This window comes from Pseudomonas sp. Irchel s3a18, assembly GCF_900187535.1.
GTDB lineage: Bacteria > Pseudomonadota > Gammaproteobacteria > Pseudomonadales > Pseudomonadaceae > Aquipseudomonas.
The window spans coordinates 288,358-403,700 of sequence record NZ_FYDV01000001.1; the positions used below are offsets into that span (position 1 = coordinate 288,358).

A 115,343-nucleotide genomic window follows, 5' to 3' on the forward strand; every position below is an offset into this window, starting at 1 on the left:
TGTGGCCTGTGCTCAAGCGCCAGCTGAATAGCGTCAACCCCGTTGTCGGCTTGTGCAACCACACGGTGATTGCTCTGCTCTAGCAGCACCTTCAACGCTGAGCGAATGAAAGGATGGTCATCCACGATCATGGCACTACGCATATGCTCCTCCGAACTTTTCTACCGGGCATTGGCCGCGAGCAAACTCGTGGACCCAGTCAAGATTGAACAATACATATCGACTTCCCTGTGCCCATATTTTATACAATTGCTCTGCGGGCTGTGTACAGGCGTTATTAACGACTGCCAGCGAATCTATCGAACTAGAGTCGAGCCTGCTCAGCAATGTAAGCTCTAGAGCGCATTCCGAACGAACCACCATTCTCAACTGCCGCTGGATGCGTGAGAAGCATGAGTTGGTGGCCGCCATCTTGTTTGTGATCAACGACTACCCGGGCGCCTGGAATGCCCCCCCAACTAAGAGAGTCCGAATGAGTCATTATTCGCTGTATCAATATTTCCAGCAAGTATTTTATCCTTAAAAATAATGTTTGAGGAAACTCCGATCAACTACCTGTGAGCACGCGACAAGTCGAAATACCCATCAACTGCTTTCGAGCCAGCAAAAGGTTCGAAAAGCGAACAGCATGGTCAACTAAGCGGTGGACGTTCACTTGCATTTCCCCGGACGCTGAACGGCCGCAGAAGAGTAGCCAATACCACAAAATAGTTACTTCTAGAACCTCACACCTAAGTCCGTAACTGCGCTTCGAGATTTGTCGTGCATGTTTCGCTGTCATCGATATCAAGAACCAGACGCCACCCTTTCACCCGCCGCCAAGACCGGTATCAACAGGCCTTGGCGTCCAGCACCAGGCTATTTGCAATGGTGGCTGAAGTCGCAAGGCCTTGTTGAGCCGGCGAACCCTGGACTTTCAGACTGACACTCATGGCTACGGCCTGGGTTTCCATGGTACTCAACTGCTCAGCGATGCTTTTCAATCGCTCATCAATGATATTGACCTGTTTGTGCAATTGGTCGGCCTGCTCATACTTCTCCAGTAACTCCTGCCCGCCCTCCTGGCGGTAGGTCAGCTGAATACCGATCAGGTTCTCGCTGCCCATCACATTGCGCTGACTGGGGAAGTCATCGGCAGTAAAGGTGTGTTGGCCACTATTGAATAGCCGCAGGAAATCCACGAACGCGCGGTCCCCGGTCCAGTGCCGCGTCAGCTTGAAGTTGGCGAAGCCGATTTCCAAGGTTGACAGATCAAGTACTCACGTCTCCCTCCAAGCCCAAACCTCGCAGCGCCTCGACGCAGACCCGAAAAGCCGGCTCGCCCAAGGCGCCCGGCCGGTGCAACGCTAGGCGAAACTCATTCTCGCCCTGCTCCATCGGGTGGCGAACGAAGCCTTCGTGCATGGTCAGAAACGGGATCCCCAATGCCCTCAGGCGCTGCGTTTCCACCGTCAGATCGGAGACTTTGAGAATGTCCTCACAGTTATAGGCCGGTGGAAACCGCGTCACGCCCGGCACCCGGCAGGTCATCAGGAGCTGCCGAAACTCCCCGTCCAACGTGCGGCGAATTTCAGTGAGCACCGCGTCCATCAGACGGTATTTCTGCACGAAGGTCAGCAGCACCGGAGCCCAGGTGGGTTTGGCGAAGGCCGCGTACGCAGCAAAATCGTCTTCCGTGGCGATCTGCGGCGGTAATAGCCCTGCCTGGGTGATTTCGTCCGGATACGGGCAGCGGTGTAAATGAGCGTTGAAGATCAGTGTCATGCCGCGATCTCCATCGGTTCCGGCACCTGCGGGCCGAACTGGAAAATGCCGTCTGCGGCCAATTGTATTTCGGCAAAGCACCAGTAGCCGTTAAGCGCCACCGAGGCCGCAAGAAAGCGCTCGTCAGCACCGATCTGCCCAGCGCCGTGACGCTGGAGAAGCGCCAGCCACGGATCAGAACCGAAACAGTGGCCATGCTCGTCGGTGAGATTAGGCAGTCGCCGATCCTCGGCGATCAATTTCGTGTACATCGCCGCGATGTTATGTGGGAAGAACGGCGGAATCAGGATCAGCCCGGCATCCTCCTGGCTGCAACGACGCATATCCAAGCAGAACTCGCCAAAGCCGTTGATCGATTTTGCAGTATGGCACTCGACCCGATCTTCACCTGAGAGACGAAACAACAGCGTCGCAAGTCCGAAACCCGAGTGGCCCCAATTCGGATTAGCGTGCCAGTAGCTCAGGTCGAAGACGTTCAGATCCAACACTGAGATTGCCACGTACTGATCGGGCTTGAGAAAGCGCTTCGCATAGCGCAAACAATAGCCCCACGAGGCGCACTCATAAGCGCAAACAAAGCTGTCGAACACCGGTGTATGGGGGCGCTGGGTGTGCGGACGGATCATTTCCCAATCAATCCAGCCTGATGTGAACGGCAGATCGAGCATCGTCGAGACCACGAAGTTCATACCGACCTGTTCTGGGTCGATCCCGGCGCAGGCGGCCTGCATCTGCGAGGATAACAACTCACCCAAGGCGCCAGCCACCGCCTGTGGGCCGCGAGAGGCAAAACCGGGCCACGCGTCGGTCTTGCGATAGAGCGCCGCACTGAGCTCAAGCATTGTCGTTCTCCTTGACCTTGGCGCACTCGCCCAACAGGAATGCAGAAGCCGCCCCCAGCCCCTGAAGCGCCTCAGGCGCATAGGTTCGACACCAAGCGCCGGCATCCGGAATAATTAGCAAATCGCCCGCAGCCAGCGTTCGCGGCATTACGCCAAAGACGTCACCCGACTGCCCCGATGCCCCGACGATGGTAGTTTCACGCACCTCGCCAGCATCCGCGGTCAGTACCCTCACCGGGCTACCCCTGCGCTGCTCGCCAGCCGCCTCACTCAGTAACAGCGCCGAGGCGAGGCTCGCGTCACAGATCGCGCGTTCGCCCTCGCCTATCCTGACGCTGTCCACCACACGCGTGACGAACACACCGGCGCGAGAAAAAGTCGTATCACCCGCCTCGTGCAGGGCGAGCCGGTTTGGCGGCAACTTGGCTAACGCCGCGCGATAGGCTTCAAGTCCGACACTGTCGTCAAGCGCCCCAGTCCACTCGCCTAGCAGCATCGTGGACAGCTGTGCGCCAATCTTCGCCTCGATTTCGCCAATCAACTCGTTCAAGGCCGCCAGGTTGTGCAATGCCTCCTCGGCGTCGAACTGCGCCCTCTGCAGTACGGCCACACCGCCTATGACGATGCCCGCCGCCAGCGCTGCATCGATCGCGGCGAATGCACCCGACCGATCCAACCCGCGATGACCGCCACCGCGACCGCCGAAGGCCATCGGATGCAGCCCCAGCAGCAGCGGCTTGACTTCACGTCGACCACGCAGCTCGGCCAGCAGCGATACCTGCCGCGGCGTCTCGACGATGATCCGATGCCCTGCCCCCAATGCGGCGCGCGCTAACTGCGGGTCGAGGTTCAGCGCATGCACATAGGCGTGCTCTGTAGCCCAGGCAATGACCATGTTCATCTCCGACCGTGACGCCGACACCACGCCGACGCGGACATCCTCGGGCAGCCGTGAGAGTAAGTCAGGCATCGGGCACGCGGCCAGTTGCATGACCAGCGGCGTACCCAGCAACGCCTCTACCGCCCGCATGTCCTGCGCGATCTGCTCGACCGAGTAGTAATAGGCAGGTGTCTTGAGCACTTGGTTTTCCAGAAGCTCGCGGGCCCAACCGGTGTAATTGACAGCACTCATTGGTCGTTTCCTTCCAGACCGCGCTCCAGGGCGCGGCGGTCGATCTTGCCGTTGGTCGTCGCAGGCCATCGGGTCACGAACACAATCTCGCGCGGCATCAGCGTCCGCGGTATGACGCTGCGCAACTCATCGCGCACCACGTTGCGGCGGGCAAGATCGCTCTCACCTCGAATCTGCACGTACAGCACGGCGCGCTCATCGCCACTGTCCTCAGTGCGGCCAATCACCACCGCCGTCTCGACCGACGCCAGCTCCTCGGCCAACTCCTCAATATCGCGTGGGATCAGACAGTAGCCACCTTGCTTGATCAGGGACTTTGAGCGCCCCTTGAAGTAATGCAGGCCACGTGCATCGATACGGAACAGATCACCCGTGGCCAGCCAGTTGTCGGAACGGTAACGTCCAGGCAGCAAGCGCGCGCCGGCACCAGAGTCAGCGCCGCGGTACTCCTGCATCACCGAGCTCCCGCGCACCCACAGTTCACCTACCTCGTCCGCCTTTGTCTCGCGGTAACCGCCGCCCTCGGTTTCAACCACCACCCGCGCTTCCAGCCCCGCCATGGCTACGCCGACACTGCCCGGTGCGTCGGGGAAACGCGAGCGGTCACAATAGAGTGCTCGCTTACACTCAGTCAGGCCGTACATCGGGATGACGCTGGTGTTAGGGAAAACACTTTGTAATAACTCGATGCTGACTTCCGGCAAGTGGCCGCCCGTGTTGGTGATCAGTCGTACCGACGGCACCATCTTCTTGCGTATCTGCAGCATCCGGCCAATGCCAGACGTTAGCGCTGGTACCATCGGCAGCACCGTCGGCTGTATCGACTCAATCACCAGAGCGAGCTTGTTGACCGAGCGGTTGTCGTTGGCTACTACCAGCGTGCAACCAGTGAACAGGCTCAACAGCAACTGGTACAAGCCATAGTCGAAGAACAGCGGCGGAATCGCCAGAATACGATCCTGCTCAGTGATACCAAGATAGGTTGCGATCGCACGCAGCGCCGACATCACGCTGTGGTGCGTCAACACCACTCCCTTGGGGTTGCCGGAGGTGCCCGAGGTGAAAACCATCAGCGCCAGGTCTACACCGGTGATGCGCTTGGGACGCAGTAGCCGGATTACCGGCCGGGTACGCGGCTCGCCAAGCAGGCTCACCTTGCCGTCGGTGTCGACCATCGCGCGAGCGTCAGCCTCGTGAGCGATCAGGGCACGCACGCCTGGCGCGCAGTCGGGGTCAATCGGGCAGACCACGCAACCTTTTTGCCAGAGCGCCAAAATCGCCGCGATGCTCGTCAGCGTGCTGGCTGCCTCCACCAACACTACATGGCCAGCCTCGACACCGGCTGCGGCGAGCTCGGTATAAGCTGCGTCCAAACGGGCGGAGTCCAGCGCCCCCCCCTCATGGTCCTGCACGCAGCCCTCACGGCCGTCACGGCGCATACCGCAGACCAGATCAGTCAGGCTTTGCGCCCACAGCGCAGTTGCGCTACCCGGCAGTTGGCCGGCGACGTCCAGGGAGGAGTGTTCGAACATACTCACGGGCACAACTTTAGTCGTCATCGTTGTTTACCTCAATAATTCAAGGGGTTTCGGATAGCGGCCGGCGCGAAGATTACCGCCGGCAAATCTGCCGTGCGATAGTGTGAGAACTCCATTACCGTGTAATTCGCACTGTTGCCCGGATCGAGCAGGATCAACTGGCGTAAGCGCTCACGGCCTCCGTCAACGTCGAACTTCACGTACTGCGCCACTTTCAATACCTTGCCGGAGCTGGCGAAGTGGTAGCTACGAAACGGCCGGTTACTCTGCTGCTCGAGCAAGAAGTCCACACGCGGATACAGCACGCCCGGCTGCTTGGCTACCGCCGAGACCCGCTTGTAGTCGACCCCATCGACCACTTCGATCTTCAGTTCCTCGATGGTGTAAAGATCAAGGTCGATGTTGAGGATATCGCCGTTGCTAGCCTCCCCCATGAGTCGGTCGGCTGCCGAAATCCGCACCATACGCGAGGTGTTCGGCAGCGAAAGCCACATCTGCTGGCCAGAGAACAGGATGCGCCGACCCGCGTAAGCAGCTGGAGCGGTGAAGTCCACCAGCACTGCAGAAAAATTTCGAAACAGTACGCTCGATTGCTGCGTCGGCCCGGACTGTTTACCACCACGGAAGGTGGCAACGTGCATATCGAAAATGAACGGTTCATCGGCATATCCGCGGTACAGGCTCATCTCGCGAAGATCCGCCTCGGGATCCGCATGCACGAGCGCCGGCAGCAGGGCGAAGAACAGAAGCAAGACTCTAAACATGACGCAATGCTCCGACGATGGACGTATTGGCTGCCTTGATCGCCGGCAGCAGACTCGCTACGAACGCCACCAGTACCGCCAGCACACCAGCGAGGGTGAGATTGGGCCCAGTGACAATGAATCGCAGCGGATAGTCGACCGTGGAACCCGGCGGTGTCGGCATATTCAGTCCCGAGTTAGACAGCAGCTCCGCCAGCCCCAGCGCCATCCCCATCCCCAACATCGAACCGACGATCCCCAGCAGCACGCCTTCTAGCGCATATTGCCTGGCTATCTCCAAGCGCTGATCACCGATGGCGCGGGCGATACCGATCTCACGAGTGCGCTCGACAACGCAGATGGCGATGGTGTTGGCCACGGCAAGCACCACGAACAACCCGATCGCCGCCTTGATCACCAGGAAGATGGTGCTGAACAGATCCACCACTTCGCTGTAGGTGGGCGCCAATGTCCGCCAGCCTTGAATTTCCAAGCCGTCCGGCAGCACCGCCGCAGTGTCATCCACGAAGGTCTCGGTTGCATCGGTGTCCTCCAGCAACACCGCGATGCGAGTGATGCCATCGGTCATCAGGAAAGTCTGCGCGGTCTCTAGAGTGACGTACATCAGCCGGGCATCGCTTTCGCGCACGCCGGTGGACACCAGCCCGATCACCTCCAGATCGATGCCGTTGAGTGTGTTGTCTACGGTGCTACCGAGCAGCGTCACCGTGTCGCCCGGCTTAAAACCCAGCGCGTTGGCCAGCCCCACGCCCAGTAGGATGCCGTTGCTGTCGTCCTCGAACAAATCGCGGCCGGCGGTGATGCGCAGGCCCGAACTGACCAACGCCGAGGTGTCCGGGTCGACGCCGATCATCTGCCCGACCTGCGAGAACTCACCGTTACTGGCCATTACCGAAGTTTCCACCCGTGGCGTCGCTACCCGCACGCCGGGCTGGGCTTTCAGCGCCGCCAGCACCCCAGCGGCGGTTTCGGCCGGTATCAGCACACTGACTGACTGCAGGTTGCCGCGCGTCTGCAGCCCTTGAGCAAATATCTGCGCATGGCCGAGCCCGGACTGGATCATGCCGTCACGCATCCCGCGAAACATCGAGGTTGCGTAACCGTCGATCAGCACCACTAGCACCACGCCGCACAGGATATTTGCGATCACGAAAGCGGCCCGCCGTGGCGAAGCCAGGCTGTTACGCAACACCAGTTTGAGGGTGCGCATCACTCTACCGCTCCCACCGGCGCTGCCAACCAGCGTGCGATCTGCGGCCCGGCCTCGTACAGGCAGGTTAGATGATCGCCCGAAGACATACCGTGCCCCTGCAGGTCGGGCACCAGCACGGTGGTGCCACTGGCCTCGTGTATAGCCTTGGCAAGATCGAGGTAACCCACGTTCATATTGGCGCCGGCTCCATGAAAGAAAATCATGACCTGCGTCGTCTCAGCATCGTCGCCAAACAGACCGGCGAGCAGTGTCTCGTGATCACTCGTCGTGATCCGGACCCGAGTTTGCGGCAGGCAACGACCGCGCCGTATCGCTTCGGACACAAAATTCTCGTACATGAGCTCGTTCATGGAATTACTCCGATAAGACGTTACGCCGGAATCAGGCCAACAACAGGGATTGCATCTGTTCATCGAGTTCACGAATGGTCGTGTTCTCGTCGATATTGATGTCTTCGTAATTGGTGACTTGGGTGTAAATCTGCTGGCAGATAATCACCATCTCCACGATATTCATTGAGTCCACGCCAAGCTGCGACATCGGTGCATCTACGTCGATGTTCTTCAGCTCCAACATCTTTTCCATTTCTGCGGCGAACTGTTCGAGCGTTGTCATATCTTGTTTCCTCAATTATCTCGGCGATCCGTTCGCCAGGCTCCAGTTGAATTTGGCTGTAGCGAACCAGATAAGCGCAGCTCCGATCACCACCATCACTCCAATTGCCGGCGCCGTATCGAGCAGGGTCTGAGTTCCCGCGTACAGATCGCGCGCGTCGCTGACGAAGCGATAGATCGGTGAGAGTTCGACCACGGCCCGCATCCCAGGGGGCAGAATGGCCACCGGCAGGAACAGGTCCGACAGGAAGATGACCGGGATGTTGACGATATTGGCAACAGCATGGGCAGTCGCAGTACGATCGATCAGCGCGGCCAGCACCAGGCTCAAACCCAGCAGTACCAGGCTGCCAGCGGCCACATAGACCATGAACCCGCCGAGCCGACCGAGGCCAATACCGGTACCACCAGGCGCAGATGCAAGGTGTGAGAATCCCAGAGTGAAGACCGCGCAGAAGATCAACAGGATCAGCAGTCGCGCGGTGATGAAACCGAGGAAAAACGAACTCTTGCCGAACGGCATCAGGTTGAATACCCGCAGGTTGCCGTTAGCGCGCTGCTCGACCAGTACCACCATGAAGCTGAACAGCGAAGTGGAGATCAGCGTCATCACCACTAACCCGCTAATCAAGTAATCGGCATAGCTCAGATGTGCCCCGGTCGGCGAGTCGCCACCGCCGAAGATTAGATTGAGGATAAAGAACAACATAATCGGGTAGATGAATGTCCAGAAGATCGCGACCGGCACATGCAAGTACGCGTCCGCCTCCATCCAGAAGAACGAGCGAACGATGCCAGCGTTAAGATCCGAAGGGGGGGCAGCAGTGGTATCGGTATTAGTCATTTCTCAGGCTTCCCAGAATGTCGGCGGCTCCGGTTTTCCAAACGGAGAACAGGGTCGTATCGGTGGTAGCGGCAAGCTCGACCAGCCTCGGGCGCAACTCGTCCTCGCCGTACACGGTCAGCCGACCGTTGCGGCGCTGCAGTCGGCGCAGGTAAAAAGTACCGTGCAGCGCCGCCTCGACGGCGTCGAGCACTTCCTGCGGCCCCTCGAAACGTGCCCCCAAGGTTCCGAAGCCATCTGCGACCAGAGTGTTCTTGTCGGCATGTGCCTCAACCCGGCCATTGGCGAGCATCAGCACTTCGTCGCATATCTCGACCACCGCCGCAGAGTGAGTCACGAATAACGCCGAGAACGCCTCATCGCGTGCCCGTGCATCCAACAGCGCCTCGGTGAAACGCGCTTCGTAGTACGGATCGAGGTTCGAGGTGGGTTCATCGAACAGCCCTGAGCGCGGTCGATGCGCCAGCGCCAGTGCCAACTGCAGCCGCTGCCGCTGCCCAGAGGACAGCTGCGAGAAACGCTGCTTGGCGAGCTCCGGCACACCGAAAAGTTCGAACACAGAGTCATCAGAAACGACATAGGCAGCGCGGTGCAGTTGGCAGATTCGACGTACGCTGTACTGCGGATTGAAGCTGGCATCCTGTAGTTGCACACCGATGTCATTGCGCTCCTGCAACGACCACTTGCCCGGCATCCCCCTACCCAGGCTGACCTCCCCGGACTGCGGCTTGAGCATGTTGGCGAGCAGGCTCAGCAGGGTCGATTTACCGGAACCATTTGCGCCAATCAGCGCTGTAAGCCGGCCCTCCGGCACCGTCAGCGAAGGGATCACCAGATCGAACTCCTGACTCGCCGTATAGTGGACATCGCGCACCTTGATCCACGGAGGTCGCGTCACCGGCACCAACGTGTTCAGTTGTTCTAAACTCAAATAGCCCATGTCATGCCCTCAACGTTGAGAAATAAAACAGAGAGTCGCGCACGGCTTCACTGAGCGAAGGGTGCTTATCGCCACCGGTGCAGGTCGCCCCGCGTAATGTTCGTTCGGAAAACGGCAGGTTGCCCGTCCGGCCAAAGCGGATTGCTCCTGCCGCATCGCGCACCGGGTAGATATCTCCCTGCGCCACCGGATTGGCAGGAAACGGGATATCCAGCCGACCGCTGGCGAACGCTTCCACCAGCGCGCCGACGATATCCGGCGCCGACAGCACCGGCTCGACGATCTCAGAGGTCTCGGCCAGGATCTGCTCACGCTCGGCGACGATATGCGCTTGCGGTAGTGGCAGCGTGGCCAAACGACCGCTGAGCGCCGCGCGTGTGAGGCGCAGACCGGCAATATTGGACGACGCGGTCGGCACTCCGATGGCTTCGTGATAGGTCTTACAGATAATCTTGTGGGCGCCGCCGTAGAAGCCGGCCAACCCACCGGAGAAGATCAACCCGTCGGCGCTCGCCCGGTTTTGCGGGAACACCCCCATGAACTGATGCAACACCGGATGTACTGCTACGTCGACCGGCAGCCAGCGCGCGGCTAGTAGTGGGATCGCCTGTAACGCAGCAATGTCCTGAACCATATTGCCTCCTTGCGGAATGGCAATGGAGATGGACTTCACCCCCGCCCGCGCGGCCATCACCGCCTCGATAAAGGTGCAGGCGAGCGCGATCGAGGGTGGCACCGCCACGCCGGTGAGCGAGCCAAACATTTCCCGTTCGATAACCATGCCTGCGGCGGTGAAACGCGCAGCAGCATCATCAATTTCGGCCCAAGCGGCGAGAGACTGCTCGATAGGCACATCGCGGCAATACGGGATGTTGTATCCAATCGGGCCGCCCTCGAAACTCGAAAGTCCGGCGGCGAGGGTCTCGGCGAACAGACGCCGACCATCGTAGGAGCCATGTCGGACCTGCAGCGGCGCATCGATCGAGTCAGCCAGCGCCCGCACCGCGCGGTAGCCGTGCGCTACCAGCGGAAAGCCGTTGAGCCGGCTAGGATCGTCGGCTAGAATCTCTGCCGCGCGCTCGAAGCGCTCCAGCCGGGTATGGCTGTCGATAGTCAGGCTCAGGACCTCCGGCGCGGCACCCGCCTCCAGCTCCTGCAGTAGTGTTTTCATCTCCATCAGCCCACCTACTCCGCAGCGCGGCTGTACGATGGTGCGACCGGCGACGGCAGCCTCGGCCATGCGTTCGGCTACCGTTGGGCGCTTGCGGGCGAAGACATCGGCGAGGATTTCGTCGAGCGGCGGCAGATCGCTCGCCAGCCGCAGGCAGGGGAAGCTCATACCACTATCTCCAGCGGGTAGTCGCAAACCACTGTCTCAAACAGGTAGTCGATCAGGCTGTCGATAGTCGAGCAGACATGCGTCACGCCCACACTCCGCAGGCGCTCCTCGTGGATGGTCGAATCGCCAACACCGACGAAATAATGGCCGCCCAGGATCACCGGAATCTCGCTATCCGCGCCAAGCGCGTCGGACAGACCGATCAGATCGTCGTAGGCCGATCCGTTCTGGTTGCTGATCACGATTGCTTTGGCATTGGTGCTACGGGCCCGTTCGACGAAATCCGCCACGCTATTGAAACCGCGCATGTTTTCCACCCGAAAGCCGTTCTGTTCCAGACTCAATGCGATCAGGTAGATCGATACAACGTGCGCATCGCTTTCCGTGCCGCCGATGACGATAGTGCCGCGATGATTAAGTAACGCGTTCATATATCCCCCTAGAGTTGGAGTCGCAATTGCAAGCTGAGCTGCGTTGGTTTTCGTCCAAACTCGGACTCGCCGTTGCCAAATGTTTCACTTGCATTCAGCCGCACGGAGACATGCTCCCCGATGGCGCGGCCAAACTCGATAAAGGCGAGGCTGCTGCGGTCGTCGGCACCGTAGTAACCGCCGGTTGTCAGCGTGAAGGGATAAAGCTCGTCGCCGGCCGTATAGCTAGCGAACAGGTAGTTGCGGCGTAGGGTTTCGTTGCGCCCGAGCTCAGCGCTGTCACTGATAAGACTTGCACCGGAGAAGTCGCCCCAGGCAATGCCAGCGACAGCGGCATCATTGGCGGCGATAAAGCTCGCCCATTCGGCATCGTCGTAGCCGTGGCCGTTGCGGTAGTAACCGGCGTCGATCTGGCTGCCACCGCCCAGCGCATAGCGCATGCCAAGTATTGCGCGTGTGTACGTGCCGTCTTCGTGCGACTCCGCGTCCCATCCCGTCGTCGTCAGCGGACGCAGATCCCGCCGGCGCGCCACATCAGCTTCGGCCGCAAGGATGGTGCGGTCGAGTTCGACGTCCAACGACCCGCCAATTCGGTTACCCATGTCAGGGTCATTCACCAGTTGCGTCGCCAGCCGAGCCGCTCCGGCTTGCCAGGCATAGCGAGCCGCGCTGAATAGCGTGTCAGACTTGATGTCACCCAGATCATCTTTCTGGCTGCCGACCATCGTCGTCAACTGCCCCTGACCTAGCGCCATCGAGGCACGCAGGTAGGGATCGGCGTCGTTGCGTTCAAGGTCTTGCGGGTCGATTCGAAAGGCATAACCCAAGTGGGGATCAAGTGGATGAACCATGTCGAAGAAGCTCCACCCGGTGTAGTCGTACCCAGCTTCGAGGGTCATCTCACTAGAGTGAACCAGCCGCGCCCGGCGCAGTCGCAGATCGTCCTGCTCGTCGTCCCGCAGTTGCACGGTAGCATCGAAGACGAGTGCCATGCCGGCACCTCCGGAGACACCCGCCAGCAGATTGAGTGCCTGCGAGTCTTCGCGAGCCCCGGCAAGGGACTGCAAGGGTTGCGGTATCCAGGTGCGGGTAGCTTCACCCACCAAACTGGCATGGGTCTCGATGCGGGGAGAGTTCGCTGACCGGACGTCCACATCCGGCGTCTGCTGGATAGGTACCGTCACCGCGGGCAGATCGTCCAGCACCACCTGGTCGAACCCCGACGGCAGATCGCTAGCACATCCCGCTCCGACGACGGATAGAGACAGTAGCGTCATGAGCAGCCTAGACCTCACCGACTCATGCCGACTGCGTCGAGCCGGCCACAAACGGCTCCGGCGCGTGCTGCAGTTCGGCGGCGATGGCGCGAGCAGTGGCGATGCCGCGCGGCAGTAGGCGATGCACGAAGAAACTCGCCGTCTCCACTTTGAAGGCGTAAAACTCTGCATCCTCGGCAGCAATATTGCCAGTATCGAGCGCCTTGCGCGCGATCACGCCAGCCTCCAGCAAGTGCCAAGCGATGACGAGATCGCCAAGCGCGGACTGGAACTCCACCGCAAACTCCGACACATCGTTCATCTGAATACACACGCGCTGGCCGATAGCTTGGGCTGCCGCCATGACCGCCTCACAGGCGTCGCGTACAACAGCAACTTGGCGAGCGAAGCGCCCATCGGCCTCGGCACAAGCCACTACCGACTTGATCTGCGCCAGCAGCACTTCGAGCCGCTGCAAACGCACGCACATGCCAAGCTTGTCACGCAGCAGGAATAGCGCCTGTATGTGGTTAGTCCCCTCCCAGATCGACAACACCTTGCAATCGCGGGCGTTCTGCTGTGCCGGGTAGTCACGGGTAAAGCCGACACCGCCCATGGTCTGGATAGCGGTCTCGCAAACCCGCCAGGCGCTGTCAGAGTTATAGGCCTTGACCAGCGGCAGCAGCACTTCGCTGATGTCGATAGCCGCGCGACGCTCCTCGACAGTGGACTGCAGGTCGTTTTCGATCGACTGGCAGTGGCCTAGGCGCGCCAGCAACGCACGGCAGCCAGTGGTATAGGCGGCCATTTCCAGGCGCATGCGGCGTACGTCCGGATGCTCGGCGATCGGAAGACTGGGCGCACGAGCGCTCATCGACTGGTCGAACCTCTTGCCCTGAATGCGCTGCAGCGAATAAGCGTAGGCAGTCTCATAGGCCGAACTGGCCAGACCCAACGCGAAAATCCCCGTGGAGATGCGCGCAGGCTTCATCATCATCATCAATTGCTGCAGTCCACGGCCTTCGACCTCGCCGAGCAGGTAGCCCTCGGTAGGCACTTCCTCAGAAAAGGTAATCAGGGCATTGGCACAGCCCTTAAAGCCCATCTTCTGCACCACATCACGCACGCGAATGCCATTATCGACGCTCGGGCAACCGTCAGCGCCGAATCGATAACGCGGCACCAGGAAGCAGGACAGGCCGACCATGCCGCTCTGGGCCGGATCGGTACGGCACAACACAAAGTAGTAGATGTTATCGGTCAACTCATGGCTGCCCGCTGAGATCAGCCACTTGTGGCCGCTCACTCGATAGCTGCCATCTTCCTGACGGGTAGCGAGTGCGCGCAACCGGGTCAGATCGGAACCAGCCTCCAACTCGGTGATGCACAGGCAAGCGGTGGCGCTCAAGTCTTCAAGCGCCGGACGGTAGAGTGCGTTGAGCTCGACCGTGCCGTGTGCGCCAAGCAGGCTGAGACCGGGCTGCGAGAAGCCGACGTAGGTCATGAAGGAGGCATTACCCGACATGAACATCTCTACCATCATGTTCTGCAGGATAGGCGGCGGCATAAGGTCGTCGACGGCAGCGCTCATCCAGCGCGCCCAGATCTCACGATAGGCGACCATCAGCGCTGGATAACTGTCCGGCAGTTGCACGGTGCCGGCCTCAGTCAGGAACGCTTCCTGCTCGTCGGTCTCACGGTAACTGCACGCCAGCGGACCTTCGGAAAACTCCTGCGCCTGCTTCAGGTTCAAGGCGATGAACTCTCGGCTCTGCGGCGAAGAAAAACCGAGCGTATCCTGAATGCGGAACTGCTCCCAGAGCAGGAAATTCATATCACGTAGCGGCGCTTGATAGGTCAGCTTGTGCATATAAATAGCCTCAGTTTCGAAGGGTCCACTGGAAGTAAAAATTGTTGCGTCCATAGAATTCGCGGTCGGCGTAAAGCACATGGGTCGGGCGCACCGGCACGGTGTCGTGTTCGCCCAACAGAGCGATTTCTCCCAGATCATGGCGATCAGCTTTGCCGAACGTCGGTTCGTAGGTGAGCCGCACCGGCTCGGTTGTTCCGTCGTCGACACGGAGCCACTCCAGCGCCATCAGGCCTATCCGGCCACCAGCGCCCAGGCAGGCAACGATCAGCGCCTGGGGGGGGGGGTGGTTAATATGGGAAAGCATGTCAAGCAGTGGACGCACGCTCATGAAATGGCGCTCGTCGCTTTCGATAGAGGGCAACCAACGCTCTGGTGGCGGCACGGCCCCCTCCCTCAGCATCACCGTCAGCAGTTGCAGCAGCCGCTGTGACCATAGCGAGACGTTCTCGAAGGTAACTATTTCCGCGCCCGGCAGGCGTAGGCATAAGTTCTCCAGGCAACGCGCGAGTTCTTGTGACAGCTTCGCCGTGCCACCGAAGCTGCCTCGGCGGGCGAGGATTTCGCAATGTCCGATCTTGGCTATCGCGCCTTTGCGCTCCTTGCTCAGATCCATCACACAGGCGACATCCTGGGCAATGAAGCCATCGCCGCCGTCGCCGAGCTTGGCCACGTCCAAGGTGTGCTGCACGAAACTGGCCGGCGTCTCGAGCGCTAGGATGCGGCAGTACCGAACCGACCGCTGAACGAACTCCAGCACGGTGGCGAACAGACCAGTACAACCGATGGAAACGAAGACGATCTCCCCCGTGTATCCACGCGGCATGCTGGCTCGGAGGATTTCGCGCGCACGCGGCTCGTGAACGATGTCGATCTCGGCCGACGAGGTGACAATGAACAGTTCGATTCCTTCGGCCCCATCCAGCCCAGTAGGAATCTCGCCACCTTCAAACAGGTAGATCGCTGTGATGTAGCAATCGGTGCCGAGGATCATGCCCGAGCCTCCGTCAGATCGATCTGCTCGATCCCGCAGTCGTTCAGCGCATCGGCGATACGTACCATCGTCTCAGCCGCCCCGACGGGTGCGTTGTACCAGCGCAACAGTAAGCGGTTGTCGCCGTCCTCAAGCATGTGGCGCAGGAACCCCTCGCGCAGACCGAAGAGACTCACACCCTTGGCAGCCAGCCGCTCGCACTCATCCTCCAGGCCCAACAGGAAGAACAGGTCCTTTCCAAACAGCGACTTTGGCATCCGCATGATGCTGGGCATGCGCGAGTAGACGAGGATTTCCTGGAACAGCCCCTCGGCCTCGTGACGTAGGATGCCGACGATATCGCTCAGTAACTCGTACTTGCGCTCGTAGGTCACCCGCGAGGCCGGCCAGGAGCCACGGCCCAGTTGTCGGTAACTGTCGAAATCCAGGTCGTCGTGAAAAGGCGGCGTATGAAAGCCGGACGGAGCGGGCTTGCCTGGTCGGTAGGTGTGCACCAGCAGCCCCTGATACTCAATCACATGCGTCATGAGGCAACCTGTAAGGTCGAGGCCCCAGTCCCATCGACGAAACCGTAACGCACCGTCGGCGACAGCCGTAGCTTGGTCATTGCCCAGTAGCCGCGTAGCGAGGCGGAAGTAGCGGTGTGCACCTGCCCCGGCTGCAGCAGGCCGCCTTCCAGATGGGTGATATAGCTGATCCAGGTGTCGGAACCGAAGCAGTGCCCCCACTGTGCGTGGAGATCGGGCATCACTCGATCCATCGGCAAGAAGTGTGAGTAGATCCCTGCCATCTCGACGGGCAGGTAAGGCACGTTGGCGAGCCCTTCGGGTGTCTTGGCGAGCCATTTGCGCAAATCAACGCAGAACTCACCCATGCCTTGGCTCGACTGGGCGACGCTGACCACCCCATTACGTTCCTCTACCGGCGGCAGGCGCAGCAACACCGCCGAGATGCCGAAGCCCGACGCCCCCCAATTGGGGTCACCGCGCCAGAAGCTGATGTCGAGGATGTTCAGATCCGCCACCAGGATCAGCGCATAGGTGGCCTGCGGTGTACGCCGCGCCGCGTAGTCGAGCGCGTAGCCCCAGCCGGCACACTCGTAGGAAGCGGTGAAGTTCTGCGGCACATGCACACAGTGACGGGTGATCTCGGCGCGGATGCTCTCCCAACGCAGCCAGCCCGAGGTGAACGGCATGTCCATGATCGTGCTCACGACCATGCTGAAGCCGATCTGCGCAGGATCGATGCCTGCCGTCGCACGACTCACTTCGTCGGCCAGTAGCCGCCCGATGACACGGGCGGCCTGCTCGCCGCCGCTACGGATCTGGGTCGGTAACACCGGCAACGACCGATAGAACACCGCCTCAAGCTCCAACATCACGGAACCTCTTGTTGCGCTGGTAGATCTCGAAGAAGCAGCGATACGAACTGCCCTCCATCTTCGAAAAACCGAGCAGATCGCGCGCATCGCCTTGGGCAGGCACAAGACCGCTGATGACCAAATGCACCCATGTTTCGTTGGCGATCCACTTGAGCGCCATTGCCTGGTCTTCGGAGAAGCGGTCGAAGTAGCCGAGTTCTGCCTGGTTGATCGCCGCCCCGGACAGAAAATCAATCGAGGCAGATGCCACCTCATCCAGGCGCACCCGCCCCTGTTCCTCAAGCCATAAGATGTGTGCAATCAACGCACGAATCAGCCAAGGTCGCGCCATCGTCAGGAAAATCTTGGAGGCAATCGGTCCACCGCGGTTCATCATCCAGGATGGGGAAGCGGCCTCAATGGTGAGTTTGACGTTGCCCAACGGTAGATGGCCGTCGAGGAAGGTCGGACCGGACTGCGAGGTCTCGGCTTGGGCGTACACCTCGGGCGGCAGTAGCAACGAGGCGAGGACCATCGAAGCGCCCTGGCGCACTATGATGATTGCGAAGTCGGCTCGGTTGGCGTTCATCGAACAGATTTTGTCGATCGTCACACGCGGCGGCTCACCCGGCAGCAGCACCGAGTTCCAGTCAGCCGCCAGCGCGCCGCCACGGTCAGTCATCGCAAAGCAGGCCTGCTTGCCCTGCCCAACCCAGTTTCGCACCAGCGCTGCCTGCTCCTCAGTACCGGACAGGTCAATCATGATCGCTCCGAGCAGGCCGAAGAACTGCGCTGCGTGCGGTCCGAAACCAGTGCGGCGTACCTCTTCGACCAGCGACCGGATGGCGTGCACCACATCGTGCGAAGGCAGCGGGGTTCTAACCCGGCTCTCCTCGACGCGGGCGAACGGCTGCAAGCTGTCGGCGATCGTCATGTCGCTGTCAGTCAGTCGGGTAGCCGAGGCCTCCATTAGGCGCCGTACAGCGGCGGGAACCTCAGTGTGCCGAGCGAGAGCATCGAGCGCTGGCATAGCCAGAATCCTACCAATGGGATCAGACGACATAGCTGGACGCCTCCCCTAACTGCAGGAAATTATTCATGGAGTAGGTACGCGTATAGGCGCCACAATTTTCAAATACCAGCATGTCGCCGGCTTCGATGGCGTAAGGCGCCAGGCCGATGACGTCGTCGCGGCTGCAAGTAGAGCCGGTGATGATGGTTTCCTCGCCCTCGGGCAGCGCCTCGGGGGTACGCCCATAGACCCAGGGCGTGCGGTACTTGCGCATCATGTTTTCCGTCTGCGCCAGAAGGAAAGCTTGCGCCATGCCACCGTCGCACACCACATAGCGCTTGCCGCAGACCGATTTCGACTGCAACACCTTCACCGCGAACACGCCACAATCAGCAAAGATCGCCCGTCCGAATTCATGTACCAGTTCGTAGCGTGACGGGAACGTAGCCAAGACTGCGCGGTAGCTGGTGAAGTCGTGGCCGCGCTCGGTCCAGTTCTCTTCTAGCCCGCCGCCAAGGTTGAGTACCTTGATCGGGTAGCCCAGCCAGGCTTCGACCTGCTCGACAATCTGTCGCATTGCCTCTACCACGTGCAGCGATGCCTTTGCGAACGTGTGCGGGCCGGCATAGAGATGCAACCCGTCGATCTCGATACCCAGCTCAGCTGCGCGGCGGATTGCCTGCACGACTTGCGGCATATCCATGCCGAACTGGTCGTCGCGAAGACGCGGCACGTCAGGACTGAACTGGGCGATCAGCTTGTTGGACAGCCGCAGGGTGATAGGCTCGACCTTCCGCACGCCGCGCAGCCGAGCGATCATTTCCAAGTGTGAGGGGGTGTCAAGGATGAAGCGCGCCCTGGCACCAAGCGTGGCCCGCACCAATGACTCGTTCAGCGCCGGGGTGTTGACGTAGAAATGGGGCGATTGTAGACCGGCACTCATGTGTAACTCACCGCGAGAGGCTACCTCGATGCCGTCGAAGTACTCCGGCGGCAACCGCGACAGCAAATCTTGCTGGTTCGACGCCTTGAACGAGATGATGACTTTTGTGCCGAGCGCTTCTTTCAGCAGGCGGATACGACGCCGCACCGCATCCGCCGAGAATACGAAGGCTGGCGTCTGCACGTTCGACAGGTCGAGCGACTCTGTCCAGGACTCTCCAGCATCAGGGAGTCGTGCTTGGGTATTAGCGGACATAGGTCAGAGCTCCTCCGCCATGATGCGCAGCTTGTTGAGATCAATTTTGCCGACCGGCGAGGCCGGCCATTGCTTCAGGAACTTCACCAGCCGGGGCTGGATGGTCGGATGCAGTTGAGCGAGAATGCCGTCGCGCAGCGCCGCTTCGGCGGCATCATCGCCGGCTACGTTAGTGACCGCGAACAGCACCGCGCTCTCGTCGCCATCCGGCTCCGTACGACCGACCACCACCGAGGACTCGACGCCGACGGTAGCCTCGGCGGCCGCCTCCAGATCACGCGGATACAGGCAGTAGCCACGCTGCTTGATGAGCGCCTTTGAGCGGCCGCGGAAGAACAGGCAGCCATCCTCGTCGCGCACAAACAGATCGCCAGTAGCGAGCCAGTTGTCGTCGCGATAATGACCGGGAATCAGGCGAGCCCCGCCAGCGGCCGCCGGCGAGTGGTAGCCCTGCATCACCGAAGCGCCACGCACATAGAGCTCGCCGTCGACGTTGTCGGGTGCCTCAACCAGTTGCCCATCCTTGTCGGCGATGACCACGCGCGCGTCCAGGCCGGGCATCGGTCCACCGACAGAGCCGGGCTTGGACTCGACCAGCTCCGCGGGCAGGAACAGAGCGCGCTTGCTTTCGGTCAGCCCATACATCGGCACCACCTGCACGCCCGGGAAGGCGCGTTGCAGAGCGGTGGTGGAGGACGGCGCCAGATGACCGCCCGTGTTGGTGACAATCCGCACCCCCTCAATCACGCTGCCAAAGGTGTTGAGAACGCGCGCCAGGCCGGATGCCAACGCCGGCACCACTGGAATGATGGTCGGCTTGCAAGACTTGATCATTTCCAAGATGCGCAGTGGGTTGGTGACTCCGCTGCCGAGATACAGCGTGGTGCGAGCGAACATCGCAAACAGCACCTGGTAGACGCCATAGTCCAGGAACATCGGCGGGATGCAGAGGATCCGGTCACACGGCCCGATGCCCAGGTAGGCGGTGATCGCACGCAGCGCGCAGAGCACGTTGGAATGGGTCAGCAGTACGCCCTTGGGTGAGCCTGAGCTGCCCGATGTGAAGATGATCAGGCCCAGATCCTCACCGGTGGCTACCCGTGGATTTCGCAATTCGATCAGCGGCACCGCACAAACGCGTTCCACCGCCGTGACGCTACCGTCGCCGCCGACAATGGCCTTGGCACCGGACTGCTCGACGATGGCGGCATGGACCTCTTGCGCACCGCTCGGGTCGACCGGACAAAGCGCACATCCCAGCGCCCAGACGCCGAGAATGCTCGCCACGCCGCCCAAGTCATTGCGAGCTTTGACCACCACCACGTCACCCGGTACGACCCCGGACATGGTGAGCTGCGCAACCACCTCGTCTACCTGCTCGACAGCCAGCTCCACACCATCGACATCACGAATCAGACCAGTGGCTCGGTCGCGCAGCATGGCGAGTACAAGATGTTGCAGGGTGTGTGCCCCGAGGCGCGGATCACCTTGGGGAAGCATGCCTTCTGCGACACAGTTCAATGCGCTCAGCGGTCGGTTTAACATGTCTGTAACCCCATTCTAATGAAGCGAGAGAAAGGAGAATTGGCAGGCGGCAAGTGCCGCCGCCGCATCGCCAGGCTGCAGTTGCGGTTCGCGCGCCAAGGGCCGCCCAAAACCATGCGGACTGACGATGAAGTACTTGCCTAAGGCCTTCGGGCGTGGCCCGAAAAAGCCTCGCCGGATAGCCAGCGCGATGAGGTTGACGCTAAGCGGGTCGCCAGCGCTAAGCAGCGGCAGCGCCAGCTCACGCGGCTGGGCGTCAAACGTTTGGTTGGGATCAACCAACACCAGTCGGCCAGACTCCAGACCGAGGTATTGCGCGAGCTGCGTAGCAATCGCCGGCCCCAGGCCGTCGGTCAAAATACGTTGATGCAGGATGCCAGCCGATAAGGTGGCGGAAAGACCGAGCGCACGGCGACGCTTTTCGGTGAGTACGACCATCCGACTCTTGACTGCCTGGTAGGTCTGCGGTGCCAGATGGGAAAGGAACCTCACTGGCGACTCCACCGGCGCCAGCGGCAGCAACACGACGGCGTTATCGACTGACTCCAGCGTCAGGGTCGCGAGCAACTCGGGATGAGTTAGCAGAGTACCGTTGCTGGCGGCGAAGTTGCGTAGCGGCACCGCATACTCGGCAAACCCTTGGCGCAGTCCCGCAACGAATTCCAAGCGCAACTGCGGGCCATCCGGCAACGCGGTGGGAGCCGTAAACTCCAGCTCATCGTGCAGCGCCACACCGTAGAGTGCGAGATCGGCGATCAACGCCACCGGGTCGCGGCGGGTGGATAGACTAAGGAGGCTCATATGCTCTCCTGCCTTTGCGCCGACTCCAGCACCAGGGTGTCTAGCCACTTCAGTAGGGCCTGCGCCGACAGCAGCAGCGTGGTGAAGTGATCGCCACCCGCCTCATGCAGGGCCTGCAGGCTCGCTTGCGGGGCGATCAGCCACGGCAGCAGCGTGCGTACGGCATCGGAGTTGACGAAGCCATCCTGGCCACCTGTCGCCAGGAATACCGGACAGCGCAGGCGGGCTAGCAGCAGGTCGACTCGGCCGACCATCGAGCCGCGTACTCCACGGGCAGTGTAGGTATAGGGAGCCTCGTTCTTGCCCGACGACTGGTAAGTGAGCACCGGCGCGGTGCCACACAGGCCAGTCATGCGATGGAACAGAAAAGCGCCGAGACGGAAGACCATCCTGCTACCCGGTGCCCTCCCCTTCACCTCGGCTTCGGGAGCCGGCCTCAGCATGTAGCGGAAGTAGGTGCCGTAATCTCGGCCACCGGAGTTGCGACGCACCAACGTGCCGTCGTCGGCAAAAGTGGGCGTGAGCATAGCGAAGCCGGCCACCTGCGGCGCAGCCACCTCCGCCAGTACCCGCGCCGACATGGCCGCGGCGCCGGAATGAGCAGCGAGCACAACCGGCAGCCCGAGCGTCTTTACTCGCAGCAGCATCCAAGCGATGTCCTCGCAGTAAACGCCGTGGTGAGCAATGTCACCCCGCGCTCCCTCAGACTTTCCGTGGCCGCGCTGATCCGGCATGAGCACCAAATGTCCGCGTGAAGCTAGCAGGCACCCGACCGTTTGGTAGTAACCTGAATGCATTCCTGCGCCGTGCAGCAGCAGCAACACCGTGCGCGCCACACCCGGCGGACAGGCCACACGCAGGTGCAGCGCGGTGCCGTCACCCATCTTGAGCGTAGCCTCTCCCTGCGCGCCCTCGACCTGCCAGCGGTCGAAGGCTTGAGCCACCTGGGCGGTCATCGCCCCAGCCCCATGATCAAGACCTGAGCCCGCGCCTGCCAGTACGGGACATTGCTATCGGCCAACTCACTGAAGATACGACGGGCGTCGTCCTTGCGGTCGACCTTCTGGTAAGAAAGGCCGAGCAATTCAAGCAGATACCAACGTGTCGATTCGTTGATGGCGAACCTACCCGACACCAGTGCCTCGAAATCGCTGACAGCGATGGAACCACGCCCGGCGACCATGGGCGAATACAGCGCATTGCTACCGCGCTGCATCAGCACGCCCCCATTGTCCGGGTTATCCCGCACTAGTCGATCCAGAGTCCGAGTGACTGATTTCGTTATGGCTAGAGCACCCATCGGCGAAACGGTCATGCCCGCTTCGATCGCATGTACATTGGTAGCGATGGCAGCAATTTCCGGGTCATCGTCGGACACTGCGAGAATTGTGGCCAGTAGTTCTTTGGCGGCGTTCACTCCATCTGGCTTGGGCGGCATTTCCTGGGCCGTACGCCTCAGTACCAGCAGCGCGAGTTGGCGGCGCTTTTCGATAGGTAGCTGGGTGACGTTCTGCGCAATTAGTTGCTGGTAGAGACCGTCCAGGTCGGAAGTTTCGAAAGACACAGGCCCACTACCCGTCTCTTTTGTCACTTCATTCAATACTACGCTTTCAGATCGCTCATCCGACGAGCCAATCAATTTACCAACAGATGAATTACCCGACGCATCGCAAGCCGAACTAAGAAATAAACAAGCTACAACACCGATTGAAACTAACTGTTTAAATTCAAACATTGGCAAGTACCCCATCGGTTATTACAAGCCTTTGATCGGCGAATCGCTCCGTCATTGGGTCGTGTGAGATAAGAAATACTGTCGCCTTTCGCTCATCAGCGAAATTGCGCAATATCGTCATGATGTTTTCGGCATTGGCGGCATCTAGCGCACCCGTTGGCTCATCGGCCAGCAGGATGCTCGGCTCCTGTGCCAGTGCCCGCGCTACCGCGACGCGCTGCTGTTCACCGCCGGATAACCGATCCGGACGCACGTGCATGCGATGGCTCATACCTACACGCTCCAGCGCACGCTCTATCCGCTCCCGCACATCCTCCGCCCGTCCATCACGCAGCGGATAGGCCACGTTTTCGGCTGCCGTCAGCGTCGGAAACAGGTTGTAGGCCTGGAAAATCAGCGCAACCTCGCGGCGGCGCATCGCCGTGCGCTGACGATCGGATAACTGATCCACCCGCTTGCCCATCAACCACAGCTGGCCCTCGGTCGGAGAGATCAAGCCGCCCAGCACCGAAAACAGACTAGATTTGCCTCCGCCGCTTGGCCCTTGTAGCAAAGTGACGCTTCCCGGCAGGCAACTCAGGCTGGCGGAACGTACCGCCTGAACCTCCTCACCACGCAGGTGGTAAGTCACGGCGATATCGCGCGCTTCGAGCATCGGGCTTTGCATGATAGTTCCGCCACTTTTCATTAAACGGATAGACTAAGCATCTGCTCGTCGATCTCTCGAAGCGTCGTGTTTTCGTCGATATCGATCTCGTCGAAATTGAACACGTTCACATAGACCTGTTGGCAGATAAGTATCAACTCCACCACGTTCAGAGAGTCGATACCGATCTGCGACAATGGCAGATCGAGATCCACGCTTTCCAGCGCCAACATATCCTTAATTCCGCATGCCAACGCTTCAATCGTGCTTGTAGTTTCCATTGGCTTCCTGCTCCAGTAGCAAAACAGATACAGACCAACCATGAGGGGAAGGCAAGTACTGTCGTTATTAAACGGCCAGGCTCTTTTTAATCGAGACAGTAACTCGCCGTTCGCCCTCCAGCACTGAAAGTCCGGAAGCCGAAGCATTGAGTTGTACCGGCACGTTGGTTATGTCAGATACAGCATCGATGAGTAATCTCTAGTAGCTGTTAATGCCAAGACCCACCATGAGCAAAACAGCAAGCATCACCGCGATGCGTTGCATGATCGCGAACAGGATCAACCGTTCAAATAGGAGTTGTACTCGTGCGATGCAGACCAATGGGAATATTCAGCAGAGCACTTACCCAACTGTGACTTGAGAATGAAGCGGCCATCAGCGGCCACTTGTATGCCAACAGCCAAGCCTTGAACGACCCCATATAGTCTGCGTCGCGCCCGCCAACCGTCACATCCAGATTGACGCTTCTGGATTTGACCTGGTTAAAAATCAAGACACGTTATCCATAACCCATTCCATAATGGCTGACCCGTTGACATACGACCACCCAGAATCGTCACCTCATTAAAGACCCACAAAAATTCTTATGCGTCTAACCGTATAGCGCAAAGTATCTGGTTTCGGGTTGTCTAAAACTGCAACCTTGGTGATTTTTGGAACGGCGATTGTTCGAGAAACTCCTCCAAGGGGAGAGTCGGCTTTAGCACTGTCCCACACCTCATTTCAGTCCATATTCCTACGTAAAAATATCTGTGTACCTAGGAACCGACCCAAACTCTTGTATGAATTTTCGTACACAATTGCCGCTGGATGCTTGAGAAGCATGAGTAGGTGGGGCCGACATCTTACTTGTGATCAACGACTACCGGAGTGACCGTAGACTGTTCCGTCAATAGGGCGCCATCGTTGGTGCTACCACCATCTAGCAGTGGTAAAACATAATGAGCTAACGCCTCCCCCAATACCGCGTGCGCGGAAAATTCCATGTGCACCCCATCCACATCGCTCACCTGCACGCAGCGACCGGCATCGAAGAAAGCACAGCTGCGTTCCTGCGCGAGATGGCAATAGAGTGACGACAGCTCTTTACTGCGTGCGGCATGAAGGCCGAACTTTATGGCAATGTCCCCCTTGGGCATAATTATCGGGGGGGGCGCCACCAGAAGGATCGGTGGAACCGGCATTCCCGGTTCGATAGGCGCTTCTCGTACGCAATCGATCAAGGCAGACATGCCGGCTACCGAATCATTGGGCGCGCAGGAATGCATGGACTGGAAGTCATTAGTGCCTAGCATGAGGATCACCAGCGCCAGTGGCGACTGGGCCTCGATTTGCTGGGCTAGGCCTATCCCGCCATGTCGCCCGGGTTTTAGAGGATCATGCATGGCTGTACGCCTGCCGTTCAGGCAATCTTCGACGATGCGTACTTCCCTGCCCGCCGCTATCAGACGCTGCTCTAGCACTCCCGGCCAGCGTTGCTGAAACTTCATACGTTGCCGGGTGCCTGGAATGATCCCCCAACTAAGAGAGTCCGAATAAACCATTATTTGTTGCATCAATGTCTCCAGCGAGTTTTTTATTCCTAAAGTAACGCCTAAAAAAAATGGCGCAGTTCCATGAATATAATTTTCTCAGGGATGAAATTACCCCCTAGAGAATCCAGCTCTCCATGTGCGAACTGACTTTGAACATTCAATCGCCAACCATCCTTGAAACCCCAGCCATAACGCAGATAACCGATGTTTTCGCCTTTCTGCCCCTGCATATAGCCTAATTCGGCATCGCGCTTGCCATCGAACTGCTGACGCAAATTGAAGGTGAGCCAGCTTTGCCTTTTCCTGAAGTTCTGCGACAAACGTTGGTTATAACTTTCCAGAAGTGGGAGCCCTTCAGAGTCCGGGAGATTCGAATGATGATGAATCAGTTGCAGGCTCAATGTGCCATCCTTCCATATGCCTTTATCAAGCCCTAATGTAGCAAGCCATTCCTGCTCGGGCATACCGGGGTATGCCTCGCTGTCGTTACGAATATAGGCCACATCCCAGCGCAGGATATCGCCGTCCAGATTCACACTGCCATCGGTGGCGACACGTTGTTGCCGGTATGCCGAAACCTCCCCCCTGCGATCCATTACCGGATACAAAGCGCTTCCATGCAAATAGCTGGCGCCCAGTTCCCACGGCCCGTTACGCCATTCGACCCGCGCCAAGCCGGCGTCGACCGGATCTTTTTGCAGCGGCTGGTCCTCCGAAAGTGAGGAAACCATTGCCTCGGGCAATATATCGCCACGGTCCTGGCGAATGGCAGCCAAGGTGACAGTTGTTTCTGTCGAATACAGATCCAGCCGTAAGGCAGGTAGACCTATTTTTTGCTCTGTATCCACGGTGGTTAATTGCGTGTAGTCCCTGGGCGAGAACTGGCCTTGCGGATGCAACCAGTCACTACGCCCTTCAGGTAAAAATTGCCGGCCCAAGGTCAAGTCGTAGCTCTCGCCACTTTTCCGTACCCAGCCCTCACGCAGTAAGCTGGTACTGCTGTTGTCTCCAAGATTGTCATCGCTTGGTAATTCCGCTCTGAATACCGACTGTAGCGTTCCGGCCGTAAACTGCACATCAACGTGACCGCGCCCTCCCAATACAGTTTTCTCATCGCTGAAGGCTTCGTTGGCATCCCCGGCAATCAAGGAAACCCATCCAGAAATCTTCGTTTGCGGCAGCTGTTCTTGGGCATTCGCAACGCGCACCGTCAATAGTATCAGCAGTACTAGTATCAATACGCGAACGTTCATCTCCCTCTCTCAAGGCTGCGCACAGTGAACATCTGGGTATTCAGGCCTTGATCAAGCTTACGATTGTGATAGTTGATCGTCGTTTTATGGGTGATGCGAAAATCCGTCATTTCCACCTGATTCATGCGCCAGCGCTTTTCGATCAACTGGGGGGCGCTCGAGGACATACGCTTGATTAACTCGCCGGCCTTGTCATAAAAATCGATCCTTCCGGTGACAAGACGCTCGGGATCTATCCACAACCGTTTTTTCCCATAAAAGGTTTCTTTCTTCAGTTGGGCATCCTTGGGTATCTGCTCGACTATCAGGTAGTCACGCCCTTCCAGGCTGTCCTTGCTTATGAGGGAAAAATCGTACAACTCCACCTTGTCGTCGCTGACATCTTCATAGAAGAAATCGGTTCCCATATAACGATCGGAGCGGTTGCTTGATGGAATTTTACGGCTCGTATGATAGGCCGGAAGATACAACCACTGATCATCGGCGCGGCCCTTGTTCTCCAAGGTCAACACCGCGCTGCCATCCATTTCCGCTGGACTGGAGAAACGGATCAGGCGCATATCCTGATCACTACCCGGCTCCCGTTGGCGCTGATAGAAGGTCGCCGTGCGTCTATTACTGCTCCCCTCTTTATCGACAAGTAACATATCGATCTCAACTTGCTCATCCGCCGGTGAGGCATTACGTTGCACTGCCAGTACCAGGTCCTTGGGTGACAGTTCGCTCGCGGATGAATATCCACAGAAAAAAACCAACAACAGGGCAAACAGTTTATTTGGGACGCTCATATGGTTCTCCCTCTGAGATATGCGGGTACATTCAATTTCATCACGGCATTGATCCCCAGCCAGCCGACAAAAGGCGCCACGACTACACTGGCAAACATCGGCAGGAGAAAATCCCTAAGGCTGTAGTGAGCTTCAACCGCGTACCAAACCTCACCCATACGGGCATTCAACAGATGGACCAGCAACACACCGATGATTGGCGACAGCAGTAAAGCCAGCGCCAGTTGCACTGCCACACCCAGAAAAATGAAGCGTCTGAGTTTGCTGCGGGAGAAGCCCAGTGCGCGCAAGGTTGAATACTCACCACGACGTTCGGCGATGGATAAATGGACCAGAGTGGTAACGATCAGCAGAGACACCATGATGGCGAAGACAATAGTCACATTGACCATCCCCATTTTGTCTCCCATCTGCCGCATCAGGCTTTCATATAACTGCTGACGATCCGTGACGCGCGCCACCAGGTCGCCCTCAGCGATCAAACGCTGTCGGGCTTGCGGCTCGGATTGCAGATAGTAACCGCTCACCTTATCTTCCATCTGGGCCAGTTTTTGTGCATCGGCCATAGTAAGGGTGACTGTTTGAAGGAATATATCGTCGGTCACCCCGACGACCCTGACCGTCAATTGCTGATTGCCTTTTTGCAGTTCAAGTTCATCGCCAAGATGACCATTTAATTCCCGTAGCAAGTCCTGGCTGATGACGGCTTCGCCATCTCTGGATACAACACGACCCAGACCAGGGGCCTGACTGTGCAATGCTCCGGTGACCTGTCCGGATAGCGCGCCGATTGCATAGTGGCTGCCTAGACGTACTTCCGTATTTGAGCGGAAATAGGGTTGTCCCTGGGCGACAACCACTCGCCGCAACAATTCTTCTGCCTCATCTTGATAAACCGGGTAGCGGAAATCGATCGTATAGTTCCAGCTATCGCGCTTGAAACTTTCGCCTACTGTGTCGAAGTTCGAGGTCATCGCCAGACCATAACTGATCGCCACGCCAACCGAACCGCCCATGGCCAGAATGGCGGCAAGGCTCAATTCCCTCTGTCGCCACAGGTCACGAACAATGAAGCGAAGTAATAGCGGCCATCTTGCAAGTTCCAGCGGCATCCACTGATGCCCCCGAGACTGCTCCGTCAACAATTCTCGAGGTAAGCGCCATAGCATTGGCCAGCATGAAACCAATACGGCCATCACGCCGCAGCATATTCCGAGGCCCAGCGTTTGAATGGCGAGCCACGGCTCGAACGTGCGGATGACTTCTGGCAGTTTCATGGCCTGGGCATAGGCGCTTCCGATAGCACCGCCCGTAAACCAACCTATCAGCCAGCCAAGTCCCCCCCCTAATACGCCGAGAACTGCGCCGAGTATCAGTAGAGTGACAAGAATTCTTCGTCGAGGTATGCCAAGGCTCAACAACACCGCGAACTCCCGCTGTTTTTCCACAGCGAAGCGGCGGAAGGTAATTACTCCCATTGCGAGCGCCAATAAAATCAAGGTCACAATGATCGCAGGGCTATAGGTGCCAAAGGCATTGATCTCCATGCGCAGCTGTTTAGTGCTGTAGTTTTCGGCCTGTGGAATAAGACGCTCTACATTCAGGCTTCTCACGGCACGGGCGATCTCGGCCAGCGCCTGATTGGGGTCGGCATCTGCACGCAAGCGCAGCAACAGGCTATTGACCATGCTGAACCCCAGGCTCTTGCGCAGATCCCCCAACTCTGCCCAGACAACGCCAACCGATCCTGGCTCCGCCACTACATAGTCCGGGTTGGAAGACGTCACCAGGAACTCCGGACTCATAACGATTCCTGCCACCCGGCGCTCAAACAATTTACGCCCCACGTTGACGGCAATCCGATCTCCGACCTTATAGCCGTGAAACTCTGCCAAGGCCCGATCGATCAATACTTCGTTCTGACCCGCGAGGGGCATATCCCCCTGCAATATGCGAAGTTGGTTGAGCGTTGTCTGTGGCGTGTCCTGAAAAATCATCAGTGTCGTTAGTGGGCGACCATCCGCCAGTTGGATGAACCCTGGAAAAACCAGACGTGACTCCACCGACTCGATCATGGGGAGTGCCGTCAGATTCGGAAGATTATCCCGGTCCTCAGGCAATAACTGCACTTCAACATCGGCGAAGTGCATGTCCTTCAACATCTGCTGTTGCGTCGTCAGCAGATTCGACAACGCCAACTGGATACCAAAGAAAATCCCACATCCCGCTCCGATGATTAGTAACAGGGCCAGCACCCGGCCGCGGATCAGCAATAGGTCTCGAATAAGCTTGCGCGCCAATATGCTCATGCGCTCAGCCCTCTTACTTGCTCGTGCAGTTGTCCGTGACTCAGGCGCAGGATCCTGTCGGCGCGAGCAGCCACCGTAGCGTCATGGGTGATCAATAACAGAGTCGTTTTGACTCGCCGCTGCATATCGGCGAACAACTCCATGACCTGCCCCGCCGTATCCTCGTCAAGATTGCCTGTAGGCTCATCCGCCAAAATCAAGGGTGCCTCCCGCACCAGAGCCCGGGCAATGGCCACCCGTTGTTGTTCGCCTCCGGAAAGCTGCGAGGGATAACGCTTGGCTTTTCCCGCCAGGCCGACTTCATCGAGGGTCTGGAGCGCACGCGCGCGGATGTCTTTCGGCGGAGAGTTCAGCGCCTCCAGGGCCAACATCACATTTTCCAGGGCAGTCAATGTCGGCAGCAGATTGAAGAACTGGAAAACGAATCCGACCTGCTGTTGCCGGTAGGTTTCCAACTCCGTTGCCTTCATCTTGCCGACATCCAGTCCATTGACCTGAATTTGCCCTGAGGCACAGCGCTCCAACCCCCCGATCAGATTTATCAGGGTCGATTTTCCGCTTCCCGAAGCCCCCAATACCGCGACGAATTGCCCGGTAGTCACGCTCAGGTTTACCTCTTTCAGTACTTCAACCGGCCCTTCTCCTCCGGGGAAGGTATAAACGAGCCGGCGCAATTCGATCATGGGCGCGAGGTCTTCCAGATGTTTCTGCTGCTGTGTCATACGGCTATCCTTATCAGTTCAAATGACCAACGACGATGACACCAGAGCACCCTCGGCCATCCGCCTTAGCTGCTCCACGCCCTCCGCCCAGCCGGGTGAATATTTCTCGTGCAGTATCTGAAGCTCGCCCCGTAACAAGCGATTACGGCACTCACCGCGCTGGATCTTGCCGCTGGAGGTGCGCGGCACACAGCCTTTGCGGACCATAATCACGCCAGTCAACAGCACGCCGCAGCCTTGTCTAACGGACTCGATCAGGCCACTGCCCTGAATATCCCACTCGTCATTGGAAGCGTTCTGATTGCCGATTTCACATACCGCGAAAACCCCATCCCGCCCTTCCACATTCAGGTTGAATACCGCAACTCTTCCCTCCCTCACCCGTGCATCGGCTTGTTCGATCACAAGTTCCAGGTCTTGCGGATAATGGTTGGCACCATTACAGATCACGACATCCTTCAACCGGCCGGTAACGAACAGTTCACCGGCTTCATCGAGAAAGCCAAGATCGCCCGTTCTCAGTACGCCGCTGTTACCAAAATGCTCGGTATAGGCATTGAATGTTTCGTGCGATATCTCAGGTTGACCGAAGTAACCCTGGCAGACACTTTTTCCTGAAATGCATATTTCACCGATCTTCCCGTCTGCCAGGGGAAGGCCCGACTCCTGCTCGCAAATGAAGATATTCAACAGTTCCTGTTGCCGGGCATTGCCACTGGACGTCAGGGTCACCATTCGCTCACCGAGCACAGCGGGCCGACACTCCCCTTCAGTGATCCCCCGATAATCCACATCACGCATCATCACCGGCTGATCATGGCGCTTCGCCGTGGCCATCACGGTGCATTCCGCCAAGCCGTAGCCGGGCAGGAAACTGTCCAGGCAAAAGCCCGTTGGCGCAAAACGCTCGGCGAATTGCAACAGCACCTCACTGCGTACAGGCTCGGCACCGCTGAAGGCCATGCGCCAACAGGACAAGTCGAGCTCTTCCAGATTGATGCGTTTGCTGCGTTTCAGGCACAGTTCATAGGCAAAGTTGGGACCGACGGAGTGAGTCACCCGATAGTCGCTGATCATCCTCAGCCAACGCATGGGTTGTTGCAGGAAGCTGACCGTCGAGAACAGGATGATCGGCCGCCCACAATAGACGGCATGGAGCAACCCTCCGATCAGACCCATATCGTGAAAGTGAGGCAGCCAACTGAGCAGCAGGCAGCGTCCCTCACGGGAGCCAATGCGTTCTTGAATCACAGCCAGGTTATGCAGAAGGTTGCCGTGGCTGACCATCACCCCCTTGGGGGCCGACGTGGAGCCAGAGGTGTATTGGAGAAACGCCACGTCATCAGGCCCAATCGCTGAGATATCGATCGGTTTTACGGGGTCGATTGACGGCCCCGTGGTATCCAGACAACGCAGCGTGAAGTGGCCCAGGCCCGCAAGGTTAGCCTCCAGCTGCGGCTGGTCTGCAGTGCGGCACATGACAATGCTCGGCTTGGAGTCGAGCAAAATACCCGCCAGGCGACGCTGCTCTTTGTCGTCCTCCGGAAAGTGGACCGGCACCGCGACGCAGCCTGCGTATAAACAGGCGAAAAATGCAGGAAGAAAATCTCGAGCCGAGGGATAGACCAGCAAGACACGCTCACCATGCCGTAACCCTTGCTCACGCAAGCGCATCGCCAGCACATTGGCACGCTCATCCAGTTGCCGATAATCCATCAGCAAGTCATCTTCCCAGTCAAAGCCATGGAACGCGAAGACCGGCTCATCTGCCTGCAGACGTGAACGCTGGCGCAACAGGTCAGCTACTGAAACAGCGCTGACCACAGGTGGACACTGGTCCACACTAGAAGCTTTCATGATTGAACTTTTCATCTCGTCCTCCTTCGAACTATGAACCGAGGCGGCAAGGCCATTTTGAATGGTGCAAGCTTTACAACCGGTAGAATCCAAACAGTTTTTGCCCCCCCGAGTCAGTTGACTCCGGGCAATTTCTCTCGCTCTTTGGCAAGCTGTCTCTGTTCTCGTAAAAGGCTCCTGCACAAACCACGCAGAAGCTGGCCGTGCCCGAGTTCATGCAACTGCGTGATGCCTTGGGAGGCGAGATAGCGCAGCGTCTCCACCCAGCGGACCGGGTGATCCAACTGTTCCAGGAGATATTCGGGAGTACGCCCGGCCTGATAAGGACGGGCCGTAACGTTGGCGATGACGGGTACACGCAACGCAGAGAATGTGCATGAGGCCAGGGTTTCGGCGAAGTCGGAGCGAATGGGCGATAGATAGCGGGAATGGAATGCCCCATTGACCTTCAGCAAGCTGAACAACACACACCCGGCCCGCTCCAGTACTACGCCAGCTTGTTGCAGGTCTGCCACAGGGCCGGCCAGTACTGTCTGCAATGAGGTGTTGAAATTGGCCAGGTCGATGCTCGCCAGCCCCTCATCGCGCAGCACGGCTTTTATCCGCGACAATTTCAAACCCACCACGGCCGCCATAGCGCTGCCAGTGCTGCATTGCTCGAACAACTCGCCGCGTCGCCGTACCAGCTTCAGCCCAGTGGAGAAATCGATAGCGCCAGCGGCGTACAAGGCACTGTATTCCCCCAGGCTATGACCGGCACAGTAAGCCGGCGAATCCACGCCCTGCTCCCGAAAATCAGCGAGATGCAGAGCATTGCTCAGATAGATGGCCGGTTGCGCATAGGCAGTCCGTTGGAGATGCTCGTGAGGATCCTCCAGGCATAATTGCCGAGTTGAATAGCCGAGCAGATCGTCGGCTTCTTCCACCAGTCTGGGGAAGCGTTCGAACAGCCCAGCTCCCATACCAACGGCCTGGCTACCCTGACCAGGGAATATATAGGCGAACATATTGGCCTCCATTAGTAACGGCCCTGAGCAAACAAATAGCCACCGATGCCAAGCGCAACGACAACCCCAAACAGCACCACAGCGCCGAATTTATGTTGCAAGCGATCGAGCTTTTCGTAGCGTTGAAAATCCCTTTTACGGACTGCCGTCATTCTTTTTATGACCAGAACCACACAGAACATGTTGAAGAGCACGGCCAACAATCCAAAGCCGATCTTCATCAGGAGTAGCGGTGTGATGGCCGTTAATGACAACAGCCAGCCGCCGCTCAGCAATACGCCAACTATCGCGGGCACTTCGATGTATTTGTCCGTCGTCCAGTGCAACTGCGCGATGAATTCACGCATCGACGCACTCGGCTCGATGGAGTGTTCGTATACCGCTTCGACCAATATGCATCCCAGCCAGGTAGCAACGAACAGCAGATGGAGAAATAGCAATAGCAACTTCAGGCTCATGGGCAGCTCTCAATATTGATAGGCAGGGTCCTTCAGGACGCACTCGTTCAAGTCGCCGACATGTTGTTATTGAGCAGGTAGTGTTCCTTCAACTGGCGCCGGAGGATTTTCCGCGTGGGCCCTTTGGGCAATTCCTGCATACCGATATCCGGGCCCAGAATCAGCACATGCTTGGGTTGTTTGAAGGCAGCGATGCGCAGCCGGCAGTAGTTCCTGATCCAGTCGGAATCGACATCGCTGCCCTGGCGCAACTTCACATATAGGCAGATTTCCTGGCCCAATAGCGGGTCGGGAACACCAACCGCGGCGCACTCCACCACCTCGTCGCAGGCGTGCAACAGGTTTTCCAGCTCAGCCGGATAAATATTCTCGCCCCCACGGATGATCAGATCGTCCAGACGGGTGGAGAAAAAGTAGTGCCCTTGCGCATTGCGATAACCATAATCACCGGTATGCAGCCAACCAGCGCAGAAACGTTGTTGGGTAGTCAGAGGCAAGTTGTGGTAACCACGGGCGACGTTCTCTCCCTGAATCAGAATCTCCCCGATCTCTCCAGGCGGCAGCTCATTGCCTTCGCCGTCAACCACCTTCATGCGGTTACAGGGGAGCGCCTCCCCAATGGAACCCAGGCAGCGGCGCTCCGCCGGGAACCTATTGAGGCAGGAGAAAGATGTTGTTTCGGTCAGTCCATAGCCTTCGAATACCGCCACCTCGTAGCACCGCTCGAACTGGCTGCGCACCTCTTCCAGTAATACCTGCCCACCACAAACGATGCCCTTGAGCGTGCAGTCGGTTCGTGGCAGTCGATACTCGAGAAAGGCCGAGAGGAATGCGGGCATCACACTGGTCCAGTCCACGCGATAGCGCTCAATCATCGTCCAGAACGACAAGAGTGCCGAGCGCCCTTCGAGGATCACGCTACTGCCCCCTACATAGAGTGGCGAAAGCAAGGTGATGACTTGCCCGTTGTTGTGAAACATCGGAAGTACGCACAATGTACGGGTGCCATCCTCGAAAGCGAACCACTCCACCAAGGCCTGGCTATCGGCAAGGAAGTTGCCATGTGTCAACAGCACTCCCTTTGGATTCCCCGTGGTTCCCGAGGTGTAGAGCACTAGCGCGAGATCCTCAAGCCCGACATCGCTGCGCGCGCTCCGCAAGGCGGCGGGCTGTTCGAGTAGATTCGCCAGGGTGAAAACGGAGGGCCTTTGCAGTGCTTCCAAACGGCAACTTGACTCACACCGTTCGATTGCCGCAATCAAGTTGCTCAGCGAGGCATCGAATAGCGCTAGACGCGCCCCACTGTTGGCAATGATGAAAGCCATCTCGTTAACGCTCAGTACCGGATTAATCGGTACCAGAACCACACCTAGTAGGTGTGCGGCGAAGTAATACAGCAGAAACTCCGGACCGTTGGGAAACACCAGGCACAAAGAGTCTCCTCGCTCCAGCCCGGCCCGTTCCAGACGTTCGGCGGCCGTACTCGCCAAGGCATAGAAACCGGCATAGTCGAACTGCAATTCCTCCTTGGGAAAAATCAGGAAAACCCTCTGTGGAAATGCCTCGGAACGGGCCTGAAACAAGCTGCCAATATTCATCAGCTACCCATCTCCCCAGCAGGCCCCGGCTGTGCCGCGCAAGCTTTCTGTACGGCGATGTACGCCAGCAGACGCTCGAACGAGTCAAGCCGATAGGCTTCCTTGAGTTCGATATCGATGGCGAATCGATGGGCCACTTCGCTCAGAATTTGAATGTGCATGATCGATGTCCATTCCGGCAGGCTGGTCATGCTGGCTGAACTATCGAATCGGCCGCCCGGTATGAGGCTTTGTCCCAGCGTCAGCAGCTGAGCTTTGATGGTTTCCATCAGTACTTCTCCTTATGCACATTGGACTTTTTACGGTGGTTCTAAGAGCCTGTTTTGATCGGCTGCGCGCCGGTGCATTCAACACAGCAACAACTCGCGATAACTTCCACGCATGCAATGATTGGAACTCATTGAGGCGGCATAACCCCCCGCATTCAGGAGGGCCACGAAGTCCCCTTCTTCGAGCGGCGACAACCGGACGTCAGCTGCCCAGATGTCCAGTGCTTCGTTTATATTCCCGGCGAGAGTCATCCGCTGAGGCTCCCCTGGCCGCAAAACGCAAGGCGCCGGCTCACAGGGCATGTCATAGAAAGCCGGCTCTATGGCCAGGTTGAAGCCGCCATCCAGTCCGGCGAACAACGTGTCGCGCTTGGTTTCCAGATAATTCACCCGCAGTACGAGCATGCCCGCGTCCTTGACAATGAAATCCCCCGGTTCCAGGAGCACCCGCACGCCTCGACTGGCGATGTGCTTCTGGATCAGTGATGCCCAGCGCTCAAGATCCAGCGCGCATTCGTCTGCTCGATGCGGAAGGCCGAGGCCGCCTCCCAGATTGACCTCTTGGAGTTCGGGGAGCTTTTCAAAGAAACACGCCAGGGCCTCAAGGACATTCTCAAAAGAATCCAACTGGCTATCCAGATATCCGCATCCGGCATGACAATGCAGACGTATCACCTTCAACCCATACTCATGGGCAAGCGCCAAGGCTTCATCGAACTGCTCTTGGTAAATACCGAACTTGGTGGTGCGCTGACCGGCGTAACTCAGCTTCTCACTGTCCGCATAGCCAATTCCGATGCCGGGGTTGATACGCAAGCCAATTTCCCTCCCCCTCCCGAGCCGGCCCAGGCAACGCAAGGCACTCATCGTGTCGCAATTGACCGCAACCTGCGGAAATGCAGCTAGCAGTCGGGCATCGCTCTGCGCCATGCCATGGGCGGTGTAGGAAATCTGCTCCGGGCGATAACCACAGGCCAACGCCGCGTATAATTCTTCCGGTGAGCAGACATCGAGACCGTATTCGCCGCTCTCGCGCAGATGGCAGAGCAAGGGCGGGAAACGATTGGCCTTCATCGCGTAATACAGACGATAGGGGATGGCCCTGCGCTGCAAGGCTCGCTCCAGGCTCTGGAGCTTCTGCGCAGGGCGTTGCGCCTCGTAGAGAAAAAGCGGCTCTTTGAACGCCGTCGCGAGATCGGCGACATCACGCTGACAAAAGTTCAGCCTACCGTTGCGATAAGCTAGGCTCTCACGCTGCCACCAGGGTTCATTGATCACGTTCATTACTGTGTCATTTCCTTAAGCCGAGAGTTTCAAGACGTTGTTCTGCGCTGAAGGTGTCGCCCAATAGCAATTGAGCCGCGGTGCCACCAAGCGTGAACAACATGCGGCGGTCCACCCTGGCAGGCTCGGCAGATATCGCAGGCGATAACCGCCCTGCTCACCAGGGTCGACGATGTCGTAACGCCCTCGCCCGAAATGGCGTAGCCAGAAGCTTGTCATCGGTTTGCGCAGCCCCAGGCCTATGGCTTTGCAATACGCTTCTTTGGCCACCCACAGGCGGTAGTAGAAGGCTCTGTGCAAAGCCAGGGGCAATGCTTCCAGCGAGAAGCGTTCACGTGCATGGCAAACCCAATCGAACAGCCTCGAGCAGTTCAGACTCTCGTCTTCACGCTCCAGGTCGACTCCTAGGGAAACCCTGGAAAGGCCGATCAGCGCACAAGAGTTCGAATGCGCCAAGCTGAAATGCAGCGGCTTATCGGCCAGATGTGGCTTACCCAACTCATCGCGGATCAACATCAGATGTTGCGGCGCGTATTCCAGGTAATGCCCCAGAATCAGCCGCAAGGCCGTACGTGCGCGTCGGCGCTCGATATCCATGCCATGCCGCTCCTGGGGATGGAGAACGACTTGACCTGAATCCCAACGCTCATCCGCCAGGTCCACTTGCCAGAGATGGATGTCGCCCGCCCCTAGCATGGATTCTTCCCCAGGCAGCATGCAGGCAGCGACACCTCAGTGCGCGCTAGCATTGTCGGACTGCTCGCTGTCGCCGAGAGCTGCTCCAGCCAGGCCTGCGGGGTGCAATAGAGTGCCGCGCCATCCGCTAGCCAGCGCTCTCCGGCCAGTACTGTCAGTTGCTCCAACCATCTCCAGAATTGACTATCGGGCAAATCCTGGCCGGCCAATCCCAAGCGCAAGCAACCCTTGCTCCGCGCTTGCAGCGCCAAAGCCCGCAGCAGGCAATGCTCTACCTGTTTGCCCAGTACCACGCAGCTGAGCACAAACTCTTCGATGAGCGGCTGATCAGCTTGGCGCAACAACAAGAATCCAGAAAAGCCGTACTGGCCGAAGCGGTCGCTGACGTTGATACCGATCAGCGCCTTACCCTTGGTAGTCGCCTGCGCTTGCAATTGCTCGGCCGTCAGCTTGCAGCCACTGGCATGAAAGGTCGCTGCGGTGTGACTCAGCTTGGCTGCCGCGGCGAACTCCTGCGCGTGGCTGAGATAACGGCAACTCACCTGCAGGTCGAGGCGCTCGAGGAAGCGCCCGAGAGCGTTATCGCTTGGCGGCTCTGGAGCTGGGGCAGTATCGTGCACCGCTTCTGGCGCTCCTAGGTGCGTCACCAGAAATGCCGCCAGACTGCGATGGCAGTCGGCGCTGAACGGAATATGGGCGAGCTTGTCCGACAGCGCATCCAGATGCCGGGAAACACCGCTCTGGGCAACGTATTCATCCCATTCCAGCCAGCGCACCCCGCTCAATTGACGAAGCTGCGCAGCGCCCTGTTCGCAGGCCTTGCGCCGTAACGCCGACAAGTCATCGGCTTCGGGCACAAGCAACAGCCAGCACTGGCGACCACTGTGCTGCCGGGATGCGTCGATGGCCTCTGTGTACAATTGGAGGTTTTCTTCGATACGCGCATGCCAGTGTTCATCCGCGAGTTCCACTCCGCGCAGCAGATCCGACAGCCGAAGCATCAGCAACAGATGCTCGCAAGGCGGAATCTGGCCGAGCAATGTCTGCAACAACTGGTTATAGGGCAAGAAGCCAACCGGACCGCCTATTCCATCCTGCTTCTCGGACAAATAGGGTTCCAGTCCCTTGGCGGTGAACGTTGCACCAATGAGTAAACGGTATTGCTTGTCCATCGTTATCGCCTCCGCGTTGAATGATCTGGAAACACTCAAGAAGCCGCCGGGCGAACTTGCGCCAGATATAGCTCGACTGGATCGTCGGAGGGGAAGCGGAACAGACGACGCACTTCGTTATGGGTCGAACTCAGCGATCTTTCGCGCAGCTCCCTGCGGCACTGCTTGAGCAACGGATAGTCTTTCTCCGCTTCAGCCTTGAGTACTTTGGCGAACTCACCGTTCTCCAGGTGCTGCAAGATTCCCTTGGCCTGCTCGGCGAGCAGTTCTGTCGGCAACGACCGATGCCGATACAGGTGGTACCCCACCTGGCAGGTTGGCGAACCTTGCCGCTCGACGACCTCATCCAACCCCCACTCGGCGCCGTCCAGCAGCATCTTGCCCATCTCACCCGAGCCATAGAGCTCGAGCAGCGCCGCATGCGGGTCGAAGCCATGCTCGACCAGCACCGTGAAAGCCGTCTCGATAAGATCGACCAGCGCCGGTGCCAGGAATTGCTCCTGGAATAGATCGAGCAGGGTTTCCTGACGGTACTGGAGCGGCATCACCCCCGCGCGGGTGAATCCCACCGCACGGGCAATCGCCAATGTGCGCTGCAACGTCTGACCGGACGCATCGGCGATGACATCCAGATAGGCTGGAGCCCCCTTCCCCGCGAGAAAATATTTGCGCAAAGGCTCGCCGTACATGCGCGGTGCAAGCATGGCCAGATCGAGCCCCGGCAGCGGGCATACATGCCCCTCGCTCACCGAGAAGCCATGGGCGACCAACAAGGTGGCGCCTTGCCGGTAGCATGGGCGAATCTGCTCCTCGAATACCGAGCGGTGGGCCTCGTCGGGAATCAGCAAGAGGATCACATCAGCCCGCGTTACGGCATCGCCAATCGTCAGAACCTGGTGACCATCGGCCAGTGCCACGCTTCGATACTCATCGTCGATATTCCCGACGCACAGGTGAACCCCACTATCGCGTAGGTTGGCGGCAAAGGCTCGACCCTGGATGCCATAACCGATTACAGCCACGGTCAGGTCATCAAGTACTGCAGGGGACGCCGCGTCGTCGTAATACATTTTCACGCTCATTGTGTTTCCTTACATTCGGTGATGTGGGTTAACGCGGTCGTTTCGCCATCCGCGCACAGCGCTTTCAATTGAAATTTTCCGGACTCACGCAACTCGACATCCTGTGCCAGCAAGCCGCGCAGGTAGATAAACAGCAGTCGTTCATCGAACGGCGGCAGGTGAATTCCCGCAGCCTCAAGCTCACGCTGGGTACGTCGGCAGTCATAAATGAGGGTGGTACGCTGGCGCTCGGTGCTGAGCTGGTCGATTTCGCTTTCGCTCAAGTTCATCAGCCCTTGCACCAGAGGGATGATCGGCAACGCCAGGCCCTGCTGGTATAAAGCCTTGACTCGCTGCAACCAGGTGAAATGCGGGAGAATTTCCAGAGGCGCCTGAACCAGCCGATTGACGCCGGCGAACACGGCCCCCATGGGCGTTACCTCCATCGACGAGAGGTGGAAGACGCCCCCCCCCTGGCGATACCGTTGCCCCAGAAACACCATGGCCTTGGCGACGTAATCCACCGGAGTGATCACCAGGTCATAGCGGTAATCGGTGAACGCAGCCCCCATCAATACCGCGCTCTTGATCAGGCGAAAGAACGACTGTAGTTCGTCGTAACGACCCTCCAGCGAATCACCGGTGACCAGGCCAAGACGGTACACGTTGCAAGGAACCCCTCTGGCCGAGGCCAGCAATACCAGCTGTTCGCCCACCCACTTACTGCTGGTATAGCCACTGGCAATCAGGTGCTGCTCGTGTTCGATCGTCGAGGTTTCATCGAAGGTGAGGGTCCCTGTCCGGTCCAGCGCACTGAACACACCGAGCGTCGAGACGTAGTTGAAGGTCTTCGGCCGTCCCTCTGTTGTCAGGCGCAACAGTTCCGTGACGCCATCGACATTGGCCAGCTTCGCCGCCTGGAACGACTCCAAGTGATTCATGCTGGTGGCGTTGTGGTAGATCACGCCGATTTCGCGGCAAGCCCATCGATAGTCCTCGTCCGCCAACCCGAGACGCGGCAGGGTCAGATCGCCTGGCAGTCCAACCAAGCGCGCCTCGTCGCCATCGCGCCACAGCCGCCATTGCTGCATAGTCTGACGAATGCGCTGACACACCTCCTCGGCGTTCCGGCCCCTGGCCAAGCAGTAAATTTGCGCGCGGGTTCGGTCGAGTAATTCCCGTAGCAGGAAGCGCCCGACGAAACCGGTACCCCCCGTCAGCAGGATGTTGTCCTGGTCCAGCATTGGCACTTCTATGGTGCAGGGTTGGATGCGCTCATCCAGGCAGGCCTCATGAGCCAGATCGACCCGCTGCGGTTTCGACGGCCCCGACTCGATTCGTTTGGCCAACTGTCGCGGGGAGGGAGCCATGAACACTTCGGCCACGCTCAAGCGCGCCGAACAGGCTTCATTGATCAGATAGAGCAGCCGAATAGCTGCCAGTGAATGTCCCCCGGCCTCGAAGAAATCGTCGTCGATGCCAACCCGCTCAAGCTCCAGCACCTGCTGGAAAGCTTCCACCAACTGCTGTTCCAGCGGATTGCGCGCAGCCACATATTGCGCCTGTGTCACTGCTCCAGCGGGTTTAGCAGCACGCTCCAGTTCAGCCTGAATCTCTACGATGGGCCTTTGCCACGGGCTCTGCTCGGCTATCCCCTCGCGCTGGGCTATCCATCGGCTGACGAATGCACCAATGGCGCTGTAATACGGCAAGGTGAAAGGCACATGCCCGGCTTCATCGGCCAATGCATCGAACACCGTTTCGACTGGGTAATCCGTGGCGATGGCCTGCGAATCGAACAGCACCACGTTCGCTTGTTCGCCCAACAACTCCGCCAGTTTCGCCCGCAATGGCAATGCGTCAGCCTGGAGCTCATCGGGCAGCATCAACAGCACGAGCGGAGCCTGCATCTGCGGCAGCGCCTGGAGGATGGCATCGGCCAGGTCCTGCAGATTGTCGAGAATCCGTTGTCGCTGAATGCTCGGATCATCACTCAATTCAAAACGCAGCCAGTCCACACTGCGCCAGAGAATAAGGTTGCAATCGGTATCCGCCTGAAAAAACACGCTTTGAGGATTCAACAGCATCTGGAAGACCTGGTTGTAGCCGGCAAAGCTCACTTCCAAGGGCCTGCCCAGATGCTTCTCCCACAGATGCAGGGCTGGCTCCAGGGGGCGGTCGGTGAAAGTCGAGGCGATATTCAAGTACAACGGGCGAGCGGTCTTTGTACGTTCGGCGTGGTCCAGTTGCTCCCGTAGCCGCAGCTGATCCAGACGAACAACGGGAGTGTGCAACACCTCGTCGAGCAAGGCACAAAAGGACTCGGCCATCTGCCGGGCAGTCTCAGCATCGAACAGCTCCAAGCTGTATTGCAGGAAACCTTGCACCTCGTTGCACCGCACCTGCAAACGCATCGACAGGTCATAATCGCTGTAGCCGGTATCGACACTCCTGGGCTCCAGCTCATCGGCCAGGCTGCCCATCGGAATCACATTGAGCATCACTTGGAATAATGGGTTGCAACCAGGCACCCGCTGCGGATTCAACACTTCGACCAAGCGTGTGTATGGCACGTAAAGATGATCGAATGCCTCGTAGAGCGTTTCACGTACCCTGCTCAGCACTGTCTCGAAGGTGTCTTCGACCTGCAGTGGACTGCGCAGGATCAGGGCATACGCCAGCGGGCCGAGCATGTCATGAGTTTCCGCTTGCAGGCGGTTGGCGTAAGGACTGCCTACCACGCTGTCGAGCCGACCGCTGAGTCGGTAGAGCCAGCAGTTGAAAGCTGCCAGTAGCACGACGAAAACTGAAAGCTGGCGTTGCTTGGCGAACGCCTGCAAGGTCAATGCGGTGTCATGCTTCAGGCTGAATTTCTGCACCGCTCCCCTGTAGTTCGGGCGGGCTGGGCGCGGCCGGTCGAAAGGTAGTGGCAACGGTCCTGGCAAATCGGCCAGACGCTCTCGCCAATAGGGCAACTGGCGCTCAATGAGCGGCCCCAGATGCTGTTGTTCCCACCAGGCGTAATCGCCGTGTTGCAAGGTTGGTGCAGACACGAAGTCATGTCCCAGGCCGGCCATCGCCAGATCGTTCAACAGCCGCCCCAAAGCACTGAAATCGGCGATAACATGGTGCATGCACAACAGCAGGATGTGCTCTTCGTCACCCAGCGAAAGGATCAGTAATCGGCTTAGCGGGGCCTGATCCAGGGGCAACGGTTTCCGTGCGGTTTCCCGCAGCAAGGCTTCAACCTGTTCCTGCTGTTCATATGGCAGGAGCTCCGTCATATCCCTGAAACAGATTAGTGGCTCGACTTCATTGAATAGCTCCGGAACCGATTCGCCGGCCTGCTGCACGAAACGGGTTCGCAAACTCTCGTGATGTTCATGGGCCAAGGCGTAGGCCTGACGAACCCGCTCAACCTGAAAGGGGCCGGTGATGCGCAAGGCTCCGGGTAGAATGAAGGCCGGGTTGGCCGGACTCAACTGCTCGAGGAAGCAGAACTGGGCCTGAGCTTGCGACAGTGGGTTCTGGCCTTTCGGCCGGGGTAGCAAGGCACCCCCCGCGCCGATCTCGTCGTCAACGACCATACCTGCATCGCGCCCGCCGCTATCCGCCATGTTTACTATGATCGGCCCACGCTTCTGACTTTCGAGCAAGCGTATCAAGCCTGCCAACGTGGCACTTTCCAGCATCCGCCCCAGAGACAGATCGACCCTCAGTCGCCGCACGATCAGCTCACGAATCTGCGCCGCAAGGATCGAGTCCGCGCCCATTTCAGCGAATGACAAATCGGGGGCGATTTCCTCAAAGCCCAATACTTCACAGAAGATTGCAGTAACGGCTGCCGCCAGATCGGCCGACTCGGCTACTGCGGGATGCGTTCGACACTGCTCAAAAAGCCCGAGTTTTCCTGGCAGGCCGGTGCCTTGTTTGCACCAGAAACGCAATGGTGCGAATGGATAGCTGGGCAGATGGGACAACCGGCGCGCAGCGTATTGCGGCCATGCCACATTCGCCCCGCACACCCAGGACTGCACCAGAGCACCGAGCTCTCCCTGTGCTGGTTCCGCTGACAGCTCATCAGAGCAATACAGCCCCGTCCAATCCACCTGCCCACGCAGGAAGGCCGCGAGCCCCTGCACAATCCCGCCCAAGTCCCGACAGACCAGCGCCAGCCGGCACTTCATCGGCTCACGCCCGACCTGCAAGGTGAACAGCAGGTCGCGGAAGTAGTGCTCGCAGTTCATAGCGATCGTATCCTGGCCCGCTTCCAGATAGCGCACGAAAGCTGCTGCATAGTCGCGCAGGCGCTCCGGATCGCGCGCGGACAGCACGAACGCCCCGTCATCCGCAACGGTCGCGGCAGCACGCGGCATATGAGTGGGCGACTCGAGCACCACATGGGCGTTGACGCCACCGAAGCCAAACGAACTGACACCCGCGCGTAGCGGCACCGCCCGTCCCTCGGCATCCTTGAGCAACGGCCATGGTTGGGCCTGATCGAGCACGAAAAAGGGGCTGTCTTCGAGCGCAATGTAGGGGTTCAAGGCATGGAAGTGCAGGCTGGCCGGCAGCATCCGATGACGCATGGCAAGCACCACCTTGATCAATCCGGCGATGCCTGCTGCCGACTCTAGATGGCCTATGTTGGTTTTCACCGAGCCAATCCCGCAGCTCGCCGCAGCGCAGAGCTTATGCCCCCACTCGCTAGATAAACGCTGGAACGCCAGCTTCAGCGCATTGAATTCAATCGGATCACCCAGAGCGGTACCCGTGCCATGGGCCTCGATGTAGGCCGCACTCGCCGGGTCCACCCCGGCACGCCGCCAGGCGCATTCGATCAAACGCGCCTGTGCCTCGACAGTGGGAGCCGTTAGCGAAGCGGCATGCCCACCATGGTTCACCGCCGAGCCGAGCAGCACCGCCTGAACCGGCCAGCCCTCGGCTTGCGCCCGACTTAGCGGCGCAAGCACCAGCGCGCCTACGCCCTCGCCACGCACGTAGCCATTGGCAGAAGCATCGAAGGTCTTGCAGCGCCCATCGGGACTCAACATGCCGGCTTTGTTCAAGGCCACGTGCAAACTGGGCGTTAGCATGGCATTCACACCGCCAACGATTGCCAGTCCGCACTCTCCCAGACGGATTGCCTGCATGGCTTTGTGCAAAGCCACGAGGGAACTGGAACAGGCAGTATCCAATGCTTCGCTCGGCCCGTGCAGATCGAGCAGATAGGACAGTCGGTTGGCCAGTACCGCATGCGAGGCGCCTGTCGCGGTATGGCCATCCAGCGATGGCGAAAGCTCCCAGTAGTCCATGGTCCCGGCGCCGACGAAAACGCCAGTGTCGCTACCCGCCAGACTCGAGGGCCGAATCCCGGCATCCTCCAATGCCTTCCAGGCGACCTGAAGGAACAGCCTCTGCTGCGGGTCCATCTGCACGGCTTCTTTCGGGGATATCTGAAAGAATGGCGCATCGAACAGCTCGATTCCCGCGATGAAGCCACCCCAGTGACGCGCCTCTCCCGAGGGCTCCAGAAGGCTCCAGTCCCAACGCTCATGGGGGACTTCAGTGATCAGATCCGCGCCATCGCGCAGGTGCGTCCAGAATTCATTGCAATCCGCCGAGCCGGGTAACACGGCGCCGATGCCGACGATCGCCAGACGCTCGTCAGCCGTTGGCCTCGCTCGTTCGTACCAGGTGCTGGCGGGCTGTGGGGACGCCAGTTCGGCGATGACGGCGGCAGGCAACTCCGCAGCATGTCGGGCTAGCACCGCCGAGCGGTGCTGGCGAATCAGGTAGGCGGCGATGTTGCGCGGGGTATGTACATCGTAGAAAACTGTTGGGCTGAGGCGTATGCCATAGTACTCATTGAGATAGCCGCTGAGCTCGACGCTTTTGACCGAGTCAAAACCCAAATCGCTCAACTCGATATGCGGTTCGTAGGTACCCTCCTCCAGCTCGACGATTTCCAGAGCACAGTCGAGTACGTAACCCTCGACCCTGCTCAGCAGAAGCCGTTCGTGGTCGGTTAACGTAGAAGTCGATGGGGTCATAATCATAATCCTTGGCGCCCGAGCATCATGTGGCGGGCTTGCAGGTAGTCGCCGAAGCTGAGGCTCGACAGATCGTCGCTGCCACCGCTCAGATGCAGTCCTCCATCAGAGACTCCAGCGGTGTGGATAACGTGCTCTCTGACTCGCTCACGGTGACCGGTGTTGATCAGCATGTGACCTCCTCCAGCGCACGTCCGAGAATACGAACGATTTCATCGATTTGTTGACGCTCGATGATCAGTGGCGGTGAGAGGATGCACATGTTCTCGTAGGGGCGAACTAACAGGCCCTTTGCCTGGCAGAGCACATCGACGCGCTGGGCCAGTGCAATGGACTCTGGTGATGGCATTCCATCGAGGCGACGTCCGTCGCCACATTCGATACAGGCCATCAGGTGGTCGCCACGCACCTGCGCCACGACCGGATAGCGGCGCAGTTCCTGGAGTCGCTCGATGAAGTAAGGCCCCACTTCACGCACATGCTCACAGACCCCCTCGCGCTCCATCAGCTCAATATTGGCCAGCGCTACAGCGCAGGCGACCGGATGTCCTGAATAGGTGAAGCCGTTGGTGAAAGTGCCATTCCCCGCGGCCTGCGTACCGCTGATCTGTTCGAGTAGACGCTCCGAGATCAAGACTGCCCCGAGCGGCTGATAACCGGAGGTCAGCCCTTTGGCCGTGATCAACAGATCGGGGACGATGCCGAAGTGCGCCTCGGAGGCGAAGAAGTGCCCAAGACGGCCAAAACCAGTCACCACCTCATCGGAGATGTACAGCACCCCATGCCGGCGGCAGACCGCAAGCATCCGCTGGTGATAGCCAGGCGGCGGTATGATTACCCCTCCCGAAGCGAGGATCGGCTCGGCAATGAAACAAGCGACGCGATCCGCGCCCAGCTCACCAATCAGCTGCTCGAACTCCGCGACTCGCTCGTCACAGAACTGCTCCAGCGTCTGGCCGGCCTTGCGCAGCGCCGGATTGGGCGATGACAGGAGATGGACGAAAGAGTTTTCGTAGTGGAAAAAGGTTCGATCCCACGCCTTACCAGACACTGATGCCGCCAGATAGGTGCTGCCATGGTAGGCATCCACCCGCGAAACAATATGGCGTTTTTCTGGCCGGCCGGTGGCGCCGAAATAGTAATGGACGAAGCGTAGCGCCGACTCCACTGCCGTGGAGCCACAGGTGGTGAAGTGCACCCGTTTGAGATCGCCAGGGGCATAGGCCGCCAATCGCGCTGCCAGTTCACTGGCAGGCTCATTGGCCATGGCCCCAAAAGGCGTGTAATACGCCATGCGCAAAGCCTGCCGGCGCATAGCCTCGGCGAGTTCCGGACGTCCATAACCGAGGGTCATGCACCACATTCCGCCTATCGCATCCAGGTAGCGACGGCCTTCTCCATCGCTGACCCAGACCCCTTCGGCTTCACTGATGACCAGCGGCGGCTCTTCGCCGAGGGTCGACAGGTCTGCCCAAGGGTGCAGAACATGCTGTTGATCCCAGAGAGCTGATGTATTTATTCGAGCCATTGCAGCTGTTCCTTATGCCGTGATGCTAACCATGTGTTGCCGCGGCCCGCTGAAGCCTATGCGGCCGTGCTGAATCACCAGGTTGTCCAGCGCCAGCAAATCGCCCTGACGCATCTTCACGGCCTTCGCCGGCTGCCAGAGCACCGCTCGCAGATAGGTGATTAATTCGACGGGAATTGGCGTGCCATCACCATAAGCGGTGGTCGCCGGGTAAGCGTTGTCCGGCAAATCAGGGGGGAACTGGGGATGGTTTCGCCAATAGGAACAGTGCAGTTCGGTGACTTGATTGAACCAGAGCTCTTCGCCCGTATCTGGATGCGTAACGAAAGCCGGATTGACATAGCTATAGGACAACCGGTCCTGCTTGTCCCAAACAAACTCATAGCCTTTCTCAAGCATGATCTGCTCAATAGTCGATTTATCAGACGTACCGAAAGTCTCCTCCCAGCCGATTTCGTTGATAGCGGTAGCGCGTGGCAGGTTCCGGTAATAACGAATGCCAACATCTCGGAATCGAGCCAGCACATTCGGGCAAATCTGCTTCACGCTCTCGCGAATATCGCTGATCGGTACTTCGCCTCCCTCCAGACCCTCCCTGGCGCAAAAGAAAAACAACTTTCGAGGAAACTCGAGCAAGTAAGCCATTTCATTATGGGGCGCCAGAGTGATGCGCGAATCCTCGTTGCTTGCCATTAGGACATGGCCCGCTACCTGATTACGCACGGCAATGCCACCGTTATAGCTGAATGGCGCATAACCTAATTGGTTGATGAAGGCATTGAAGTCACTGGCGTTATGTAACGGCAGATCCTTGAATATTATTGCGCCCTGCTCATACAAGGATTTATCAATAATCTCCCGGCATTGCTCCGCAACCCGAGCCAGCGAGCCCTCCTGCCAAGGTCGAGCCAAGGTCAGGAACTGTTCGCGACTAACGCGGGGAATGAATTCTGGCACATCCAGGCTATCGGCTCCGGCTAGATAACTGCGACCGCGCACCCGTACACCCGACTTGTCGTCGCTCGCCGACTCATAAAAAGCACTCATGACTTATCCCCGCGCAAATCAGTATTAGGAATACACTTCACTGCAGTGTCACAACATTGCTGTAGGAAGCGCTGACCCTCTTCGTTCGGAAGCTCCTTGGATCCCGTGATCCATCGGCGGCAGTTAGGGGATCCGCATTGACAAGCAAATTGCCGCATCAATATGTCTTCGGTGGAGGAGTAATCCATGCACAACAACTCGCCTGGACGAATAGTCTTCAATGCCCAGAGTTCCAACTCGTTCATGTCTAGAAATACGTTGGGATCGCAGGAGTGTAATAACAGGCCGGTGAAGTAGGGATCATACAAATGTGTATTGTAATTAATTTGCAATGTGTGCAGGCGGCGTGAAGCCAACATGTATCCGGATACTCGACAGACTTGCTGCCCGCGCAGATAAGTTTTTAACGACTCTATCCCCTCCCCCCGACCATCCTCGGTGCACACGACCTTGAAACTTTCAGTTGAGGGATAATCCTCCTCGATTGAAAGTTCGTCATAGGGATAAATACATACATTCGAACGCAGTGGTTTCATGAATGTGCTCCATTCAGTTCATGGGTATGACGCCGTAGTCGTAACAAACGGACTTCAGGAAATAACAGCCGTATTTTTTGCCAAAGTTTGCAACTGCAGCCAAAGCTGTCCCAGTGTCAGGTTGGGCGCGGCGAATATGGATAACGGTAGTTGTGTGCCAAAGCGTTTATTGAAGCCGTTGCGCAACTGGGCCAAGTCGAGTGAATCCAGCCCCAATGAGGTCAGGTCCAGGCTTTCATCCCAGCGGCTGATGTAATCCCCGAGGAAACGCCGAACGAAATCGCCACTGTCTTCCACCGCCAAGCTTTCTAGTGGACATGGCTCCTCATGAAGTGATGGCTCATGAACCACCGTGTTCATTGGCGCCAAAACCGGTTGCCGCACATGCTCCAACAGCGACCAGCGAGCCCACGGGGAGCGCTGCCAGTCCATCTCGCAGACGACAAAGCGGTTTCCTGCCCCCCCGCCCAGCATATGGCTCAATACGGCAGCCAAGGCATCGAGTGCGGCTTGGGTCGATAATGGCGTCTCCCCCACAGCGTGGGCACGTTGCAAAACCTTGCGGTTACCAGCGGCCATGCCCATGTCGCCCCATGTGCCCCAGGCCAGACTGACGACCCGGGTACGCGAACACTCCCTCGGCCAATCAGCGAGTTGGTCGATCCAGGCGTTAGCCGCTGCATAATTACCTTGCCCCATCGCGCCCAGCAAGGCGCTGGTGGATGAGTAGCCAATCACCCAGTCACAGCCCCAACCCCGGGAGTATTTCAGAAGATCGGCCAGGGCCAGTTTGGGGGCCAGGACCCTGTGCAGACGTACGTCATCAAGGTTGCTCAGGGCGCCATCGTCAAGTACTCCGGCCAGGTGGAAAATCCCACTCATTCGCTCCAGGCCATGCAACGCTTTGTCCAGTGCCTGTGGCTGAGTCAGATCGCAGGCAATGCAGCGCACACCACGCGGCGGTGTCGTCGGTAGCGAGCGGCAGATAATAACGATATGGCTCGGTTCTACGGCTTGTCGGTCGATTAACCAATTCACCAGCGCCTGCCCTAGCGCTCCACTGCCGCCAGTGATCAGATAACTACTGCCGGAAGCGCCGAGGACTCCGGGCGGGAGGGGTACCTGTCCGTTTGGTAACAGCCGTGCGGCCAGCAGGCAGCTGTTGCGCCAGAGTAACTCCCGCTCCTGCGGATACGCGTTTGCCAGTGATGCCTGATGCGCCAGCCAATGGGCCTGTGGTTGGGTTCTGGAAAGGTCCGGATGGTTGCTGGCAAACAGGTTTTGCACACACAAAGCGCTGGATTCGTTCCCAGCGACTCGTGCCAGACCGGCCAACGGACCACTGCTTTGCGACGCGGGCAGCAGGAGCGTCAGGCGCCCACGGACATCCCGCAACAACAGTTGTTGCAGGAGACTCATGAACCCCTGGTACTGCTCGTAGCCATCACTTTGTGGCTTGCCCAGGCACAGCAGCACGGCGTTGGCCGAGTCGGAGTTCAGGCAGTCGCAAAGCGGCTCCAGCAGCTTCAACTCCTGACCGACATTCAGCTCCCAGCAATGAGTACCTGCATCATCCGGTCTCGCAGAAATCGGAGCCAGGGGCTGCCACTGCAGGTTGAACAGCCGAGTGCCGGCATCCGGCGGCGCCTGACGTGGCCTACGTTGTTGCAGCCAGTCGAGCATGCGCGAGAAGATCAGTGCTTCTTCGCGTAGCATGAAGTCATGCTCGCCTGGGTACTGCGCAACTTCGCCAGGCATCGCCGAACTCAGTGCGAACCAATCCTGCGCTTCGCTCACCGAGCAGGCAGGGTCTTGGCTACCGCAGTGCAACATTAACTCGCAACGCAACAACGGCCGCCCCCCCCGTTGTTGCCAAAGCGTACTCATGCGCATCGCGGTACGCTGATCGCTTTCAAGATCGGCGAGCAGGATCGGCAGATACCATTCCCGCCACAACGGATTGGAGCGCGTAGCCTCGGGGACCATCAAGAATGCTTCGGAGTCAATCTCCCGGCCGTTGTTCGGTGTTGAGAAAACTGGGGCACGTCCCACTACGATCAGGCCACTGCACTCCCCATCCTGGTCCAGGTCGGACAACTCCTGCGCCAGTAGCTCCGATGCCAGGGCGGCGCCATAACTCAAACCGCAGAAAGCAAAAGGCTGACCAGCGCTATCCCGTCGAATGGCTTGCGCCAGAGCCTGGCGCAATTCGGCGTCCTTCTGCTCGTCGTTGGCGAGCGGCTCTTCCATCCGCCCATTGCGCCCCGGCAGTTCGACTGCAACCAGGTCCAGCCAGTCAGGTGCTTTATTTGCCCAGTCCTTGAAATGCCGAGAATTGCCGCCGGCATAGGAAAAACAGTACAGCCGCAAAGTTGCCGTCTGCCGCGGTGGAACCAAGCGAACCAACCAGGAGGAAGCCGCAGCTGCCGCGCTCACCTCCGACGTTTTCTCTACGCAAGACCTAGAAGCAGGTGCATCGACATAGATCGATGCCTGTGGATTCAACCAAAAGCTATCGCGCTCGAAGGCATAAGAGGGTAGCGGTATACGACGTAGCGGATTGCTGGGCCCCGCTTGTTCGTGGCGATGATAGGCTTCCCAATCCAGATCGACACCTGCGCACCAGAGCCGCCCGAGCAATTCGCAAAATACTTGCTCATCGTCAATCTCTGTACGCGGATGACGCATGCTCGCCAGTAAGGTTGGTGCAACATTCGTGTCTTCGTTACGCAGGCTCAGGAATCGCCCTGCCAACCCCGTCAGCACATTCGATGGGCCGATCTCGAGAATAATGTCGGGCTGCCAACGCAGCAGAGTCTCCAAGTCCTCGGCCCAGCGAACGGTGGCCAGCAGGTGCTGGCCCCAGTAACCGCTCTCCAGCACCTCGTCGCCCAACCAGGTACCGCTTACATTGCTCGTCATTGGTATACGCGGCAGACTGGCCTTGATAACCTTCGCCGCCTCGTGGAGGCGTCCGGCGACAGGGCTCATTAGCGCACTGTGGAATGGATGAGAAACCGGCACTCGGGTACAGCGTAAACCAAGCTCATCCAGCGCTTGTTCAGCGCTTTCCAGGTTTGGTAACAAACCTGCAAGCACCCATTGACCGGGTAAGTTATGCACGGCCAGCCAGAGCTCAGGATGCAGAGCCAACCCGTCGTGGAACACCGTCTCATCACCCGCGACACTGAGCATGCCGCCACTTACCGGCCGCCCCTGTATATCAGTCAGACGCAACGCCTCGGTCGCCAGTGCACGGGTCGCCACCAACAGTGCCGCATCTTCCAGCGTAAGAACCCCAGCTACTACCGCCGCTGCATATTCACCGATGCTATGCCCGGCGACCGCTACCGGTCGGATACCCAGTTCGATGAGACTCGACGCCATCGCATATTCGACGGCGAATAAGCCGCATTGGGTGACTACCGGGCGCTGCATTTCAGCTGCATCTGCCCCCAGAATCAGCGCTAGCGGATTGAATCCCAGAGGGCCGGTGAGCGCTTGGCAGACCTCTTCAAAATGTCCACGGAAATACCCTCCGTCCGCCGTTCCGTTATAGAGTTGCCGGGCCATTCCAACATGCTGGGAACCTTGGCCGGAAAAGCACAAAGCAACGGTCGCCTTGTGCCCCGCCTTGACTCGCCGCTCGCTACCCAAGGCCGCCCGCATGTTTGCACCAAGGTCCTGTCCGTCTGCTGCTACGCTGACAGCCAAGCGCAGCGAATGGGCCTCACGCGCCAGATGCAAAGTAAACGCCGCCTGAGCAATGTGCTCTGCCGAAGCGTCATCCAGAACCTGTGACAGTTTTTCCAGATTGTTCGCTAGCGCGCCAACACTTCTCGCGCTGATACACAACAGGTGGCGCTGACGGCAAAACGACGCCGAATCGCTTCGCTGAATCTCGTCCGGCCTTGCCGGTGCCTGCTCCAGAATCACATGGACGTTGGTGCCACCAATGCCGAAACTGGAAACACCCGTACGCAAGGGTTCTCCTGTCTCCGTTTCCGGCCAATCCACCAGTTCCTGGTTAACATAGAAAGGGCTCGCGGGATGATCGAGCAAATCCACCAGCTTGGCGTTGTGCTCATGGAAGTTGACCGTCGGCACCAATTGGCGGTGGTGCAGGCAAAGAGCTGTCTTGATGAAACCTGTGATGCCGGCGGCGCAGTTCGCATGGCCGATATTGCCTTTCACACTACCGATCGCGCAGCTTCTCGGTGTGACCTGTTGTGTTTTCCGAGTGGCCTCGAAAGCATCGCGAAGCCCCTTCAGCTCGATGGCATCACCGATATGGGTAGCTGTGGCATGGCATTCGACATAGGACAATTGTTCGGCTGCCACACCCGCCATCTGCATGGCATCGACAATGCAACGCGTCTGGGCGACCGCGTTCGGGGCCGCGTAGCCGGCTTTCTGCCGACCATCGTTGGACATGCCATAGCCCGAAAGCACAGCCCAAATCATGTCTCCATCGGCTTGAGCATCGTCGAGGCGCTTTAGCACCACCGCACCGACGGAATCGCCGAACAAGGTTCCGCTCGCGTCTTCATCGAAAGGATGGACTCGGCCATCCACGCTGCCGACCAGCCCTTCTTCGAAGCAGTAGCCAAAATTCGGAAAGTTCAAAGACGAGGCGCCAGCGATTGCCATATCGCACTGACCCATCATCAAGCTTTGTGCCGCCTGCGCCACGGCCAGCAGACCGCTGCTGCATGCCGAAGTGACCGTGACACCAGGCCCACCGAGGTCGAGTTGAAAGGAGACGCGGGTCGCTATGTAATCCTTTTCATTGCCAATCTCGGTCAGGAATAACTTGCCGGGGTCGAGCGGCTCCTTGAGACCACCGCCTTGCAAATGGTGGATCAGGTAGCCGTCCATACCACAGGCGGCATAGACCGCTGTGCGCTCACGGTAGGGATTGTTCACACGCGCATAGCCCGCCTGCTCCATTGCGGCCCAGGCCACTTCCATGAACAAGCGGTGCTGCGGGTCCATCAAAGTCGCTTCACGCTGGCCGATTCCCCAGAACAACGCATCGAACTTATCGGCATCATTCAGAACCTGGCCAGCCGCGACCCAGGCTGGATGAGTGAATACTTCATCAGGCACACCCTTGGCCCGCAACTCTTCATGTGTGAAGTGCCGCAGACTATCGTTGCCCTGCTGCAAATTGCTCCAGAACTCCTCGATGGAATCGGCCCCAGGGAAACGCCCGGCTATACCCACCACCGCTATACTTGTCGTCGCTTCCCGGCGCCGTGGGCGTTGTTCTTTCTTTTTCGCTTGCCCTCCCTGCTGCCATTCGACGAACTCCTGCAAAGTGCTGTGCTGGTAAATATCGACTACCGTCAGAGAAATACCCAAACGCTCCGTCAATACGCTGACCAGGTTCGCCGCGCTGAGAGAGCTGCCACCCACGTCGAAAAAGTTGTCGGCTGGCTGGACGTTATTGATACCCAGTACTTCACACCAGATATCCGCTACACGCTGTTCCATTACCAACAAGTTGACACGCTCCAAGGGTTCTGGCTCGGTCTTAATTGGTCGAGGTAATGCCTGGAGATCAAGCTTGCGCGACTCGCCCTGTCGCATTGGCAACTCGGCCAGCCCAATGATATGAGACGGTTGCGCGTACTCCGGTAAACGGCTGCGCGCCTGACGGCGAGCCTTGGCCAACAACAACTCGGAAGGTATGCCGCCGGTGCCTACTATATAAGCCAGCAGCCCTTGGGGCTGGCCACTGCGCTCATCCATCAGTGGCAGAACAACTGATTTACTGACGCCCTCCATTTCATTGAAAACACGCTCGACCGCCAAAAGGGAAACTTTGAAACCACGGATTTTTACCGTGTTATCCATTCGTCCCAGTATTAATAGCTGACCATTCTGCAATAGCCGAGCGCGATCTCCAGTCCTGTACATCCGTTTATCCGACAACGGTAAACGGCTCAGTTCCGCAGCCAGAGGCAAAAAGCGTTCGGCTGTTTTTTGATCGTCGGCTAGATATCCAGGTGCAATGCCCGGGCCAGCCAGATACAACTCCCCTGGCATACCCCAAGGCACACAATGGCCATTCTCATCCAATAGAATGACCGCAGATCCAGGTAATGGCTGCCCGACTGGAGCCCAGAGTCTGGTGCAGCCTCCTCCGACAAACAGATCGGAGTAACCAACATCCAGACTTTCCCAAGTGCTGTATGCATTGATCAGTCGAGCATGCACTGGAAATATTCGGCGGGCTTTTTCAACGAGCATCCCCGACACGACTTCGCCCATCAAGAAACATAGGCGCACTGAAGACCAGTGTTTATCTAACTGCTTGGTGGCAATGGGATTTTCCAGCAAGTTTGCCAGCAATGAAGGCGTTACGACCAGTCTTGAAACTCGGTTTTTCTCAATGAATGATTGCAAGCGCGGCGGATCGAAAATAACGGAGTCAGGAATAACTACCGCTACTTGACCAAACAGCAAGGGGCGTAAGCATTCCCAGGCAAAGAATACATTCAGCCCTTCCCGCTCGCCTTCGGCCGCATAGGGGTATAACTCGCCACGGGCTAGAAAACAGTAAGTACAACCTTGCTGAGTGGTGAGTACCGCCTTGGGACGCCCGGTGGAGCCACTGGTCATGGAGATGATGGCGATTGCCTCGGGCAGGCATCGCACCACGGTATAGTCCTTGGGTGACGACAAGGCTTCCTCTAGAAGCGCCTCATCCATGACGAACAGAGGGCCATTGTCTTGCACACGTTTCGCCAGCTCTCCCTCACTGACAATCAACGAAACATCGCATGCCTCGACGAACTCGGCCAACAGGCTATCCGACCAGCTCACCTCGAGAAGACAGACAGTGGCGCCGACTTGCAAACAGGCAAGCATCGCTATTAGGTATTCGGCCCGGTGCCCAAGGAACAGACCAACCGTACTACCCTCTACCACCCCAGAGCGCACCAGTTGCAGGCTAACGTGGTTGCAGAGAGTGGCGAGCTCCTCGTAAGACCAAGATCTATCGCCATCCTCCAGGGCCAGTGCTGCCGGAGTTTTGCTTACCTGAAGGCGGAAGAGATCAGCGACACTCTTGAAGTTCTCCCGGCTGCACAGATAGGAGGACGGAGGCGTCCAGAGTATGGAAGTACCACATCCAAGCACTTGGCTCTGGATATGCTTTTCGATGCTTGAAACGAGCGGGCCCGTGGAATCGTAAATATAGAAATGATCACCGTCGAAGTACTCCATGGTAACGGCTGTGCGCGAAAAAAATTGCCCCCAACCTTGCAGTTCCGCCGACGAAACACTCGGGTCTTCATTTCCGGAGTAGATGATCGCAGGAACATCCATAGGAAGATCATCAGCCTTGGCCAACCGATAGGTTTCGTCCAACCGAATATCTGATTTTAAAGGCGGCAATACAATATCCAGCAACGACGAATCCGCTAGCGCGCTCTCTCGTAGAACCCCCCATGCTCTAACACTACTGATGAAATTCTGATCAGTCTGATCATAAATATAGACGCCACTCTCCGCACTCTTGGCCAGGCACTCCGGCGATCGCCGCCCGGAAAGAAATAACATTATAGGTGTTTCATTATTTCGCCGGCGCAGTTCACGGCAGGTCTCAAAGGCCAGTAATGCCCCAAAACTATGCCCAAAAAAAGCGAACGGCATGTCACCTGTTTTTTCAGCAAGCAGATCAGCTAAATCAGTTATAAGCGAGTCAAACTCGGTATACGCCGGTTCGCTGTACAAAACTCCACGGCCTGGCAGTTCAAATTCAACCCACTCGATGTTCGACGAGCACGCATCGGCTAACTCAGAGTATGCAGAGCGACCTGCACCCGCGTAAGGAAAAGCAAAAAGCCTGATTGACGCTTCCGGGTTTGACCTTGTTACAAAGGAAGATACTTTACCCATGACCAATCCCCTAATAGCTAGCCAGTCGACATGCGACCACCCAGAATCGCCACCTCATTAAGATCCACAAAAAATCTTATGTTTCTTACCGTATAGCGAAAATTATCTGGTATCGAATTTTCTAAAACTGCAACCCTGGTGTTTTTGGAGCAGCAACTATTCGAGAATCTTCTCCGAGGGGGGAGTTGGCATTAGCACTGTCCCACGCCTCACTTCAGGCCATATTCCTACGTAACAACATCTGTGTACCTAGGAACCGACCCAAAGCCTTGTATGAATTTTCGTACCCATCTTGAGTCCACACGCTGAACGAACCCCATGAAAGACAAGATATCGTTCGAGCACCGTGAACGAGCCAAGCGTTATCTTGCTCAGGGCACGATTGAATTGTGGGGTAACGCACGAACTCACGAAGTAACCGTCCGCTCCTCGTTTGTTGCTTGCGCCTAAGCGGATGTGGGATAGCAAAGAATGGGGGATATGCGTGCAGACGAAAGCGAAACATACCATCCGCCGAACGGGCGATGGCATTGGGATTATGCCTTCCAGGTTTCACGTGGGATGCGTGCTTTGGGAACGACGGCGATGTCTGAATTTACCCAGACCGAATTAGTCGAGAGCATCACGGAGAGTTGACGGTGGTCGGCGCAGTGTTGGCTGTAAAGCCTTTGCAATGACCTACAAAACGGAACTATTTTTGCTAACACACGACGAGTTGGTGAACATTTTGGTAAACCACAAGGACGGTTACAGGGCCTTGGAACATCTTCTTGAATCAGTCCCAGTCACCAAGCCTGATCTCTAGGGCATGGTGCTGATAGACGAGGTCAAATGGCGTTCCTGTTTCTGTATTTCCCAGGTTTCCGTGAAGAACCAAAGAATTGAATCTGCATCGGGTGCCACGACGAACTATCGGGAGCGGTATTTTCTCATCAGATCGAATGGGGTTTATTCAACGCGCCCTTAGATAAAAACGAACTAACCAAACAGACCAACTGCCTAAGTTTTAAACAGAAGATCCGCCATACTCAACCATTGAACTTGGCGCACAGAAAGTGCGTCACCGAACAATTTTGTTCTTGTCTGAACGATCGAAGCATCTACCAGGATGAGGTATTTGCGCGAGTATTAAGCGTGAGTGGGCGAGAGATTTAAAGCAATACTCATGCCCGTTCTTTGCCGGCAGCAGTAACCGGCAAGAAGTAACGCAACACCACCGGCATAAAGTGTACCGGCCGCGTTACAACTCTTTCTTCTCAATGTAGATGCAATAGAAAAAAACGCCAGCGATTGGAGAGTCGGATTACGTAGTTTTTGGTCAACTAACGACTGTTACGTTTTTATTACTACTCGACTCAGGCGTCAATAATGGGCTCCCGAGGGCAGGGTCGATTCCAGCTGTCGCGCTCATGCTGTCGGTCACTGCTGTTCCAACTGACGGGCGGTCGAGGGTTGGACAATCGCCGTGCATCCGCCCGAAGAATCACAGGCCAAGAGCACCCACTCTGCCTACATGAAATCAGTATTCACGCACAGGAGTACGCCCATGCACACCATTCGCAATACCTTGGTGGTAGTGGATTTTCAGCAGTCCAGGGATCTGATCCTGAACAGAGCTAAAATGATTGCCAACGCCACCCGCTCGCACCTGCATCTGCTGAGTTGCGGCAAGGAACACCACCATCGCACCCACCTGAACGACATTCAAGGCACCCTGGTACAGGAGGGTTATAGCGTCAGTACCGAGCAGGCCTGGCATGGGAGCACCCACAAGACCATCATCACCGCCCAACAGAAAGAGGGCTGTGGCCTGGTGATCAAGCAGCACGTTACCGACACCCCGCTGAGGAAGGCCCTTCTCACCCCTGAAGACTGGAAGCTGTTGCGATACTGCCCCAGCCCGGTGCTGATAGTAAAAACTGAAAGAACATGGACCGGTGGCACCATTCTCGCCGCTATTGATGCTGGCAACAGTGATATTGAGCATCGCGTCCTGCATTCCGGCATCGTCAGCCACGGCTACGACATCGCCGCACTGGCGCGCGGCACCCTGCACATAATGAGCGCGCACCCCTACCCCATGCTCTCGGCAGTTGATGCCGTATTCCAACTCAAGGAGAGTATCCAGGCGCTCTATCGCGAACGGTGCAAGACATTTCAGGCCGAATTCGACATCAGCGACGAGTGCCTGCACATTGAAGAAGGCTCAGCCGACGTGCTGATACCGTACATCGCACACAAGCTCGAAGCCGCCCTCACAGTGATCGGCAGCGTGGCCCGGAGCGGACTGTCCGGCGCGTTGATCGGTAACACCGCCGAGATGATTCTGGACACCCTGGACAGTGACGTACTGGTGCTCAAGCCGGATGACATCATTACCCATCTGGAAGAATTAGCCGCCCCTCCCACCAGCACATCAGCACATCAGCACATCAGCACATCAGCAGATACTGCGACATCATCTTGGCCGTATCACCATCATAACCATCGACCACATACATAGGAGTAACACCTGATCACGCCCCCCAGATCCGGGCACTTCGATAACAGCTGTTCGCTTCGCCAGGAGCTCGCCGGCCACTGCGCAGAGTTTTTCGACGTGTTGTTCACGTCGAACAGCTCTGGCATGAGATGACCAAACACGGGCTAAACCTCATGTTTGCCAGTCATGTGACCAGCCTGATTGGCAGAATCATCCGATTCAAGGTATTAAAGGCACCCTGCGTCCGGCCACTGACGACGTCATACCGTCCGCCCCCCCTTTACCACCTCAAGCAAGAGATCCCCATGGCAAACCACGACCTGACCTTCATCCCTGATCCCGACGCGGACTCCATTTCCTCCGACGTTGTCGGTTTTGCGGGCGTGCTGGTCTCCACGCAGATCCCTACCCGTGCCGACGGCAGCCTGGAGCTGGGCAGCATTACTCAGCAGAGCGAATGCACCCTGCAGGCGCTCAAGGTTGCGCTGGAGCGTGCCGGCAGTTCCATGGACCGGGTGATGCACCTGACCATCTACCTCACCGACATGGCCGATCGCGCCGCGTTCAACGAGGTGTACCAGCGCTTTTTCGCCAAGCCGTGGCCGGTGCGCGCCGCTGTCGGCGTGGCGGCCCTGGCGGTTGAAGGCATGCGCGTGGAAGTCACGGCGATGGCCGCCAAGGGCTGAGTCCGCGGCGTTATCCGGCGGCCACGCTCTGCGAATGGCCGCCACCGGGCAGCATGCGGGTGCCGGTCAAGCGTTTCGCCGCTACAATGCGCGTCTCGACCGTGACAAGCCTGACTAAAAAAATATGTCCCTGCCCAAACATCATCTGGAATTGCTCAGCCCTGCCCGCGACGTGGCCATCGCTCGCGAGGCCATCCTGCATGGCGCCGACGCCGTGTACATCGGGGGCCCGAGCTTCGGCGCGCGCCACAACGCCTGCAACGAGGTGAGCGATATCGCCCAGTTGGTGGAGTTCGCCCGTCGCTACCACGCCCGGGTCTTCACCACCATCAACACGATCCTGCACGACAACGAGCTGGAGCCGGCCCGCAAGCTGATCCACCAACTGTACGATGCCGGCGTCGACGCCCTGATCGTCCAGGATCTGGCCGTGATGGAACTGGACATCCCGCCGATCGAACTGCACGCCAGCACCCAGACCGACATCCGTACCTTGGGGCGGGCGAAGTTCCTCGACCAGGCCGGCTTCTCCCAACTGGTCCTGGCCCGTGAGCTGAACCTGCAGGAAATCCGCTCCATCGCCGACGAGACCGATGCGGCGATCGAGTTCTTTATTCACGGCGCGCTGTGCGTGGCCTTCTCAGGCCAGTGCAACATCTCCCACGCCCAGACCGGCCGTAGCGCCAACCGGGGCGACTGCTCCCAGGCCTGCCGCCTGCCGTACACTCTCAAGGACGAAAAAGGCGGCGTGATCGCCTATGAAAAGCACCTGCTGTCGATGAAGGACAACAACCAGAGCGCTAACATCCGTGCCCTGGTAGAGGCCGGTGTGCGCTCGTTCAAGATCGAGGGTCGCTACAAGGACATGGGCTATGTGAAGAACATCACGGCCTACTACCGCCAGCGCCTGGACGCCGTCCTCGAAGACCGCCCGGACCTGGCCCGCGCGTCCAGCGGCCGCACCGCGCACTTCTTCCTGCCCGATCCGGAGAAGACCTTCCACCGCGGCAGTACCGACTACTTCGTCAGTGAGCGCAAGATCGACATCGGCGCCTTCGACTCGCCGACGTTCACCGGCGTGCCGGTGGGCATCGTGGAGAAGGTCGGCAAGCGCGACCTGCAGGTGATTACCCATGAGCCGCTGTCCAACGGCGACGGCCTCAATGTGCTGGTCAAGCGCGAGGTGGTGGGTTTCCGCGCCAACATCGCCGAGGCCAAGGGCGAGTTTGAAGAGGACGGCGAAAAGCGCTACCGCTACCGCGTCGAACCCAACGAGATGCCGGAGGGCCTGCACCGCCTGGGGCCACGCCACCCGCTGAGCCGTAACCTTGACCACAACTGGCAGCAGGCGTTGCTCAAGACCTCCGCCGAGCGCCGGGTCGGCGTTGCCTGGGTCGCTCGCCTGCGCGAGGAACGCCTGGAACTGACCGCCACCAGCGAGGAAGGCATCAGCGCCGACGTGGCCCTGGACGGTCCGTTCGGCCTCGCCAACAAGCCGGAACAGGCCCTGGAGCAACTGCACGACCTGCTCGGCCAACTGGGCACGACCCAGTACCACGCCACGGACATCAAGCTGGATGCGCCACAGGCGTACTTCATCCCCAATTCGCAGCTCAAGGCATTGCGCCGCGAAGTGATCGAAGCGTTGACCGCGGCCCGTGTCGCGGCTCACCCACGGGGCGGGCGCAAGGCCGAGACCACGCCGCCTCCGGTGTACCCGGAGTCGCACCTGTCGTTCCTGGCCAACGTCTACAACCAGAAGGCTCGCGACTTCTATCACCGCCACGGTGTCGCGCTGATCGATGCGGCCTACGAGGCCCACGAGGAAACCGGCGAGGTGCCGGTGATGATCACCAAGCACTGCCTGCGCTTCTCCTTCAACCTGTGCCCGAAGCAGGCCAAGGGGGTGACTGGTGTGCGCACCAAGGTCGCGCCGATGCAACTGGTGCACGGTGACGAGGTGCTGACGCTGAAGTTCGACTGCAAGCCCTGCGAGATGCATGTGATCGGCAAGATCAAGGGACACATCCTGGGCCTGCCGCAATCGGGTAGCGCGGCGGAACAGGTTGTCGGGCACATCAGCCCCGCCGACTTGCTCAAGACCATCCCGCGCGCACCGCACTGAGTGACCGGCGAGCGCGATGTCAGCTCATCGCGCTCGCCGGCTCAGGCCAATAACAGACGGCTCACATTCCCATGCAGCGCATAGCCGCCCTCTCCCACCTGCACAGGGTGGATGCGGTGTTGAGTTTTGATGAAATGCAGTCGGCACGTTGTCGCGTTCGCGGCAAGCCAGCTGGATGTTGAAACGTCGGGAGTTATGCAGCTGACACGAGAAACACCGGATCGGAGTTGGCGTTCTGTGCAAGGAGAATCGACCAGGCCTCGTGCAATAGCTGCCGAGTGAGATCATATCTGGATGTATATACGAAAATGGCAGGGGCGGCTGGATTCGAACCAACGCATGGCAGGATCAAAACCTGCTGCCTTACCGCTTGGCGACGCCCCTGTATCTGTTGCGATGAGTGACTGGCACTCTCTTCCCGTGGTGACACGCCGCGTAAGGGCCTGTGCAGGAATGCGCGCAAATGTATCAACTTTCGCTTCGCCTGGGAAGAGAAAAAACAAACAAAATGGTTTTAAAACAGACGGTTACTGTTAAGCGGGGTTGAAATTGATCCTTTACTCGGCTTTTTTGCGTTCCCGTGGCCGGTGAAAAGCCCTGAGATTGCCGAGTGCCGCTGCCCGGCGGTCTGGCAAGTTCTGGGTGCTGACATACACTGCGATACACCCCATACGAACGCAGGACGGTTCAACGGATCGATGGATCACGCTGCCAGCCTGGGCATCACGTAATGATCTGAGTGAAGCCAACATGAAAACGCTCACGGCCTTCTGGACAGGTCTCCTCGCAACCAGCCTGTGCGCGGTGACGAGCAACGTTGCCAGTGCGGCAACTCCCGGCCGAGTCTTCCAGACCGGTTTCGACTGCTCCACGGCCACCGCGAAGGTCGAAAAGCTGATCTGCCGCGATCCCCAACTGGCGCGGATGGACGTCGAACTCAGGCGCCTGTACCGACTGGCGCTCACGGATCAGCGCTCAGTACCGCCTCCGGACAAAGTCATGAACGACCAGCAGTTCTGGATCCTGGCCCGTAATCAGTGTGCAACCGACGTGGCACCGAAGGCCTGCACGATCCGCCGCTATGCCGAGCGTGCCTACCAGCTGCGCCAAGGTTCGGCAATCGTCAGGACCAAGGACCCGGACAGATTGACCGAAGGTCCCCTGACCTTTCGGTGTACAGGTCTGAACACGCCGATCGCCGCCACTTTCTTTAATGCCGGGCCCGATGTCGTCTTCCTCAAATGGGCCAACACCTCCGTCACGCTGAGCGAGGTGCCGAGTGATTCGGGGCTGCGCTACAGTGGCAAGGACAGCCTGGGTTACTACAGTTTTTGGCAAACGGATGCGATGGCGGTGTTCCAGAAGCCAGGATCATCCGCCATGAGGTGTACCGTCGAGCCCGCTGGCTGATCTGACGCTAACCACCGTCAACTCACGGGGTCTTGACCGCTTCGCTCGCGGCTTCGTCAATCAACGCGGCGACCTCGGCAGCTCGGGAGGCCAGCGACGCGTGGCTGGCGGCCAGGGTAATCACCTTCCTGGCATTGAGTCGGGCCGACATCATTTTCTGGTTGTCCGGGTGAATCATTCGGTCGTCGCTGGATATCTGGTACCAGGACGGTTTGCTTTTCCACGCGGGGGCCGTGATGGTGTCGCCAAAGGTACTGGCCAGCGGGGCCTTCTGGGTGACCGCCATGACCAGCGCTTCATCGGGCGTCAGATCCTGGCCAAAGCTTTCATGGAACTTCTCGGGCTTGAGCCACAAGAAACCATCGCTGTCAGGCTCAAGGTTGGGTGCCGCAGCGGGCAGGTGTTGCTGGGTCAGGCCGCCTGGGCTTTCGCCGGCATCCGGTGCGAAGGCTGCGATATAGACCAGCCCCACGACATTCGGCAAATTACCCGCTTGCGTGATCACCGCACCGCCATAGGAATGCCCCACCAACAGCACTGGACCGTTCTGCTGCGCGACCATCTTGCGTGTACGCTCGGCATCGTCGGCCAGGGAGGTCAGTGGCATTTCCACTGCGCGTATGGAGGTATAGCCCTTGCGTGCCAGTTCCACGATGACCTTGCCCCAATGCGCTGCGCCGCCCCAGAAACCATGCACCAACACTACCGTAGGTTTATTGCTCATGCGCTGACTCCGATCCGTAATTAGATGTTCAAACCAGATCCACCAGCATAGTGCCCCTTTGTGACATCGGCAGACCGATCAACACTCAGGGGCTCACAAGCAAGCGTGCCCGTTCGTTCATTCATTCGGGCCGGCGCACGACCCTCACCTTGGCGCTGCCACCTCCCCCGCAGAAGAATTGGTGGCCGCCGTCGGATTCCAGCCCCGAGACTCCGACGCCCGCCGGCATTTGCAGGGACTCCTGCATGGCGCCCGTGTGCGGATCGATGCGGCGCAACTCGCTTTCCTCGCCTTCCCAGGTGCCGTGCCAAAGCTCTCCATCCACCCAGGTGACGCCAGTGACAAAGCGATTTGACTCAAGGGTGCGCAGGATCGCGCCGGTGAGCGGGTCGATCTGATGAATCTTGCGGTCCTGGTACTGGCCAACCCAAAGCGTACCCTCGGCCCAGGTCAACCCCGAATTACTGCCGCCCGGGGCCGGGATAGTGCCCAGCACTCGGCCTGTGGCGGGGTCGATCTTGTGGATGAGGTTCTCGGCGATCTGGTACAGGTGCTGGCCGTCGAACGCTGTGCCGGCATCGGCGGCGACGTTGATCGTGCGGGAGGTTTTTGCGCTGGCCGGATCCAGGGCATGGAGCCCGCTGTCGCTGGCAAACCAGATGTGCTGGCCGTCCCAGGTCACGCCATGGACGCTCTTGACGTCGGCAAAGGGTCCGTATTCACGAAGTATGTTGGCGGCTGACTGTTTCATGCTGGCTTCCTCGTCATGGGGTGTGAGTTCAGCCTAATCATTGGCCAGGGGAACGGGGAGTAACAAAGTCGTCGCGAATCCCGGTACCGACGGGATCACCCAGCGCCCCGCTCGCCCGCTACCGAACGACTGCACCCTGCCCTCGGCCGCCAGGGCATCAAGCGCCCGCTGCACCGTGCGTTGACTGCAACCCAGTGCCAGGGCCAGCGCGGAACTCGACCACAACTCACCGTCGGCGAGCAAGGCCAGCACTGCGGTATGGGCGTGCTCCACCGGCCAGGCGAGTATTACGACCTCGCGGGAGCGATGGGGCACCAGGGTAAATCCGCCCTGGGTCGCAGTGACCCCGGCCAACGGCCGCAACAGGGTGCGCAGCCGGCCGATTTCGACCCGCAGCCGTGCGCGATGGGACTCATCGTCCAGCTTCAAGCGAAAGGCCCGGGCGATCAGCGTTGCCCTCGATACCTCACCTGGCCAGGCATGGGCCAATGCCCGTGCCAGCACCAGCAGCACCGGACGCCCGGCCAGGGACACCTGCACGAGCCCGTCACGCACCAGAAACCGCCGGGTATCGACAATCAGCGCGTCCGACAGCAGGAGCCCTTCAATCTCATCGAGCAACAGCAGCCGCTCCTCGCCACGGCAGATCAAGCGAGCGGCGGGAGTATCGAGCAGGAGGATCGCGCTCCGCACCTCCGCGCGCAATGCCGCAATCCCGGCGCACCGGGCCTGGTGTTCAGCCCGTGCCAGCGCGGCGCGCGCGTCCGGTGTCCGCAGTCGCCTGATGGCCACCCCGGCCACGATCAGTTCGTGAATGGTGTTTAACGCCGGGGGCAACCCTCTGGGATCGAGCCCGGCCAGTCGCTGCTCGACCTCGTCCAGGCGACCGATCAGCAGCAGGCGCCGAATCTCCAGATACCGGGCATGCGCCGCGTTGACCCGGTCGCCGTGGTTTTCGAGGGCTCGGCGTGCAGCCTCCAGAGCCTTGACCGGCCAGCCCAGGTCCCGGGAAGCGAAGGCGATTTCCGCCTCGGCGACCACGCAGCGCGCACGGGCCAGGGCTTCTTCGGGCGCGAACGCCCGCGCCGCCCTGCGTACCAACGTCTTGGCCCGGGCGAAATCGCCCAATTGCGCCATCGCAATGCCCCGCAGGGCAAGCGCCGGGGCATCCTCGCGCAAGGCCACATGATCGAGTGCACCAAGGGGGTCTCCCGCCGCCAGCGCACGCGCCGCAGCCGTGATCAACGAATCCATGTGAGCCTCGCCACCGCTGCCACTCCTGCCGTCGAGTGTTCGCTGCCCAGTCTATCTCACCCGCACCAGCCACTGGCGCGTCCACCCAACCCCGTTATAGTTGAGGTGTCCCAAACCACCGGGAGGTGGCCATGCGCAAGATCGTCAGTAAGGAACCATGGTGGGCCGCACCGCCAAAGCCCGGGCAGGATGAGTCCGAGCTGGAATGGGGCTGGCTGGTGACGTACAGCGAAGGCGAGCCGCGCTTCGAGTTTGTGAAAGAGCGGCCGTCCGATAAAGAGATCCGCAACCGCAAGAGTTGTCGGATCACGGTGCAGGAATGAAGGCACGCGGGTCTGCGGACGCGGCAGACCCGCCTGGCATCCTGCTTGCGAGACAGGACACTAGAGGTTCACGATCCGCTGGAATCCGCCAAAGATCATGCGCTGGCCATCAAACGGCATCGCGTTGCCTTCGGCGCGTACCCGGGGATCGGCCATGAACTTTTCCATGCCTTTGTCGCGGGTCTGGCGATCGGGCCAGACGATCCACGAAAAGACCACGGTTTCATCTTCCTTGCGTTTCACCGCCATGGGAAACGAGGTCACCTTGCCTTCGGGGACATCGTCCCCCCAGCACTCGCTGACGTTGAGCGCACCGTTCTCCTTGAAAATCGCCGCCATGAATTCGGCATGCTGGCGGAATCTGTCGCGATTGGCGGTGGGTACGGCGGCAATGAAGCCATCGATGTAGGACATGATCTGCTCCTGATACGGTTGCAGGGGGCGTGCCGGGATTGGCTCGTAAATAGTCGACGGGGCGTTACCAGGATCGACAGCATGAGCGCTGAAGCCGACCAACGGTCATGGCCGCCGGAGTCAGGCTGCCCAGCTTGTTGGACCACCGGGGATGGCGAACGATCCTTCCCCGGGCACTCTGAACGCGCTTCGAGGTCAACCGCTCAGCAGCCCTGAATGGACTGCTGATCACGCTCCGGCAGGCGCTGACCAGGCCGGGCCGGGCACGGTGGTCGGAGGATCTGACCCTGCAGGATGTTTTGTGGGTGACCCAAGAGTGGGAGAGTCGTCATGCGCGCCATGGTTCTGCATACCCCCGGCCAGCCGTTGCAACTGCAGGAGCGACCGATTCCGAAACCCGGCGTGCAGCAACTGCTGATCAAGGTTCAGGCGTGCGGCGTGTGTCGCACCGACCTGCATCTGCTGGACGGCGAGCTACCACAAGCGGTACTGCCGCGGGTGCCTGGGCATGAAATCGTCGGCGAAGTGACGGCTGTGGGGGCTGATGTTCCGCCCGGCTGGATCGGCCTGCGGGTAGGCGTTCCGTGGCTCGGCTGGACCTGCGGCCAGTGCACGTTCTGCACGTCAGGCCGGGAGAACCTCTGCGATCAGGCACAGTTCACCGGTTGTCATCTGGACGGCGGTTACGCCGAGTACACCGTTGCCGACTGGCGCTACTGTTTCCCTATTCCCGAAACACTGTCGGCCACCCATGCCGCACCGCTGCTGTGTGCTGGGCTGATCGGCTTTCGTGCCTTGCAAATGGCCAAGGGTGCCCGCCACCTGGGCCTTTATGGCTTCGGTGCGGCCGCGCACCTGGCGATCCAGGTAGCACGCGGTCGAGGGCAACAGGTGTATGCGTTCACCCGGCCAGATGACAGCGAAGGCCAGGCCTATGCCCGAACCCTGGGAGCCAGGTGGGCCGGCCCCTCGGATCAGCCCCCGCCGCATTTGCTCGATGCCAGCCTGATCTTTGCCCCGGTCGGCGCGCTGGTGCCCCAGGCCCTGGAAGTCACGGCCAAGGGCGGCTGCGTGATTTGCGCCGGGATCCACATGAGCGACATCCCCGGGTTTCCCTATCGGTTGCTGTGGGGCGAGCGCAGCGTCCGGTCAGTGGCGAACCTGACCCGCGAAGACGGTATCGCATTCTTTGAAGAGCTACAGCACACACACGTGCAGTGCGACGTCACCTGGTTTGCCTTGCAGGACGCCAATAACGCGCTAGCGTGCCTGAGGACTGGCCACTTCAAGGGCGCAGTCGTGCTCACCCCCTGATGCCCGCCGCCCGTGGATTGCTGGGGATCGACTGCGACCACATGGGTTTTCAACGACCTACAAGTCGAACCTGTCCACCGCTCGACGCCGTTCGTTATCGTCCCGCACATCGTAGCTGGCGGTGGTCTGGATGTTGGCGTGGTGCGCCAGTTTCTGGGCAATCGACAGGTCGTGCTCTTCGATCACCCGGGTAATGAATGAGCGCCGGAAGTCGTGAGGCATGATCTTGACCCCAACCTGCGCGCCCCGCTGCCGGGCAATGTAGTAGATCGCATGCTTGGTAATGCGCTCGCGGGAGATGTGGCTGCCACGACGGATTCGGTTGAACAGAAACCCGTCGTCTTCCTGCCCCACGGGCAACAACGAACGGCGCAATTCAAGCCAGGCCTCGAGTTTGGTAAACACCCAGCTCGGGGCGTACTTGATTAACTGTTTATTGCCCTTGCCCATGACCTGCAGGCTGCGCTCGGAGAAGTCGACCTGTGCCAGGTCCAGGTTCACCGACTCTGACTTGCGCATCCCCGAACCGTACAGAATCGCAATGATCGCCGCGTCCCGTAAGCCTTGCGGCCGTGGATCGGCGGCACAGACGGTCATCAGGTCGTGGATCAGCGTGCGTTTGAGGTTGCGCCCTTGAGACAGGCGCGTGCCGGAAATTCCTTTGACGGAGCGCATTTTCAACAACTGTTCCTGACTGATCAGGCTCAGGCGCCAAGCCTCGTTCATTACCCCTCGTAGCGCATTGACGTAGAGCGACGAGGTATTGGGCGCGTAACCGTCATTGCGCAGCGCCGCCACCAGGGCAATCACGTCCTCGGGCTGCAGTTGGTGCCAAGGGATCTCTTCGATGTTCAGCTCGTCGAACCCCAGGCGATCGGCAGCGTCCTGCAGCACGTAACGCAGGGTCTGCTGGCTTGAGGGGGCGAGGCGCTTGAGGTACAGCGTCAGCGGGTTGGGGCGCGGGGCGCTCATATCGGGTAAATCAGACAAGCTGGAGGGGCCTTTGGTGTGAGTTGTTCAGCGGATTTTAGCCTTGTATCGAGGAAGATTAATAATCGAAGTCGACCACCGTAGTGGCTATCGTCGTCTTTTGCCCAGCACAGATGTACGACATTTCTGATTTGAGCACTGTCCGTGGTCGCACCCTGAACATTTGCTGTAAACCTTCACGTTATACGGCTTGCCCACTGTTTTTTCATGTCGTTTTCACAAAATCACGCTTACTCTCAGCACACCCGAAACCCACCACACTCTACCGACAAGTCGCCAATAGCACTGAACAAAGTTAATTAATGTAATTTTCCATGATTGCAGGCCAAACCATTGATAATGTTCGTGTTAATTGATTAATGAATGCACAGAATCATGCACCTGATCGCTTCCGGGTCGGATTCGAAGAACATGACAGTCGCTGACAACTACCGACCCGAGGCCCCCATGAACCAGGATTTTCTGCCCTTTTCTCGCCCAAGTATCGGCGCTGAAGAAATGGCTGCCGTGGAGCAGGTACTGCGCTCTGGCTGGATCACCACCGGACCGAAGAACCAGGAACTTGAGCAGCAGTTTGCCCGGTACGTGGGCTGTGAGCACGCCGTGGCACTGTCGTCGGCCACTGGCGGCATGCATGTCACGCTGCTGGCACTGGGGATCGGCCCCGGCGACGAAGTGATCACGCCCTCGCAGACCTGGGTATCCACCGCCAACATTATCTGTTTGCTGGGCGCAACCCCGGTCTTCGTCGACGTCGACCGAGATACCTTGATGGCCGATGTCGAGGCCATCGCAGCGGCCATTACCCCGCGCACCAAGGCCATTGTCCCGGTGCATTACGCCGGGGCGTCCTTCGACCTCGATCCGCTCTATGCACTGGGAGAGCAGCACGGTATCCCGATCATCGAAGACGCCGCCCATGCGGCCGGCACCCGTTATCGCGGACGTGCCGTAGGGGCCCGGGGCACGGCGATCTTTTCCTTTCACGCCATCAAGAACATGACCTGTGCCGAAGGGGCGATGTTCGTCAGCGACAACAAGGCGCTGGCAGACCGGGTACGCATGCTCAAGTTTCATGGCCTGGGTGTGGACGCTTACGACCGCCTGACCGGCGGCCGCAAGCCTCAGGCCCAGGTCATCGAGCCCGGGTTCAAGTACAACCTGGCCGACATCAATGCCGCCATTGCCCTGGTGCAGCTACAACGCCTGGACGAGATCAACGCCAGGCGCACGACCCTGGCACAAGCCTATCTGCAACGCCTGAAAGCGTTGCCGGTGCAACCGCTGAGTATTCCAGCCTATGCGCAACAGCATGCCTGGCACCTGTTTATCCTGCGCATCGACCCAGAGCGCTGTGGCATGGACCGCGAAACATTCATGCAAGCGTTGCAGGAACAAAACATCGGCACTGGCATCCATTTCATCGCCACGCATTTGCACCCCTACTACCGCCAGCGTTTCCCGGCCATCCACCTGCCCAACACCGAATGGAACTCGGCACGCCTGTGTTCGATCCCGCTGTTCCCCGACATGACCTGCGATGATGCCGAACGCGTCATCGGTGCTATTGAAAACATTCTGGACCCACGCCCTTGAAGCCTTATCCAATTAACTGCGTATCGATCGTCATCCCGGTCTACAACGAACAGGACAGCCTGCCCGAATTGCTGCGTCGCACCGAAGCCGCCTGCCAGCAACTGACCCACGACTACGAAATCGTCATGGTCGACGACGGCAGCCGCGACGACTCGGCACAACTGCTCGAGGAAGAGGCCGGACGCGAAGGCAGCGCCGTGGTGGCCGTCATCCTCAACCGCAACTACGGGCAACACGCCGCGATCATGGCCGGCTTCCAACAGTGCAAGGGCGACCTGGTGATTACCCTTGATGCCGATCTGCAGAACCCGCCGGAAGAAATCCCGCGCCTGGTCGCACAAGCCGAGCTGGGTTACGACGTGGTCGCCACCGTGCGCAACAATCGTCAGGACTCGGCCCTGCGCCGCTATCCGTCGAAGCTGATCAACCTGGCGGTGAAACGTTCTACAGGCGTGGCCATGACCGATTACGGCTGCATGCTGCGGGCGTACCGGCGCACGGTGGTCGACGCCATGCTGGCCTGCCGCGAGCGCAGTACCTTCATACCGATTCTGGCCAACAGCTTTGCCCGCCACACTACCGAGATACCGGTACAGCACGCCGAGCGCGAGCACGGTGAATCGAAGTACAGCCCGATGCGCCTGATCAACCTGATGTTCGACCTGATCACCTGCATGACCACCACCCCGCTACGCTTGCTGAGCATCATCGGCTTCGGCATGGCGGCGCTGGGCATGCTGTTCGCCTTGATGCTGATTGTCCTGCGCCTGGCCTTTGGCGCGCAGTGGGCAGGTGGCGGCACCTTCGTGCTGTTTGCCGTGCTGTTCGTGTTCACCGGTGGCCAGTTCATCGGCATGGGGCTTTTGGGCGAGTACCTGGGGCGCATGTATGGCGACGTCCGGGCCCGTCCGCGGTTCTTCATCGAGAAAGTCCTGCGCCAGCAACCCGCCAGCCCTGCCCCCGCTGTCACTGTCGACGGTTTGACTTCCACCTCTTGCGATCAGGTTTGACCATGAATTCAAAAGCTGTTGTTTTCGCCTACCACGACATCGGCTGTGCGGGCATCCAGGCCCTCCTCGACTCTGGCCTGGAGATTGCCGCGGTGTTCACTCACGCCGACGACCCGAAGGAGAACACCTTCTACGGTTCGGTCGCGCAGTTGTGTGCCCGCCAAGGCATCACGGTGCATGCACCGGAAGACGCCAACCACCCGCTGTGGGTCGAGCGCATCGCCAAGCTCAACCCCGACTACCTGTTCTCCTTCTATTACCGCAACCTGCTGAGCGAAGCCCTGCTGGCCACCGCCCGCAAAGGCGCGTTCAACCTGCACGGCTCGCTCCTGCCTGCATACCGCGGCCGTGCGCCGGCCAACTGGGTGCTGGTCAATGGCGAAACAGAAACCGGCGTAACCCTGCACCGCATGGTCAAGCGTGCGGATGCCGGTGCCATCGTGGCCCAGCAGCCTGTTGCCATCGAGCGCACAGACACCGCCTTGACCCTGCACGGCAAGCTGCGTGACGCGGCCGCAAGCCTGCTGCGTGACACCCTGCCGCCACTGATCCAGGGCAGCATCACTGAAACCGTCCAGGATGAGTCCAGGGCCACGGTGTTCGGTCGCCGCACCCCGGCAGACGGCAAACTGGTCTGGAAAAAACCGGCTGAAGAACTGTTCAACCTGGTTCGTGCCGTTACCCAGCCGTACCCGGGAGCGTTCTGCGACGTCGGCGAGCACAAGCTGATCGTCTGGAGCGCCGAGGTAGCCAAGGGCAATGAAGGCCAGGCACCGGGCCGGGTGATCAGCGTCGACCCGCTGCGCATTGCCTGCGGCGAAGACTCGCTGGTGATCACGTCCGGCCAGCGCAACGATAACGGCCTGTTCCTCAGCGGCCCACAACTGGCCGACGAACTGGGTCTGGTGGATGGTTCCGTGCTGCGTGGCGCCGAGTCAGGCCGTGCCCCGCGTCGTACACGGGTGCTGATCCTGGGGGTCAACGGCTTCATCGGCAACCACCTGTCCGAGCGCCTGCTGCGTGACGGCAAGTACGAGGTGTACGGCCTGGACATCGGCTCCGACGCCATCGAGCGCCTGCGCAGCCATCCGAACTTTCACTATGTCGAAGGCGATATCAGCATTCACTCCGAGTGGATCGAGTACCACATCAAGAAGTGCGACGTGGTGCTGCCACTGGTGGCCATTGCCACCCCCATCGAATACACCCGCAACCCGCTGCGCGTGTTCGAGCTGGACTTCGAAGAGAACCTGAAACTGGTTCGCTACTGCGTCAAGTACAACAAGCGCGTGATCTTCCCTTCGACCTCCGAAGTCTATGGCATGTGCCAGGACCGGAACTTCGATGAAGACACCTCCAACCTGGTGGTCGGCCCGATCAACAAGCAGCGCTGGATCTACTCGGTCTCCAAACAACTGTTGGACCGGGTGATCTGGGCGTATGGCCAGAAAGGCCTGAACTTCACCCTATTCCGCCCGTTCAACTGGATGGGGCCGCGCCTGGACCGCCTGGATTCGGCACGGATCGGCAGTTCCCGGGCGATCACCCAGCTGATTCTCAACCTGGTGGAAGGCACGCCCATCCGCCTGTTCGATGGCGGCGAACAAAAACGCTGCTTCACCGACATCGCCGACGGTGTCGAAGCCCTGGCGCGGATCATCGACAACGAGAACGATGCCTGCAACGGGCAGATCATCAACATCGGCAACCCGGACAACGAAGCCAGTATCCGTCAACTGGGCGAAGAACTGCTGCGGCAGTTCGAGGCCCACCCGCTACGCGCCAACTTCCCTCCGTTCGCCGGTTTCCGCGACGTCGAGAGCAAGGCGTTCTACGGCACCGGCTATCAGGACGTGTCGCACCGCAAGCCCAGCATCCAGAACGCCAAGCGTCTGCTGGACTGGACGCCAACCGTTGAAATGAGCGAAACCATCGGCAACACGCTGGACTTCTTCCTGCGCGAAGCCATGCTCGAAATCGCGGACCAGCGTTGATGCAGGCAGGTCTTCGAATCGATGTCGACACCTACCGGGGTACCCGTGATGGGGTGCCCCGGCTGCTGGACATGCTCGACGAAGCACAGGTCAAGGCGACGTTTTTCTTCAGCGTTGGCCCGGACAACATGGGGCGCCACCTGTGGCGCCTGATCCGCCCGCAGTTTCTCTGGAAGATGCTGCGCTCCAACGCAGCGGGCCTGTACGGGTGGGACATTCTGCTGGCCGGCACCGCCTGGCCGGGCAAGCCCATCGGCCGCGATCTTGGGCACCTGATGCGCCAGACCCTTGCCGCCGGTCACGAGGTAGGGTTGCACGCCTGGGATCACCACGGCTGGCAAGCCAATGCCGGACGCTGGAGCGATGCACAGCTGATTGAGCAGGTTCGCCGGGGCGTAGACACCCTCAGCGATATTCTCGGCCAGACCGTGGACTGTTCCGCTGCTGCCGGATGGCGCGCAGACGAGCGGGTGATCGAGGCCAAGCAGCGCTTTGGCTTTCGCTACAACAGCGACTGCCGCGGGCAGGGCCTGTTCTTGCCGCAGCTGGCTGATGGCAGCCTGGGAACACCACAAATTCCGGTCGGCTTGCCTACCTTCGATGAGGTGGTCGGGCCACACGTGACCGTTGATGGGTTCAACTCATTCATTCTTGACCGGTTCAGCCCTTCCAGGCTGAACGTCTACACGATACATGCAGAAGTAGAAGGGATTCTGATGGCCAACCATTTTCGTCAATTGCTGGTGGATGCACGAACACGCGATATCCGCTTCCAGCCACTGGGTCATTTGTTGCCGGCCGACCCCGCTGTCCTGCCCCGGGGACGCGTGTTGCGCGGTGCGCTGGAAGGTCGTGAAGGCTGGCTGGGAGTGCAGGGACAATGACCAAACGCTGGGCCCTGCCCCTGTTGTTACTGGTGTTCGGCGTGTTTTTCCTGCTGCCGATGGCCACCCATGGCCTGTGGATTCCGGACGAAACCCGTTACGCGCAAATCAGCCAGGAAATGCTGCTGAGCGGCCACTGGGCTTCACCCCACTTCATGGGCATACGGTATTTCGAGAAGCCAGTCGCCGGTTACTGGATGATGGCCATCGGTCAGGCGGTGTTTGGCGACAATCTGTTCGGCGTGCGCGTGGCCTCGGCCTTGAGTACCGGCCTGAGCGTGTTGCTGGCGTATTTCATTGCCCGCCGTTTGTGGAATGATCCGCGCAAGAGCTTCACCTGTGCCCTGCTCTACATGAGCCTGTGCGTGGTGGTCGCCCAAGGCGGGTACGCGAACCTGGACCCGCAGTTCACCTTGTGGGTCAACCTGAGCCTGGTGGCGCTGTGGTTCGCCATCGACAGCCAGGCCCGTCGTGCGCGCCTGGGGTTCTGGGCGCTGTTGGGCCTGGCCTGTGGCATGGGTTTCATGACCAAGGGCTTTCTCGCCTGGCTGTTGCCAGTGCTGATCGCCCTGCCCTACATGGTCTGGCAAAAACGCCTGCGCGAACTGTTGGCCTATGGTTCAGTGGCAATCACGGTGGCCGTGCTGGTCAGCCTGCCCTGGGCCTTGACCGTTCACGCCCAGGAGCCGGACTACTGGCGATTCTTCTTCTGGCACGAGCATATCCGGCGATTTGCCGGCGAAGATGCCCAGCACGCCGCGCCCTGGTGGTACTACCTGCCGTTGCTGGTGGCGTTCAGCCTGCCCTGGGCGGCCCTGCTGCCTGCGGCGCTCAAGCAAGCCTGGCAGAACCGTCGTCAGGCGAGCATTGGCTTCCTGCTGCTCTGGCTGCTGTTGCCGTTGGCGTTTTTCAGCCTGAGCAAGGGTAAGCTGCCGGCCTACATCTTTCCGTGCCTGTTGCCATTGGCCCTGTTGATGGGCCATGTGCTCGTCGATCGCCTCGCGAGCCGGCAGACCCGTGCCATCAGTCTGAACGGTGCGCTGAACCTGGTGCTGGGTGTGCTGGTGCTGATAGCGCTGGTCTACTTTCAATTGAAAAAGCCGCTCTACAGCAACGAGCCCGAGCACTTGGTGCTGGTGTTCATCGCTTTGACCGGCTGGATCCTCGCCAGCGTACTGCAAGCCTTGCGCCCGTTGCAGTGCTGGGCTGCACCGGCCCTGGGCAGTTGGCTGTTCGTGGCGCTGATTCCGGCCGCGCTGCCCAACTCGGTGGTCTATAACAAGATGCCGGACCAATTCATCATCGATCACGCCCAGGAACTTGGCCAGGCCAGTCGCTTGCTGAGCAATGACCTGGGCGCCGCCTCGGCCCTGGCCTGGCGACTCAAGCGTCCGGACGTGGCGTTGTACAACACCGTAGGCGAAGTGAAATATGGCCTGGCTTATCCTGACACCCTGCATCGCCGGGTCGACTTTCTCAAGGTCCCCCAATGGATGACCGAAGCCCGCCAGCAGGGTTCGGTAGGCGTGGTGATGCGAATCAATGGCCAGGAGCACTACGAAATCGACATGTTGCCCCAGGACTTCAAGCGTTATGACCAAGGCAATCTGGTGATCCTGATCTTCCCACAGAGCCAGCCATGAGCCTGTTGCTGATCGTGCTTGCCTGCCTGCTGACCTGCCTGGGCCAGGTCGCCCAGAAATATGCGGTGGAAAGCTGGCGTGGCCAGGCATCGGGAGTGCTCGACAAGCTGCGTTCGCCGTGGCTGTGGCTGGCGTTGCTGAGTCTGGGCTGCGGGCTGTTGGTGTGGCTGCTGGTGTTGCAGCGGCTGGACGTCGGCGTCGCCTATCCGATGCTCAGCCTCAATTTCGTACTGATTACCCTGATCGCCCGCTTCGTCTTCCACGAAGCCATTGATCGCCGGCACTGGATCGGCGTGGCCCTGGTGATTGCCGGTGTCGTGCTGCTGGGGAGGCACGCATGAGCCTGGGTCGCGGCATCGGCTTTGCCATGGGCAGCGTACTGCTGGTCAGCGCGGCCCAACTGGGCATGCGCTGGAGCATGAGCCACCTGCCCTTGCCGGCACAGTGGCTGGCGGCATTGAGCAGTGGCACGGTCGACCCGCTGGCAGTCGCCGTGGTGCTGGCCTCGATCATGGCTTACGCACTGTCCATGCTCAGCTGGCTCATGGCCCTGCGTGACCTGCCGCTGGGGCGGGCCTACTCGCTGCTCAGCATCAGTTATGCCCTGGTGTACCTGCTGGCCGCCAGCCTGCCACTGTTCAACGAGCCGTTCAGTCTTTCTAGAACCCTGGGGGTGGCGTTGGTCATCCTCGGGGTCCTCACCATCAACTCTCGCGGTATCCACACCCCAAACGTCAGGAAGACTCCATGAAAATCAGTGTCATTGGTAGTGGCTACGTCGGCCTTGTACAAGCTGCCGTGCTGGCCGAAGTGGGTCACGATGTGGTCTGCATGGACGTCGATCAGCAAAAGATCGCGTTATTGCAACAAGGTCATGTGAGCATTTTCGAACCCGGGCTGGCCAGCCTGGTCCGCGAAGGCCTGGAATGCGGGCGCCTGCAGTTCACCACAGACGAGAAACAGGCGGTCCAGCATGGCCAGGTATTGTTCATTGCCGTGGGTACACCCTCCGGGGAGGATGGCTCGGCCGACTTGCGTTATGTGTTGTCGGTGGGCGACGCCGTGGCCAGGCACCGCGAGCACCCCTTGATCGTGGTGGAAAAATCCACCGTGCCGGTGGGCACTGGCGATACCCTTCGCGCCCATATAGACAGCCGGTTGCACGGCCACGGGCGCATCCTGCAGTTCGATATCGTGTCCAACCCCGAGTTTCTCAAGGAGGGCTCGGCGGTCGCCGACTGCCGCCGTCCGGACCGCATCGTCATCGGTTGCGACAGCGAGGCGGTACGCGAGGTCATGCGTGACCTCTATGCGCCCTTCAACCGCAACCACGACCGCATCATGTTCATGGACCTGCGCAGCGCCGAACTGACCAAGTACGCCGCCAACTGCATGCTGGCGACCAAGATCAGCTTTATCAATCAGATCGCCGAGCTGGCCGAGCACCTGGGCGCGGACATCGAGTCCGTGCGCCTGGGGATAGGCGCCGACCAACGGATCGGCTACCACTTCATCTACCCCGGCTGTGGTTATGGCGGCTCGTGCTTCCCCAAGGACATGCGCGCACTGATCCACAGTGCCGAGCAAGCCAACTGCTCCAGTGACCTATTGCAAGCGGTCGAAGCAATCAACGAGCGTCAGAAACACAAGCTGTTCGAGCGCATCAATGCCTTCTACAACGGTGACCTGGTAGGCAAGACCTTTGCACTGTGGGGACTGGCGTTCAAACCCAACACCGACGACATGCGCGATGCGCCGAGCCGGGTGCTGATGCAGTCGCTCTGGGCAGCAGGCGCGACGGTGCGAGCCTTCGACCCGGAAGCCATGCAGGAGACGCAGAACCTGTACCCGAACGAAGCACGATTGATGCTCATGGGCACCCCGGAATCCGTGCTCAAGGATGCGGACGCATTGATCATCTGCACCGAATGGCAGCAGTTCAAGGCACCGGATTTCGAACTGATCCAGCAGCGCCTCAAGGCACCGGTGATCTTCGACGGACGCAACCTGTATGACGTCGAGCGTCTGGCGCGCAAAGGCTTCCAGTACTTTCCGATGGGCCGGGGCGAGTCGCGTAACCTGCCCGTTTGCGCACAGCCATCGCCTGTGGCTTCAGTCGTGACCGAGAGGACGGCATAGACGCCTACCAGAGGCTGTCGGTACGACACGCTGGGGGCAATACCTCAATATTAATGAGTTTAAAGTTCATTAATATGAATTTGTCAGTGGCCGGCCAGACCGGCAGACTGCACCGGTTCCTCCCCCAAATGGTGGAACTTTTGAAGGGCTTTCTGGTGACCCAGACAGGCCCTTCTTTTTGTCTGCCCTCTGCCACTGGACCGTTCTGCCCATGTTTGCTCGCTGGATCCCCGCTGCCATCAATACCCGTCCTTCAGAGTGGAGTCGTGCCGCCATCGGCATGTCCCTGGGCACTATGCTGAGCGTCTGGCTCTGTGCCCAGGTGTTCGGCATGGAGGTGGCCATGCACCTGATCGGCCCCTTGGGGGCATCGGCGGTGTTGCTGTTTGCCGTCTCGTCCGGCGCACTGGCCCAACCCTGGTCGATCCTGGGCGGATACCTGTGTGCCGGGGTGGTAGCCCTGCTGGTGGCCCATGTGCTCGAACGGACCCTGGGCAGTGCGTGCCTGGCGGCCGGCACCGCGTTGATGCTGATGTGCTGGCTGCGTTGCCTGCATCCCCCGGCCGGTGCGCTGGCCTTGCTGATGGTGGTGGCGGACCCGGCGACCATCGCCTTGGACTGGAAAGCACTCGCGCCGGTGATGTTGAGTGCGGCCACCTTGTTGCTCAGTGCCCTGGTCTACAACAACCTGACCCGTATTCGCTACCCCAAGCGGCCCGCCGAACCGGTGGCCCGAGTGCCGGCGGATCACCCGCCCGTCGACAGCCAGGCAATCACCGCACAAGACCTGAAAGCAGCACTGGCGGACCTGGAGGCCTTCTTCGATGTGACCCCCGAGGACCTTGAACAACTGATCCACGCCAGCGAACGGCACGCCAAGCGCCGCAGTATCGGTGAGGTATTCGCCAACAAGGCCTGACACGGCCAACGACAAGGCCTGGCGCTACTCCTCAGGCCGCTGACTGCTGCCGTGCCGGTACCGCCAGGCTCACCGCTCGCACAGAGGCTCCGGTACACAAACCTAGCGACTGGGCGGTTTGCGCATCGACAATCAATGTCCCGGCGGCGATCCGCGCAGGTGCTGCGGTAATCCGGCACTCGGCCAATTGCCGATTGTGGATCAGGTAGATCTCGGCCTGCTCCCCCGGCGTGCCAATGCTTAGTTGCAATACCTGACTATCGCGTACCGCCCGAATCTGTCCTGTCGCGCATTCGATCAACGGACCGCCGTCGAAGATATCGATGTAATCCCGGTGTTCAAAGCCCTCCGCCTTGAGCATGCCCAACGCCGGTTCGGTGTTGGGATGTACCCGACCGATCATTGATCGCGCGCTCTCGGGCAGCAGGCATGTAGGTAACGGGAACTTGGGCATCAGTTCGGCAATGAAGGTTTTGTTACCAAGGCCGGTGAGGTAGTCGGCGTCGGCAAAATCCATTTTGAAAAAGTGCCGTCCCAAGCCTTCCCAGAAAGGTGAAACACCCTCCTCGTCGGAGTAGCCGCGCATTTCCGCGATGACCTTTTCGCCAAAGTGCTGGCGAAATTCGGCGAGAAACAGAAACCGCGCCTTGGATAACAGGCGACCGTTGAGGCCAGCGCGGTGATCGGCATGCAAGAACAACGAACACAACTCCGAATGCCCGGTCATGTCGTTCCCCAGGAACAGCGTCGGCAATTGCTGATTGATCCCCAGGTTGCTGGACGCGGCGACAAACAGGCCCAGGCGATAGTTGTACCAGGGCTCCCGCAGGCCGACAGCGCCAGCCAGGGCGCAGATGCCGATCGCCTCTCCCTGATCACTCTCCAGCACAAACAGATAGTCGGCGTCAGCGCGTCCGGCCTCGCCGGCAAAGGTTCTCGCCGCCCACTCCAGGCGCTGGCGCAAACGTCCGGCATCCGCAGGCAAGGTCGTCAAGCCGGTGCCCGCACTATGAGCCAGGGCCAGCAATGCCGGCAGATCATCGGGTGTCGCAGGACGGACGATCATCACATACCCCCCTTGGCAGCCGGATACGCCTGCCGGGCCTTGGGTAGAAAAACCTCCGCCAACATGCAGCGGGCACTCCCACCGCCCACCCGTTCGATGGTGTCGATGTTCACGGGCAACGGTGTGGTGTAAGCCTCGATGAGCCGACGCTGAGCCGCATCGAGGGAACGCCAGGCGGTGCGCGACATCACCAACAGGGGCTCACCTGCCGCCGTGTGGACTTGCAGCATGTTGCCCGCGAAAGACTCCAACTGCTCCCAACTCAGCGCGATAACCTGCTTGCCGCTGTCTTCCAGGCGTGAACGCAGCGTTCGGGCTTGCGCCGGCTCAGCCACGCAAGCCAGGCAGGCCACGGCCAGTTCAGTACCGACGCTCATCATGACGTTGGTGTGATAGATCGCGACACCCTGGCGATCGACTGCGTTGAATGCGCACAACTCATAACCCAGATGGCTGACTACTTGATCCAGGGCATGGGCGTGGGTGCGTGTGGAGTAGCCGGCGTAACAAATCCGCGCCTGACGATCCAGCACCATACTGCCCGTGCCTTCGAGGAACACGTCCTGCAGTTCAAGGGCCGTGAGGTCCAGCAGGTGCTCGACCCGGTACTCGTTGTGCAGCAGATCCAGCACACCCTTGTCCCGTTCCAGCCGCCGGTTATGGCCTTGCATCGGATACAACACCAGTGTGCCGTCGGGGTGACTGCTCCACCAGTTGTTGGGGAAAATCGAGTCCGGGGTATGGGGGGCATCGCGGTCATCGTGGACGATCACCTCCACACCGTGATCGCGTAGCGCAGCGACGTAACCGTCGAACTCCTGCAAGGCCTGGCGCTGGACGTCCTCCGACGCGGCCGCCGGGCGCTGGAAACGGTTGTTCGCCGCCGTATCCTGATTGAAGGAGAAACGTGTCGGGCGAATCATCAAAACGGTATTGGTGGTTTGCATGGGCACAGGTTCAATGAGGGTTGAGAGGTGCTCATTGTCTGTTTCGCTGCGCAGAAAACCCGGCTGATTAGCAGCAAGGCAGTGTTGAAAATGGCTGAAAACCCAGGGGCTTTCAGCCGATTTGGCGGGATGAAAACAGGAAGGGATTGGGCGTTGAAGACCGTCACCACACTCAGTCTGGCAACGCCCCGATGGACGCTTCAGGCTGACTTGCGTTCCCTCCCTTGCGTGGGAACGCGCAGGTGCCTACGACGAGGTTTTGACCATCGCCAGTTCTGGGTGGCTGACCAGTTTGTCGATATGCAGGTCCGGATCATCGAACCAGACTTCGGTCAGCACCCGGTAGTGCTCCATGTCACGGCAGCGCATTCGCAGACTGTAATCGAAGGCTCCGCTGATCAATTGGCATTCCAGTACCTGCGGGCAAGCACGCACCTTGGCCTCGAACGCCTTTTGTGCAGCACGCCCACTCTGGTTCGACAGCGCCACCAGCACCAGCAACGACAAACCCGGTGTCAGTTTCTTTTCGTCGAGTATTGCCCCATAACCCCGAATCACCCCGAGCTGTTCGAGCTTTCGCACCCGTTCCAGGCAAGGCCTGGGCGTCAGGTGCACGCGCTCGGAAAGCTTTTGATACGTGATGCGCCCATCGTGACGCAGCACCTCGATGATGGCCTGATCGATACGATCAAGCACGATCGTCAGATCACGGATATCCGCCATGTACGTCTTGCCTCACTTCAAACGGCCCGATAGAAATTGCTGTAAACGTTCACTCTTCGGCTGGTCGAGGATCGTCGCATCGCCCTGCTCCTCGACCTTGCCTTGATGCAGGAACAGCACTTGACTGGAAACCTGCCGGGCAAAACCCATTTCGTGGGTCACCATCAACATGGTCCGCCCCTCTTCCGCCAGTGCCTGAATCACCTTCAACACTTCACCCACCAACTCCGGGTCCAGGGCTGACGTCGGCTCATCGAACAACAGGATCTGTGGCTCCACCGCCAATGCTCGCGCAATCGCCACCCGTTGCTGCTGGCCACCCGACAGGAACGCCGGGTATTGCTCGGCCACCCGCTGGGGCAGGCCGACTTTGTCCAGATATGCCCGGGCGCTGGTTTCGGCGTCCTTGCGAGTGACACCCAGCACTTTGCAGGGCGCCAGCATGATGTTCTCCAGCACGGTCAAATGACTCCACAGGTTGAAGTGCTGAAACACCATGGCCAGCCGTGTGCGCAAGCGCTGCAACTGTGCCGGATTGGCGACCCGCATGCCACCTGCCGCCTGGCGGGTGACAATGCGCTCGCCATCCAGCTCAATGGCCCCCTCGTCCGCGCGTTCCAGAAAATTGATGCAACGCAGCATGGTGCTTTTGCCTGAGCCGCTGGCGCCGATCATGCTCACCACATCCCCGGCCCGCGCGTTCAAAGAGACGCCCTTGAGTACTTCGTTGTCACCAAAACGTTTATACAGATTTTCAACCGTGAGTTTGTACATGCTTGCACTCCTGGAACGGCGTCTGCGTCGACGCCGCTCTGGACAAAAATGAGGTGAGTGATTCAGTGCGCCGGCCCGAGAAAGCCCAGCCAGCGTTTCTCCGCCAGGCGGAATCCGCCGACCAGGGCGAATGACAACCCCAGGTACAGCAAACCGGCGATGCCAAACGCCTGGAACGTCATGAAGGTGGCGGCGTTGGCATCCCGGGCAACTTTCAGAATGTCCGGGATGGTCGCGGTGAAGGCCACGGACGTGGCGTGCAGCATCAGAATCACTTCGTTGCTGTAGTACGGCAGTGCGCGGCGCAGGGCCGATGGCAGGATCAACTGCAGGTGCAGCCGCCAGCCGCTCAAGCCATAGGCGTGCGCCGCTTCGATTTCGCCGTAGGGAATGCTGCGAATCGCACCGGCGAATATCTCCACGGTGTAGGCACAGGTGTTGAGGGTGAATGCCAGCAAGGTGCAGTTCATGGCATCGCGGAAGAAGGCTTCCAGCAGCGGCTGAGCGCGCACCGCCGCAATGCCGTAGATCCCGCTGTAGCAAATCAGCAGTTGGATATACAGCGGCGTACCGCGAAACACATACGTGAACAACTGGACCGGCCAGCGCAACAACGCCCAGCGCGAGGTACGCATGATCGCCAGTGGCAACGACAGGCAAAAGCCAAGGACGATACTCGCCACCAGCAACCACAGGGTCATGGCCAGGCCGGTGAACGTCTCACCGTCGCTGAACAGGAAGGGTCTCCAGTACTCGGCAATCAATTCAATCATCGCGCCATCCCCCGTACTCCTTGGTTGTAGCGGCGCTCAAGCACTCGCAACGCATAGTTGGAGGCGCTGGTGATCAGCAGGTACAACGCCGCCGCCATCAGCAGGAAGTCGAGCATGTTGAAGGTGCTTTTGCCCGCCTCCTGCGCCACTTTGACCAGGTCCGACAAGCCAATGATCGACACCAGCGCGGTGGCCTTGAGCAACACCAGCCAGTTGTTGCCCAGGCTCGGCAAGGCAAAACGCATCATTTGCGGGAACACCACGAAACGAAACCGCTGCCAGCGATTGAGGCCGAAACAGGCGGCGGCCTCTTGCTGACCGCGTGGCACGCTCACAATGGCGCCACGAAAGGTCTCGGTGAAGTACGCGCCGTAGATAAACCCGAGCGTGACAATCCCGGCCAGAAACGGGTCGATCTCCATGTAGGGCCAGCCCATCGCCTCGGTAAGGCTGCTCAGCCAGCCTTGCAGGCTGTAGAAGATCAACAGCATCAGCACCAGGTCCGGCACACCGCGAATCAGTGTGGTATAGAGCGTCGCCGGCAGGTTCAGCCACTTCAGCGGCGATAACTTGGCCGCGGCGCCCAGCAACCCCAACACCATGCTGACCAGCAGCGAAAACGCAGAGAGTTTGAGGGTGACCCACGTGCCATGCAGCAACAACGGGCCGTAACCTTGCAGGGTCGACAGATCGACCCCCAGTAGATTCAGGAGGGAATTCACGCCAGTTACCTGTCTTGTGGCGCCCGCACGGGCGCTGTACCGATGAGCGCGGCACAGTGCTCGGGGCGCGAGGATCAGTTGTTATAGAGGTCCAGAGCGCCGAAGTGCTTTTGCTGGATCTGTGCGTAGATGCCCTTGTCGTGCAGGGACTTGATGGCGGCATTGATCATGCCTTTGAGCTCGTCGCTGCCCTTGCGGATACCGATGGCGATTTCCGAGGGCACCAGCGGGTCACTGATGCCTTCGCTGTTCTGGAAGTCAGCGCCCTGTGGCGACGTCAGAAAACTCATCTGCGCCTGCAGCTTATCCTGGATGGACGCATCGAGGCGGCCGAACACCAGGTCTGCGTACACCTGATCCTGATTCTGATAGGCCCGCAGTTTCACACCGCCTGGCGCCAGTTTGGCCCTGGCGTAGGTCTCCTGAATCGTGCCCTGCATGAACCCCACGGTCTTGCCCTTGAGGGATTCGGCGGTGGGCTCCAGGCCGGAATCCTTGCGGGTGACGATGGCGGTCGGTCCGGCATAGAGGCGATCACTGAAATCGATCTGTTTTTTACGGGCATCCGTCACCGTCATCGAGGATTCGATCGCATCGAACTTACCGGCTTTGAGACCCGGGATCAGCCCGTCGAAGTCGTTGCTGACCCAGACACAGGTGAGTTTCAACTCGGCGCAGATGGCGTTGCCCAGGTCGACGCCGAAGCCTTGCACGCCTCCGTCAGCGGTCGTGGACTCAAAGGGTGGATAGCTGGGATTGACGCCAAAGCGCAACTCTTTCCATTCTTTGGCGCTGGCGCCGGTGGAGCAGCACAGCAAGGCGAGTGCCGGCAAGGTCAGCCACTTGATATTCATCTTCTTGAGTCCCGGATTATTTGGATTTATAGCGGTCAGGCGCCCGCGCCGAACCACACTTTTTTACAGGGGCAGAAAATCGATGCGGTCTTCACCGCAGCCGTATTTATTGTTGTTATCGACCGGAGGGAGCCAGTCGTCGGGGTGCAACCCTTTTCTGGCGCATTGTCAAAAGCACCTGAAACGGAACGCCAGAATGCCAATAGCCAGGACGGCGCAGGTGTCGTAAGGCGCGGTCCAGACAGCGTAACTGCGCTGAACGAGCGCATTGGACAGCCGATTCTGTCGTCAGCAGCCAGGCGCGATGGCAAGCCCTTTCGACACTGGCCAAAGGCACATCGACGGTGCCTTGTCGCGCACTGTCCCGTGTCGGGCAGCACGGAGGTGGTCGCTCAATGACCCACTGCACCAGGGGCGGATCCTGACATGCAAAAATGCACAGGCGACCTGCAGTTATCCGGGTTGTACATGGCAAATTTGCACTGTTACGATCCGCCATCGCTCGCGCGCGAGCATCTCTATAAAGAACAATAAAAGCAGGGAGTTAGTGATGACTGCTCAGGTTTCATCCCCGACAGGTCAGCCCATGGATGCCACGCAGAACGACGTGCTGGCCCAGGTGCGCAACCACATTGGTCACCTGACCCTCAATCGCCCCGCCGGTCTCAATGCCATTACCCTGGACATGGTGCGCAGCCTGCATCGCCAGCTGGACGCCTGGGCCCGGGATCCGCAGGTACATGCCGTGGTACTACGCGGAGCTGGCGAGAAAGCCTTCTGTGCCGGTGGCGATATCCGCTCGCTGTACGACAGCTACACAAGCGGCGACACCCTGCACGAAGCGTTCTTCGTCGAAGAATATGCCCTGGACCTGGCGATCCACCATTACCGTAAACCCGTGCTCGCGCTGATGGACGGTTTCGTCCTCGGCGGCGGCATGGGCCTGGTGCAGGGTGCCGACTTGCGGGTGGTCACCGAACGCAGCCGCCTGGCGATGCCGGAAGTGGGCATCGGCTATTTCCCGGACGTGGGTGGCAGCTACTTCCTGCCCCGTGTCCCGGGCGAACTGGGGATCTATCTGGGTGTCAGCGGCGTGCAGATTCGCGCTGCCGATGCGTTGTATTGCGGGTTGGCCGACTGGTACCTGGAAAGTGCGCGGCTGGCCGAGCTGGACCAGCGCCTGGACAGCCTTGTATGGCACGACACCCCGCTCAAGGACCTGCAAGGCTTGCTGGCCAGGCTCGGCGTGCAGCACCTGCCCGACGCACCGCTGCAAGCCTTGCGCCCGGCCATCGATCACTTCTTCGCCCTGGCGGACGTGCCGGGCATCGTCGAGCAACTGCGTACCGTCACGGTTGCCGACAGCCACGCCTGGGCGTTGACCACCGCCGACCTGCTGGAAACCCGCTCACCGCTGGCCATGGGTGTGACCCTGGAAATGCTGCGCCGCGGCCGACAGCTGAGCCTGGAACAGTGTTTTGCCCTGGAGCTGCACCTGGATCGTCAGTGGTTCGAGCGTGGCGACCTGATCGAAGGTGTGCGCGCCCTGCTAATCGACAAAGACAAGAACCCACGCTGGAACCCTCCGACCGTACAGGCGCTCGACGCCGAGCGGGTGGCGAGCTTCTTCAGCGGATTTGATCAGAGCGGGAGCTGAGTCATGCACGATATCGAATTGACCGAAGAACAAGTGATGATCCGCGACATGGCCCGGGACTTTGCCCGTGGCGAAATCGCCCCCCATGCCCAGGCCTGGGAAAAGGCCGGCTGGATCGACGATGCGCTGGTGGCGAAGATGGGCGAGCTGGGGTTGCTCGGCATGGTGGTACCCGAAGAATGGGGTGGCACCTACGTCGACTACGTGGCCTACGCCCTGGCGGTGGAAGAAATTTCCGCCGGTGACGGCGCCACCGGCGCCTTGATGAGCATCCATAATTCGGTGGGCTGCGGGCCGGTACTCAATTACGGTACCGAGGAACAGAAACAGACCTGGTTGGCAGACCTGGCCAGCGGCCAGGCCATCGGTTGCTTCTGCCTGACCGAGCCCCAGGCCGGCTCCGAGGCGCATAACCTGCGCACCCGTGCCGAACTGCGTGACGGTCAATGGGTGATCAATGGTGCCAAGCAGTTCGTCAGCAATGGCAAGCGCGCGAAACTGGCCATCGTCTTCGCCGTCACTGACCCGGACCTGGGCAAGAAAGGCCTGTCAGCCTTCCTGGTGCCCACCGACAACCCAGGTTTCATTGTCGACCGTAGCGAACACAAGATGGGCATTCGCGCCTCCGATACCTGTGCCGTTACCCTCAATAACTGCGTGATTCCCGAAGCGAACCTGCTGGGCGAACGCGGCAAGGGCCTGGCGATTGCCCTGTCCAACCTCGAAGGCGGTCGCATCGGCATCGCCGCGCAAGCGCTGGGCATTGCCCGTGCAGCCTTCGAAGCGGCACTGGCCTATTCCCGTGACCGGGTGCAGTTCGACAAGCCGATCATCGAACACCAGAGTATCGCCAACCTGCTGGCTGACATGCACACCCGCCTGAACGCCGCCCGCTTGCTGATCCTGCACGCCGCACGCCTGCGCAGCGCCGGCAAGCCGTGCCTGTCCGAAGCCTCCCAGGCCAAGCTGTTCGCGTCCGAGATGGCCGAGAAGGTCTGCTCGTCCGCCATTCAGATTCATGGCGGCTACGGCTACCTGGAAGATTATCCGGTGGAGCGTTACTACCGCGATGCGCGGATCACGCAGATTTACGAGGGGTCGAGCGAGATACAGCGGATGGTGATTGCGCGGGAATTGAAGAATTATCAGATCTGAAGTGTACGTACCTGTGGCGAGGGGGTTTGCCCCCTCGCCACACAATTACTTACCGACGAACTCAGGCGCACGCTTGGCAATGAACGCGGCCATCCCTTCCTTCTGATCCTGGGTGGCGAACGCTGCATGGAACACCCGGCGTTCGAAGCGCACGCCTTCGGACAGGCTGACCTCAAAGGCGCGGTTGACGCTTTCCTTGGTCATCATCGCAATCGGCAGCGATTTGCTGGCAATCACCGCTGCTACCTTCATCGCCTCGTCCAACAGCTCATCGGCCGGCACGATGCGCGCCACGATGCCGCAACGCTCGGCCTCCACCGCATCGATCAAGCGGCCGCTCAGGCACATTTCCATGGCCTTGGCCTTACCCACCGCGCGGGTCAGGCGCTGGGTGCCGCCCATGCCTGGCAACACGCCCAGATTGATTTCCGGCTGACCGAACCTGGCGTTGTCACCGGCCAGAATGAAGTCGCACATCAGTGCCAGTTCACAGCCGCCCCCCAACGCGAAACCGTTGACCGCGGCAATGATCGGCTTGCGGCGGTTAGCCACCCGATCACTGTCGCTGAACAGGTCATCGAGGTAGATCTGCGGGTAGGTCAGCTCCGCCATTTCCTTGATGTCAGCACCGGCGGCAAAGGCTTTTTTCGAGCCGGTCAGTACGATACAGCCGATGTCCGGATTGGCTTCCAGACCGTCCAGCGCGTGGTTCAGTTCGCTGACAATCTGCGCATTCAGTGCGTTCAGTGCCTGGGGACGATTGAGCGTGATCAGGCCGACCCGGCCCTGGACGTCCAACAAAATCGTTTCGTAACTCATGCCAACATTCCTTCTCAAAGATTGCGCGAAATGACCATGCGCTGAATATCACTGGTGCCTTCATAAATCTGGCAGACCCGCACGTCGCGGTAGATACGCTCCAGCGGAAAGTCGTTCAAGTAGCCGTAGCCACCCAGGGTTTGCAATGCCATCGAGCAGACTTTCTCGGCCATTTCCGAAGCAAACAGCTTGGCCATCGAAGCTTCCACCAGGGCCGGCTTGCCACTGTCACGCAGGGCGGCGGCGTAATGCACCATTTGCCGGGCGACGGCTATTTGCGTGGCCATGTCGGCCAGGCGAAAGGCCACGGCCTGATGCTCGATGAGGGCCTTGCCGAAGCTTTCCCGCTCGCGGGCATAGTCGCGGGCCGCTTCGAAGGCAGCGCGGGCCATGCCCACGGACTGCGAGGCAATGCCGACACGCCCGCCTTCCAGGTTGGCCAGGGCAATCCTGTAGCCTTCGCCCTCCTCGCCCAGACGATTTGCCACCGGAACCTTCACGTCCTCGAACAGGATCTGGCAGGTGTCGGAGGCATGCTGGCCGAGTTTGTCCTCGATCCGCGCGACCTTGTAGCCCGGTGAGTCGGTGGGCACGATAAAGGCACTGATCCCACGCTTGCCGGCAGCCGGGTCGGTCACGGCAAACACAATCACCACCCCGGCGTTCTGCCCCGACGTGATGAACTGTTTGCAGCCGTTGAGCACGTAGTGATCGCCGTCCAGGCGCGCACGGGTTTTCAGGCTGCTGGCGTCGGAACCGGCCTGGGGCTCGGTCAACGCGAACGCACCGAGCATGGCCCCGCTGGCCAGCGGCTTGAGGAACTGCTCTTTCTGTTGATCGTTGCCGAACTTGAGGATCGGCACACAGCCGACCGAGTTGTGCACGCTCATGATGGTCGAACAGGCACCATCGCCAGCGGCGATTTCTTCCAGGGCCATGGCGTACGCCAGGTACCCGGTGTCGCAACCGCCCCATTGTTCCGGCACCAGCATGCCGAAGAAGCCCAGTTGCGCCATCTCGCCAATGGCTTCTTTAGGGAAGCGATGCTCGCGATCCCACTCGGCGGCAAACGGCTTGAGCCGCTCCTGGGCAAACTGCCGTGCCGCTTCGCTGATCTGTAGTTGTTCGTCATTCGGGAGCATGGGGATTCCTTAGTACAGGCATTCAACGGCCATGGCCGTGGCTTCACCGCCGCCGATGCAGATGGCTGCAACGCCGCGTTTCAGGCCTTTCTGGCGCAGGGCCGAGAGCAAGGTCACCAGGATGCGCGCACCCGAGGCGCCAATCGGGTGACCCAGGGCGCAGGCGCCGCCGTGAATGTTGACCTTGTCGTGGGGGATCTCCAGCTTGGTCATGGTGACCAGGCTGACCACGGCGAAGGCTTCGTTGACTTCGAACAGGTCGACTTCATCCAGCGACCAGCCGGTCTTTTTCATCAGCTTCTTGATCGCACCCACTGGAGCGACCGGGAACAGGCCCGGGGTGTCGGCGAACGCGGCGTGACCATGAATCACCGCCAGCGGCTTCAAGCCACGTTTCTCGGCTTCGCTGCGACGCATCAACAGCAAGGCCGCCGCGCCATCGGAAATCGAACTGGAGTTGGCCGCCGTGACCGTGCCGCCCTCGCGGAACGCCGGTTTCAGGCTGGCGATCTTGTCCAGCCTGGCTTTTGGTGGCTGTTCGTCATCGCTGATGGTTTTCGGCTCTTTGCCAACCATGACCTGCAGGGGCACGATCTCGGCGTTGAAGCTGCCGTCCTTGATCGCCTGCTGGGCACGGGTGGTCGAGGCAATGGCAAAGGCGTCCTGTGCCTCACGGGTAAAACCGTTGGTCTCGGCACAGTCCTCGGCGAAGGTGCCCATCAGGCGCCCCTTGTCGTAGGCATCTTCCAGGCCGTCGAGGAACATATGGTCCAGGACCTTGCCGTGGCCCATGCGCAGGCCGGCCCGGACCCGGTCCAGCAGGTACGGTGCGTTGGACATGCTTTCCATGCCGCCGGCGACCACCACCTCGGCACTGCCGGCCAGCAGCATGTCGTGGGCCAGCATCGTGGCTTCCATGCCCGAACCACACATCTTGTTCAGGGTGGTGCAGCGGGTCGCCTTGTTCAGGCCCGCACCCAGGGCGGCTTGTCGCGCCGGCGCCTGGCCTAAGCCTGCGGACAACACGCAGCCGAACAGCACTTCTTCCACCGCGTCGCTGGCCACGCCCGCGCGCTCGACCGCCGCGCGAATGGCAGCGGCGCCCAGTTGCGGTGCGCTCAGGCTTTTGAGTTCACCTTGAAAACCGCCCATGGGGGTGCGGACGGCGCTGACAATGACAATCGGATCGTTGTTCGTGGTCATGATCATGACTCCTTATTTGGCCGCCATGCGCAAGGCACCGTCGAGACGGATCACCTCACCGTTGAGCATGCTGTTCTCTATGATATGCCTGACCAGCGCGGCGTACTCGTCCGGTTTGCCCAGGCGTGGCGGGAATGGCACGCCGGCGGCCAGCGAATCGCGTACTTCCTGGGTCATGCCGGCCATCATCGGGGTTTCGAAGATACCTGGGGCGATGGTCATCACGCGGATGCCAAAGCGCGCCAATTCACGGGCAGCGGGCAAGGTCAGGCTGACAATCGCGCCTTTGGAGGCCGCGTAGGCGGCTTGGCCGATCTGCCCATCGTAGGCAGCAGCCGAGGCGGTGTTGATGATGACTCCGCGCTCGCCGTCGGCATTGGCCTCGGTCTCGGCAATGGCCGCGGCGGCCAGACGCAACAGATTGAAACTACCAATCAGGTTGACGTTGATCACCTGGCTGAAACTGGCCAGTGCGTGAGGGCCGTTCTTGCCGAGGATTTTCTCGCCACGGACCACGCCGGCGCAGTTGACCAACCCGTGCAGGCCGCCAAAGGCCGCTACAGTGGCCTTGACCGCCGCTTCCGCCGCCGCTTCCTGGGTGATGTCGGCCACCACGCTCTGGGCACCCAGGCGTTTGGCCTGGGCGGCGAGCGCTTCTGCGTTCATGTCCACCAGCATCACTTTGGCGCCGGCGCCGACCAGCATTTCAGCGGTGGCCGCCCCCAGTCCGGAAGCGCCGCCACTGACGAGAAAAACCTTGTTTGCGATTTGCATCGTTGTTTCCTTGAATTCAAGCCGAAGCCTTGTGAGCCGCAGCCTCTTGAGCCTTGGCGATTTCCTGGTTGCGCAAGATAAAGCGCTGTAACTTGCCGCTTGGGGTTTTCGGCAACTCACTGACAAATTCCACTTCCCGCGGGTACGAGTGCGCGGCCAGGCGCTTGCGCACATGCTGGCGCAGTTCCTCGGCAAGCTCGGGAGAGGCGCGGTATTGCGTGCTCAGCACCACGAACGCCTTCACCAGCTCAGTGCGCTCCGGATCGGGTTTGCCGACCACGGCCGCTTCGACCACCGCCGGGTGTTCGATCAGCGCGCTTTCCACGTCGAACGGGCCCACCCGGTAACCGGATGTGGTAATCACGTCATCGCTGCGGCCGACAAAGCTGATGCTGCCATCCGGGTTCAGTTCGACGGTATCGCCACTCAGATAATAGTTGCCGACGAAGGCTTTGGTCGGCGCCCCTTCGTAACCGGCGAACCAGCACATCGGTGACTGGCTGCGGTCGATGGCCAGAATCCCTGGCTGGCCGACCGACAATTCGTTGTAAGCGTCGTCCAGCACCACGATCCGGTGACCCGGCGAGGCGAAACCGGCGGCGCCGACATGTACCGGGTGCTCGAGGCCATGGTGATTGCACAGCACCATGCCCAGTTCAGTCTGGCCATAGTGGTCATGGATCACCACGTCGAGGTTGTCGGCGAACCAACGGATCACTTCCGGGTTCAACGGCTCGCCGGCGCTGCTGACGATGCGCAGCCGGCCCTTGATCGAACGGGCGAACTCATCGCCACCGGCAATCAGCAAGCGGTAAGCGGTCGGCGATCCGGTGAGGTTGGTGATGCCGTACTTGTTGATCACCCGGCAGGTGCTTTCGAGGGTGAACGGACCATCGTAGAAGGTAATCGGATGCCCCATGGACAACGGCCCGGTCACACCAAAGTAGATGCCATAGGCCCAGCCCGGGTCGGCAACGTTCCAGAACGCATCCTCGGGGCGCAGGTCGACCGCGTCACGGGTGTAGCTCTGGAACGCGACCATGGCCTTGAGGGGCACGTACAGGGCTTTCGACGGGCCAGTGGTGCCCGAGGTAAACATCAGCAGGAACGGGTCTTCGCCGGTCAGCATCACCGGTTCGCACTGATTGGAGTAATTGGCCAGCTCAGCCCAGAAACTGAAGTCGCCACGGACGATGCCCTGGCCTTTCGGGCCACCGATGGTGACGATGGTCGGACAGTCCGGGACTTCATCGAGCTTTGGACGATTGACCGCGTCGGTCACCACGATCATCGCGCCGGAACTGCCGAGCCGGTGTTCGATGGCCTTGGGGCCGAAGGCAGTGAACAGCGGCTGATAGACCGCCCCGATACGCCAGGTGGCGAGCACCGCAATCAGCAACTCGACGTTGCGCGGCAGCAGGCCGGCGACCTTGTCACCCTTTTTCACACCCTGTGCCTGCAGAAAATTGGCAAAGCGCGCGGCCTTGTCCTGCAGATCGCTGAAGGTATAGGTCGCGGAACTGGCGTCACGGCCTTCCCAGAACAAGGCAATGCGCCCGGGCAACGCATGCCGGTCGCAGCATTCAACGCAGGCGTTGAGCGCCGTCAGTGAGCCGAGAAGCGCTGCATCGACGGTGTGCTGATAATTGAACTGTGTGGTTGCAGACAGGTAATCGCGCATTGCCAGAATCCCTCTGTATTTTTATTAGGTTGGGGGGAACCGTATAAATCCAGGAAATACTCGCTCTGCGCACGATAGGGAACAATGGTCAAAGCTTTCAAGTTGCTTGACTGGTTTGGCCAAGCCTCACGCGGTGCGAGGGGGCAAGCGCGTGCCGGTGAAAGGCCCGGCTCAGTGAACTTCGTTGAGAATCAGGCTGCGGTAATGCCCGGGGTTCGACCCCGACCATTTGCGAAACGCCTTGTAGAACGAACTGGTATCGGCAAACCCCAGGCGCGTGGCGATTTCGGCGAAGCTGATGCTGGGTTCCGCCAGCCAGACGATCGCCAGTTCCTTGCGCACGCTGTCCTTCAGGCCCTGGTAGGTCTGCCCTTCTTCGGCCAGGCGGCGGCGCAAGGTCGAGGCCGACATGCACAGCCGTTGCGCCAGGCTGTCGGTTTCCGGCCAGTGCTGGGCCGGCAACTGCCGCAGGTCGTGCTTGATACGGCTGGCCAGGCTCTGCGGGTCGCGGTACTTGACCAGGATGTTGGCCGGCGCCTGGGCCAGAAAGCGCTTGAGCTCGTCCGCGCTGCGCTTGATCGGCAACTCGAGGCAGTCGGCGGAAAAAATCATCCGGGTCCGCGGCCGATCAAAGCGCAGGTTTTCGGAAAACATCACCTTGTAGTCATCGCAGAAGTCCGGCTCGGCGCAGCGCAGTTCGATCGCCAGAATCGGAATCCGCCGTCCGGCCAACCAGCAGGCCACGCCGTGAACAATCATCCAGTAGGTGAAATAGGTGAAGGCGCGGCGCGGTGGCAGGTCGTCCTCGAGCAGGACGATCTCTGCCAGGCTCTGCTGGTGAACCAGTTGGGCCGGCAGGTGTTCGAGCATCAACGACAGAAAGCCCAACCCGGACTCCAGGCCGGTGGCCAGGGTTGGCTGGGCCATCGCGCATCGACACAGGAACGCCAGGCTGCCGGACTTCAGCTGCCGTGGGTCCATGCCAAAGAACTCGTCGTCCCTGCGCCGCGCCAGTAAACGCCATAGCCGAGCATAGGCCGTGGCCGGTACCCGCGCATCGGCCACCTCCAGTAACCGTGGCTCGATTCCGACCTTGAGCAGCACCTCAAGGCTGGCGGCACCCGGTGCGCAACTCTGCAACAGTGCCTCGCGCACCAGGTGGACGGAGATGGTGTCTTTTTCCGACATTGAGCGTGGTGAACCCTGTTTTTGTTTGGCCGCCATCTTAGCGCAGGCGCGGCGTACCTTAGACCAAAAGATCAGAGGTAGCGCACCCGTTAGCCTAATGAATACCTCACCGTGCGCCATCTGCTCCTACAAATGCGACCTCAGCTTCTTAACAGATCGGCATCACCCCGTTAGCCTGCTTTCTTCTACGCCAACTTGAGGACGTTGGTTCATTGATCCGCCGTCTGCAACCCTGCCCTGTCCGACTTGCCCAGCGCCTGGATGAAAAAGCGCCCGGCTTCGGCGATCAGGTTGCGGTGAATGTCCTCGCGGTCCACGCCATCGGCGTCGATGCACAGCGCTGGCATCGCCGCGATCTGCTCCTCGCTGCAGGGCGCCATGAACACAAAGTGCCCTGCCCCCGTCAGTAACCTGAAATCCGGGGCGACGGGCAGCTTGCGAGCCAGCGCGGCAGCGTTCTTGTCCAGCGCCACCAAGGTGTCCCCATCGCCGCTGTAGAGCAGCACCGGGATGTGTACACCCGCCAGGGTCTGGCGACCGAATTTGAGGCTCAGGGGCGCCATCAGCATCAAGGCGTGAACCCGTGGATCGGCCACCGGTTGCAGGTCGTCACGGTCGGCGATCAGTTCACCCCGGGTGTTGCAGGCGTCCCGGTCATCGGGGCGCTCCTGGCAGTAGCGACGCAGCCGCTCCAGGTCCGGGGTGGCGCCCGAAAGAATCAGCGCGGTTTCGCCACCGGCGGAGTAACCGATCACCCCGACCTGATCGGCATGGACGAACGGCGCCAGCAGGGGGTCGCCCAGAGTGGCGGTGATGGCTGCGGAAATCTGGATCGGACGGCCGTACAGATTGCTCAAGGTCCCGAGGCGGCTGTGGTCCCTGGAGTTGTCACCGGGGTGAGTCACGGCCACCACCACGAACCCTTTGCGCGCCAACGAGGTGGCAAGATAGTGCAAGGCCAACGGTGTCCCGGTGTTGCCAGGGGACAGCATCAGCATCGGGAAGCGGCCGATGGCAACCCTGGCATCCTCGCTGGCCTGGATGCGATAGCCCCCGACCTGACTGGAATGCTCGATACCGGTCGACGGATAGAACGCAATGGCGTCCATGGGCTGTAGATCAAGGGGGTCAGGAAAAGTCAGTCGGTGATAGCCGACACTCCAGTGCGGGTGCGGCGCAGGCACCGCCTGCACCGGATTCAGGCTGCCGAGCAGGCACAACAGTAACACTGCACAAAGACGCGACATGAGATGCCCCACCGTTTGACCTGACTGGATGAGCCGATTGGTGCCACTTGCCTGGATTCAGCGCCTTGGCCGAACTCGAGACCATCGTGCAACCGAGCCGCTACTGCGGGCCAGCATCACTCGGGCCAACACCTCGGTTGTCAGATGCAAAGGACAGAAGCAAAGAGACCCCGGGCCTTGATCGTTTTACGACGATCAAGGCCCGGGGTCCAGTGGCATTTGCCCAAGGCTGGGCGAGCCGTTGAACCGGCCTTATGCAGCGACGAACAATTGGTCGCTGATGTGGGCCTGGGCGTCGTTCATGGCTTTGGCGCGAACCTCCTCACCATAGGACAGGCCCTGGGCGCGGACGAATTCGACGTCGGTGATGCCCATGAAGCCCAGCATCACTTTCAGGTAGTCTTCATGACCTACGCCCGTCGCCTGACCGGCATGCAGGCCGCCAGAGGTGGACACCACCACGACTTTCTTGTTGCCGCACAGGCCTTCAGGGCCGGCTTCGGTGTAGCGGAAGGTCTGGCCGGCCACGGCGATACGATCGAACCAGGCCTTGAGCTGGGTCGGGATGGTGAAGTTGTACATCGGCGCGGCGATGACCACGGCATCCGCTGCCAGGAACTCGGCCAGGGTCGAAGCACTCAGGTCGGCTTCATGCTGTTGCGCGGCGTCACGCAGTTCGGCCGGGGTGCCCGCGGCTACCAGGGTCGCGGCGGAAAAGTGGCTGATGGCATCGCCGGCCAGGTCGCGGTAAGTGACCACGGCATCAGGCTCGGCAGCGGTCCAGGCCTGGACAACGCCCTTGCTCAGCTGACGGGAAGCCGAGTTGTCACCCAGGATGCTCGAATCGATATGCAGAAGTTTCATGTGGGATCTCCAAGTGAGGACCGCCACCGGGCGATCAAGTTGAGACAATCCTACAGATGAAACCAATAGCTGATTAGTCGGTAATAATGCGATAGTTCGTCCTACTCATAGGACAGTCGAGCCTCGTCATGCAAGACCTCAATGACCTCTACTATTTCGCCAAAGTGGTTGAAGCCGGCGGTTTCGCTGCCGCCGGGCGCTTGCTGGGCATTCCCAAGTCGCGCTTGTCACGACGCATTGCTGAACTGGAAGAGCGTCTGGGAGCCCGCCTGTTGCAGCGCACCACCCGTCAACTCAAGCTGACCGCAGTGGGCGAGCGTTACTTGCGCCATTGCCAGGCGATGCTGCTGGAGGCCGAGATGGCCGATGAAGCCGTGGCCAGCATGTCCAGCGAACCACGGGGGCGGTTGCGCGTATCCTGCCCGGTGGGACTGGCCCATGAGTTTCTGCCGCCGGTCATCAGCTCGTTTCTGGAGCGCTTCCCCCAGGTGCAACTGGACATGCAACTGCTCAACCGGCGCGTGGACCTGGTGACCGAAGGCATAGACGTGGCCTTGCGCGTCCGCGAACTGGGGGATGAAGACCCGTTCCTGGTCACCCGACGCCTGCGCCAGGCACAAACCGTCATGGTTGCCAGCCCACAGTTCCTGCGTGAGCGCCAGATCATCACCCCGGACGACCTGAAAAACGTCCCGGTGCTGGGGGCGCTGGAAGCCGATCGCCTGGTGCATTTGCGCATGCTCGATGAACAAGGGCAAAGCTGCGACTTGAGCCTGGAGGCTCGCCTGGGGATCGATGATTTTGTCGTGCGCAAGGCCTGCACGCTCTCCGGCCTTGGCTTCACCATACTGCCGATGCTGTACTGCGAGCAGGAACTGGCAAGCGGCTCGCTGGTGCAACTGCTGCCCCAGTGGTCATTGCCTGGCGGCTGGCTGCAGGCGGTCTACCCTCATCGGCGCGGCGTGCTGCCGGCCGTGCGCGCCTGGATCGACCATTTGGGCGAATCATTCAACAGCTGCGGGGACCGCTTGTTATGACGGCCAGGGCCATGACGGAAGATGATGTAGCGCGTTTCTGCCTGGCCCTGCCCGGGGCACGGGAAGATTACAAGTGGGGCGGCGTGCGGGTGTTTTCGGTGGCCGGCAACAAGATGTTCGCGTTGCAGAACCTGCGCGGCGAGTCCCTGGCGTTCAAGGTCGACAAGGACCTGTTCCTGGGCCACGTCGACCGCCCGGGGATCGGGCCGGCGCCGTATCTGGCGCGAGCCCAATGGATCATCATGCACACGCCCTACCCGCTAGGCGCCCTTGAACTGCAAGCGTTGCTGCGCAGGTCCCACCAACTGGTGGTGAGCAAGTTGCCCAAGCGCGTCCAGGTCGGGCTGTTGATCTAGAACAGCCTGAACAGCCCGGCGTCGAGAAACAACTGGTCGATCCAGAACACCTGATGCAATAACACGATGATCCAGAACAACGCCTGGAACGACACTTTGCGCGTCTTGTGTCGAAACACTTGCTGGGCAATCAAAGCACCTGGCCAGCCGCCAGCCAGTTCGACCGCATGCAGAACGTTCTCCGGGGTGCGCCAGCTATCGGCTCGCGCCTTACGCTTGTCGCTCCAGTACAGGAAGAACGCCAGCAGGCTGACAATACCGTAGGCCGCCAGCGGAATCGCCGAGACCCCGCGCAGCCATAGCAGGCTCGACCCCACGACCGGCAGTGCGCACAGCGCGAGGAAGACCAGCGCCTTGAGACGCGGGTACTGGATCGCGCGCCCATTGCGTGTCTCGATCACGGCTTGACTGCTGCCCAGTCAACCACGCCGAACTGCCAGGTAGCCAGAATCACCAGGCCGAACGCAATCCGGTACCAGGCAAAGGCGGCGTAGCTGTGGCTGGCAATGAATTTGAGCAGGCCCTTGACCGCAATCATGGCGAAGATAAACGCGGTGACGAAGCCGATCGCGAACACCGGCAGGTCCGCCACCTGGAACAGATCACGGTATTTATAGCCGGAGTACACCGCCGCACCGACCATGGTCGGCATGGCCAGGAAAAATGAAAACTCGGTGGCGGTCTTGCGCGACAGGCCGAACAGCAAGCCGCCGATGATGGTCGAGCCAGAGCGCGAGGTCCCCGGAATCATCGCCAGGCACTGGGCGCAGCCTACCTTCAGCGCGTCCTTCCAGGTCATGTCGTCGACGGACTCTGCGCGCACGGTATGTTCACGGCGCTCGGCCCACAACATGACGACCCCGCCCACCACCAGTGCGGTCGCGACCGTGATCGGGTTGAACAGATAGTGGTGGATCAGGTCAGCGAAGATCACGCCCAACACCACGGCGGGCAGGAAGGCGATCAGCAGGTTGACGGTGAACCGTTGCGCCGTGCGCTGGGTGGGCAAGCCTGTCACTACTTCGAGAATCTTGCCACGAAACTCCCAGACCACCGCGAGGATCGCACCGAGCTGGATAATGATGTTGAACGCCTTGGCACGTTCACCACCGAAGTTGAGCACATCCGCGACGATGATCTGGTGCCCGGTACTGGAAATGGGCAAAAACTCGGTAAGTCCTTCTATAACCCCAAGAATCAATGCCTGTGCGGCGGTCCAAAGATCCATCAATCCCCCATGAAGCGATGCCTTGAGGCATGCCCCGTCATTAGTTTTCTGGTGTTCGCTGCGCTCAGCGTTGCGCAAGGGCGAGGGCCACAGAATTGAGCCCGCCCCGTAAAAAAACCGTGAAAAATCAGCAAGGATTCAGGTTTTCCCGCGCGAGGCCGAAATCCTATCAGACATGCCCGATTAACGCTGCGCCGTTATTGGACTTCAGTCGCATTGGCGCCCGTGCCAAAGCGTGCCTGAATGCGCTCGATGAGTGATGACAAGAACAAGAATCTGGAGTGACACGATATGAATAGCTTGCGCGGTATGTCGATCAGCCGGCGTTTGTGGCTCATCCTGGTGGTGGCGGTGCTGATGCTACTAACCCTGGGTGTGCTGATGCTCAAGCAGATTCACGATGACCTGTATCAGGCCAAGGCCCAGAAGACCCAGCACGTGGTCCAGGCCGCCAGCGGGATCCTCGGCTACTACCATGAGCTGGAAAAAGCCGGCACCCTCACCCGCGACGCCGCACAGAAACAAGCGCTCAGCGTGGTACGTGGCTTGCGCTACGACCAGAGTGACTACTTCTGGATCAATGACCTGACCCCGGTCATGGTCATGCACCCGACCAACCCGAAGCTTGATGGCCAGAACCTCTCCGCGGTCAAAGACCCGGACGGTTTCGCGCTGTTCAACGAGATGGTCACCATCGCCAAGGCCAAGGGCGCCGGCATGGTCGACTACCGCTGGCCCAAGCCCGGCGCCAGCACCCCGGTGCAAAAAACTTCCTACGTCAAACTGTTCGAGCCTTGGGGCTGGGTCATTGGCTCCGGCGTGTACATCGACGACATGCAGGTCGAGTTCCGTAGCCAGGTCTGGGAAGCATCGCTGGTGGGCCTGAGCATCGCGGTGTTGATGGCCCTGCTGGTCATGCTGATTTCCCGCAGCATCGTTCGCCCACTGCGCGAAACAGTGGATGCCATGGCCAATATTGCCAGCGGCGAAAGTGACCTGACGCGCAGCCTCGATACCCATGGCCGGGATGAAGTCACGGAGCTGGCACGGCACTTCAACGCCTTCACCGCCAAGTTGCGCCTGGTGATCAGCCAACTGCAAACCTCTGCCAGCGCCCTGGGCCAATCCTCCAGCGACCTGGGCGACAATGCCGCGCAAGCCCAGGCCCGCAGTCAGCAACAGTCACAACAAATGGAGCTGGTGGCGACGGCGGTCAACCAAGTGACCTACGGTGTGCAAGACGTGGCCAGGAATGCCGAACACGCGGCCAGCGAAATGCGTGACGCCCAAGCCCAGGCCCAACAGGGCCAGGTCAACATCGATGGCAGTCTGCAGCAGATCGATCAGCTGTCGGGGACCATCGATCAAGCGGTCGACGTGATTCGTACCCTGGCCACAGAGAGCACGCAGATCGGCAGCGTGCTGGAGGTGATCCGCTCGATTGCCGAACAGACCAACCTGCTGGCGCTCAATGCCGCCATTGAAGCCGCCCGTGCCGGAGAACAGGGTCGAGGGTTTGCCGTGGTCGCGGATGAAGTGCGCTTGCTGGCGCAACGTACGCAAAAATCCACGGCAGAAATTCAATCGATGATCGAGCGCTTGCAGAATCACTCGGACGCTGCGGTCAAGGTGATCGGCGACAGCAGTCGCGCCTCCCGGTTGACCATCGAGCAGGCAGGCCTGGCCGGGCAGAGCCTGAACGCAATCGGCCAGGCACTGCGCAACCTCAACGGTCTTAACGCCTCTATCGCCAGCGCGCCCCTGCAACAGGCCCACGTGGTCGAGGACATCAACCAGAACGTCACCCAGGCGGCCGGATTGTCCCATAGCACCGCGTTGGCCGCTGAGCAATCGAGTGCCGCGAGCGTGCACTTGAAAGCGCTCAGCGAACAGTTGAACGGGCTGCTCAGGCAGTTCCGGGTGTAAGCAACCTCTGTGGCGAGGGGGGACTGCTTTGCAGTCCAACGGTGGCAAGCCCCCTCGCCACATTTCCCTGCTGCTGTACAATCAGCGCCCTCTTCGACTTCCCCCAAGGAACCGCCATGTCCGGGCTTGAACTGTTTGCCGCCGCGCTCGGCGTGATTGCCGTCTGGCTGACGGTCAAACAGAACCCCTGGTGCTGGCCGATCGGCCTGGTCATGGTGCTGCTCTACAGCTGGATCTTTTTCGAAGTCAAACTCTACTCGGACATGCTCCTGCAAGTGATCTATGCCGGTTTGCAACTGTATGGCTGGTGGCAGTGGACCTGGGGCGGCGACACGCATCATGGCCGACAGGTCACCCGCCTGGGCAACGCCACCCTGGCACGCGACCTGGCCATAGGCGCGGCCGGTAGTTTGCTGCTGGGTGCCGCGATGGCCCATTTGACCGACGCCGCCCAGCCCTGGCTGGATGCCGCCTTGACCGGCTTCAGCCTGGTGGCCCAGTTGTGGATGGCGCAAAAACGCCTGCAATGCTGGCCGCTGTGGATTGCCGTGGATGTGATCTTTGTCGGGCTGTTCCTGTACAAGGGACTGTACCTGACTGCTGCCCTCTACGCCCTGTTCACCCTGCTGGCCATTCAAGGCTGGCGCACATGGCGCAGCGATCCGCTGCCGTGCCCATGAAAGTGTTGGTGCTGGCAGGGCCGGAATCCAGCGGCAAAAGCTGGCTTTCGGGCGAAATTCACGCCCATTTTGGCGGCATCCTGGTCGGTGAGTACGTTCGGCATTTCATCGAATGTGAAGCCCGCGAAACCTGCTACGATGATGTTACATCCATAGCACATGGCCAGCTGACTTGGGAGGATGAAGCCCGCGCCGAAAAGCCATCACTGTTGATTCTCGATACGCACCTGTTGAGCAATATCCTTTGGAGTCGCACGTTGTTTGGCGCGTGCCCGACGTGGATCGAGCAAACATTGCTGGCACGGCACTACGACCTGCATTTACTGCTGAGCCCTGAAACCGTGGCCTGGCATGACGACGGGCAGCGTTGCCAACCGCAACTGGCGGAACGCCAGGCGTTTTTCCAGGCCAGCCGCCAATGGCTTGACCTGCACCGCCAGCCTTGCCAGGTACTGCAAGGTGATTGGAAACAGCGCAAGGACGCGGCATTCGAGGCTGTGACGCGTTTGCTCAAGGCCTGACAGAGTTCCCCGCCCTGCCGCAAATGTCCATTTCTGAAACACCCCCCCTTGCGCAAACCCGCGAGCTAAAGCGGCCAAAACACGCCAGCAAGAACATGTCACGCCACTGATACAACCTGCCTTCAGCGCCCTTAACGAGCAATGCCGCCAGTATGGACGGCGCTTTTTTTGCGTGGCTCTGTCTCAGTGGCGTTACAGATTTTTTTGACCACCTCGACAATTAAATCCAACTAACTGTTTTTAAAAGAAAAACAAAAACCGGCACACCTTCTGCTCTCTTCCCCACAACGCTGATAAGGGCCAGCGTTTCACTTACAGAAGGAATTGCCACCGTGGGGAAATTTGATAAAAGCATCCATAGCCTCCTGCTGATCGGGTGCGTACTGGGCTCAAGTGTTTGCCTCCCTTTACAAGCTGACAACGGCATCATTGTTATCACCCGTGATGTCCAACCGCGCAACGCAGTGCGTCCGCCGATGGTTCCCGACCCCGACCCCACGACCGCCAATGCCAACCCGTCCAAACAGATCCTCAGGCAAACGAACGAGTTGAGCGACGGCGACTTTGCCAGCGTCGCCAGTGGTGCAGGCATCTCCCGCCTGGTCACTCAAGGCACCAACAACCTGGGCGGCAATATCACCAACCAGCCCCAGCTTTCCAACCTCCCCGCTGGACGTTCGGGAAATTCGGGCAACGGTATTGCCAACATGGTCAATTCAAACGTCCAGCAAGGCCTGGGTGCTCTGAAAATCTTAACGGGAGACCGTTGAGATGAATCGCACGCTGCTGATTATCGCCATGTTTTGCAGTGCATCGACCTTTGCCCAACCTCCCGTTATCAATAACGCCGACATCGACGGTTCGGGCATGCAGTACCAGGGCAATCTCTCGGTCAACCAGGCGGCCGGCGATCAACAGCAACAGGCCAACGCCCGGGCCATCGCCATTGGCAACAACGCCAGTGCTACCACACAGATTCGCCAACGGCTGCGTACGCAGGTCGACCCCAGGATCGATGCTCGATCCAGCATCCAAGGCGACTCCTTCAGCCACGGCAACGGCGTACTGGGCGTCAACCAGAGCACGGGCGCGAGCAACCAGCAAGCCAATGCCCTGCGGATAAGCATCGGTACACAGCCGCAAAGTATCGACGACAGCGTCCTCATGCAACAGAACGTGGCGCTGATCACCAACTCCGATCCAACTGACTCTGCACCAGGCTATCGCCAGGTCGCTACCAGCGATCAGGCCTTCACCGGTAGCCGTGGGGTGATCCAGTTGAATCAGAGCGCCGGGGTGGGAAACCGAACGGCCAACACTCTGAGCGTACGGGTCAGGGATTGACCCAAACAGGTAGGAACAACACTTAACCTAAAATAAAGTACGGAGAATCACCATGAAACCTTCGATGGCACTCAAGCCTCTGGTTTTCGCAATTGCTGCGGTCATGGCTGTTGCTGTACAAGCTGGGCAAAACGAACCGCGTGGCAATGGTCACCATAATGGCCATCATAACGGCGGCCACCACACCACTCCTCCTCCAACCAAGATCCCTGTCTACGCGACTGCAGAGGCGAACGATCGGCAGCGCAGTACCGGCAACCGCATCCGCAACGAAGGGACTGAGAACGAAGCCGAAATGAGCAGCTCTGCCACAGGCACCAGCGGCAACGTCGGCGTCAACGTGGCAGCAGGCGCCGGCAACCAACAAGACAACGCGGCCGCCATCGCAAACGCTGCCTCCGACTCCAGCCTCGATAACAGCTTCGTGTTCGGCACTGCTACTGCCACCGCTGACGTCAGGCAGTACAGCAACAATAACAGGGTCGATAACTACGGCAGCACAAACTCTGCCGTGATGAGCGGATCGGGCAATAGCGGCAGCGGCAATATGGGTATCAACATCGCTGGCGGCGACCTTAACCAACAGAAAAACACCATGGCAATTGCCAATACCAATGCCCCACTCGGTAACGCAACCGCCACCGCCTCCGCCGATCAACACGGTCCTGGCCTGACCGTAAATAACAACGCCGACCGGACGTATCGCGTGGATACGCTGACGGTGACCAAATCGGCCAGCGGTAGTTCCTCTTACAGCAAGGAATCCGATTTGAGCGTTGATAAGAGCGCTTCTTCGAACTGGGCTGCGAGCGGCGCCAACAGCTTTAATGTGAGCGGCTCCAAGAGCTCAGAGGCCAGCGGCTCCAAGAGCTTTGATGCCAGCGGGTCCAAGAGCTACGATGCCAGCGGGTCCAATAGCTACGATGCCAGCGGGTCCAAGAGCTTTGATGCCAGCGGGTCCAAGAGTGCTTCTTTGAGCGCTTCTCTGGAAGCGGCTCTGGATGCTTCCAAGACCGTTTCTTGGGATCATGGCCGTCACGAAGGCAGCCGCAGTGAGTCTGTCGACGCCTCGCTGAGTGCATCGCTCGACGTATCGGTCGATAAATCGTTCGATAAGTCGTTTGACTCCTCGTACGATAAATCGTCTGCCTCCTCATACGATAAATCGTCTGCCTCCGCGTACGATAAGTCGTCTGCCTCCTCGTTCGAAAAATCGTCTGCCTCCGCGTTCGAAAAATCGCTTGATTCCTCGTACGATAAATCAGGCAGTAAATCGTCCGATTCTTCATACGACAAATCGAAAAGTTACAGTGAGAGCAGCGCTTACGATTTGAGCAACACTTATTCCTTCCAAGTGCTAACTCCAACTGGCTGGGCAAACCCTGTGACCAACACTGCAACCCTGAGCGGTTCGGTGAATGGCGGCAGTGGCAATCTGGGCGTCAACGTGGCTGCTGGTGTGGGTAACCAACAAAGCAACTCGCTGGCCATTTCCAACAACTCGTTCTAATGGCTGTCCCTGGAGGCCCCCTTACGGGGGCCTTTTTCAACACAACCAGAAGGCGTCCCACCATGCGCATTATCGCCTTGGTATTTTTGCTTTGCGTGGCCAGTGTGATCGAGGCTGCACAAATGCCGCTTTCCGTCTTGCCGGGCGGCGCGGTGGTGTATAAGCCGATCCAGAGCATACGTGAGCGTAAATTTTCCGACCTGGTACAACAGAAAACCGACTTCAGTTGCGGCGCAGCTGCGCTGGCGACCATCTTGCGCCAGGCCTATTGGCTCGACGTGAATGAAGAACAGATCATCGAAGGCATGCTGGCACACTCCGATCAAGATCTTGTCCGCGTCCAGGGCTTCTCCATGCTCGACATGAAGCGTTACGTGGAAAGTATCGGCATGCGGGCCCGTGGCTACCGGGTAGCGCCGCAAACGTTGAGCGAAATCAGAATTCCGGTTGTGGTACTCCTGGATATCCGTGGCTACAAACATTTTGTGGTCATGCAAAGAGTCCATAAGGACTGGGTATATATCGGAGATCCGGTACTCGGTCATAAACGTTACAAAGTCGACGACTTTGTCAAAGGCTGGAACGGCATCATCTTTGCCGTCATCGGCCAGGGCTACGACAAAACCAATGCGTTGCTCGACCCACCCATGCCACTGACCGCCAGGAACCGCATCAACACCTTCACCCCGGTGCAAGAGGCAGAGTTGATGGATTTCGGATTCATCCAAAGCGACTTCTTCTAATGACAAGGAGCACGACGCTCCGGGAGCATCCAATGAAGACTCCAATCTGGCTAGCCGTGGTTTGCCTGGCCGCCAGCCTGCCGACCCAGGCACAGACGTTCAAACCCATTGAACTGAACGATCAGGAGTTGGCGACGCTGCGAGGCCGCTATGTCATGCCGGGACGAATCATCAGCTTCGGCATTGTCATGACCAGCGCTTGGCAAAATGCCAGCGGTGAAGTGATCGGGGCAACTTCCTCGATGCAAATTCAACAATCGACTATCACGCCACAGTTCTATGTGTCGATGATCGACGAAAAAGGTAATGACTCAGCGCGTTTGCAAGGCACCGGCACCGGCACCGGTACCGGTACCGTCATTGGCGGCAGCGGCCTCAACAGCACCGAAGGCGTCACGCAAGTCGTGCGTGCTGCCGGCGACAATAACACTGCCTACAACAACGTTGATATCAACGTCACAAAGGCTAGCCAAGCGCCAGCAACGCAACAACAGGGTCAGGCACTGGCCGCAGGCTCGACGTTGGTCAACGCCAATGGTGCGGGCTCGCTGAGCGTTTCCTCGACCGGTACGGGTGTGCAACTCAACATCGTGGCCAACAACAACCAGGGCAGTACCCAACAACGCCTGGCCCAGGGTGGGCTGATGCAGAACACGACGTTGCTCGGCGATAGCAACCGGGTCAGCAACCTCACGTCCCTCAATGTCGTGCTGCGTGACAACGTGCCGACAACCGGATCGCTTAATGGCAACCTGGACCAGCTCAAAGGTCTTCGCACTCTCGGATTCTGATCTACGCTCAGTCTCACCCGATGTAGTCAGAAGGGACGGATAACCCATGCACCGTTCGTCAACGTTCAGAGCTATCGTGTGTTTGAGTAGCCTGGCCCCGGCCACATTGCTATACGCAGCAACGGACCCCCAGGTCGAAGCACTAAAACAAGAACTCATGGAGTTGAAACAGCGTTACGAAGCACAACAGAACGCGCTGATGGTACTCGAGCAACGCGTTCGCCAAGTCGAGGAAGCACCTGCGACACCGGCTCCCAAACGCCTGACCAAATCCCCCGCCGAAACGACCCAGGGTGGCCAGACGGTGGCCGCCGGTGCGCCGGGCACCACAGGCAGTTCATACGGCCAATCGCTCAAGGATGACTCGGAGCCTGCGCAAAGCGTTTCCAACCTGTACGACGAAGCCAGTGGGTTCTTCGGCGGCGGCAAGTTCAGCGTCGAAACCGGCCTGACCTACACGCACTACGATACCCGTGCACTGGTGCTCAACGGCTTCCTGGCACTGGACTCGATTTTTCTCGGCAACATCAACCTCGACCGCATCAAGGCCGACAACTGGACGCTGGACCTGACCGCCCGCTACAACCTGGCACAACGCTGGCAGTTCGACATTAACGTCCCCGTGGTGTATCGCGAATCAACGTATTCCTCCGGTGGCGCCGGTGGCGCCGGCCCGGTGACGTCGGACGCAACCGTTACCCGCGACCCGACCATCGGCGATGTGAACGTTGGCGTTGCTTACAAGTTTCTGGATGAGTCGGCCAGTCTGCCCGACGCGGTCTTTACCCTGCGCGTCAAGGCACCGACCGGTGATGACCCTTACGGCATCAAGCTGGTCAATGACCCGACCAACGATAACCTCTCGGTACCCGAGGACTTGCCTACCGGCAACGGTGTCTGGGCGATCACCCCAGGTATCTCGCTGGTCAAGACCTTCGACCCGGCCGTGCTGTTCGGCAGCCTGGCCTACACCTACAACATGGAAGAGTCTTTCAGCGACATCAGCCCTCAGGTCAACTCCAAGGTGCCCGGGGACGTGAAGCTGGGCGATTCCTGGCAGGTCGGCGCCGGCATTGCATTCGCCTTGAACGAGAAGATGAGTATGTCGTTCTCGTTCACCGATCAGTTCGCCAGCAAGAGCAAGATCAAGCCGGACGGTGGCGATTGGCAATCGATTTCCAACAGCGACTACAACTCGGCCAACTTCAACATCGGCATGACCCTGGCCGCAACCGATAACCTGACGATCGTTCCTAACCTGGCCATCGGCCTGACCGAGGACTCGCCAGACTTTTCCTTCAGCCTGAAATTCCCGTACTACTTCTGATCGGCCCCCAAAAACAGCCATTTTTTCGGCGTAATGCTGTTCAGTCAAGGAGATGAGACCGCATGTGTAGGAGCGAGCTTGCTCGCGATGAACTCAAAAACTCCGCGGTTACTCAGAAAGTACGCGTAATCGTTAACGTCCATCGCGAGCAAGCTCGCTCCTACAAAGGTCGGCGCTCGCTTAACTGAACAGAATTGCGCTTTATCGGCATTTTTTTCTGTTGATAGCTGCACGTTTTCAGAACTTTTACTTGCAGCTTGCAGCTAAAAACTTGCAGCTCAACGTATCTGATGCTTGTGCAACAAACGGTAGAAGGTGGGCCTGGATATCCCCAGCACCTTGGCGGCGATGCTCAAATTATCGCTGTGACGGTTAAGTACATCACACAGGGCCTGGCGCTCGGCACGGGTCTTGTAATCTTCCAGCGTGCCCATGGGGGGGGCTACGGCCTGATGGCTGATCAACCCCAGGTCCCGGGCCTCGATCTGCCGACCTTCGGCGAGCACCAGCCCGCGGCGGACCCGGTTGGCCAGTTCGCGAACATTGCCTGGCCAATCGTGCTTGCCCATGGCGACCAATGCATCCTCGCTGAAGCTACGGGGGCGGCGTCCGGTTTCCTGGCTGTAGAAATGGGAAAAATGGTTGGCCAGCATCGACAAGTCACCCTGGCGTTCGCGCAAGGGCGCGGTGACCACCTGCAGTACGTTGAGCCGGTAGTACAGGTCTTCACGAAAGCGCTTGGCCTCGATAGCCGACTCGAGGTCGACGTGGGTGGCCGCCAGCACCCGAACGTCCACCGGTATCGGCTGGCTGCCACCCACGCGCTCGATGTGTTTTTCCTGGAGGAATCGCAACAGATTGGCTTGCAGCTCCAGGGGCAGGTCGCCGATCTCGTCGAGGAACAGCGTGCCCCCATTGGCGGCCTCGATACGCCCGACCTTGCGTTGATGGGCGCCAGTAAAAGCACCCTTCTCATGACCAAACAGTTCGGACTGGATCAAGTGTTCGGGAATCGCCCCGCAATTGATCGCTACGAAGGGTTTGCTGTGGCGTTGCGACTGGCGGTGCAGGGTTCTGGCCACCAGTTCCTTGCCGGTGCCGCTTTCTCCGCGGATCAACACCGGGGACTCGGTGGGCGCCAGTTTGCTCAGCAGTTTGCGCAACTCCCGGATCGGTTTGCTGGTGCCCAGCAGCTCGTGCTCCAGCTGATCAACGTAGATCGTGCCCTTGCCACGTAGCCGCGCCATGCCAAACGCGCGGCCGAGCGTCACCTGGACCCGGGAAACGTCAAACGGCAAGGTATGAAAATCGAAAAACCACTCGCAGACAAAGTCACCTACATTCTGCAGGCGTAACATTTCCTGATTGAGGACGGCAATCCACTCGGTGCCACTACGGCTGATGAGTTCCTTGACCGCCTCCGGCCGCCCAAGATGAAAAGGTTGCAGACGCAGCAACCCGACATCGCAGGTGCGATCGGTGGCGATTTCCAGGCTGCAGCTGTCTACATCCCAACCGATGTCACGCAAACCTGGCAACAGACGGTAGCAATCCTCACAGGGGTCTACCACCAACAAACGGCGCACTACGGGTGTATCGATCATGACTGTTCCTTGACGCCAAAATAATAGAAAAGGTATTAGAAACAGTCGTTTGGCGGTCCTGCGGTTAACATTAGCAAGATCTTGACACTTTCTTGTATCGTTTAACTATAAGGTTAATCGTGTTTTCGTTATAACAACCCGTCTGGCAAGCCCGCTGTCGATTGGAAACCTTTCATTCAGCTTTCAATGCAGCGCTTTACCTTGTGTATTTGAAAGAAAGATGAAATTTCTTTTGATTGTGTGTGACCTGCCCATGGGTTGCGGGCATCAGTACAAGTAACCAGCCGAACGGTAAGCCCAACCGACGGCACATCACTTGATTGGGCACATAGAGAGAAGACCCCATGAACGCCCCGCTCCGTATCAACGAAGCTCTTTTGATTGCCGACCGCGCATTCACACCTTTCCAATGCGTGGCCTGGGCCCCACAGGACGGTAGCGGCGAACTGACGCTGACCGTCATCGACCGCACCAGCACCCCTATTGGCCGCAAGCAGATCCCTTGCAGCGCCTACAGCGATCCGGCACAACTTGAAAACCTGCTCAAACAGGCCCGCGCCGAACTGAGCGAAGAAGGTTATCAACTGCAATCCTGGACAATGCCGCAATAACTTGAAGAGCAGGTGGATTACAGTCAGGTAATCCACCTCTTTCTATATGTATCCCCCACGCCCGCCTGCCGACGGATGGGCCTTAGTTCGTTTTTAGTGTTTGCCTGATGGCGGCATACTTACAGTTTTCGATTAGACTGGCGATCAACGGTCGTACGGGGCCGCTAAACCCTGAAAGTCTTCAAAAGACACTGTTCTGGCACAAAATGCCGCTCCGCCTGTAATGTCTGCCAGTTGTGCATCGCCGCGATCAGCGCTTGAATGATTGTTTGGTGAAGTCTTCCCACCCTCCTTGGTTCTGGATCAGGGTTCCGGATCAGGTCGACTCGCAGGGAGATGCGGCATGCCCACCCATCACGCTTTTACCTTCGGTGCGGCCCTCGAGCCGGCGGGTCAACTCGATACGAGCTTTGCATCCGCCGGTAAGGCATGGGTCGACTTTGCCGGCAGCCAGTGGAGCATGGTCAACGATGTTGTCGTCGACACCATGGGCCGACTGCTCGTGGCGGCCAAGGTAGGCATGAACGACACATCCTGCTATGGACTGGCCCGGCTACAGGCCAATGGTTCACCGGATCTGGGCTTTGGCACCCAGGGCAGTTTGACCGGGCAGTTCGAAGGCGGCTTTGAAGCCACAGGCAGCAAGGTTCAGGAACTGCCCGATGGGCGGATCCTGTTGTCCGGCCTGCAGTATGAAAGCCCCCATCGTACGCTGCCAGCCCTGGCGCGGTTTGATCAAGACGGACGTCCAGACCCGACCTTTGGCAATCAAGGCGTGCAGGTGGTGCGTCTGCCCGGCAATTTGTCCCGGGGGCTGCGCGACGACTGGTTACCTGCGGGGGTGCCTGGCGCCGAAGCCTGCGACACTCAGGTTCAGACCGACGGCCGCCTTCTCCTGCTGGCCAATCATCACTACGAACTCGCGGACCACGTGGGTATCCTGATCCGCCTTGAACCGGACGGAACACTGGATACCACGTTCAACGACCGCGGTTTTATCATGGTCCGCCACCTGCTGCTCAACACCTGGCTTGCCCGCTTGTTGCTGCAAAAGGACGGCAGGATCGTGGTGGCTGGCTCCATCGATCTACCGCAGGAAGGCTTGCTTGCACGCTATGACCGCGATGGGCAGCTGGACATCAGTTTTGCCGAACAGGGTTTTCTCAGTTTCCGCACCCAGGGCCGCAGCGCACAGGTCAGCCATGTCATCGAGCAGCCTGATGGACGCCTGCAGTGTTTTGGCAGCAGTCGCGACCCCATGCACTGCCTGATGCTGAATGTGCGTAGCGATGGCCGGCCTGACAGTCATTGCAATAGCGGACGTGCGCAGGTGCTAGAAATCGGCCGCACCCCCAGCCAATGGACTGCAGCCACTGCTTGCCCCGATGGTCGGGTACTGAGCGCAGGTTCGACCATCGGCGGGATTGAAGGGGATTTCATTCTGGCGCGCTACCTGCCGAACGGACAGCTGGATCGCGGCTTCGGCAGGGGTAAAGGCTGGGTCCGCACCCGTTTGGGGCGCAGCCAGGACACGGCAACCTCGGTGGCGCTGCAGGGGGACCTGCGGATTGTGGTTGGAGGGCACTCTCTGGACGGTCGCCATCGTGCCGTACTGGTGCGCTATCTGGGCTAACGCTTGCTATCCACGTGCAGCAATAATAATCAAGAACTTGATCTTCAAGGAGTGTTACGGCAAGTTGCGCGCTTCTTAAACAAAGGAGCAACCGATGTCCGGCTCAATGGCCCAGGCGTTTGCACATAATTTCCTCGGGCATTCACCACGCTGGTACAAGGCGACCATTCTCGCGTTCCTGATTCTCAACCCCCTGGTGCTGTGGACCGCAGGTCCGGTGGCGGCCGGCTGGTTGCTGGTGGCGGAGTTCATTTTCACCTTGGCCATGGCCCTTAAATGCTACCCGCTGATGCCGGGCGGCCTGTTGATGGTTGAAGCGCTGCTGTTGCGCATGACCACGCCACAGGCCCTGTACGACGAGTTGCTGCACAACTTCCCGGTGATCCTGCTGCTGATGTTCATGGTGGCAGGCATTTACTTCATGAAGGACCTGTTGCTGTTCCTGTTTTCCCGACTGCTGCTGGGGGTTCGCTCCAAGGCCATGCTGGGCCTGATGTTCTGTTTCCTCTCGGCCTTCCTGTCGGCGTTTCTCGATGCCTTGACGGTCACCGCCGTGATTATCAGCGCCGCCGTTGGGTTCTACTCGGTGTATCACCGCGTGGCCTCGGGCAATGACCCACGCCAGGACAGCGAGTTCAGCAACGACGACAACCTGCCGGTGCTGCATCACGAAGACCTGGAACAGTTCCGCTCGTTCCTGCGCAGCCTGTTGATGCATGGTGCGGTGGGCACGGCACTGGGTGGCGTCTGCACCCTGGTCGGGGAGCCGCAGAACCTGCTGATCGGCCATGAAATGGGCTGGCACTTCGCGGACTTCTTCCTCAAGGTCGCACCCGTCTCGCTACCGGTGCTGGTGGCTGGCCTGGTGACCTGTGTCTTGCTGGAGAAACTGCGCTGGTTTGGTTACGGCACCCTGCTGCCGGACAACGTCCGCGCCGTGCTGGCCAACTATGCCGCGCAAGACAACGCAGAGCGCACGTCCCGCCAGCGTGCCGCACTGCTGGTGCAAGGTGCGGCGGCGCTGGTTCTGATTGCCGGCCTGGCATTGCACATTGCCGAGGTCGGGTTGATCGGCCTGATGGTGATCGTGCTGATTACCTCGTTTACCGGCATCACCGATGAACATCGGGTCGGCAACGCGTTCAAGGACGCCATGCCGTTCACTGCCTTGCTGGTAGTGTTCTTCGCCGTGGTGGCGGTGATCCATGACCAGCAACTGTTTACCCCGCTGATTCACTGGGTACTGAGCCTGCCCGCCGATCAGCAGCCAGGCATGCTGTTCATCGCCAACGGCGTGCTGTCGGCCATCAGCGACAACGTCTTCGTGGCCACCATCTACATCACCGAGGTCAAGCAGGCGTTCCTCTCCGGTCATATGAGCCGTGAGCACTTCGAAACCCTGGCGATTGCCATCAACACCGGCACCAACCTGCCCAGCGTCGCGACGCCCAATGGTCAGGCGGCGTTTCTGTTCTTGCTGACCTCGGCCATCGCCCCGCTGATTCGCCTTTCATACGGGCGCATGGTGTGGATGGCGCTGCCGTACACCATCGTGATGGGGCTTCTGGGTTGGTATGGGGTGAGCTACTGGTTGTAATCGGTGCAGGCCCGTGTCAGGCACGCACCTGCACGGGCCTTCGTTGATGTACGCCTGAACGTGACGCGGCGGCTGTCAGGCCGCCATTTCGAATACCTTCGTGCCGACTGGACGCAGATCGCCGTACGGCCTCATCCCAGGCTGTGCCAGACGCGACCGTCGCGTGCCAGCAACTCATCGGCGGCACTCGGGCCATTCTCACCCGCGGCGTAGGTCTGAACCCCGGCCTCCTCCTTCCAGGCGTCGAGGAAGGGCTGCACCGCTCGCCAACCGTTCTCGATATTGTCGGCACGCTGGAACAGGGTCTGGTCGCCGGTCAGGCAGTCGTAGATCAAGGTCTCGTAGCCCGTGGAGGGCTGCATTTCGAAGTAATCCTTGTAGGCAAACCCAAGTTCGATATTGGCCATGTTCAGCGCAGGGCCAGGGCGCTTGGCCAAGAGGTCGAACCACATGCCTTCGTTGGGTTGAATCTGAATCCTGAGGTAAGTCGGTTGCAGCTCATCGACTTCCGTATCGCGAAACTGCGCGTAGGGCGCAGGCTTGAAGCAGATGGCAATTTCAGTGTCACGCACGCTCATGCGTTTGCCGGTGCGCAGGTAGAACGGCACGCCCACCCATCGCCAGTTGTCGATCATGACCTTGAGCGCTACGAAGGTTTCCGTGGTGCTGTCGGCCGCAACATTGGGCTCTTCACGATACCCAGGCAACGGTTTTCCGGCGATCTGGCCGGCGGTGTATTGACCGCGCACCGAATTGGCTCGCGCCTCTTCAATGGGCCACGGACGGATCGCCCCGACCACCTTGGCCTTTTCACCGCGTACCGCATCGGCACCAAAAGCCGCGGGCGGCTCCATGGCGACCATGGCCAGTAACTGGAACAGGTGATTGGGCACCATATCGCGCAACGCGCCCGTGTGTTCGTAGAAACTGCCGCGAGTTTCGACCCCCACGGTTTCAGCCGCGGTGATCTGTACGTGATCGATGTAA

At 59.5% G+C, this 115,343-nt stretch carries 101 protein-coding genes, 1 tRNA gene and 3 pseudogenes (2 of these 105 only partly in view); 32 read left to right on the plus strand and 73 right to left on the minus strand.

All coding sequences use genetic code 11. The annotated features are described in order from the left end of the window. The 48 genes and pseudogenes from CKW29_RS01115 to CKW29_RS01330 all read right to left on the minus strand — a co-directional run. Positions 1-143, minus strand: the start of a protein-coding gene (locus CKW29_RS01115) for a response regulator transcription factor (protein ID WP_095144242.1). Its footprint begins 484 nt before the window's first position; the window shows 143 of its 627 coding nt (coding positions 1-143); its start codon is at positions 141-143; its stop codon lies beyond the left edge, outside the window. Positions 144-830: 687 nt separating this feature from the next. Then, positions 831-1,241, minus strand: a complete 411-nt coding sequence (locus CKW29_RS01120) for a hypothetical protein (RefSeq protein ID WP_177452366.1) — start codon at positions 1,239-1,241, stop codon at positions 831-833. A 10-nt stretch (positions 1,242-1,251) separates the two neighbouring features. Next, positions 1,252-1,764 (minus strand): hypothetical protein, encoded by a 513-nt coding sequence (locus tag CKW29_RS01125; RefSeq protein WP_095144243.1) that lies wholly within the window; start codon positions 1,762-1,764, stop codon positions 1,252-1,254. Continuing rightward, entirely contained in the window at positions 1,761-2,606 is an 846-nt protein-coding gene (locus CKW29_RS01130) for a hypothetical protein (RefSeq protein ID WP_095144244.1), read from the minus strand. Before CKW29_RS01130 ends, CKW29_RS01125 begins: the two co-directional genes overlap by 4 nt. Beyond that, the gene (locus CKW29_RS01135) at positions 2,599-3,738 is read right to left on the minus strand and encodes a hypothetical protein (protein WP_095144245.1); all 1,140 of its coding nucleotides are present in this window, start codon (positions 3,736-3,738) and stop codon (positions 2,599-2,601) included. Before CKW29_RS01135 ends, CKW29_RS01130 begins: the two co-directional genes overlap by 8 nt. Continuing rightward, positions 3,735-5,297: a class I adenylate-forming enzyme family protein gene (locus CKW29_RS01140; protein ID WP_095147747.1), complete on the minus strand. Its 1,563-nt coding sequence runs from the start codon at positions 5,295-5,297 to the stop codon at positions 3,735-3,737. The genes CKW29_RS01135 and CKW29_RS01140 overlap by 4 nt, the downstream gene beginning before the upstream one ends. Before the next feature lie 11 nt (positions 5,298-5,308). Next, entirely contained in the window at positions 5,309-6,040 is a 732-nt protein-coding gene (locus tag CKW29_RS01145) for an outer membrane lipoprotein-sorting protein (protein WP_095147748.1), read from the minus strand. After that, complete coding sequence (locus CKW29_RS01150) at positions 6,033-7,250, minus strand: FtsX-like permease family protein (RefSeq protein ID WP_095147749.1); 1,218 nt, start codon at positions 7,248-7,250, stop codon at positions 6,033-6,035. Before CKW29_RS01150 ends, CKW29_RS01145 begins: the two co-directional genes overlap by 8 nt. After that, positions 7,250-7,603 (minus strand): hypothetical protein, encoded by a 354-nt coding sequence (locus tag CKW29_RS01155; RefSeq protein ID WP_095147750.1) that lies wholly within the window; start codon positions 7,601-7,603, stop codon positions 7,250-7,252. Before CKW29_RS01155 ends, CKW29_RS01150 begins: the two co-directional genes overlap by 1 nt. Before the next feature lie 31 nt (positions 7,604-7,634). Continuing rightward, positions 7,635-7,868: a phosphopantetheine-binding protein gene (locus CKW29_RS01160; protein ID WP_095144250.1), complete on the minus strand. Its 234-nt coding sequence runs from the start codon at positions 7,866-7,868 to the stop codon at positions 7,635-7,637. A 15-nt stretch (positions 7,869-7,883) separates the two neighbouring features. Continuing rightward, positions 7,884-8,711, minus strand: coding sequence for an ABC transporter permease (locus tag CKW29_RS01165; RefSeq protein ID WP_095147751.1), 828 nt, complete (start codon positions 8,709-8,711; stop codon positions 7,884-7,886). After that, the gene (locus tag CKW29_RS01170; protein WP_095147752.1) at positions 8,704-9,651 is read right to left on the minus strand and encodes an ATP-binding cassette domain-containing protein; all 948 of its coding nucleotides are present in this window, start codon (positions 9,649-9,651) and stop codon (positions 8,704-8,706) included. Before CKW29_RS01170 ends, CKW29_RS01165 begins: the two co-directional genes overlap by 8 nt. A gap of 1 nt (position 9,652) precedes the next feature. Further along, complete coding sequence (locus CKW29_RS01175) at positions 9,653-10,990, minus strand: methylaspartate mutase (protein WP_095147753.1); 1,338 nt, start codon at positions 10,988-10,990, stop codon at positions 9,653-9,655. Next, positions 10,987-11,421, minus strand: coding sequence for a cobalamin B12-binding domain-containing protein (locus CKW29_RS01180; protein ID WP_095144254.1), 435 nt, complete (start codon positions 11,419-11,421; stop codon positions 10,987-10,989). The genes CKW29_RS01175 and CKW29_RS01180 overlap by 4 nt, the downstream gene beginning before the upstream one ends. Positions 11,422-11,429: 8 nt before the next feature. Next, the gene (locus CKW29_RS01185; protein WP_095147754.1) at positions 11,430-12,698 is read right to left on the minus strand and encodes a hypothetical protein; all 1,269 of its coding nucleotides are present in this window, start codon (positions 12,696-12,698) and stop codon (positions 11,430-11,432) included. A 22-nt stretch (positions 12,699-12,720) separates the two neighbouring features. After that, positions 12,721-14,547: an acyl-CoA dehydrogenase gene (locus tag CKW29_RS01190; protein ID WP_159950210.1), complete on the minus strand. Its 1,827-nt coding sequence runs from the start codon at positions 14,545-14,547 to the stop codon at positions 12,721-12,723. 10 nt (positions 14,548-14,557) lie between these two features. Then, a complete protein-coding gene (locus CKW29_RS25695) occupies positions 14,558-15,541 on the minus strand; it encodes a hypothetical protein (protein ID WP_159950213.1) in 984 nt (327 codons plus the stop codon). Continuing rightward, on the minus strand, positions 15,538-16,068 hold the full coding sequence (locus CKW29_RS01195) for a hypothetical protein (protein WP_095144257.1): 531 nt from the start codon (positions 16,066-16,068) through the stop codon (positions 15,538-15,540). The genes CKW29_RS25695 and CKW29_RS01195 overlap by 4 nt, the downstream gene beginning before the upstream one ends. Beyond that, positions 16,065-16,919, minus strand: a complete 855-nt coding sequence (locus CKW29_RS01200) for a hypothetical protein (RefSeq protein WP_095147756.1) — start codon at positions 16,917-16,919, stop codon at positions 16,065-16,067. Before CKW29_RS01200 ends, CKW29_RS01195 begins: the two co-directional genes overlap by 4 nt. Further along, positions 16,906-17,835 (minus strand): hypothetical protein, encoded by a 930-nt coding sequence (locus CKW29_RS01205; RefSeq protein ID WP_143496824.1) that lies wholly within the window; start codon positions 17,833-17,835, stop codon positions 16,906-16,908. Before CKW29_RS01205 ends, CKW29_RS01200 begins: the two co-directional genes overlap by 14 nt. Positions 17,836-17,953: 118 nt before the next feature. Continuing rightward, the gene (locus CKW29_RS01210) at positions 17,954-19,111 is read right to left on the minus strand and encodes a hypothetical protein (protein WP_095144260.1); all 1,158 of its coding nucleotides are present in this window, start codon (positions 19,109-19,111) and stop codon (positions 17,954-17,956) included. A gap of 3 nt (positions 19,112-19,114) precedes the next feature. After that, on the minus strand, positions 19,115-20,656 hold the full coding sequence (locus tag CKW29_RS01215) for a class I adenylate-forming enzyme family protein (RefSeq protein WP_095147758.1): 1,542 nt from the start codon (positions 20,654-20,656) through the stop codon (positions 19,115-19,117). A gap of 15 nt (positions 20,657-20,671) precedes the next feature. Then, positions 20,672-21,457, minus strand: coding sequence for a hypothetical protein (locus tag CKW29_RS01220; RefSeq protein ID WP_095144262.1), 786 nt, complete (start codon positions 21,455-21,457; stop codon positions 20,672-20,674). Further along, the gene (locus CKW29_RS01225) at positions 21,454-22,413 is read right to left on the minus strand and encodes an alpha/beta hydrolase (RefSeq protein ID WP_095144263.1); all 960 of its coding nucleotides are present in this window, start codon (positions 22,411-22,413) and stop codon (positions 21,454-21,456) included. Before CKW29_RS01225 ends, CKW29_RS01220 begins: the two co-directional genes overlap by 4 nt. Continuing rightward, positions 22,410-23,192, minus strand: a complete 783-nt coding sequence (locus tag CKW29_RS01230) for a hypothetical protein (protein WP_143496828.1) — start codon at positions 23,190-23,192, stop codon at positions 22,410-22,412. The genes CKW29_RS01225 and CKW29_RS01230 overlap by 4 nt, the downstream gene beginning before the upstream one ends. Continuing rightward, positions 23,185-23,859, minus strand: coding sequence for an ABC transporter ATP-binding protein (locus tag CKW29_RS01235; RefSeq protein ID WP_159950216.1), 675 nt, complete (start codon positions 23,857-23,859; stop codon positions 23,185-23,187). The genes CKW29_RS01230 and CKW29_RS01235 overlap by 8 nt, the downstream gene beginning before the upstream one ends. A 20-nt stretch (positions 23,860-23,879) precedes the next feature. Next, positions 23,880-24,119: a phosphopantetheine-binding protein gene (locus CKW29_RS01240; RefSeq protein WP_095144266.1), complete on the minus strand. Its 240-nt coding sequence runs from the start codon at positions 24,117-24,119 to the stop codon at positions 23,880-23,882. A 73-nt stretch (positions 24,120-24,192) separates the two neighbouring features. Next, positions 24,193-24,384: pseudogene (locus CKW29_RS25940) on the minus strand (efflux RND transporter permease subunit); the annotation flags it as partial. Positions 24,385-24,965: 581 nt separating this feature from the next. After that, positions 24,966-25,676, minus strand: a complete 711-nt coding sequence (locus CKW29_RS01245) for an SGNH/GDSL hydrolase family protein (protein ID WP_095147761.1) — start codon at positions 25,674-25,676, stop codon at positions 24,966-24,968. Positions 25,677-25,714: 38 nt separating this feature from the next. Continuing rightward, the gene (locus tag CKW29_RS01250; protein ID WP_095147762.1) at positions 25,715-26,908 is read right to left on the minus strand and encodes a hypothetical protein; all 1,194 of its coding nucleotides are present in this window, start codon (positions 26,906-26,908) and stop codon (positions 25,715-25,717) included. Continuing rightward, positions 26,905-27,696, minus strand: a complete 792-nt coding sequence (locus CKW29_RS01255) for an outer membrane lipoprotein-sorting protein (protein ID WP_095147763.1) — start codon at positions 27,694-27,696, stop codon at positions 26,905-26,907. Before CKW29_RS01255 ends, CKW29_RS01250 begins: the two co-directional genes overlap by 4 nt. After that, positions 27,693-30,005: an ABC transporter permease gene (locus CKW29_RS01260; protein ID WP_095147764.1), complete on the minus strand. Its 2,313-nt coding sequence runs from the start codon at positions 30,003-30,005 to the stop codon at positions 27,693-27,695. The genes CKW29_RS01255 and CKW29_RS01260 overlap by 4 nt, the downstream gene beginning before the upstream one ends. Then, the gene (locus CKW29_RS01265; protein WP_095144271.1) at positions 30,002-30,727 is read right to left on the minus strand and encodes an ABC transporter ATP-binding protein; all 726 of its coding nucleotides are present in this window, start codon (positions 30,725-30,727) and stop codon (positions 30,002-30,004) included. The genes CKW29_RS01260 and CKW29_RS01265 overlap by 4 nt, the downstream gene beginning before the upstream one ends. An 18-nt stretch (positions 30,728-30,745) precedes the next feature. Beyond that, on the minus strand, positions 30,746-32,599 hold the full coding sequence (locus tag CKW29_RS01270; protein WP_095147765.1) for a fatty acyl-AMP ligase: 1,854 nt from the start codon (positions 32,597-32,599) through the stop codon (positions 30,746-30,748). A 98-nt stretch (positions 32,600-32,697) separates the two neighbouring features. Next, positions 32,698-33,591 (minus strand): ACP S-malonyltransferase, encoded by an 894-nt coding sequence (gene fabD / locus CKW29_RS01275; RefSeq protein ID WP_095144273.1) that lies wholly within the window; start codon positions 33,589-33,591, stop codon positions 32,698-32,700. 11 nt (positions 33,592-33,602) lie between these two features. Continuing rightward, positions 33,603-34,049, minus strand: a complete 447-nt coding sequence (locus CKW29_RS01280) for a hypothetical protein (protein WP_095147766.1) — start codon at positions 34,047-34,049, stop codon at positions 33,603-33,605. A 47-nt stretch (positions 34,050-34,096) separates the two neighbouring features. Then, complete coding sequence (locus tag CKW29_RS01285; RefSeq protein ID WP_218192176.1) at positions 34,097-35,647, minus strand: class I adenylate-forming enzyme family protein; 1,551 nt, start codon at positions 35,645-35,647, stop codon at positions 34,097-34,099. Next, a complete protein-coding gene (locus tag CKW29_RS25835; protein WP_218192029.1) occupies positions 35,647-35,916 on the minus strand; it encodes a hypothetical protein in 270 nt (89 codons plus the stop codon). Before CKW29_RS25835 ends, CKW29_RS01285 begins: the two co-directional genes overlap by 1 nt. A 78-nt stretch (positions 35,917-35,994) precedes the next feature. After that, positions 35,995-37,200, minus strand: coding sequence for a diaminopimelate decarboxylase (locus CKW29_RS01290; protein WP_095144275.1), 1,206 nt, complete (start codon positions 37,198-37,200; stop codon positions 35,995-35,997). Positions 37,201-37,215: 15 nt separating this feature from the next. Continuing rightward, positions 37,216-37,917: a 4'-phosphopantetheinyl transferase superfamily protein gene (locus CKW29_RS01295; protein WP_095147767.1), complete on the minus strand. Its 702-nt coding sequence runs from the start codon at positions 37,915-37,917 to the stop codon at positions 37,216-37,218. Beyond that, on the minus strand, positions 37,890-39,068 hold the full coding sequence (locus tag CKW29_RS01300; protein WP_095147768.1) for a hypothetical protein: 1,179 nt from the start codon (positions 39,066-39,068) through the stop codon (positions 37,890-37,892). Before CKW29_RS01300 ends, CKW29_RS01295 begins: the two co-directional genes overlap by 28 nt. Positions 39,069-39,103: 35 nt before the next feature. Next, a complete protein-coding gene (locus CKW29_RS01305) occupies positions 39,104-40,150 on the minus strand; it encodes an NAD(P)-binding domain-containing protein (protein WP_095144278.1) in 1,047 nt (348 codons plus the stop codon). Then, entirely contained in the window at positions 40,147-46,182 is a 6,036-nt protein-coding gene (locus CKW29_RS01310; protein ID WP_159950219.1) for a thioester reductase domain-containing protein, read from the minus strand. The genes CKW29_RS01305 and CKW29_RS01310 overlap by 4 nt, the downstream gene beginning before the upstream one ends. A gap of 2 nt (positions 46,183-46,184) precedes the next feature. Then, positions 46,185-46,355, minus strand: coding sequence for a hypothetical protein (locus tag CKW29_RS25700; RefSeq protein ID WP_159950222.1), 171 nt, complete (start codon positions 46,353-46,355; stop codon positions 46,185-46,187). Further along, positions 46,349-47,710 carry an aminotransferase gene (locus tag CKW29_RS01315; RefSeq protein ID WP_095147770.1) on the minus strand — a complete coding sequence of 454 codons (1,362 nt, stop codon included), beginning with the start codon at positions 47,708-47,710 and terminating at the stop codon, positions 46,349-46,351. The genes CKW29_RS25700 and CKW29_RS01315 overlap by 7 nt, the downstream gene beginning before the upstream one ends. A gap of 12 nt (positions 47,711-47,722) precedes the next feature. Continuing rightward, complete coding sequence (locus CKW29_RS01320) at positions 47,723-48,757, minus strand: TauD/TfdA family dioxygenase (protein WP_095147771.1); 1,035 nt, start codon at positions 48,755-48,757, stop codon at positions 47,723-47,725. Beyond that, positions 48,754-49,293, minus strand: coding sequence for an SET domain-containing protein-lysine N-methyltransferase (locus CKW29_RS01325; RefSeq protein ID WP_095147772.1), 540 nt, complete (start codon positions 49,291-49,293; stop codon positions 48,754-48,756). The genes CKW29_RS01320 and CKW29_RS01325 overlap by 4 nt, the downstream gene beginning before the upstream one ends. A gap of 54 nt (positions 49,294-49,347) precedes the next feature. Continuing rightward, complete coding sequence (locus CKW29_RS01330; RefSeq protein ID WP_095147773.1) at positions 49,348-57,201, minus strand: type I polyketide synthase; 7,854 nt, start codon at positions 57,199-57,201, stop codon at positions 49,348-49,350. A gap of 1,546 nt (positions 57,202-58,747) precedes the next feature. Here CKW29_RS01330 and CKW29_RS01335 point away from each other — a divergent pair. The 3 genes from CKW29_RS01335 (at position 58,748) to CKW29_RS01345 (ending at position 62,494) form a co-directional block, all read left to right on the plus strand. Beyond that, on the plus strand, positions 58,748-59,704 hold the full coding sequence (locus CKW29_RS01335; protein ID WP_095147774.1) for a universal stress protein: 957 nt from the start codon (positions 58,748-58,750) through the stop codon (positions 59,702-59,704). A 284-nt stretch (positions 59,705-59,988) separates the two neighbouring features. Beyond that, positions 59,989-60,369 carry a RidA family protein gene (locus tag CKW29_RS01340; RefSeq protein ID WP_095144285.1) on the plus strand — a complete coding sequence of 127 codons (381 nt, stop codon included), beginning with the start codon at positions 59,989-59,991 and terminating at the stop codon, positions 60,367-60,369. Between the two features lie 124 nt (positions 60,370-60,493). Then, complete coding sequence (locus CKW29_RS01345) at positions 60,494-62,494, plus strand: U32 family peptidase (RefSeq protein ID WP_095147775.1); 2,001 nt, start codon at positions 60,494-60,496, stop codon at positions 62,492-62,494. 309 nt (positions 62,495-62,803) lie between these two features. Here CKW29_RS01345 and CKW29_RS01350 read toward each other — a convergent pair. Continuing rightward, positions 62,804-62,878 (minus strand) — tRNA-Gln (locus CKW29_RS01350). Positions 62,879-63,244: 366 nt separating this feature from the next. On the opposite strand from CKW29_RS01350, the gene CKW29_RS01355 reads away from it, so the two are divergent. Next, a complete protein-coding gene (locus tag CKW29_RS01355; RefSeq protein WP_095144287.1) occupies positions 63,245-63,904 on the plus strand; it encodes an MliC family protein in 660 nt (219 codons plus the stop codon). Between the two features lie 22 nt (positions 63,905-63,926). Here CKW29_RS01355 and CKW29_RS01360 read toward each other — a convergent pair whose 3' ends face one another. The 3 genes from CKW29_RS01360 to CKW29_RS01370 form a co-directional block, all read right to left on the minus strand. After that, complete coding sequence (locus CKW29_RS01360; RefSeq protein WP_095144288.1) at positions 63,927-64,628, minus strand: alpha/beta hydrolase; 702 nt, start codon at positions 64,626-64,628, stop codon at positions 63,927-63,929. Between the two features lie 121 nt (positions 64,629-64,749). Continuing rightward, complete coding sequence (locus tag CKW29_RS01365) at positions 64,750-65,379, minus strand: DUF5074 domain-containing protein (RefSeq protein ID WP_095144289.1); 630 nt, start codon at positions 65,377-65,379, stop codon at positions 64,750-64,752. A 33-nt stretch (positions 65,380-65,412) separates the two neighbouring features. After that, a complete protein-coding gene (locus tag CKW29_RS01370; RefSeq protein WP_095147776.1) occupies positions 65,413-66,633 on the minus strand; it encodes an HTH domain-containing protein in 1,221 nt (406 codons plus the stop codon). A gap of 131 nt (positions 66,634-66,764) precedes the next feature. Between CKW29_RS01370 and CKW29_RS01375 the strand changes: the two genes are divergently transcribed. After that, entirely contained in the window at positions 66,765-66,956 is a 192-nt protein-coding gene (locus tag CKW29_RS01375; RefSeq protein WP_095144291.1) for a hypothetical protein, read from the plus strand. A 60-nt stretch (positions 66,957-67,016) separates the two neighbouring features. Here the strand turns inward: CKW29_RS01375 and CKW29_RS01380 are convergent, their stop codons facing one another. Then, complete coding sequence (locus CKW29_RS01380; protein WP_095144292.1) at positions 67,017-67,370, minus strand: DUF1428 domain-containing protein; 354 nt, start codon at positions 67,368-67,370, stop codon at positions 67,017-67,019. A 330-nt stretch (positions 67,371-67,700) separates the two neighbouring features. Here CKW29_RS01380 and CKW29_RS01385 point away from each other — a divergent pair, with 330 nt between their 5' ends. Next, positions 67,701-68,684, plus strand: coding sequence for a zinc-dependent alcohol dehydrogenase family protein (locus tag CKW29_RS01385; protein ID WP_095144293.1), 984 nt, complete (start codon positions 67,701-67,703; stop codon positions 68,682-68,684). Between the two features lie 57 nt (positions 68,685-68,741). On the opposite strand, the gene xerC is transcribed toward CKW29_RS01385, so the two are convergent. Next, positions 68,742-69,656 (minus strand): tyrosine recombinase XerC, encoded by a 915-nt coding sequence (gene xerC, locus CKW29_RS01390; protein ID WP_095144294.1) that lies wholly within the window; start codon positions 69,654-69,656, stop codon positions 68,742-68,744. A 465-nt stretch (positions 69,657-70,121) separates the two neighbouring features. Here xerC and arnB point away from each other — a divergent pair, with 465 nt between their 5' ends. From arnB to CKW29_RS01435, 9 genes are all read left to right on the plus strand, one after another. Further along, positions 70,122-71,270, plus strand: coding sequence for a UDP-4-amino-4-deoxy-L-arabinose aminotransferase (gene arnB, locus CKW29_RS01395; protein ID WP_095144477.1), 1,149 nt, complete (start codon positions 70,122-70,124; stop codon positions 71,268-71,270). Then, entirely contained in the window at positions 71,267-72,280 is a 1,014-nt protein-coding gene (arnC, locus tag CKW29_RS01400) for an undecaprenyl-phosphate 4-deoxy-4-formamido-L-arabinose transferase (protein ID WP_095147777.1), read from the plus strand. Before arnB ends, arnC begins: the two co-directional genes overlap by 4 nt. 2 nt (positions 72,281-72,282) lie before the next feature. Next, entirely contained in the window at positions 72,283-74,274 is a 1,992-nt protein-coding gene (gene arnA, locus CKW29_RS01405; protein WP_095147778.1) for a bifunctional UDP-4-amino-4-deoxy-L-arabinose formyltransferase/UDP-glucuronic acid oxidase ArnA, read from the plus strand. Beyond that, entirely contained in the window at positions 74,274-75,158 is an 885-nt protein-coding gene (gene arnD / locus CKW29_RS01410; protein WP_095147779.1) for a 4-deoxy-4-formamido-L-arabinose-phosphoundecaprenol deformylase, read from the plus strand. Before arnA ends, arnD begins: the two co-directional genes overlap by 1 nt. Beyond that, a complete protein-coding gene (arnT, locus tag CKW29_RS01415; protein WP_095147780.1) occupies positions 75,155-76,801 on the plus strand; it encodes a lipid IV(A) 4-amino-4-deoxy-L-arabinosyltransferase in 1,647 nt (548 codons plus the stop codon). The genes arnD and arnT overlap by 4 nt, the downstream gene beginning before the upstream one ends. Further along, positions 76,798-77,142, plus strand: coding sequence for a 4-amino-4-deoxy-L-arabinose-phosphoundecaprenol flippase subunit ArnE (arnE, locus tag CKW29_RS01420; RefSeq protein ID WP_095144299.1), 345 nt, complete (start codon positions 76,798-76,800; stop codon positions 77,140-77,142). Before arnT ends, arnE begins: the two co-directional genes overlap by 4 nt. Next, the gene (gene arnF, locus CKW29_RS01425) at positions 77,139-77,552 is read left to right on the plus strand and encodes a 4-amino-4-deoxy-L-arabinose-phosphoundecaprenol flippase subunit ArnF (RefSeq protein WP_095144300.1); all 414 of its coding nucleotides are present in this window, start codon (positions 77,139-77,141) and stop codon (positions 77,550-77,552) included. Before arnE ends, arnF begins: the two co-directional genes overlap by 4 nt. After that, positions 77,549-78,940 carry a UDP-glucose/GDP-mannose dehydrogenase family protein gene (locus CKW29_RS01430; protein ID WP_095144301.1) on the plus strand — a complete coding sequence of 464 codons (1,392 nt, stop codon included), beginning with the start codon at positions 77,549-77,551 and terminating at the stop codon, positions 78,938-78,940. The genes arnF and CKW29_RS01430 overlap by 4 nt, the downstream gene beginning before the upstream one ends. Before the next feature lie 211 nt (positions 78,941-79,151). Further along, complete coding sequence (locus CKW29_RS01435; RefSeq protein WP_095147781.1) at positions 79,152-79,859, plus strand: HPP family protein; 708 nt, start codon at positions 79,152-79,154, stop codon at positions 79,857-79,859. Between the two features lie 31 nt (positions 79,860-79,890). Here CKW29_RS01435 and astA read toward each other — a convergent pair whose 3' ends face one another. The 7 genes from astA to CKW29_RS01470 form a co-directional block, all read right to left on the minus strand. Then, the gene (gene astA / locus CKW29_RS01440) at positions 79,891-80,925 is read right to left on the minus strand and encodes an arginine N-succinyltransferase (RefSeq protein WP_095147782.1); all 1,035 of its coding nucleotides are present in this window, start codon (positions 80,923-80,925) and stop codon (positions 79,891-79,893) included. Beyond that, complete coding sequence (ctlX, locus tag CKW29_RS01445) at positions 80,925-81,872, minus strand: citrulline utilization hydrolase CtlX (RefSeq protein WP_095144304.1); 948 nt, start codon at positions 81,870-81,872, stop codon at positions 80,925-80,927. The genes astA and ctlX overlap by 1 nt, the downstream gene beginning before the upstream one ends. A gap of 246 nt (positions 81,873-82,118) precedes the next feature. Then, a complete protein-coding gene (locus CKW29_RS01450) occupies positions 82,119-82,595 on the minus strand; it encodes an Lrp/AsnC family transcriptional regulator (RefSeq protein ID WP_095078984.1) in 477 nt (158 codons plus the stop codon). Between the two features lie 12 nt (positions 82,596-82,607). Then, complete coding sequence (locus tag CKW29_RS01455; protein WP_095147783.1) at positions 82,608-83,369, minus strand: ABC transporter ATP-binding protein; 762 nt, start codon at positions 83,367-83,369, stop codon at positions 82,608-82,610. A gap of 62 nt (positions 83,370-83,431) precedes the next feature. Then, positions 83,432-84,142 (minus strand): ABC transporter permease, encoded by a 711-nt coding sequence (locus tag CKW29_RS01460; RefSeq protein ID WP_095078986.1) that lies wholly within the window; start codon positions 84,140-84,142, stop codon positions 83,432-83,434. Continuing rightward, the gene (locus tag CKW29_RS01465; RefSeq protein WP_095144307.1) at positions 84,139-84,864 is read right to left on the minus strand and encodes an ABC transporter permease; all 726 of its coding nucleotides are present in this window, start codon (positions 84,862-84,864) and stop codon (positions 84,139-84,141) included. Before CKW29_RS01465 ends, CKW29_RS01460 begins: the two co-directional genes overlap by 4 nt. A 74-nt stretch (positions 84,865-84,938) precedes the next feature. After that, positions 84,939-85,718 (minus strand): transporter substrate-binding domain-containing protein, encoded by a 780-nt coding sequence (locus CKW29_RS01470; RefSeq protein ID WP_095147784.1) that lies wholly within the window; start codon positions 85,716-85,718, stop codon positions 84,939-84,941. A gap of 550 nt (positions 85,719-86,268) precedes the next feature. On the opposite strand from CKW29_RS01470, the gene CKW29_RS01475 reads away from it, so the two are divergent. Both CKW29_RS01475 and CKW29_RS01480 read left to right on the plus strand, forming a co-directional pair. Next, the gene (locus tag CKW29_RS01475) at positions 86,269-87,375 is read left to right on the plus strand and encodes an enoyl-CoA hydratase/isomerase family protein (protein WP_095144309.1); all 1,107 of its coding nucleotides are present in this window, start codon (positions 86,269-86,271) and stop codon (positions 87,373-87,375) included. Between the two features lie 3 nt (positions 87,376-87,378). After that, positions 87,379-88,530: an acyl-CoA dehydrogenase family protein gene (locus CKW29_RS01480; RefSeq protein ID WP_095144310.1), complete on the plus strand. Its 1,152-nt coding sequence runs from the start codon at positions 87,379-87,381 to the stop codon at positions 88,528-88,530. 45 nt (positions 88,531-88,575) lie between these two features. Here the strand turns inward: CKW29_RS01480 and CKW29_RS01485 are convergent, their stop codons facing one another. The 8 genes from CKW29_RS01485 to CKW29_RS01520 all read right to left on the minus strand — a co-directional run bounded on the left by CKW29_RS01485 (position 88,576) and on the right by CKW29_RS01520 (position 97,448). Next, positions 88,576-89,349 carry an enoyl-CoA hydratase gene (locus CKW29_RS01485; RefSeq protein ID WP_095144311.1) on the minus strand — a complete coding sequence of 258 codons (774 nt, stop codon included), beginning with the start codon at positions 89,347-89,349 and terminating at the stop codon, positions 88,576-88,578. Between the two features lie 14 nt (positions 89,350-89,363). Next, entirely contained in the window at positions 89,364-90,491 is a 1,128-nt protein-coding gene (locus CKW29_RS01490) for an acyl-CoA dehydrogenase (protein WP_095078992.1), read from the minus strand. Between the two features lie 9 nt (positions 90,492-90,500). Beyond that, entirely contained in the window at positions 90,501-91,694 is a 1,194-nt protein-coding gene (locus tag CKW29_RS01495; RefSeq protein WP_095144312.1) for an acetyl-CoA C-acyltransferase, read from the minus strand. A 12-nt stretch (positions 91,695-91,706) separates the two neighbouring features. After that, positions 91,707-92,468, minus strand: coding sequence for an SDR family NAD(P)-dependent oxidoreductase (locus CKW29_RS01500; RefSeq protein WP_095147785.1), 762 nt, complete (start codon positions 92,466-92,468; stop codon positions 91,707-91,709). Positions 92,469-92,484: 16 nt separating this feature from the next. Further along, positions 92,485-94,149: an AMP-binding protein gene (locus tag CKW29_RS01505; RefSeq protein WP_095144314.1), complete on the minus strand. Its 1,665-nt coding sequence runs from the start codon at positions 94,147-94,149 to the stop codon at positions 92,485-92,487. A 171-nt stretch (positions 94,150-94,320) separates the two neighbouring features. Next, positions 94,321-95,337, minus strand: coding sequence for an AraC family transcriptional regulator (locus CKW29_RS01510; RefSeq protein WP_095147786.1), 1,017 nt, complete (start codon positions 95,335-95,337; stop codon positions 94,321-94,323). A 209-nt stretch (positions 95,338-95,546) separates the two neighbouring features. Then, a complete protein-coding gene (locus CKW29_RS01515; RefSeq protein ID WP_095147787.1) occupies positions 95,547-96,584 on the minus strand; it encodes a dienelactone hydrolase in 1,038 nt (345 codons plus the stop codon). A 252-nt stretch (positions 96,585-96,836) separates the two neighbouring features. Continuing rightward, entirely contained in the window at positions 96,837-97,448 is a 612-nt protein-coding gene (locus CKW29_RS01520; protein WP_095147788.1) for an FMN-dependent NADH-azoreductase, read from the minus strand. Between the two features lie 128 nt (positions 97,449-97,576). On the opposite strand from CKW29_RS01520, the gene CKW29_RS01525 reads away from it, so the two are divergent. Then, a complete protein-coding gene (locus tag CKW29_RS01525) occupies positions 97,577-98,485 on the plus strand; it encodes a LysR substrate-binding domain-containing protein (protein ID WP_095144318.1) in 909 nt (302 codons plus the stop codon). Continuing rightward, on the plus strand, positions 98,482-98,841 hold the full coding sequence (locus tag CKW29_RS01530; protein ID WP_095147789.1) for an MmcQ/YjbR family DNA-binding protein: 360 nt from the start codon (positions 98,482-98,484) through the stop codon (positions 98,839-98,841). The genes CKW29_RS01525 and CKW29_RS01530 overlap by 4 nt, the downstream gene beginning before the upstream one ends. Here CKW29_RS01530 and CKW29_RS01535 read toward each other — a convergent pair. Further along, positions 98,838-99,242 carry a DUF1294 domain-containing protein gene (locus CKW29_RS01535; protein WP_256577030.1) on the minus strand — a complete coding sequence of 135 codons (405 nt, stop codon included), beginning with the start codon at positions 99,240-99,242 and terminating at the stop codon, positions 98,838-98,840. The two genes, CKW29_RS01530 and CKW29_RS01535, sit on opposite strands and share 4 nt — an antisense overlap. Next, on the minus strand, positions 99,239-100,069 hold the full coding sequence (locus CKW29_RS01540; RefSeq protein WP_095144321.1) for an undecaprenyl-diphosphate phosphatase: 831 nt from the start codon (positions 100,067-100,069) through the stop codon (positions 99,239-99,241). Before CKW29_RS01540 ends, CKW29_RS01535 begins: the two co-directional genes overlap by 4 nt. A gap of 381 nt (positions 100,070-100,450) precedes the next feature. Between CKW29_RS01540 and CKW29_RS26225 the strand changes: the two are divergent. From CKW29_RS26225 to CKW29_RS01585, 10 genes and pseudogenes are all read left to right on the plus strand, one after another. Continuing rightward, positions 100,451-101,089, plus strand: a pseudogene (locus CKW29_RS26225) (cache domain-containing protein); the annotation flags it as partial. A gap of 318 nt (positions 101,090-101,407) precedes the next feature. Further along, a pseudogene (locus tag CKW29_RS26230) lies at positions 101,408-101,995 on the plus strand (methyl-accepting chemotaxis protein); the annotation flags it as partial. Positions 101,996-102,111: 116 nt separating this feature from the next. After that, positions 102,112-102,675, plus strand: a complete 564-nt coding sequence (pnuC, locus tag CKW29_RS01550) for a nicotinamide riboside transporter PnuC (protein WP_095147791.1) — start codon at positions 102,112-102,114, stop codon at positions 102,673-102,675. After that, positions 102,672-103,196, plus strand: a complete 525-nt coding sequence (locus tag CKW29_RS01555; protein WP_095147792.1) for an AAA family ATPase — start codon at positions 102,672-102,674, stop codon at positions 103,194-103,196. Before pnuC ends, CKW29_RS01555 begins: the two co-directional genes overlap by 4 nt. Positions 103,197-103,528: 332 nt before the next feature. After that, a complete protein-coding gene (locus tag CKW29_RS01560) occupies positions 103,529-103,966 on the plus strand; it encodes a hypothetical protein (protein WP_095144324.1) in 438 nt (145 codons plus the stop codon). Between the two features lies 1 nt (position 103,967). Further along, complete coding sequence (locus CKW29_RS01565; RefSeq protein ID WP_095144325.1) at positions 103,968-104,540, plus strand: adhesin; 573 nt, start codon at positions 103,968-103,970, stop codon at positions 104,538-104,540. 52 nt (positions 104,541-104,592) lie between these two features. After that, entirely contained in the window at positions 104,593-106,050 is a 1,458-nt protein-coding gene (locus tag CKW29_RS01570; protein ID WP_095147793.1) for a heme utilization protein, read from the plus strand. A gap of 62 nt (positions 106,051-106,112) precedes the next feature. Then, positions 106,113-106,793, plus strand: coding sequence for a C39 family peptidase (locus tag CKW29_RS01575; protein ID WP_095144327.1), 681 nt, complete (start codon positions 106,113-106,115; stop codon positions 106,791-106,793). A gap of 32 nt (positions 106,794-106,825) precedes the next feature. Next, positions 106,826-107,584 carry a hypothetical protein gene (locus tag CKW29_RS01580; protein ID WP_095147794.1) on the plus strand — a complete coding sequence of 253 codons (759 nt, stop codon included), beginning with the start codon at positions 106,826-106,828 and terminating at the stop codon, positions 107,582-107,584. 46 nt (positions 107,585-107,630) lie between these two features. Then, on the plus strand, positions 107,631-108,911 hold the full coding sequence (locus tag CKW29_RS01585; protein WP_095144329.1) for a hypothetical protein: 1,281 nt from the start codon (positions 107,631-107,633) through the stop codon (positions 108,909-108,911). A 278-nt stretch (positions 108,912-109,189) separates the two neighbouring features. Here the strand turns inward: CKW29_RS01585 and CKW29_RS01590 are convergent, their stop codons facing one another. After that, positions 109,190-110,515 (minus strand): sigma-54 dependent transcriptional regulator, encoded by a 1,326-nt coding sequence (locus CKW29_RS01590; protein WP_095144330.1) that lies wholly within the window; start codon positions 110,513-110,515, stop codon positions 109,190-109,192. A gap of 344 nt (positions 110,516-110,859) precedes the next feature. Between CKW29_RS01590 and CKW29_RS01595 the strand changes: the two genes are divergently transcribed. The 3 genes from CKW29_RS01595 (at position 110,860) to nhaB (ending at position 114,356) form a co-directional block, all read left to right on the plus strand. Further along, positions 110,860-111,126 carry a hypothetical protein gene (locus CKW29_RS01595; protein WP_095144331.1) on the plus strand — a complete coding sequence of 89 codons (267 nt, stop codon included), beginning with the start codon at positions 110,860-110,862 and terminating at the stop codon, positions 111,124-111,126. 343 nt (positions 111,127-111,469) lie between these two features. Next, positions 111,470-112,759 (plus strand): hypothetical protein, encoded by a 1,290-nt coding sequence (locus tag CKW29_RS01600; RefSeq protein ID WP_095147795.1) that lies wholly within the window; start codon positions 111,470-111,472, stop codon positions 112,757-112,759. Positions 112,760-112,853: 94 nt separating this feature from the next. After that, a complete protein-coding gene (gene nhaB, locus CKW29_RS01605) occupies positions 112,854-114,356 on the plus strand; it encodes a sodium/proton antiporter NhaB (RefSeq protein ID WP_095144333.1) in 1,503 nt (500 codons plus the stop codon). Positions 114,357-114,487: 131 nt separating this feature from the next. On the opposite strand, the gene zwf is transcribed toward nhaB, so the two are convergent. Next, on the minus strand, positions 114,488-115,343 hold the 3' portion of the coding sequence (zwf, locus tag CKW29_RS01610; protein ID WP_095144334.1) for a glucose-6-phosphate dehydrogenase. Its footprint extends 665 nt past the window's final position; 856 of the gene's 1,521 nt are visible here — the last part of the coding sequence; the start codon falls outside the window, past its right edge; its stop codon occupies positions 114,488-114,490.

Coding starts and splice junctions, on each gene's coding strand:
- CKW29_RS01215 (WP_095147758.1), bottom strand. CDS start 20,656: ATGTTAAACCGACCGCTGAGCGCATTGAACTGTGTCGCAGAAGGCATG.
- CKW29_RS01240 (WP_095144266.1), bottom strand. CDS start 24,119: ATGGAAACTACAAGCACGATTGAAGCGTTGGCATGCGGAATTAAGGAT.
- CKW29_RS01540 (WP_095144321.1), bottom strand. CDS start 100,069: ATGGATCTTTGGACCGCCGCACAGGCATTGATTCTTGGGGTTATAGAA.
- CKW29_RS01585 (WP_095144329.1), top strand. CDS start 107,631: ATGCACCGTTCGTCAACGTTCAGAGCTATCGTGTGTTTGAGTAGCCTG.
- CKW29_RS25695 (WP_159950213.1), bottom strand. CDS start 15,541: ATGATCCTCGGCACCGATTGCTACATCACAGCGATCTACCTGTTTGAA.
- CKW29_RS01135 (WP_095144245.1), bottom strand. CDS start 3,738: ATGAGTGCTGTCAATTACACCGGTTGGGCCCGCGAGCTTCTGGAAAAC.
- CKW29_RS01200 (WP_095147756.1), bottom strand. CDS start 16,919: ATGTTGGAGCTTGAGGCGGTGTTCTATCGGTCGTTGCCGGTGTTACCG.
- CKW29_RS01210 (WP_095144260.1), bottom strand. CDS start 19,111: ATGTCCGCTAATACCCAAGCACGACTCCCTGATGCTGGAGAGTCCTGG.
- CKW29_RS01175 (WP_095147753.1), bottom strand. CDS start 10,990: ATGAGCTTCCCCTGCCTGCGGCTGGCGAGCGATCTGCCGCCGCTCGAC.
- CKW29_RS01190 (WP_159950210.1), bottom strand. CDS start 14,547: ATGCACAAGCTGACCTATCAAGCGCCGCTACGTGATATGAATTTCCTG.
- CKW29_RS01435 (WP_095147781.1), top strand. CDS start 79,152: ATGTTTGCTCGCTGGATCCCCGCTGCCATCAATACCCGTCCTTCAGAG.
- arnE (WP_095144299.1), top strand. CDS start 76,798: ATGAGCCTGTTGCTGATCGTGCTTGCCTGCCTGCTGACCTGCCTGGGC.
- CKW29_RS01370 (WP_095147776.1), bottom strand. CDS start 66,633: ATGGATTCGTTGATCACGGCTGCGGCGCGTGCGCTGGCGGCGGGAGAC.
- CKW29_RS01575 (WP_095144327.1), top strand. CDS start 106,113: ATGCGCATTATCGCCTTGGTATTTTTGCTTTGCGTGGCCAGTGTGATC.
- CKW29_RS01165 (WP_095147751.1), bottom strand. CDS start 8,711: ATGACTAATACCGATACCACTGCTGCCCCCCCTTCGGATCTTAACGCT.
- CKW29_RS01250 (WP_095147762.1), bottom strand. CDS start 26,908: ATGAACGTTCGCGTATTGATACTAGTACTGCTGATACTATTGACGGTG.
- CKW29_RS01320 (WP_095147771.1), bottom strand. CDS start 48,757: ATGAGTGCTTTTTATGAGTCGGCGAGCGACGACAAGTCGGGTGTACGG.
- CKW29_RS01360 (WP_095144288.1), bottom strand. CDS start 64,628: ATGAGCAATAAACCTACGGTAGTGTTGGTGCATGGTTTCTGGGGCGGC.
- CKW29_RS01145 (WP_095147748.1), bottom strand. CDS start 6,040: ATGTTTAGAGTCTTGCTTCTGTTCTTCGCCCTGCTGCCGGCGCTCGTG.
- CKW29_RS01290 (WP_095144275.1), bottom strand. CDS start 37,200: ATGAACGTGATCAATGAACCCTGGTGGCAGCGTGAGAGCCTAGCTTAT.
- xerC (WP_095144294.1), bottom strand. CDS start 69,656: ATGAGCGCCCCGCGCCCCAACCCGCTGACGCTGTACCTCAAGCGCCTC.
- CKW29_RS01505 (WP_095144314.1), bottom strand. CDS start 94,149: ATGCGCGATTACCTGTCTGCAACCACACAGTTCAATTATCAGCACACC.
- CKW29_RS25835 (WP_218192029.1), bottom strand. CDS start 35,916: ATGGAAACCATCAAAGCTCAGCTGCTGACGCTGGGACAAAGCCTCATA.
- arnB (WP_095144477.1), top strand. CDS start 70,122: ATGAACCAGGATTTTCTGCCCTTTTCTCGCCCAAGTATCGGCGCTGAA.
- CKW29_RS01470 (WP_095147784.1), bottom strand. CDS start 85,718: ATGAATATCAAGTGGCTGACCTTGCCGGCACTCGCCTTGCTGTGCTGC.
- CKW29_RS01220 (WP_095144262.1), bottom strand. CDS start 21,457: ATGAGCCTCCTTAGTCTATCCACCCGCCGCGACCCGGTGGCGTTGATC.
- arnD (WP_095147779.1), top strand. CDS start 74,274: ATGCAGGCAGGTCTTCGAATCGATGTCGACACCTACCGGGGTACCCGT.
- arnF (WP_095144300.1), top strand. CDS start 77,139: ATGAGCCTGGGTCGCGGCATCGGCTTTGCCATGGGCAGCGTACTGCTG.
- CKW29_RS01515 (WP_095147787.1), bottom strand. CDS start 96,584: ATGTCGCGTCTTTGTGCAGTGTTACTGTTGTGCCTGCTCGGCAGCCTG.
- nhaB (WP_095144333.1), top strand. CDS start 112,854: ATGTCCGGCTCAATGGCCCAGGCGTTTGCACATAATTTCCTCGGGCAT.
- CKW29_RS01305 (WP_095144278.1), bottom strand. CDS start 40,150: ATGAGCGTGAAAATGTATTACGACGACGCGGCGTCCCCTGCAGTACTT.
- CKW29_RS01430 (WP_095144301.1), top strand. CDS start 77,549: ATGAAAATCAGTGTCATTGGTAGTGGCTACGTCGGCCTTGTACAAGCT.
- CKW29_RS01570 (WP_095147793.1), top strand. CDS start 104,593: ATGAAACCTTCGATGGCACTCAAGCCTCTGGTTTTCGCAATTGCTGCG.
- CKW29_RS01525 (WP_095144318.1), top strand. CDS start 97,577: ATGCAAGACCTCAATGACCTCTACTATTTCGCCAAAGTGGTTGAAGCC.
- CKW29_RS01140 (WP_095147747.1), bottom strand. CDS start 5,297: ATGACGACTAAAGTTGTGCCCGTGAGTATGTTCGAACACTCCTCCCTG.
- CKW29_RS01520 (WP_095147788.1), bottom strand. CDS start 97,448: ATGAAACTTCTGCATATCGATTCGAGCATCCTGGGTGACAACTCGGCT.
- CKW29_RS01485 (WP_095144311.1), bottom strand. CDS start 89,349: ATGAGTTACGAAACGATTTTGTTGGACGTCCAGGGCCGGGTCGGCCTG.
- arnT (WP_095147780.1), top strand. CDS start 75,155: ATGACCAAACGCTGGGCCCTGCCCCTGTTGTTACTGGTGTTCGGCGTG.
- CKW29_RS01285 (WP_218192176.1), bottom strand. CDS start 35,647: ATGAATATTGGCAGCTTGTTTCAGGCCCGTTCCGAGGCATTTCCACAG.
- CKW29_RS01495 (WP_095144312.1), bottom strand. CDS start 91,694: ATGACCACGAACAACGATCCGATTGTCATTGTCAGCGCCGTCCGCACC.
- CKW29_RS01170 (WP_095147752.1), bottom strand. CDS start 9,651: ATGGGCTATTTGAGTTTAGAACAACTGAACACGTTGGTGCCGGTGACG.
- CKW29_RS01255 (WP_095147763.1), bottom strand. CDS start 27,696: ATGAGCGTCCCAAATAAACTGTTTGCCCTGTTGTTGGTTTTTTTCTGT.
- CKW29_RS01310 (WP_159950219.1), bottom strand. CDS start 46,182: ATGACCCCATCGACTTCTACGTTAACCGACCACGAACGGCTTCTGCTG.
- CKW29_RS01345 (WP_095147775.1), top strand. CDS start 60,494: ATGTCCCTGCCCAAACATCATCTGGAATTGCTCAGCCCTGCCCGCGAC.
- CKW29_RS01225 (WP_095144263.1), bottom strand. CDS start 22,413: ATGACCGCCCAGGTGGCTCAAGCCTTCGACCGCTGGCAGGTCGAGGGC.
- CKW29_RS01595 (WP_095144331.1), top strand. CDS start 110,860: ATGAACGCCCCGCTCCGTATCAACGAAGCTCTTTTGATTGCCGACCGC.
- CKW29_RS01365 (WP_095144289.1), bottom strand. CDS start 65,379: ATGAAACAGTCAGCCGCCAACATACTTCGTGAATACGGACCCTTTGCC.
- astA (WP_095147782.1), bottom strand. CDS start 80,925: ATGATCGTCCGTCCTGCGACACCCGATGATCTGCCGGCATTGCTGGCC.
- CKW29_RS01530 (WP_095147789.1), top strand. CDS start 98,482: ATGACGGCCAGGGCCATGACGGAAGATGATGTAGCGCGTTTCTGCCTG.
- CKW29_RS01510 (WP_095147786.1), bottom strand. CDS start 95,337: ATGTCGGAAAAAGACACCATCTCCGTCCACCTGGTGCGCGAGGCACTG.
- CKW29_RS01480 (WP_095144310.1), top strand. CDS start 87,379: ATGCACGATATCGAATTGACCGAAGAACAAGTGATGATCCGCGACATG.
- CKW29_RS01555 (WP_095147792.1), top strand. CDS start 102,672: ATGAAAGTGTTGGTGCTGGCAGGGCCGGAATCCAGCGGCAAAAGCTGG.
- CKW29_RS01295 (WP_095147767.1), bottom strand. CDS start 37,917: ATGCTGCCTGGGGAAGAATCCATGCTAGGGGCGGGCGACATCCATCTC.
- CKW29_RS01460 (WP_095078986.1), bottom strand. CDS start 84,142: ATGATTGAATTGATTGCCGAGTACTGGAGACCCTTCCTGTTCAGCGAC.
- CKW29_RS01565 (WP_095144325.1), top strand. CDS start 103,968: ATGAATCGCACGCTGCTGATTATCGCCATGTTTTGCAGTGCATCGACC.
- CKW29_RS01375 (WP_095144291.1), top strand. CDS start 66,765: ATGCGCAAGATCGTCAGTAAGGAACCATGGTGGGCCGCACCGCCAAAG.
- CKW29_RS01325 (WP_095147772.1), bottom strand. CDS start 49,293: ATGAAACCACTGCGTTCGAATGTATGTATTTATCCCTATGACGAACTT.
- CKW29_RS01490 (WP_095078992.1), bottom strand. CDS start 90,491: ATGCTCCCGAATGACGAACAACTACAGATCAGCGAAGCGGCACGGCAG.
- CKW29_RS01500 (WP_095147785.1), bottom strand. CDS start 92,468: ATGCAAATCGCAAACAAGGTTTTTCTCGTCAGTGGCGGCGCTTCCGGA.
- CKW29_RS01205 (WP_143496824.1), bottom strand. CDS start 17,835: ATGACGATCGCCGACAGCTTGCAGCCGTTCGCCCGCGTCGAGGAGAGC.
- arnA (WP_095147778.1), top strand. CDS start 72,283: ATGAATTCAAAAGCTGTTGTTTTCGCCTACCACGACATCGGCTGTGCG.
- CKW29_RS01265 (WP_095144271.1), bottom strand. CDS start 30,727: ATGACACAGCAGCAGAAACATCTGGAAGACCTCGCGCCCATGATCGAA.
- pnuC (WP_095147791.1), top strand. CDS start 102,112: ATGTCCGGGCTTGAACTGTTTGCCGCCGCGCTCGGCGTGATTGCCGTC.
- CKW29_RS01235 (WP_159950216.1), bottom strand. CDS start 23,859: ATGCAAAGCCCGATGCTCGAAGCGCGCGATATCGCCGTGACTTACCAC.
- CKW29_RS01590 (WP_095144330.1), bottom strand. CDS start 110,515: ATGATCGATACACCCGTAGTGCGCCGTTTGTTGGTGGTAGACCCCTGT.
- ctlX (WP_095144304.1), bottom strand. CDS start 81,872: ATGCAAACCACCAATACCGTTTTGATGATTCGCCCGACACGTTTCTCC.
- CKW29_RS25700 (WP_159950222.1), bottom strand. CDS start 46,355: ATGCTGATCAACACCGGTCACCGTGAGCGAGTCAGAGAGCACGTTATC.
- CKW29_RS01130 (WP_095144244.1), bottom strand. CDS start 2,606: ATGCTTGAGCTCAGTGCGGCGCTCTATCGCAAGACCGACGCGTGGCCC.
- CKW29_RS01180 (WP_095144254.1), bottom strand. CDS start 11,421: ATGAACGCGTTACTTAATCATCGCGGCACTATCGTCATCGGCGGCACG.
- CKW29_RS01270 (WP_095147765.1), bottom strand. CDS start 32,599: ATGAAAAGTTCAATCATGAAAGCTTCTAGTGTGGACCAGTGTCCACCT.
- CKW29_RS01580 (WP_095147794.1), top strand. CDS start 106,826: ATGAAGACTCCAATCTGGCTAGCCGTGGTTTGCCTGGCCGCCAGCCTG.
- fabD (WP_095144273.1), bottom strand. CDS start 33,591: ATGTTCGCCTATATATTCCCTGGTCAGGGTAGCCAGGCCGTTGGTATG.
- CKW29_RS01330 (WP_095147773.1), bottom strand. CDS start 57,201: ATGGGTAAAGTATCTTCCTTTGTAACAAGGTCAAACCCGGAAGCGTCA.
- CKW29_RS01195 (WP_095144257.1), bottom strand. CDS start 16,068: ATGACGCATGTGATTGAGTATCAGGGGCTGCTGGTGCACACCTACCGA.
- CKW29_RS01160 (WP_095144250.1), bottom strand. CDS start 7,868: ATGACAACGCTCGAACAGTTCGCCGCAGAAATGGAAAAGATGTTGGAG.
- CKW29_RS01385 (WP_095144293.1), top strand. CDS start 67,701: ATGCGCGCCATGGTTCTGCATACCCCCGGCCAGCCGTTGCAACTGCAG.
- CKW29_RS01315 (WP_095147770.1), bottom strand. CDS start 47,710: ATGGCTCGAATAAATACATCAGCTCTCTGGGATCAACAGCATGTTCTG.
- CKW29_RS01340 (WP_095144285.1), top strand. CDS start 59,989: ATGGCAAACCACGACCTGACCTTCATCCCTGATCCCGACGCGGACTCC.
- CKW29_RS01245 (WP_095147761.1), bottom strand. CDS start 25,676: ATGCAACAAATAATGGTTTATTCGGACTCTCTTAGTTGGGGGATCATT.
- CKW29_RS01260 (WP_095147764.1), bottom strand. CDS start 30,005: ATGAGCATATTGGCGCGCAAGCTTATTCGAGACCTATTGCTGATCCGC.
- CKW29_RS01600 (WP_095147795.1), top strand. CDS start 111,470: ATGCCCACCCATCACGCTTTTACCTTCGGTGCGGCCCTCGAGCCGGCG.
- CKW29_RS01475 (WP_095144309.1), top strand. CDS start 86,269: ATGACTGCTCAGGTTTCATCCCCGACAGGTCAGCCCATGGATGCCACG.
- CKW29_RS01355 (WP_095144287.1), top strand. CDS start 63,245: ATGAAAACGCTCACGGCCTTCTGGACAGGTCTCCTCGCAACCAGCCTG.
- CKW29_RS01230 (WP_143496828.1), bottom strand. CDS start 23,192: ATGTTTGAATTTAAACAGTTAGTTTCAATCGGTGTTGTAGCTTGTTTA.
- CKW29_RS01450 (WP_095078984.1), bottom strand. CDS start 82,595: ATGGCGGATATCCGTGATCTGACGATCGTGCTTGATCGTATCGATCAG.
- CKW29_RS01185 (WP_095147754.1), bottom strand. CDS start 12,698: ATGACGCTACTGTCTCTATCCGTCGTCGGAGCGGGATGTGCTAGCGAT.
- CKW29_RS01335 (WP_095147774.1), top strand. CDS start 58,748: ATGCACACCATTCGCAATACCTTGGTGGTAGTGGATTTTCAGCAGTCC.
- CKW29_RS01455 (WP_095147783.1), bottom strand. CDS start 83,369: ATGTACAAACTCACGGTTGAAAATCTGTATAAACGTTTTGGTGACAAC.
- CKW29_RS01300 (WP_095147768.1), bottom strand. CDS start 39,068: ATGGACAAGCAATACCGTTTACTCATTGGTGCAACGTTCACCGCCAAG.
- CKW29_RS01150 (WP_095147749.1), bottom strand. CDS start 7,250: ATGCGCACCCTCAAACTGGTGTTGCGTAACAGCCTGGCTTCGCCACGG.
- CKW29_RS01380 (WP_095144292.1), bottom strand. CDS start 67,370: ATGTCCTACATCGATGGCTTCATTGCCGCCGTACCCACCGCCAATCGC.
- CKW29_RS01155 (WP_095147750.1), bottom strand. CDS start 7,603: ATGAACGAGCTCATGTACGAGAATTTTGTGTCCGAAGCGATACGGCGC.
- CKW29_RS01125 (WP_095144243.1), bottom strand. CDS start 1,764: ATGACACTGATCTTCAACGCTCATTTACACCGCTGCCCGTATCCGGAC.
- CKW29_RS01280 (WP_095147766.1), bottom strand. CDS start 34,049: ATGAGCCTGAAGTTGCTATTGCTATTTCTCCATCTGCTGTTCGTTGCT.